Raw genomic sequence first — 110636 nt, 5'->3', positions numbered from 1 at the left:
CACGGAGGTCACCGTGACCTGCACCCGCAGCGTGGAGATCGCGTTCGGCTGGCTCTTCCTGGGCGGCCAGCCGCTCGAGCGCACCGCCGTCGCCAGCGCCCGGGCCCCGACCGTGCCCTGAGGCGGGGACGGCCGACGACCCCGGGGAACGGCGAAGGGCCCTGACCTCTGTCGAGGTCAGGGCCCTTCTCGTACCTGTGGCGGGTGAAGGATTCGAACCTTCGTAGGCTAAGCCGACGGATTTACAGTCCGCTCCCATTGGCCACTCGGGCAACCCGCCGTGGTGGTACGGGGAGAGAGCGTACAAGACGCCGTCACCGGGTCCGTCCGGCCCCCCGAGGGCCGGACGACGCGGTGGCCCACCGAGAGGAGCACCCCAGATGGCCGACTCGTCCTTCGACGTGGTGAGCAAGGTCGACCGCCAGGAGGTCGACAACGCGCTCAACCAGGCCGCCAAGGAGCTCGCCCAGCGGTTCGACTTCCGCGGCACGAACGCCACGATCTCGTGGGCCGGTGAGGAGGGCGTCAGCCTCAGCGCCGACACCGAGGAGCGGGTCGTCGCGGCGCTCGACGTCTTCAAGGAGAAGCTGGTCAAGCGGGGCATCTCGCTGAAGTCCCTCGACGCCGACGAGCCGCAGTCCTCCGGGAAGTCCTACAAGATCTCCGCGCGGATCAAGCAGGGCATCGAGTCCGACAAGGCCAAGCAGATCGCGAAGATCATCCGCGACGAGGGGCCCAAGGGCGTGCAGGCCCAGATCCAGGGCGACCAGCTGCGGGTCAGCGGCAAGAAGCGCGACGACCTGCAGGCGGTCCAGCAGCTCCTGCGCGGCAAGGACCTCGACGTCGCGCTCCAGTTCGACAACTACAGGTGAGCGACGGCCCCGTCGCAGGGGCCCGCCCCGGGATACGCGGGGTGGGGGGCGAGGAGCCCCTCCTCCCGTCCCCCTCCCCGCCCGCGGCGCGCCTCCGGACGGCGCCGGACCTCAGGGCTGGCCGGGCTCGCGCGCCATGGCCTCCAGCCGGGCGATCCGCTGCGCCATCGGCGGGTGGGTGGCGAACAGCGTGGCCAGCCCCTGACCCCGGAAGGGGTTGGCGATCATCAGGTGGCTCTGGGTGACCAGCCGGTCCTCCTGCGGCAGCGGACGGGCGGCCGCCCCGCGCTCGATCCGCCGCAGCGCGTCGGCCAGGGCCAGCGGGTCGTGCGACAGCGCCGCCCCGGAGGCGTCGGCCTGGTACTCGCGGCTGCGGCTGACGGCCATCTGCACGAGACCGGCCGCGACCGGGCCGAGGACGACGAGCAGCAGGCTGCCGAGGGCGTTGCCGCCGCCGCGGTCGTCGGACCGGCCACCGAACAGCGACGCGAACATCGCCATGTGCGCCAGGTAGGTGACCACCGTCGCCATGGCACCGGCGACCGAGCTGATCAGGATGTCGCGGTTGTAGACGTGCGAGAGCTCGTGGGCGAGCACCGCGCGCAACTGCCGGCGGTCGAGCAGCTCGAGGATCCCCTGGGTGACGCAGACGGCGGCGTTGCGCGGGTTGCGCCCCGTGGCGAAGGCGTTGGGCTGGTCGGTCGGGCTGACGTACAGGCGGGGCATCGGCTGGCGGGCCTCGGTGGCCAGCTCCCGGACGATGGCGTACAGCGCGGGGGCCTGGGTCTCGGTCACCGGGAAGGCCCGCATGGCGCGCAGGGCGAGCTTGTCGCTGTTGACGTACGCGTACCCGTTCACCGCGAGGGCGACCAGCAGGGCGATGAACAGGCCGCTGCGGCCGCCGATGAGCGCGCCGGCGGCGAGGATCAGCCCGCCCATGAGGCCGAGGAGCACCGCGGTCTTCAGTCCGTTGCTCCAGCGCTGCACGACCCGACCAACGGCGCACCGCGGGACGTCGTTCCCTGGTGGAGCGCGCGCCCGAGCGGGCAGCGGTCCCCTGCGACCGCGGTCACGGAATGCCCTCGCGCGCGCGGGGGTTGCCAGTCTGGTGCCGGCCGTGGCCGGCAGGTGCGACTGTGGCTCTCGTCACGGGCCCGCGACACGACAGCCACGTAACCTCGGCCGGTGGAGGTAGACCACTGATGACTGCGACCAACCCGCCCCTCACCGCCCCGGCGGGCAGCTCGGCTCCCGGCGGCCTCGTCAAGAGCGTCGTCGAGCTCGACCGGGTCGTCATCCGCCTGGCCGGTGACTCCGGCGACGGCATGCAGCTGACCGGCAACCGCTTCACCAGCGAGACCGCGTCGTTCGGCAACGACCTGTCCACGCTGCCCAACTTCCCCGCCGAGATCCGGGCGCCGACGGGGACCCTGCCGGGGGTCAGCTCCTTCCAGCTGCACTTCGCCGACCACGACATCATGACGCCGGGCGACGCCCCGGACGTGCTGGTCGCCATGAACCCGGCCGCGCTCAAGGCAAACCTCTCCGACCTGCCCGGCGGCGGGCTGCTGATCGTCGACTCCGACGAGTTCACCCCGCGCAACCTGGCCAAGGTCGGCTACGCCAGCAACCCGCTGGAGGACGGCTCGCTCGACGGCTGGCAGCTGGTCAGCGTGCCGCTCACGAGCATGACCCTCGACGCGCTCGCCGACTCCGGCCTCGGCAAGAAGGAGGCCGAGCGGAGCAAGAACATGTTCACCCTCGGCCTGCTGAGCTGGATGTACCACCGGCCCACCGAGGGCACGGTCCGCTTCCTCGAGCGTCAGTTCCGCCGCAAGCCCGAGATCGCCGCGGCCAACATCGCCGCGTTCCGGGCCGGCTACAACTACGGCGAGACCACCGAGGCCTTCGCGGTCTCCTACGAGATCAAGCCGGCCCCGATGGCGCCGGGCCGCTACCGCAACATCTCCGGCAACCAGGCGCTCGCCCTGGGCATCGTGGCCGCCGGCCAGCGGTCGGGGCTGCCGGTCTTCCTCGGCGCCTACCCGATCACCCCGGCGTCGGACATCCTCCACGAGCTGTCCCGGCACAAGGCGTTCGGCGTCCGCACGTTCCAGGCCGAGGACGAGATCGCCGGGGTCGCCTCGGCGATCGGCGCGTCCTTCGGCGGCGCCCTCGGCGTCACCACGACGTCGGGCCCGGGCATCTCGCTGAAGTCCGAGGCCATCGGCCTCGCGGTGATGACCGAACTGCCGCTGCTGGTCATCGACGTGCAGCGCGGCGGCCCGTCCACGGGCCTGCCGACGAAGACCGAGCAGTCCGACCTCCTGCAGGCCATGTTCGGCCGCAACGGCGAGGCCCCCCTGCCGGTCATCGCGCCCCGCTCCCCCGGCGACTGCTTCGACGCGGCCCTGGAGGCGGCGCGGATCGCACTGACCTACCGCACCCCCGTGATGCTGCTGTCCGACGGCTACCTGGCCAACGGCGCCGAGCCGTGGGCCATCCCGGACGTCGAGTCCCTGCCGGACCTGCGGGTGGACTTCGCCACCCAGCCCAACGGCGAGGACGGCGAGTTCCTCCCCTACCTGCGTGACCCCGAGACGCTCGCCCGGCCGTGGGCGATCCCGGGGACGGCGGGGATGCAGCACCGGATCGGCGGGCTGGAGAAGGCCGACAAGACCGGCAACATCTCCTACGACCCGGCCAACCACGACCTGATGACGCGCCTGCGGCAGGCCAAGGTCGACGGCATCGCCGCGTCGCTGCCGCCCACCGAGGTCGACGACCCCGACGGCGACGCCCGCGTGGCCGTCATCGGCTGGGGCTCGACCTACGGCCCGATCGGCGCCGCCTGCCGCCGGATCCGCCGCTCGGGGCGGTCGGTGGCCCAGATCCACCTGCGCCACGTCAACCCGATGCCGGCCGACCTCGGCGACATCCTGCGCCGCTACGACCGTGTCGTCTGCCCGGAGATGAACCTCGGGCAGCTGGCCCTGCTGCTGCGCGCCAAGTACCTCGTCGACGTCCAGAGCCACACGCAGGTGCGCGGGCTGCCCTTCCGGGCCGCCGAGCTCGCCGCGGTGATCCAGGACGTCATCGACTCCACCAGCGGCGCACCGCTCGCCGCCGACCCCACCGGAGGAGCGGAATGACCACCGTCGACCTCGGCATGCCCGCCGCGTCGCCCACCCCACCCGGACCCATCGCCGACGCGATCGCGGCCTCGGTCGCGACGCAGGGCGAGAAGCAGACCGTCCTCAAGGCCAAGGACATGAAGACCGACCAGGAGGTGCGCTGGTGCCCCGGGTGCGGTGACTACGTCATCCTCAACGCGGTCCAGAGCTTCCTGCCCAGCCTCGGCATCGCCCGCGAGGACATGGTCATCGTCTCGGGCATCGGCTGCTCCTCGCGCTTCCCGTACTACATGAACACCTACGGGATGCACTCGATCCACGGCCGCGCGCCGGCGATCGCGACCGGCCTGGCGGCCTCGCGTCCCGACCTGTCGGTCTGGGTCGTCACCGGGGACGGCGACGCGCTGTCCATCGGCGGCAACCACCTGATCCACACGCTGCGCCGCAACGTGAACATGACGATCCTGCTGTTCAACAACCGGATCTACGGGCTGACCAAGGGCCAGTACTCGCCCACCAGCGAGGTCGGCAAGATCACGAAGTCCACCCCGATGGGCTCGCTGGACCACCCGTTCAACCCGGTGTCCCTGGCCATCGGCGCCGACGCCACGTTCGTGGGCCGGGCGATGGACTCCGACCGCAAGGGCCTCACCGAGGTGCTGCGGCAGGCCGCGGAGCACAAGGGCACCTCGCTGGTCGAGATCTACCAGAACTGCAACATCTTCAACGACGGTGCCTTCGACCTGCTCAAGGACCCCACCACCGGCACGCAGTGGTCGATCCCGCTCGAGCACGGCAAGCCGCTGGTGTTCGGTCCGGACGGCGCCTCGTGCGTGGTCCGCGACGACGTCGGCGGGCTGCGCATCGCCGAGACCAACCAGGTCGACGCGGCCGACATCGTGGTCCACGACGTCACCCGCCAGGACCCGTCCTACGCCTTCGCCCTGTCGCGGCTGTCGAGCCAGGACCTCCGGTACACCCCGATGGGCGTGTTCCGGGCGGTGCAGAAGCCGACCTACGACCGGATGATGGCCGATCAGCTCGAGGACGCCTCGGCCCAGAACCAGGCCGACCTCGACGCGATCCTGTCCGGCAGCGACACCTGGACCGTCTCGGCCTGAGGGTCCGCACACGGCGAGGGGCGCCCGAGAACCAGTGGTTCCCGGGCGCCCCTCGTCCGTTCCGGCGGTCAGCGCCGGGTCACACCACGGGGGTCAGTGGTGGCCCTTGCCGTTGTCGTCGTCCTCGACGTCGACGTTGCGGTCGGTCTCGCTGTCGACCTCGTCGTCGTCCTCGTAGAGGGTGACCCGCACCTTGGCGTCCTCGTCGGCGTCGAGCTCGTCACCGTGGTGCCGCTTGACGAGGACCGAGTCCTCCTGCTCCTCGTCCGCTTCGCAGTCCTCCACGTCCTCCTTGTCCTTGGACGCGTACCGTGCGTCGTCCTGGCGGACGTGCGCCTTGGCGGAGAGGTTGTCGGTGTCCTCGTCGCACTCGTAGGTGAAGTAGACCCGTGCCTCATCGTCGTTCTCGATCTCGACCCGCTCGATCTCGACGATACGGACGTCGTTCTTGTCGTGGTGGTCACCGCCGCCGGCGAGGGCCGGCGACAGGCCGGTGAAGACCATCGCGGTGGCGGCGGGTACGACGAGCAGCAGGCGTGAGCGTCGGTGCATGGGAATTCCCTCCACGTCGGCCGCGTCGCTGCGGCCGTCTTCCTGGACGTCGCGACCTTTCCGAGACCGGCAGTTCCGTCACAAGACCGGAACGGAAGAATCGCCCGAGCTCGGGGGCGGGTCAGGCGCGAGGCGTGACCCGCAGTAGGGAGTCGGCGTCGTCACCGTTGTCGGTGGTGACGTACAGCGCGCCGTCCAGGCCCTGCTGGACCGTGCGGATGCGCCCGTACCGGCCCTCCAGCTCCGGGAGCCGGAACTGCTCCAGCAGCGCCCCGTCCTCGGCCACGCGCAACGCCAGCACGCCGCGGTCCTTGAGGACGCCGACCAGCAGCAGGCCCGCGTAGCCCTGCCACTGGTCGCCCTCCAGGAAGGTGATGCCACACGTGGCGATGGTCGGGTCCCCCGACGCCCAGGTGGCCGGCAGGACGTCGGGCAGGGAGGCGTCGGTCATCGGCACGCGCTCGTCGTAGCCGGGCCCCGGCCGGTAGCCGCCGTTGCCGCCGGCGGCCAGGAGCGTCACCTCGTCGTCCCGGGCGGTGCCCTGCTCGGCGGCGTACACCTGGCCCGTGCCGGGGCGCACGGCGAGGCCCTGCACGTTGCGGTGCCCGTAGGTCCACAGGTACGCCGCCGCACCCGGGCGGCCCGCGAACGGGTTGCCGGCGGCCGGCGCCCCGGTGGCCGGGTCGATGCGCAGCACCTTGCCCGCGAGCGTGCCGAGGTCCTGGGCGTTCTCGGAGACGGCGGTGTCCCCGGTGCCGACCAGCATCGCGCCGGTCGGGTCCAGGCGCAGCCGGCACCCCCCGTGCCGGCCCGAGCTCTCGTTCACCGGGATGCCGCCGAGCAGCGGGTCGGCGACGCGGGTGGCGGTGCGCCAGGCCGGGTCGACGGTCCAGGCGACCACGGCGATCGAGCGGCCGTCGCCGTCCTGCCGGCCCTGACAGGTGTAGAACCGCCGGTTCTGCTCGAACGCGGGGTCGAGCAGCAGGCCCATCAGACCGGTCTCCCCCGTCGCGAAGAGGTCGCCGAAGTCGGCTGCGACGTCCTGCACGGTGCCGTCGGGCAGGACGGCGGTGAGGCCGCCGCCGCGCTCGTCGACCAGGAGGGTGCCGTCCGGCGCCTGGGCGACGTCCCAGGGGTGGTCGAGGCCGTCGGCGACCACCGTGACGTCGAGCGCGGGTGCCACGGTCGACGGCGCGGTCGTGGGTGGCGGGGCGGTCGTGCCCGGCGGCGGGGTCCGCGTGGCGGCCGGAGGAGCACCGTCGGCCTCGCTGCTGCAGGCGCCGAGCAGTGCTGCGGCGACGACCAGGCAGGTCAGGCGGGCGCGCACCCGCCCAGCATGCCCCGCCGGTTCAGCTGGTGCGCGTGACGACGTACTCGCACAGCGCCGACAGCGCCTCGCGGACCGGTCCCTCGGGCACCGCCGCGAGCCGGGCGCGGGCGCGGTCGGCGTACTCGCGCAGCACCTCGCTGGCGCGGTCCAGCGACGCAGACGAGCGCAGCAGGGCCAGCGCCTCGGCGTGCTCGGCGTCGTCGGGCAGGGGCCGGGAGACCAGTTCGCGCAGCCGCTGCTCGGCGGGGTCGTCGCCGGCCAGGGCGAACAGCGCCGGCAGCGTGACGATGCCCTCGCGCAGGTCGGTGCCCGGCGACTTCCCGGAGGCGCCGTCCCGGCTGACGATGTCGAGCAGGTCGTCGGAGAGCTGGAAGGCCACCCCGACCTCCTCCGCGAAGGCGGTCAGCGCAGCGACCAGCTCCTCGCCGGCGCCGGCGAAGGAGGCACCGAAGCGGGCCGAGGTCGCCACCAGCGAGCCGGTCTTGTCCGCCAGCACCTGCAGGTGGTGGGCGACCGGGTCGGCGCCCGGCCGCGGGCCGACCGTCTCGAGGATCTGCCCGGTGACCAGCCGCTCGAAGGTGCGGGCCTGGATGCGCACCGCCTCCGGGCCGAGGTCGGCCAGCAGGTCGGAGGCGCGGGCGAAGAGGAAGTCGCCGGTGAGGATGGCGATGCTGTTGTTCCACCGGCTGTTCGCGCTGGGCGCCCCGCGGCGGACGGCGGCCTCGTCCATGACGTCGTCGTGGTACAGCGTGGCCAGGTGGGTGAGCTCGCAGACGACGGCGGCCTCGGTGACCCCGGGGGCCCGGGGGTCGCCGAGCTCGGCGGCCAGCAGCGCCAGCAGCGGCCGGAACCGCTTGCCGCCGGCGGCGACCAGGTGGCCGGCGGTCTGCGAGACGAAGTCGTGGTCGCTGTCCACGGCCTGCAGCAGCGCCGACTCCACCCGCGCCAGACCCTCGGCGAGGCGGACGCCGAGCTCACCCTCGGGCAGCCACGGCCCGATGGTCGAGGCGGGGGGTGAGGTCCGCTGCCAGGTCTCGGCCGGGGTGTCCCGGTGGACGGCGGCGCTGGCTCCGGTCATCAACCGACGAAGATAGCCGCCCGCTCGGCGAGGTCCAGCACCGCCCCGGGGACGACGCCCAGCACGACGGTGGCCGTGACGGTCACCGCGAGCACGATCGTCGTGGGCAGCCCCGGGACACCGACGGTGGGGCCGTCGGCAGCGGGCTCGCTGAAGTACATGAGCACGAGCACCCGCAGGTAGAAGAACGCCGCCACCGCGCTGGCCAGCAGGGCGACGACGACCAGCGGCCACGCGCCGTCGTCGATGGCCGCCCGGAAGACGGCGAACTTGCCGGTGAAGCCGCTGGTGAGCGGGATGCCGGCCAGCGCCAGCAGGAACAGGCCCATGACGGCGGCGGTCAGCGGGGACCGGCGGGCCAGCCCCGCCCACTTCGACAGGTGCGTGGCCTCCCCGTCGCCGTCCCGGACCAGGGTGAGGACCGCGAAGGCGCCGAGCGTGGTCAGCCCGTAGGCGAGCAGGTAGAACATCGTCCCGCCCAGCCCGGTGCCCTGGCCGTCGGCGCCGCCGCCGTAGCCGATGACGCCGGTGAGCAGGAAGCCGGCGTGGGCGATCGAGGAGTAGGCCAGCATCCGCTTGAGGTCGGTCTGGGTGAGGCCGAGGACGGCCCCGACCACCATGGACACGATCGCGATGCCGTAGACCAGCGGCCGCCACGTCCACTCGGCGGTGCCGAAGGCGACGTAGAGCAGCCGGAGGATGGCGCCGAACGCCGCGACCTTGGTGCAGGCGGCCATGAAGGCGGTGACCGGCGTCGGGGCGCCCTGGTAGACGTCCGGCGTCCAGGCGTGGAAGGGCGCCACGCTGGCCTTGAACATGAGTCCCACGACCAGCAGCGCCAGGCCGAGCACCAGCAGCACGTCGGTGCCGGTGGCGGCGGAGGCGGCCCGGATGTCGGCCAGCCGCACGCTGCCGGTGGCGCCGTAGACCAGCGCCAGGCCGTAGAGGAAGAACGCCGAGGCGAAGGAGCCGAGCAGGAAGTACTTGACCGCCGCCTCCTGCGACAGCAGCCGCCGGCGGCGGGCCAGGCCGCTGATCAGGTACAGCGGGAGGCTGAGCACCTCCAGCGCCACGAACATGACGAGCAGGTCGTTGGCCGCGACGAACAGCATCATGCCGCCGATGGCGAAGGTCGCCAGCGGGTAGACCTCGGTCTGCACCCGCGGGGCGGTGAGCAGCTCGCGGTCGCGCGGGCTGCCGGCCGGCACCGCCGCGGCGGCGACGAACGCCGAGCGCGCCGGGTCCAGGGACCGCTCGGCGAACAGCAGGATCGACAGCGCCCCCAGGCCGGCGATCGTGGCCATCAGGAAGACCGCGGCGCCGTCGACGGCGAGCGCCCCGGCGGCGGTGAGCTGCCGCTCGCCGGCCAGCAGCAGGCTGGTGACCAGACCGCCGACCGTGCCGACCAGCGCCACGACCACCTGCACCGGGTGCCGGCTCTCCCGCGGGGCGAACGCCTCGACGAGGACGCCGATGCAGGCGGCGGCGAAGACGAACAGCAGCGGTGCCAGGGCACCCAGGGACAGGCTCGGAGCCGTGATCGCGTCTGCCGCGCTGAGCATCAGTCGGTCCCCTCGACGTCGGCGGCCGGCTGCACGCCGGCGGGGTCGGCACCGACGTCGTCCATCGTGGCGGCGACGGCGGGCTCGATGAGGTCGATCAGCGGCTGCGGGTAGACGCCCAGCGCGATGACCAGCGCGACCATCGGTGCGGCGACGGCCAGCTCACGCCGGGAGAGGTCACGTGCCCGCAGTCGCGGGGTCGCCGGCGCGGTCAGCGTGGCCGTGCCGCCACCGGACTGCGCGGGCGTCGTCGTCCCCTCGTCCGCCTCGAGGAGGACGCCGCGCGGCGGGCCGTGCATCGTCCGCTGGTACATGAGCAGGATGTACAGGGCGGCCAGGATGATGCCGATCGTCGCCAGGACGGTGAACACCGGCCGGGTCGGGAACGAGCCGATCAGCACCAGGAACTCGCTGACGAAGCTGTTGGTGCCGGGTAGGGCCAGCGAGGCCAGGCCCGCCACGAGGAAGACCCCGGCCAGCAGCGGCGCCTTCGACGCCAGGCCGCCGTAGTCGCCGATCTGCCGGGAGCCCCCGCGGGCGATGAGCATGCCGACGACGAGGAACAGCAGCCCGGTCGCGATGCCGTGGTTGACCATGTACAGCACCGCGCCGGTGCCCGCCTCGGTGGTGAAGGCGAAGATGCCCAGCGCGATGAACCCGAAGTGCGCGATCGAGGTGTAGGAGACCAGCCGCTTCATGTCGGTCTGGCCCATCGCCAGCAGCGCGGCGTAGAGGATGCCGACGACGGCGAGCACCAGCACGAACGGCGCGAGGTCGCGGGAGGCGTCGGGGAACAGCGGCAGGCAGTACCGCAGGAAGCCGAAGGTGCCGACCTTGTCCAGGACGCCGACCAGCAGGACCGCCCCGCCGATCGGCGCCTCGGCACCGGAGTCGGGCAGCCAGGTGTGGAACGGCACGAGCGGGGCCTTGATCGCGAAGGCGACGAAGAAGCCGAGGAAGAGCAGCTTCTGCACGCCGGGGTCGATCTCGATCTGCCGCAGTGCGTCGAAGGCGAAGGTGCCCTCCCCCAGCTCGCTGCTGCTCACCACGTACAGCCCGATGACCGCCGCGAGCATGACCAGGCCGCCGACCAGGCTGTAGAGGAAGAACTTGACCGCCGCGTACTGCCGCCGGGCCCCGCCGAAGCTCCCGATGATGAAGTACATCGGGACGAGCATCGCCTCGAAGAACACGTAGAAGAGGAAGACGTCGGTCGCGGCGAAGACGCCCACCATCATCGCCTCGAGCAGCAGCAGCCAGGCGAAGAAGGTGCTCATCGACCGGTTGGTCGTCGAGGTGTCCCGCCAGGAGGCGACGACGACCACCGGCACGAGGACGCCGATGAGCAGCAGCATCACCAGCGCGATCCCGTCGACACCGAGGGCGAAGTCGACGCCGAAGTCGGGGATCCAGGCCACCGAGGTGGTCAGCTGGAACCGGTCGCCGCCGGTGTCGAACGCGATCGTGGCCAGGACGGCGAGCAGCAGCACCAGGGCGCTCACGCCGAGGGCGATCTGCTTGGCCAGGACGTCGCGGCCGCGGGGCAGCGCGGCGACCACCGCGGCGCCCACCGCCGGCACGGCGATCATCGTGAGCAGGAACGGGAAGTCAGTCACGCCGTCGTCGCCTCTCGTTCCGTGGAGGTGCCACTCACCCCGTCGTCACCGCCAGCAGTGCCCCCGCCACGACGACGGCGCCGCCGAGCATCGACAGCGCGTAGGAGCGGACGAAGCCGGTCTGGGTGCGGCCCAGCCGGGACGAGGAGCCGCCCAGCGTCGCCGCCAGCCCGTTGACCGCGCCGTCCACCCCGCGGTTGTCGACGAAGACCAGAGCGCGGGTCAGCCACTGCCCGGGCCGCATGAACAGCGACTCGTTGACGGTGTCGGCGTAGAGGGCGCGGCGGGCGGCGCGGACGGGCAGCGCGACCCGCACCGGCGCGGTCAGCGGCACCTCGCGACGGCCGACGAACAGCCAGGCCGCACCGGCGCCGAGGACCATCACGAGGGTCACCAGCACGCTGACCACCAGGGGGGCCACCACGTGCTCGGCCGCCTCCGGCTCCCCGAACACCGGGGCCAGCCACTCCTCCAGCGGGAAGGCCACGACCAGCAGGAAGCCGGCCAGGACCGAGCCGACGGCGAGCACGACCATCGGCACGGTCATGACCGACGGGGACTCGTGCGGGTGGACGCCCTCCTCCCAGCGGGGCCGGCCGAAGAAGGTCATGAGCATCAGCCGGGTCATGTAGAAGGCGGTGAGCCCGGCGGCGAGGATCGCGACCCCGCCGAGCACGTAGCCCCAGCCGTCGCCGCGGTCGAACGCGGCCTCGATGATCGCGTCCTTGGTGTAGAAGCCGGACAGGAACGGGAAGCCGATCAGCGCCAGGTAGCCCAGCCCGAAGGTCACGAAGGTGACCTTCATCCTCGAGGCCAGGCCGCCGAAGCGGCGCATGTCGACCGAGTCGTCCATGGCGTGCATGACCGAGCCGGCACCGAGGAACAGCCCGGCCTTGAAGAAGCCGTGGGTGAGCAGGTGCGCCAGGCCCGCCACGTAGCCGACCGGGCCCAGGCCCACGGCCAGGAACATGTAGCCGATCTGGCTGACCGTCGAGTAGGCCAGCACCTTCTTGATGTCGTCCTGGGCGCAGCCGGCGATCGCGCCGATCATGAGGGTGATCGCACCGACGGCGAGGACCACGGCGCGGGCGGTCGGCGTCTCGTCGTAGATGGGCGCGCAGCGGGCGATGAGGTAGACCCCGGCGGTGACCATGGTGGCGGCGTGGATGAGCGCGCTGACCGGGGTGGGGCCCTCCATGGCGTCGGGCAGCCACGCCTGCAGCGGGAACTGGCCGGACTTGCCGCAGGCGCCGAGGAGCAGCAGCAGACCCAGGGCGGTGACCGTGCCCCCGGCCAGCGTGCCGACCCCGCCGAAGACGCCCTCGTAGGTGACGGTGCCCAGCTGGGCGAACATCAGGAAGATGGCCAGCGCCAGCCCGACGTCGCCGACCCGGTTCATGATGAACGCCTTCTTCGCGGCGGTGGCCGCCGACGGCCGGGTGTACCAGAAGGCGATGAGCAGGTAGGACGCCAGGCCGACGCCCTCCCAGCCCACGTAGAGCATCACGAAGTTGTTGCCGAGGACCAGCAGCAGCATCGCCGCCACGAACAGGTTGAGGTAGGCGAAGAACCGCCGGCGCCCGGGGTCGTGGGCCATGTAGCCGACGGAGTAGACGTGGATCAGCGCGCCCACGCCGGTGATCAGCAGGACGAACACCGCCGACAGCGGGTCGTAGAGCAGGCCGGCCCGCACGTCCAGCGATCCGGTGGCGGCGAAGGTGAACAGGTCGACGCCCACCGCGCGCCCGTCCAGCTGGAACGTGCACAGCAGGCCGATGACGAAGGCCGCGACCACCGTGGCCACGCCCAGCAGGTGACCCCAGCGGTCGGTGCGCCGGCCGCCCAGCAGCAGCACGGCGGCACCGGCCAGCGGCAGTGCGATCAGCAGCCAGGAGGCGGCGAGCAGCCCGTCGGCGGGCACGGTGTCCATCCCCGGATCCCCGTTCTCAGTACTTGAGCAGGTTGGCGTCGTCGACCGACGCCGACCGGCGGGTCCGGTAGATCGACATGATGATCGCGAGGCCGACGACGACCTCGGCCGCGGCGACGACCATGACGAAGAACGCCATGATCTGGCCGTCGACGGTGCCGCTGGCCCGGGCGAAGGTGACCAGCGTCAGGTTCACCGAGTTGAGCATCAGCTCGATGCACATGAAGACGACGATCGCGTTGCGTCGCACCAGCACACCGACCGCGCCGATGGTGAACAGCATCGCCGCGAGCACCAGGTAGTGCGTGAGGCTCATCGGTCCCGTCCCCCCGGGATGTCGCTGGGCGCGGGGTCGAGGGTGCCCAGCGACGCGTCGGGGGTGCCGAGCTCGGCCCGGCCGGTGGGGCGCGGCATCTGGTCGACCTCCTGGGGCTCGATCCCGGTGGCGAAGCTGTCCTCGGAGACGCTGCCGTCGGGCAGCAGCGCCGGCGCGGCGACCGAGTTGGCCCGGGCGAACACGCCCGGCCCGGGCAGGGTCTGCGGCCGGTCGGTGAGGAACCGGGCGCGGGAGAGCTCCTTCTGGGTGCGCCGCGTGCCGGGCTCGCGCTCGATGTGGGCCAGCACCATGGCACCGACGGCGGCGGTGATGAGCAGGGCGCTGGTCACCTCGAAGGCCAGCAGGTAGCGGGTGAACAGCACCTCGGCGATCGCCTCGATGTTGCTGTTCTCCCCGCCCTGCACCGCGTCCAGGCCGGTGACCGGCAGGTCCTGGGTGGCCCGGGCGATGCCGGCACCGACCAGCCCGGCGAAGCCGATGCCCAGCACGATCGCGGCCACGCGCTGCCCGCGCAGGGTCTCGACCACGGAGTCGGAGGAGTCCCGGCCGACCAGCATGAGCACGAACAGGAAGAGGATCATGATCGCGCCGGTGTAGACGATGATCTGCACCGCGCCGAGGAACGGCGCCTCCTGGACGACGTAGAAGACGCCCAGCGCGAGCATGGTGTTGACCAGCCACAGGGCCGAGTGGACGGCGTTGCGGGAGAGCACCATGCCCAGTGCGCCGGCCAGGGCGATCGGCCCCAGCACCCAGAAGACGACGGCCTCCCCGGTGCCCAGCTGCACGGTCTCGCCGGCCGCCGCGGCCAGCACGCTCATGCCCGGCCCCCGGGGACCGGCTGGTCCACGCGCGCACCGGCGGCGGGGTCGGCCGGCGGGGTCGCGCGGTCCGGCGTCCGCACGTAGTAGTCCTTCTCGTCGTCCCCCAGCCGCATGGGGTGCGGCGGGGCCTCCATGCCGGGCAGCAGCGGGGCCATCAGCTGCTCCTTGGTGTAGATGAGGTCGCGGCGGTTGTCGTCGGCGAGCTCGAAGTCGTTGCTCATGGTCAGCGAGCGGGTCGGGCAGGCCTCGATGCACAGGCCGCAGAAGATGCAGCGCAGGTAGTTGATCTGGTAGACCCGCCCGTACCGCTCGCCGGGCGAGTACCGCTCGTCCTCGGTGTTGTCCCCGCCCTCCACGTAGATGGCGTCGGCGGGGCAGGCCCAGGCGCACAGCTCGCAGCCGACGCACTTCTCCAGCCCGTCCGGGTGCCGGTTGAGTACGTGCCGGCCGTGGTAGCGCGGCTTGGTCACCTTCGGGACCTCGGGGTACTCCTCGGTGGTCACCTTGCGGAAGATCTGCGCGAAGGTGACCCCGAAGCCCTGGCCGGGGCCGGGCAGCCAGCTGGACCGCTTGACCGGGCCGGCGTCGCGGTCGCGGCGGGCGAGCTCGCCGCGGGCGGCCTGCGCCAGCCCCTTCTCGGTGCCCTCGGCGGGCGGGTTCCGGTCAGACATCGTCGTCCTCCTGGCTGGGCGCGGCGCCGCGCCGTCCGGTGCCGACCACACCACCGGCGGGCACGGTCTCCCGGTCGCGCAGCCGCGGTGACGGCGGCACCTTGAGGTCCATGGGCGGGACGGGGAACCCGCCCTCGGCGCGGCTCGGGCCGGTGGGCTGCGCGGGCCGGCGGCGCGGGCCGACCGGGGGCAGCACCTCCGGCTCGGCGTCGGTCGGGTGGATCGAGCCGGCCGCGGCCTTGGTGGCGGCGATCCGGGTGGCCCGGTTGCTGGCCCGGCTGGCCACGAGCAGCACGGCGAGCACCAGCAGGGCCAGCGGGACGCCGACGAACAGCGCGACCTGACCGGTGGAGAGGTCGGCCTCCCGGGCCACGGTGCGCATGGTGGCCACGGCGAGGATCCAGACCAGCGCCGTCGGCACCAGCACCTTCCACCCGAACCTCATGAACTGGTCGTAGCGGAGCCGGGGCAGCGTGCCGCGCAGCCAGATGAAGACGAACAGCGCGACGACGACCTTGAGGAAGAACCACAGCAGCGGCCACCAGCCGGAGTTGGCGCCGTCCCAGATCGACAGCGGCCACGGGGCCCGCCAGCCGCCGAGGAACAGCGTCGCGGCCAGGGCCGAGACGGTGACCATGTTGATGTACTCGGCGAGGAAGAACAGCGCGAACTTCAGCGACGAGTACTCGGTGTGGAAGCCGCCGACCAGCTCGCTCTCGGCCTCGGGCAGGTCGAACGGGGCGCGGTTGGTCTCCCCGACGACGGCGATGACGTAGATGACGAACGACACCGGCAGCAGGACCGCGTACCAGCCGGGACCGGTGAACTCCAGGCCGAAGAAGGAGACCTGGTTGCCGTCGGCCTGCGCGGCGACGATCTCCGAGGTCGACATCGAGCCCGCGTAGAGGAACACCGCGACGATCGACAGCCCCATCGCGATCTCGTAGCTGACCATCTGCGCGGCGCTGCGCAGGCTGCCCAGCAGCGGGTAGGTCGAGCCCGACGCCCACCCGGCCAGCACGATGCCGTAGACGCCCATCGCCGAGCAGGCCAGCACCACGAGGACGCCGATGGGGGCGTCGGTGAGCTGCAGGGGGGTGCGCTGGCCGAAGATGCTCACCGCCGGGCCGAGCGGGATGACCGAGAAGGCCAGGAACGCCGGGATGGTGGCGATCACCGGGGCCAGGAAGTAGACCGGCTTGTCCGCGAGCGCCGGCATGATGTCTTCCTTGAACGCCAGCTTCAGCCCGTCGGCGAGGCTCTGCAGGTACCCGCGCGGGCCGACCCGGTTGGGGCCGATGCGCTGCTGCATGCGCGCGACGACCTTGCGCTCGAAGACGATGGCGAACAGCGTCAGCAGCACGAGGACGACGAAGACGCCAACGATCTTGATGAGGACGATCCACCAGACGTCGGAGCCGAAGTCCTCGAGCGTCGGCTGGTCGGCGGCGGCGAGCAGGTTCACGCGAGGCCTCCGGCCGCGGCGGGGTGGGCGGGAGACGCGGCGACGAGGCGGACGACGCCGCCGGGCGGGGTGCCCAGCTGGCTCCTGACCTCACTGCCGGGCGAGCGCATAGGCAGCCAGACCACCTCGTCGGGCATCTCGGTGACCTGGACCGGCAGGGTGATCTCGCCCATGGCGCCGCACACGGTGACGCGGTCGCCGTCGGCGAGGCCCAGCCGCCGGGCGGCGTCCTTGCCGAGGCGGGCCACCGGCGGACGGGCGGTGCCGGCCAGCTCGGGCTCGTCGCGCTGCAGGGTGCCGACGTCCAGCAGCTGCCGCCAGGAGGCCAGCACCGCCTCGTCCTCGGCCAGCGGCGGGTCGTCCGGCGCGGGGACGTCCAGACCGGTGACGTCGGGCCGCACCGCGACGACCCCGAGCGCGGCGAGCTCGGCGCGGGCGGCCTCGGGGCCGGGCAGCCGCAGGTCGACGTCCAGCTCGTCGGCCAGGCCCTGCAGCACGCGGCCGTCGGGCAGCTGGCCGCTGCCGTGCAGCGTGGCGTCGAACGGCCGCAGCCGGCCCTCCCAGTCCAGGTAGCTCCCCGCCTTCTCCGGCGCCGCGGCCACCGGGAGGACGACGTCCGCGTGCGCGGTGACCGCACTCGGGAACAGCTCGAGGCTGACCACGAAGTCGGCATCGGCCAGCGCCGCCTCGGCCAGCCGTGGGTCGGGCAGGTCGGCCGGGTCGACCCCGCCCACCAGGAGGCCCTTGAGCTGCCCGTGGGTGACCGCGGCGAGGATGCCGGTGGTGTCGCGGCCGGGCGCGGCCGGCAGTTCGGCGACGCCCCAGGCGGCGGCGACCTGCGCGCGGGCCCCGGCGTCGGAGGCCGGGCGGCCACCGGGCAGCAGCGCCGGCAGCGCGCCGGCCTCCACCGCGCCACGCTCCCCGGCCCGGCGGGGCACCCAGGCGACGCGGGCTCCGGTCGCTCGGGCGAGGGCGGCCAGCGCGGAGAACGCGCCGGGCACCTCGGCCAGGCGCTCGCCGGCGAGCACCACCGCGCCCGGCTGCCGCAGCGCCTCGACCGCCGGGCCACCCCACGTGCCCTCGGCCAGCGCGGCCAGCGAGCGAGCCTCGGTGCCCGGCAGCGTGGTCAGCACGGTGGCCTCCAGCTTCTCGGCCGCCCGGGTGACGAAGGGCGCCAGGTCGAACACCGGCAGCCGGCGGGTACGCACGGCCCGCCGCAGCCGCAGGAAGACGATCGGCGACTCCTCCTCCGGCTCGAACCCGGCCAGCAGCACCGCGGAGGCGTCGGTGAGGTCGGCGTAGGTGACCGCACCGTTGAACGGCCCGGTGCCGGCGACGTGTGCGGCGAGGAAGGCCTGCTCCTCGGCCGAGTGGGCGCGGGCGCGGGCGTCGACGTCGTTGGTGCCGAGCGCGACCCGGGCGAACTTGGCGTAGGCGTAGGCGTCCTCGACGGTCAGCCGGCCGCCGGGCAGGACGCCGACGCCACCGGCCGCGCGGGCGGCGCGCAGGCCCTCGGCCGCCGCGGCCCAGGCCTCCGGCCAGGACGCGGGCTGCAGGACGCCGTCCCGCCGGACCAGGGGCGTGGTGAGCCGGTCGTTGGCGGTGGCGTAGCGGAAGGCCCACCGGCCCTTGTCGCAGTTCCACTCCTCGTTGACCGCGGGGTCCTCGCCGGCCAGCCGGCGCAGCACCTTGCCGCGGCGGTAGTCGGTGCGCTGGGCGCAGCCGGACGCGCAGTGCTCGCAGGCGCTGGGCTCGCTGCGCAGGTCGAAGGGGCGGGAGCGGAACCGGTACTGCGCGCTGGTCAGCGCACCGACCGGGCAGATCTGGGTGGTGTTGCCGGAGAAGTAGGAGGAGAACGGCTCGTCCTCGTAGATCGCCACCTGCTCCAGCGCGCCGCGCTCGAACAGCTCGATGAACGGGTCACCGGCGACCTGCTGGGAGAACCGGGTGCAGCGGGCGCAGAGGACGCAGCGCTCGCGGTCCAGCAGGACCTCGCTGCTGATCGGCAGCGGCTTGGGGTAGGTCCGCTTGACGTCGACGAACCGGCTCTCGGTGCGGCCGTTGGTCATCGCCTGGTTCTGCAGCGGGCACTCGCCGCCCTTGTCGCAGACCGGGCAGTCCAGCGGGTGGTTGATCAGCAGCAGCTCCATCGTGCCCTGCTGCGCCTTGTCGGCGACCGGACTGGTGAGCTGGGTCTTGACCACCATCCCGTCGGTGACCGGCATGGTGCAGGAGGCCACCGGCTTGCGCTGGCCCTCCACCTCGACCAGGCACTGCCGGCAGGCACCGACCGGCTCGAGCAGCGGGTGGTCGCAGAACCGCGGGATCTGGACGCCGATCATCTCCGCGGCCCGGATGATCAGCGTCCCCTTGGGCACCGCCACGTCGAAGCCGTCGATGGTGCAGTGGACGGCGTCGGGCGGGGTGTGCGGCCCGGGGACGGCAGGCACCGCCGCGGGCGCGGGCTGGGGCGTTGTCACGAGGCGACCCCCACGGGCTCGAGCCGGAGGCTGCGGCCCAGCCGGGCCTGCTCCTCCGGCGGCAGCAGCGCGACGTAGTCGTCGCGGAAGTACTTCAGCGAGCTGGTGATGCAGCTGGTCGCGCCGTCACCGAGGGCGCAGAACGAGCGGCCCAGGATGTTGTCGCAGGTGTCGGTCAGCAGGTCGAGGTCGGCGGCGGTCCCCCGGCCGTCGACCAGCCGCTGCAGGATCTGCACCAGCCAGTAGGTGCCCTCCCGGCACGGGGTGCACTTGCCGCAGCTCTCGTGCGCGTAGAACTCGGTGAACCGCAGGGTCGCCTCGACGATCGAGTCGGTCTCGTCGAAGACCATCAGCGCGGTGGTGCCGAGCATCGAGCCCGCCGCCGCGACGGAGTCGAAGTCGAGCGGGACGTCGAGGTGCTCGGGGGTGAAGTACGGCGTCGACGAGCCACCCGGCGTCCAGAACTTCAGCTGGTGCCCGGGGCGGATGCCGCCGGCCATCTCCAGCAGCTCGCGCATCGTCGTCCCCATGGGGGCCTCGTACTGGCCGGGGCGGACGACGCGGCCCGACAGCGAGTAGATCTTGGGGCCGGGTGACTTCTCCGGGCCGAACTCCTTGAACCAGTCCGAGCCGCCGCGCACGACGAACGGCACGCTGGCCAGCGTCTCGACGTTGTTGATCACCGTCGGGGCGCCGTAGAGACCGGCGACGGCGGGGAACGGCGGCTTCAGCCGCGGCTGCCCCCGGTAGCCCTCCAGGGAGTCCAGCAGCGCGGTCTCCTCACCGCAGATGTAGGCGCCGGCCCCGGCGTGCACGATCAGCTCGAGGTCGTAGCCCGAGCCGAGGACGTCCGCGCCGAGGTAGCCGGCCGCGTAGGCCTCCTCGACGGCGGCGACCAGCCGCCGGTGGGCGTGCACCGCCTCGCCGCGCACGTAGATGACCGCGAGGTGCGAGCGGATGGCGTAGGCCGCGATGACCACGCCCTCGATGAGCGAGTGCGGGTCGGCCATCATCAGCGGGAGGTCCTTGCAGGTGCCCGGCTCGCCCTCGTCGGCGTTGACCACGAGGTACTTGGGCATCGCGGCCGGGCCGGTCGGCGTCTCCCCCGGCTTGGGCTGCGGGATGAAGCTCCACTTCATGCCGGTCGGGAAGCCGGCGCCGCCGCGGCCGCGCAGACCGGAGTCCTTGACCAGGGCCACCAGCTCGTCGGGGCTCATCCCCAGGGCCGTGCGCAGCGCGGTGTAGCCGTCGAGCCGCTCGTAGGTCGACAGCCGCCAGGACTGCGGCTGCGCCCAGCGGGTGGTCAGCACGGGTGCGAGGGGCATGTCACGCCTTCCCGTTCGTGGGGTTCGTGCCGGTGGCCGGTTCGGCGGCGGGCGGGTTCTCGGTTCCGGCCCGCTGCCGACCCCGCGGCTGCCCGTACTCGGCCCCCTTGTCGGGGTGGGCCTGCGCGGCGCCGGCCCGCTCGGCGGGGGTGTCGGCGGCGGCGACCCGGGCGTCGGCCGCCTCCTCCCCCGGCGTCTCCCCCGTCCGGCCGGAGGGGCGCACGGTCTCGGCCGGCTCGCCGGTGTCGGCCGTCGGCCGCTCCGGAGCGGGCATGGGCGGGGCCGACTCGCCGCGCTCGGCTGCCAGCCGCAGCCCCGCCAGCGTCGGCTCGATCGCACCCTCGGCGTCGACGGCGGCCCGCCGGGCGGCCTCGTCGCCGTACTGGTCGAAGCCGGCCAGCTGGCGGGAGATCCCGCGGAAGTCGGTGAGCGGGGCACCGCGGGTCGGCTGCGGCTTGTCCCCGCGCCGCAGCGCCGCCACCAGGGCGCGGGCGCTCTCGACGTCCTGCTGGTCGTAGAACTCGTAGTCGACGGTGACCACCGGCGCGTAGTCGCAGGCGGCCAGACACTCGGCGTGCTCGAGGGTGATCGAGCCGTCGCGCGCGGTCTCGTCGTGGTGGACGCCGAGGTCGGCCGCGAGCGCGTCGAAGATCCGCTGCCCGCCGAGGACGGCGCACAGGGTGTTGGTGCAGACGCTGACCAGGTGCCGGCCGGTGGGACGGCGCTTGTACATCGTGTAGAAGGTCGCGACCGCGCCGACCTCGGCCTTGGTGAGGCCCAGCTCCTCGGCGCACAGCGCCACGCCCTCGGGTGAGACGTACCCCTGGTAGCTCTGCACCAGGTGCAGCATCGGCAGCAGCGCCGACCGCGGCTGCGGGTAGCGGGCGATGATCTCCCGCGCCTCGAGCCGGGTCTGCTCGGTCAGCGGCGGCAGGTCGGCGGGCGCGGGCTCGACGGCACTGGAGTCCAGCCCCGTGACCGCCGTCCCCTCGGCGCTGCCAGGAAGAGCACTCATCAGCGATCCACTCCGCCCATGACCGGGTCGAGCGAGGCGATCGCGGCGATGACGTCGGCGATCATGCCGCCCTCGCTCATCGCGGCCGTCGCCTGCAGGTTCACGAAACTGGGGTCGCGGACGTGGACCCGCCACGGCCGGGTGCCGCCGTCGCTGACCACGTGGTAGCCCAGCTCGCCGCGCGGGGACTCGATCGGCACGTAGACCTGGCCGGCCGGCACGCGGAAGCCCTCGGTGACCAGCTTGAAGTGGTGGATCAGGGCCTCCATCGACTGGCCCATGATGTGCTGGACGTGCTCCAGGGAGTTCCCCATGCCGTCGGGGCCGAGGGACAGCTGCGCGGGCCAGGCGATCTTCTTGTCCTGCACCATCACCGGCCCCGGCTCCAGCCGGTCGAGCGCCTGCTCGACGATCTTCAGCGACTCGTTCACCTCCGCCATGCGGACCAGGTAGCGGCCCCAGGCGTCGCAGGTGTCGGCGGTCGGGACCTCGAAGTCGTAGGTCTCGTAGCCCAGGTACGGCTCGACCTTCCGCAGGTCCCACGGCAGGCCGGCGGCACGCAGCACCGGGCCGGTGACGCCGAGCGCGACGCAGCCGGTGACGTCGAGGTAGCCGGCGTCCTTGAGCCGCGCCTGCCAGATCGGCTGGCCGGTGAGCAGCTTGTGGAAGTCGGCCACCCGCGCCGGCATGACGTCGAGGAACTCGCGGATGTGCTCGACCACGCCGTCGGGGAGGTCCTGGGCCAGCCCGCCGGGGCGGATGTAGGCGTGGTTCATCCGCAGCCCGGTGATCTCCTCCAGCAGGTCCAGGACCAGCTCCCGCTCGCGGAAGCCGTTGGTCATGCCGGTGAGGGCGCCCATCTCCATGCCGAAGGTGGCCAGCGCGACCAGGTGCGAGGCGATCCGGTTGAGCTCCATCACCAGGACCCGGATGGTCTGCGCCCGCTGCGGCACCTCGATGCCCAGCAGCTTCTCGACGGCCATGCAGTAGCCGGCCTCGTTGAACAGCGGGGACAGGTAGTCCATCCGCGTCACGAACGTCGTGCCCTGCACCCAGTTGCGGTACTCGGTGTTCTTCTCGATGCCGGTGTGCAGGTAGCCGATGACCACCCGCGCCTTGGTCACCGTCTCGCCCTCGAGGTCCAGCACCAGGCGGAGCACGCCGTGGGTGCTCGGGTGCTGCGGGCCCATGTTGACGACGAGCCGTTCCTCGCCGTACGCCTCGGTGCCGAGGGTCTGGTCCCAGTCGCCGCCGGTGACGGTGTAGACGCGGCCCTCGGTGGTCTCCCGGGAGCCGGCGTAGGGGTCACTGGCGTTGTACGTGCTCGTCATCGGTAGCTCCGGCGGGTGTCCGGCGGCGGGATGGTGGCGTCGTGGTACTCGACCGGGACCCCGCCGAGCGGGTAGTCCTTGCGCTGGGGGTGGCCGTCCCAGTCGTCGGGCATGAGGATCCGGGTGAGTGCCGGGTGGCCGTCGAAGACGACGCCGAACATGTCCCACGTCTCGCGCTCGTGCCAGTCCGCCGTCGGGTAGACCCCGGTGACCGACGGGACGTGCGGGTCCTCCGCGGGGACGGCGACCTCCAGCCGGATGCGCCGGCGGTAGGTCATCGACGTCAGGTGCAGGACGACGTGCAGCCGGGGACGACCGGGGGTGACCGCCGGGCCGCCGCTGTCGAGGTAGTCGACCCCCGACACGCTGCTGCACAGCTCGAAGCGCAGCGCCTCGTCGTCGCGCAGGGCCTGCACGAGCGTGAGCAGGTGCTCCCGGGCGACGAAGTAGGTGATCTCGCCGCGGTCGACCAGCACTCGCTGCACCGCCGCGTCGTAGGTCGCCTGCCCGACCGCCTCGATCAGCGCGTCGGTGACCTCGTCGAAGTACCCGCCGTAGGGCCGGTCGGTCGAGTGCAGCGCGACCGCGCCCCCGGGCTCGACCCGGACCAGCCCGCCGAAGCCGGAGGTGTCGCCACTCCCGGAGACCCCGAACGCACCCTTGCGGAAGCCGCCGCTGGGCGCGGTGCTCTCCTCGGGCCCGGCCTCCTGGCGGCCGGGGAGCTCCGGCACCCCGCCGTCGTTGCTCACTGCGCCACTCCCGGCTCGTCCCGCGCCTCGGTCGCCGGCGCTCCCCGCGCTGCGCGCCCGCCGGTCGGGTCCACGGCGCTCACGACCGGCTCCGCACGTACGGCTCGGGCAGCAGGACGGCGTTCCCGCCCCGCTGCTCGATCGCGAACTGGCCGGTGCGCCGCTCGGCGGCGGCGCGCTCGTAGGCCTCCCGCGCCGCCTTGTCCACCCGCACCGTCGACGGCATCTCGACCAGGAGGTCCTCCGCCCGGCCCTCCTGCTGCGCACGCTCCAGCTCGCGCGCCCGCTTCGGGCCGAGCGGCTCGTTCATGATCTTGTAGTGCAGCTTGAGGATGGCGTCGGTGAGCATCTCCGGCCGCGGCGGGCAGCCGGGCAGGTACATGTCCACGGGCACGACGTGGTCGACGCCCTGGACGATCGCGTAGTTGTTGAACATCCCGCCGGAGCTGGCGCACACGCCCATCGCCAGCACCCACCGCGGCTCGGGCATCTGGTCGTAGATCTGACGCAGGACCGGCGCCATCTTCTGGCTCACCCGCCCGGCCACGATCATCAGGTCCGCCTGCCGCGGGGAGGCGCGGAAGACCTCCATGCCGAAGCGGGCCAGGTCGTAGCGGCCGGCGCCGGTGGCCATCATCTCGATCGCGCAGCAGGCCAGCCCGAAGGTCGCCGGCCACAGCGAGGACTTGCGGGTCCAGTTGACCAGCTTCTCGACCGTGGTCAGCAGGACGCCGCTCGGCAGCTTCTCCTCGAGTCCCATGGGTGCGCTCCTGTCAGTCCCAGTCCAGCCCGCCGCGGCGCCAGACGTAGGCGTACGCGATGAAGACGGTGCCGATGAACACGACCATCTCGACCAGCCCGAAGACGCCGAGCGCGTCGTTGGCCACCGCCCAGGGGTAGAGGAAGACGATCTCGATGTCGAAGACGATGAACAACATCGCCACCAGGTAGTACTTGACCGGGAACCGCCCACCGGTGAGCGGCTGGTCGACCGGCTCGATGCCGCACTCGTAGGCGGCGAGCTTGGCCCGGTTGTAGCGGCGGGGCCCGACGAACGGCGCGACCGTGACCGAGAACAGCGCGAACGCCGCGGCCAGCGCGAACAGCCCGACGATCGGGACGTAGGTCGAGAGCATCAGCGGCACCCTACGGTGATGGAGATCACGGTCGTGGCAACGGGTGATCGTGGACACAGCGTGTCGACATGGCGGCGGGGCGTGAGGGGAACCATCGGTCAGACCGCCGGCGCCAGTCGGGTGAGGACGGCGACGACGCGGTCGAAGCGGTCGCCGTCCCGGCCGTCGGAGAGGTTGCCCATCAGCCGCAGCGCCGCGTCGACCATCGCCGGCCGCTTGAGGCCGTGCGCGGTGGCGAAGCGGACGAGCCCCGGCCGGTCGAGCAGTGCGAGGAAGGCCATGCCCAGCCGGTGGTGACGGCCGTACTCCTCGGCCAGCCGGGCCGGGTACCGGCGCAGCGCCTCCTCGCGGGCCGGACCAGGCGCGCGGGCCAGGCCCTCGACCGCCGCCTCCGCGGCCATCGCACCGGTCTCCAGCGCGTAGCTGATGCCCTCGCCGTTGAACGGGTTGACGGTGCCCGCGGCGTCGCCGGCCAGCAGCAGCCCCCGGGTGTAGGCGGGCCGCCGGTGCAGCGCCATGGGCAGGCCGGCGCCGCGCAGCGGGGTGGCCGCGTGCTCCTCGCCGAGCCGCCACTCGGGCGGGAGCGTGGCCAGCCACTCGCGCAGCACCGCCCGCGGCTCGGCACCCGTGCCGCGGCGGCGGTCGAGCAGCCCGAAGCCGACGTTGCTGGTGCCGTCGCCCATCCCGAAGACCCAGCCGTAGCCGGGCATCGAGTCCGGGCTGGGCCCGGAGGGCGAGAGGTCGAAGGAGATGTCGAGGTACTCGTCGGAGGTGCGCGGCGAGCGGACGTACCGGCGGACGGCGACCCCGAGCGGCCGGTCCTCCCGGCGGACGAGGCCGAGGGCCTTGCCGAGCCGCCCGGACAGCCCCTCGGCGGAGACGACCAGCGGCGCCCGCCAGGTCACCGGCTCGCGGTCCGGCCCCTGCTCGGCGTGCACGCCGACGACCCGGCCGGCGTCGTCGAGCAGCGGCGCGGTGACGGTCCCCTCGTGGACGACGCGGGCGCCGGCGTCCGCGGCGTGCGCGGCCAGCTGCGCGTCGAGGTCGCGGCGGTTGCGCACCAGGCTGTGGGAGGGCCAGCGGTCCAGCACCGGCCAGTCGACCTCGACCACCTGCCCGCCGCCGGTGACCCGCAGCCCCCGGTGCCGGACCCACCCGGTGGTGTCCACGCCCATGTCGGTCAGCGCCTTCACCCCGCGCGGGGTGAGCCCGTCACCGCAGACCTTCTCCCGGGGGAAGGGGGACTTCTCGAGCACGACGACGTCCCGCCCGGCGCGGGCGAGGTGCCACGCCGCCGAGGAGCCGGCCGGACCGGCACCGACGACGACCACGTCGGCCCGCCGGTCGTGCTCGTCCACCGTGGCCCCCTCCCCTGGAGCGTGGGAGACTTTGTGAATTGCTTCACAAAGTCCGTCGTCCCCACTCTAGGCCTGGGTGTGACCTTGCTGACAAGTCACCCTTCCGGGAGACGCACGTCACGGTTCCGCATCGGTGCCCGCCACCGCTCGCCGGTCGCGGCGGGCCCCTGCAGCGGGGCCCGAGGGACCCGGGGTGCGGTGTGATGCCTCAGGCGCGGGGCTTGCGGCCGCGGTGCAGCGCGACGACGCCGCCGGTGAGGTCCCGCCAGCCGACGTCGGCCCAGCCCGCCGCCTGCAGCCGCGCGGCCAGCGCGGGCTGGTCGGGCCAGGCCCGGATGGACTCGGCCAGGTAGACGTAGGCGTCGGGGTTGCTGCTCACCGCCCGGGCGATCCGCGGCAGCGCCCGCATCAGGTACTCGGTGTAGACGGTGCGGAACGGCGCCCAGGTGGGGCTGGAGAACTCGCAGACCACCAAGCTGCCGCCGGGCCGGGTCACGCGGGAGAACTCGCGCAGCGCGGCGTCGGGGTCGGCGACGTTGCGCAGGCCGAAGGAGATGACCACGCCGTCGACGCTCTGGTCGGCCAGCGGCAGGGCCATCGCGTCGCCGGCCACCTTGGGCACCGGGCGGCTCGCCCCGGCCCGCAGCATGCCCTGGGAGAAGTCGCAGGCGATCGCGCGGACGCCGCCGGCGGCCAGCTCCACCGTGGACACCGCCGTCCCGGCCGCGACGTCGAGCACCGTCTGCCCCGGGCGCGCACCGAGGGCCTCGCGGGTGGCCCGCCGCCAGGAGGCGTCCAGACCACCGGAGAGCACCGTGTTGGTGAGGTCGTAGCGCCGGGCGACCCGGTCGAACATGGCCGCGACGTCGGCCGGCTGCTTGTCCAGACCGGCCCGCGACCCCGCGGTGTGTGCGCTCTCTCGCCGGTCTCCCACGGCGGCGACGCTACCGGGCTGCCTACGCTGGAGCCGTGACAGCGGCCGCCGTGACCTCCCGGGACGCCGTCACCCCTCTCGTCACCACGACGCCCCTGGCCGACGTCCCGGCCCTGCTGGACCTCCTCCCCGCCACCGGCGCGCTGTCCTGGGTGCGCCGCGGCGAGGGCCTGGTCGGCTGGGGCGAGGCCGCGCGGCTGGAGGTCTCCGGGCCCACCGCGCTCGCCGAGGCGGCCGACTGGTGGGCCGGGTTCAGCGCCGGCCTCGCCGTCGACGACCCGATCGGCGTCCCCGGCTCCGGGCCGGTCCTCTTCGCCGGCATCGCCTTCGACCCGGCCGCCGGGACGTCGGTGTTCGTCGTCCCCGAGGTGGTCGTCGGCCGGCGCGACGGCGTGGCGTGGACGACCACCGTCGGCGACGTCGACCCCGCCGACGTGCTGGCCCCGGCCCCGGCCGCGGTCCCCGCCCCGCTGGGCCGGCTGCGCTACGCCGACGGCGCGCTGGACCCTGCGTCGTGGTGCGCGACGGTCGAGGCGGCCGTCGGGCGCATCGCCGCCGGCGACCTGGAGAAGGTGGTGCTCGCCCGCGACCTGCTGGTCACCGCGGACGCCCCGCTCGACCCGCGGTCGCTGCTGGCCCGGCTGGCGGCCCGGTTCCCCGACTGCTGGACCTTCGCCGTCGACGGGCTGCTCGGGGCGACCCCGGAGCTGCTGCTGCGCCGCACCGGCCGGACGCTCTCCTCCCGCGTGCTGGCCGGCACCGCACCGCGCGGGGCCGGCGCCGACGACGACCGGCTGGCCGCGGCGCTGCTCGGCTCGGCCAAGGACCGCGCCGAGCACGCCCTCGCCGTCGACTCGCTGGTGCGCGCCCTCGAGCCCTACTGCGCCACCCTCACCGCGCCCGCGGAGCCGGAGCTGCTGACGCTGGCCAACGTGCGCCACCTGGCCACCGACGTCACCGGCGTCCAGGCGCGCGGCGGGGCCCGCGGCCGGGCCGGGCTGCTGGAGCTCGTCGGCGCGGTGCACCCCACCGCCGCGGTCTGCGGCACGCCCACCCCCGCCGCCGCGGGGCTGATCGCCGAGCTCGAGGGGATGGACCGCGGCCGCTACGCCGGCCCGGTCGGCTGGCTCGACGCCCGGGGCGACGGCGAGTTCGGCCTCGCGCTGCGCTGCGCCCAGCTGTGCGACGACGACCCGGCCACGGCACGGTTGTTCGCCGGCTGCGGGATCGTCGCGGGCTCCGACCCGGCCGCGGAGCTCGCCGAGACCCAGGCCAAGTTCGCCGCGTTCCAGACGGCGCTGGAGAGCTAGCGCAGCAGCCGCTCCACCGCCGCGGCGCCCAGGCCGACGCGCTCGTAGTGCTCGCGGGCGAGCTCGAGGTAGTCGTAGGCGTCGAACGTGCCGTTGGGCTGGCCGTCCTCGTCGAGCCAGATCAGCGGGCCGGTCACGTTGAAGTGCACCCGCATCGGCTCGTCGGACTCGTGGGCCACCAGCGTGTGCGCCTCACCCGGGGTCTCGTAGACGAAGGTGCCCTTGGTGGCCACCCAGTCGTGCTCGAGGTAGCTCCACCGCCCCGACAGCGTGTACCCGAAGACCTGGTGCGGGTGGTAGTGCCGGTTCACCAGCCCGGCCTCCCGCGCCCAGAGGACGTCGGCCCACCGGTTCTGGGTCAGCGAGATCCACAGCGGCCGTGAGCCGACGGTGTCCGACAGCGGGATGAAGTACCGCTCGTCGTCGTCGAGGGTGTCGGGCAGGAAGATCTCGGGTGCGGCGTCCTTGCGGAAGACGTTCTCGATCGGCTTGATGTCCCGCCAGAACTCGCGGCCGGTCTCGGGCTCGGGACTCACCATCGCAGGCTCCTCCAGCACGGTGGGATGAGGCTCCCAGCGTGCTCCGCCGGCCCACCGGAGGCCACCGTCCAGCGCCCGCCACGACCCGCCAGCACCGCCACGACCCGCACCACGAGGTCCAGGGGCAGCGGGTCGCGGTGCGGGAGGTGCATCGCGTCCTCGGCCCCCGCGGGCAGCCCGGCCGGGTACTCGTCGACGGTGGTGGGCGCGGCCGTCAGAGCCCGGCCAGTGCCTCGGTCGCGGCGGCACGCAACCGCCGGGCGAGGTCGGCCTCCGCCCGTTGCCCGGTGCGGACGACGACCACCCGCGGCCCGCCGGCGGCCACCGCGGCGGCGAGGTCGTCGGGGCGCTCGACCCGGACGGCGGGCCAGCCCAGCGCCGCGGCCACGGCGACGAGGTCCCGCCCGTGCGGGGTGCCGAACACCCGCCGGTAGCCGGCCTCGTACTGCGGCTGCCCCGGCTCCAGCTGGGCGAAGATGCCGCCGCCGTCGTTGTCGGGCACGACCAGGGTGAGGTCCGGCTGTGGCTCCCCCTCCCCGCCCAGCAGCCCCTGCAGGTCGTGCAGGAACGTCAGGTCACCCAGCAGCGCGACGGCGGGGCCGCTGCCGGCCCGCTGGTGCACGAGCGCGGCGCCCACGGCGGTGGACACCGTGCCGTCGATGCCGGCGACGCCGCGGTTGGCCAGCACGGTCACCCCCGCCCGGGGCACGGCGAGCCGGTCGACGTCGCGCACCGGGGTGGAGGAGCCCAGCACCAGCAGCGCGCCGTCGGGCAGGCCGGCGACCAGGTCACGGGCCAGCCGGGCCGCGGTCAACCCCTCGGCGGCGTCCAGCAGCGCGTCGACCGCCGTCCCGACCCGCGCGGCCGCGGCCGCCCACCGCCCCCGCCACGCGGCGTCGCCCGGTGCTCCGCCGGCCGGCAGCGCGCCGACGGCGGCGGTCGACCGCCCGGCGTCGGCCCAGCGCGGAGCGGCGGCGACGGTCTCGACCCGGACGCCGGGATCGGCCAGCAGCGCCGACACCGGCCGCGACAGCGTCGGCCGGCCCACGACCAGCACCCGGTCCGGGCGGTGCGCGGCCAGCCACTCCGGCGCACCCAGCAGCAGCGCACCGCCCCGCACCGACGCCGCCCACGCGCCGCTGGACGGCTCGGCGACCACCGGCCAGTCCTGCGCGGTCGCGAGCGCGGCGGCGGCCCGGCCCAGCGCCGGGGGCGCGTCACCGACGACGACCAGCGTCCGCGCCGGGCCGGCGTCCCCCACCGGGGCGGGGGACGGCGCGGTCGCGGCCGTCCACGGCGCCCCGCCCGGCCGCCCGGCCCACGGGCCGGTCAGCTCGGCGACGGCGCCGTCGGGCAGCAGCGGCTCGCGGAAGGGCAGGTTGAGGTGCACCGGGCCGGGGTCGCCCGACAGTGTGCCGCGGGCCGTCAGCAGGGCCTTGGCCACCAGCGAGCGCCAGTACCGGTTCTGCGCCGCCTCCCGCCCGGTCTCCGGCACGCCGACGTCGACCGCGGCCCGCACCGCCCGGCCGTACAGCCCCGGCTGGGCGATCGTCTGGTTGGCGCCGGTGTCGCGCAGCTCCGGCGGGCGGTCGGCGGTCAGCGCCAGCAGCGGGACCCCGGCGGCGTCGGCCTCGAGGACGGCGGCGTGCAGGTGCGCCGTCGCCGTCCCGGACGTGGTGAGCACCGGCACCGGCCGCCCCGACGCCTTGGCCAGGCCCAGGGCGAGGAAGGACGCCGTCCGCTCGTCGATCCGCACGTGCAGGGTCAGCCGGCCGGAGCGTTCGGCCTCGACCAGTGCCAGCGCGAGCGGCGCCGAGCGGGAACCGGGGGCCAGGACGGCGTCGGTGACCCCACCGCGGACCAGCTCGTCGACGAGCACCCGGGCGCAGGCGGTGGAGGGGTTCACGCGGCCACCACCGCGGCCAGCCGGTCGCGCCAGCGCGCCTCGGTGGCAGGGTCGGCGGGCACGGCGGCCAGCCGGTCGGGCTCGGGTCGCACGACCGGCAGCACGCCGTCCACCGGCAGCAGCGGCGCGCTGGTGACGTCGCCTTCGAACAGGGCGACGGTGGCCAGGCCGCAGGCGAACGGCAGCTCCGGCAGCGCGGCGGCCAGCGCGACGCCGGCGGCGATGCCGACCGAGGACTCCAGCGCCGAGGAGACGACGCAGGGCAGGCCGTGCGTCTCGGCCACCCGCAGCGCGGCCCGCACGCCCCCCAGCGGCTGCACCTTGAGGACGACGACGTCGCACACCTCGCGCAGGTCGACCCGCAGCGGGTCGGCCGAGCGGCGCACCACCTCGTCGGCGGCGACCGGGACGTCGACCCGCCGGCGCAGCGCGGCCAGCTCCTCCCGCGTGGCGCACGGCTGCTCGACGTACTCCAGACCGACGCGGTCCAGGGCGCGGATGCGGGCCACGGCGGTGTCGACGTCCCAGGCCGCGTTGGCGTCGACGCGGATCGCGCCGGCCGGGCCCAGGGCGTCGCGCACCGCCTCGACCCGGGCCTCGTCGTCGGCCGGCGTCTGCCCGGGCTCGGCGACCTTCACCTTCGCGGTGCGGCACCCCGACGCGGTGACGATCGCGTGCGCCCGCTCGGCGTCGACCGCCGGGACGGTCACGTTGACCGGCACGGCGGACCGCACCGGCGGCGGCCAGCCGTCGACCGCGGCCTCCACGGCCGCGGCCCACCAGCGGCGGCTCTCCGCGACGTCGTAGTCCCAGAACGGAGAGAACTCCCCCCACCCGGCCGGGCCGTGCACCAGCACGCCGTCACGGACGTCGATCCCCCGGAAACGGGTGCGCATCGGCACCGACCAGACCCGCACCTCGCCGGGCGGCGGCTGGGGTGCATCGGTCACCGGACCAGCCTAGATCGGGGCCGCAGTAGCCTCAGGACCCGTGGCCCGGCACCTGACCCTCGTGCCCGCGCCCGCCGATCCCCTGGCGCTGGTGCCGCACCTGCGCGCCGCCCTCGACGGCACCGCCCCGCTGGCCGTGCTGCCCGCCGGCCCGCCCGCCGCGGTCCAGGCGGCCCAGCGGGTGCTGCGGCCGCAGGAGCCCCTCGAGCCCGGCGCCGACCTCGTCGTCGTCACCTCCGGCTCCACCGGCGGCGGCCGCGGGGTGCTGCTGTCCGCGGCCGCGGTGCGCGCCTCGGCCCAGGCGACCCTGCGCCGGCTGGGCGGGCCGGGCGCCTGGCTGCTGGCCCTGCCGGTGTCGGCGATCGCCGGGCTGCAGGTGCTCTGCCGGTCGGTGCTCGCCGGCCGGGAGCCGACCGTGCTCGCGCCGGGTGAGCCGCTGGCCGCGGCGGTCGCCCGCATGCCGGACGGGCCGCGCCACACCTCCATGGTGCCCACCCAGCTGCGCCGGTACCTCGCCGCCGAACCGGACGCGCTGCGGGCCTTCGCCGCGGTCCTCGTCGGCGGCGCGGCCACCGACCCGGCGCTGCTCGCCCGTGCCCGCGACGCGGGCGTCGCCGTGGTCACCACCTACGGCATGACCGAGACCGCCGGCGGCTGCGTGTACGACGGGCAGCCGCTGGACGACGTGCGGGTCCGCGTGACCGACGGTGGGATCGAGCTCTCCGGGCCGGTGCTCGCCCTCGGCTACCGGCTGGACCCCGGGGGCACCGCCGCCGCGTTCGCCGACGGCTGGTTCCGCACCCGCGACGCCGGCAGCCTCGACGCCACCGGGCGGCTCACCGTGTCCGGCCGGCTGGACGACGTGGTCGTCACCGGTGGGGTGAACGTCGCCCCGGCCGCGGTGGAGGCGGCGCTGCGCGAGCACCCGTCGGTCGCCGACGCGGTGGTCTTCGGCCGCCCCGACGACGAGTGGGGGCAGCGGGTGGTGGCCGCCGTCGTCCCGGCGCCCGGCGCCGAGCCCGACCTCGCCGTGCTGCGGCCGTGGGTCGCCGACCGGCTCGGCGCCCCGGCGGCCCCCCGGGAGCTGCACCGCGTCACCGCCGTCCCGACCCTGCACACCGGCAAGCCCGACCGCCGCGGTCTGGCCGCCTCGATCGCCTCCGGGAGCGCGCCCTGATGGCCACCCCCACCCAGTGGCTGGCCGGCGCCCGGCCGCGCACGCTGCCCGCCGCCGTCGCGCCGGTGTTCGTGGGCACCGGCGCGGCCGCGGCGCTCGACGGCTTCCGGTTGGTCCCGGCGCTGCTGGCCCTGGTCGTCGCGCTCGCGCTGCAGGTCGCGGTCAACTACGCCAACGACTACTCCGACGGCACCCGCGGCACCGACGCCGTGCGGGTCGGACCCATGCGGCTGGTCGGCTCCGGTGCGGCCACGCCGCGGCAGGTGCTCCTCGCCGCGGTGCTGTCCTTCGCCGTCGCCGGGGTGGCCGGGCTGGCGCTCGCTGCGCTGTCGAGCTGGTGGCTGGTCGCGGTGGGTGCGGTCTGCATCGTCGCGGCCTGGACCTACACCGGGGGCCCGCTCCCCTACGGCTACCGGGCGCTGGGCGAGGTCTTCGTCTTCGTCTTCTTCGGCCTGGTCGCCGTCGTCGGGACGACGTTCGCCCAGACCCGCTCGGTCGACGCGCTGGCCGTCGCCGCGTCGGTGCCCCCGGGCCTGCTGATCGTCGCCCTGCTGGTGGTCAACAACCTGCGCGACATCGAGGGCGACGCCGCGGTCGGCAAGCGCACGCTGGCGGTGCTCATGGGCGAGCGCGGGACCCGCGTGGCGTTCGCGGCGCTGCCGGTCGTCGCCTTCGCCGTCGTGGCGGCCATCGGCGTCGTCCGGCCGTGGGCGCTGCTCGGGTTGCTCGCCGTCCCGCTGGCCGTGCCGCCGGTGCGCACCGTCCTCAGCGGCGGACGGGGGCCGGCGCTGATCGGCGCGCTGGGCGGTACCGGCCGGGTCACGCTGGTCACCGGCGTCCTGCTGGGCGCCGGCCTCGCGCTCAGCGGTTGACCCCCGCTGCGGGGACCCCGCTCAGGCCTCGTCGCCGGCGAGGCGGGCGTCGAGGTCCCGCCTGGCCTGCTGGCGGGCGAGGCTGCGGGCGGCCAGCCCCTCGGTGAGCCGCTCCCGCGACGGGCGCAGCAGCAGGTAGGACACCGGCATCGACAGCAGCAGGCCGAACAGCGCGCCGGACCAGAAGTCCAGGCCCACCCACCACAGCAGCAGCACCAGCGCGGCGGCGATGGCCAGCCGGCCGACGGTGTAGACGACCAGCCAGGGGGCGATCCTCGGCGGCGCCGCCGGCCCGCCCGTCGGCGCCCCCGGCACCGTCGGCTCAGCGTTCTCGGCCATGGCGGCCCTCCCACTTGGTACTCAGGACGACGGTGGTCCGGGTGCGTGCGACGCCCCGGATCCTGTTCAACGCGCTGATGGTGGACTCCAGTGCCGGGATGTCGGTCACGCGGACCTTGAGCACGTAGCCCTCGGCCCCGGCGACCCGCCAGCAGTCCTCGACCTCCGGCATGGCGCGCAGCGCGTCCTCGATGCCGGTGTCGTCGACGGCGTCGCTCTCGATGACGCTGATCAGCGCGGTGACGTCGAGGCCCACGGCCGCCGGGTCGACGACCGCCCGGTAGCCCAGGATGACACCGGCCGACTCCAGCTTGCCGACGCGCTCGTGCACGGCCGGTGCGGAGAGCCCCACCTGGCGGGCGAGCTCGGCGTAGCTGGCCCGCCCGTTGGCGCGGAGCAGGTCGATCAGCTGCCGGTCGACGGCGTCGATGGTGCTCTCCCCTCCCGTGGCGCTCCAGTGCCGCGGTCGAGTATCGCCGCGCACGTACTGTGGAGTGCACTCGGGCTCGACTCGGTGGAGGGGGAGATCGCCATGGCGTTCCTGGTGGTGCTGGTTCTGGTGGTCGCCGTGGTGGTGCTCGTCATGCGCGCGACGGCGGCGGGCGGCCCCGGTGGGAGGGGTGTGCGGCCCGCGGGGCGTCCGCGGCCGACGCGCAGCGGTCCTCCGCTGGCGCCCGACGACGACCCGGAGTTCCTGCGCGAGCTGGAGCGGCGCGCACGGCGGGACGACGGCTCCCCCGCGTGAGCAACGGCCCCGCCCTGAGCCTGCGACGGGCGGGGAGGACGGGGTCCTTCCTCAGGCGGCCCTGAAGAAGCGCCGCCAGCCGCGGGGGCGGGCCGGGCGCGCGGCCTCCTCGACCGCCGCTGCCTGACGGGCCGGGGTCGCCGTCATGCCGCCGGGCCAGCCCAGGCCCTCGTGGGTCGTCGACCCGCCCGGCCAGCCGAGCCCGCTCTCCGTCGCGTCGGCGCGCAGCGCACCGTGCCGCGCGGCCGGCGCCCCCGCCGGTCGCCGGGCCAGCGCCGCGGCGACGACCGGGTGGACCGCGGCGCCGTCGGCGGCCGAGTGCCTACCCACGGCGGACCGCCCAGTTCAGCGTCATGCGCGCATGGAAGCACGCGGCGGTGGCTGCCGTCACGCTGCCGGGCACCGGAACGGTGAACGTGTCCCCCGGTCGGAGGGGCCGCCGGGAGGGTCAGCTGACGCCGGCGTAGCTGTGCAGGCCGGTGGACACCATGTTCACGTAGAGCAGGTTGAAGATCATCACGACCAGGCCCACGACATTGACCCACGCCGCCGGGCGCCCGCGCCAGCCCGCCGTCGTCCGGGCGTGCAGGTAGCCGGCGTAGACGACCCAGGCGATGAAGGCCCAGGTCTCCTTGGGGTCCCAGCCCCAGAAGCGGCCCCACGCGCTCTCGGCCCAGATGGCCCCGGCGATGACGGCGAAGGTCCAGATCGGGAAGCCGAAGACGGCGGTGCGGTGGGCGACCCGGTCCAGCGTCGCCGCACCGGGCAGCCGGGACAGCACCGAGGTGCCGGCGTCGTCCCCGCGCGCGTCGTGCCGGACGCGCAGCAGGTACAGGACGCTGGCGATCCCGCTGACGAAGAAGACCCCGAACCCGATGATCGCGGTGCTGACGTGGACGGCGAGCCAGCTGGACCGCAGCGCGGCGACCAGCGGACCGGCCTCGGCGTACAGGAACAGCCCGATCGCGACGAGGCTGAGCACCACCGGCGCCAGCACGAAGGCACCGATGCCGCGGACGGCGGGCATCCGCACGGCCAGCACGAGGAACGCGACCACGCCCACCAGGACGACGGCGGTGGCGAACTCGTACATGTTGCCCCAGGGCAGCCGGTCGGTGGCCAGCCCGCGGGTGACCAGGACGCCGGCGTGCGCCACGGCGCCGAGCCCGGTGACGCCCAGGCCCACCTGCGCCCAGCGGGAGGCGCGCGGGGCGGCGGCGGGCACCGGCGCGTCGGGGCTCCCCGGAGCGCCGACGCCCGCCCCGACCAGTTCCCGGGCGGCCGGACGGCGGCCGAAGGCCAGCTGCGCGGAGAACGCGACGACGGCGACCGAGTACAGCGCGACGGCGATCGAGAACAGGGTGTCCGACAGGTCGGCCAGCGACTGGTCAACGGTCACTCGGGGGAGCCTCCGGTTCCGGTGCGGCCCCGACGGACGACGGGGCGGGGGGCTGGGGGGACCGCGCGGCCAGCGCCGTCGTCAGCCGGTCGGTCAGCTCGGCGAACCGGGTGGCGCTCTCGCCGCCGCCCCGGGTCAGCGAGCCGACCGTCAGCACGGTACCGCCGCCACCTGGGGCGGGGCCGACGCGGGCGAAGACGCGCTCCCGGCGCAGGAGCAGCAGGGCCAGCAGGCCGAGCAGCAGGCTGATGGCGGCGGCCAGCACCCACACCTGCCCGGGGTCGTGGGAGAACTGGAGCGCGGCGAACTGGGCGTAGCCGTCGAAGGTGACGACCGTGCCGTCCTCGAGGGTCAGGGACTCCCCGACGGCGAGGTTGGCCCGGCCGGCCTCGGTGAGCCGGCCCCGCTCGATCTGGCTCTGGTCCAGGGAGTACACCGACTGCGGCAGCCCGGAGTCCAGGCCCAGGTAGCCGCGGTAGGCGATGACCGCCACCTCGGGGTTCAGCGGCCGCGGGTCGATCGAGGTGAGGATGCCGCCCTGCAGCACCCCGGTGGGGGCGAAGAAGCCCTCGAGGGCCAGCTGGTCGTCGGTGCCGGCGCCGAGGTCGGGCAGCTTGAGCGCGCCCTGGCTGGACATCGTCGCCTGGTCCGCGGGCAGGAACGGTGCCGAGACGCCCTCGAAGACCTGCCCGCCGGGGAGGGTGACGGTGAACCGCGGGCTGTAGCCGTGGCCGGTCACGTAGACCCGGTCGCCGTCGACGCGCAGCGGGTCGTTGACGCCGATCGTGGCCGACCGGCCGTCCTCGCCGGGCGCGCCGTAGGTGATGTCGGCGGTGTACGAGGAGGCGGTGAGGTCCTCCTCGTACTCGGCGCGGAAGTCCTCGAGGTCCACGCACAGCGGGGTGAGGTCCGCGCCCTCCACCAGCGGGCCGGCCGAGTAGGTGTCGTACTGCTGGAAGGAGTTGCAGAACCCCTGGCCCTCGGTGACCAGGATGCTGCCCTCGTACCCCCAGAGCTTGCCGCCGGCCAGACCGAGCAGCAGGGCGACCAGGGAGAGGTGGAACAGGATGTTCCCCGACTCCTTCCAGAAGCCCTTCTCCGCCGACAGCTCGGGCCCGGCCGCGGTCTCCCGTCGGACGACGCGGAACCGGCCGACCCGCAGCTCCTCCTCGACCACGTCGAGGGCGGCCGCCCCGGGCAGCGGGGTGGTCAGCTCGGCGGAGTCGGGCAGCCGCAGCAGCCGGCGCGGCGCGGGTGGCGGGGCCGCGCGCAGCGCCCGGACGTGTTCTGCCAGCCGCGGGACGACGCAGCCGATCAGCGAGATGAACAGCAGCAGGTACACCGCGGCGAACCACGGCGAGCTGAAGACGTCGAACAGGTACAGCCGGTCCAGCCACGGGGCGAGCGTGGGGTGGTCGGCGAAGTACTGGGTGACGTTGTTCTGGCTCAGCGAGCGCTGGGGCAGCAGCGACCCGGGGATCGCGGCCAGCGCCAGCAGGAGCAGCAGGATGATCGCCGTCCGCATGGCCGTGAGCCGGCGCCACCAGCGCAGCCACAGGGCCAGGGCGCGGGAGCCGAGGGAGGGCGCGGGCGGCTGCGGCGCCGCGTCGGGGCGCGGCGGGGCCTGGGTGCTCACAGGGCCGACTCCCCGAAGCCCGTGGTCGCCAGCCAGGAGCGCAGCCAGCCCATCATCTCCGTCCACGCGCCGGTGACCAGCAGGACGCCGACGACGACCAGCAGCGCGCCGCCCACGCGGGTGACGGTGCGGGCGTGCCGGCGCAGGAACGACGTCGCGCCGAGCGCCCAGCGGGCGCCGAGGGCCACCAGGACGAACGGCACCCCGAGGCCGAGGCAGTAGGCGACGCCCAGGAACGCGCCGCGGCCGGCGGTCGCCTCGACGTAGGCGAGGGAGTTGACCGCGGCCAGGGTCGGGCCGAGGCACGGCGTCCAACCGAGGCCGAAGACGATGCCCAACAGCGGTGCCCCGGCCAGCCCGGCGACCGGGCGGGCCGACAGGCGGGCGGTGCGCTGGAGGAACGGCAGCCAGCCGAGGAAGGCCAGCCCCATGACGATGGTGACGACCCCGAAGACCCGGGTGAGCACGTCGGCGTGCTGCAGGAGCAGCCGGCCGAGCCCGCCGAACGCCGCGCCGAACGCGACGAAGACGGCGGTGAAGCCGAGCACGAACAGCAGCGCCCCGAGCACCATGCGGCCGCGGGTGGAGCGGTCGTCGGTGTCGGTGCGGACCGCGGTCGCCGTCCCGCCCGAGCCGGTCCCGGGGGTCGCGGGCGCCGTCGTGCGGGCGCCGGCCCCGGCGAGGCCGGTGACGTAGGACAGGTAGCCGGGCACCAGCGGCAGGACGCACGGCGAGGCGAAGCTGACCAGCCCCACCAGGGCCGCGACGGCGGCGGCGACGAGCAGCGGGCCGTCGGTGACCAGGCCGCTGAAGGTCTCCCCCATCAGCCCTCCTCCGCCAGCAGCAGGTCGAGGACCGCGCGCAGGTCCTCCTGGGCGACCTCACCGGTGTAGACGGCGGCGACCCGGCCGTCGCGGTCGAGCACGATGGTGGACGGGATGGCGTTGGCCGGGTAGTCCCGGAACGCCAGCGCCACCTCGCCGCGCGGGTCGTACAGCGAGGGGAACTCGATGCCCTCGCTGTCGACGAACGCCTGCGCGAACTGCTCGCTGGTCTCCTTGACGTTCAGCCCGAGGAACGTGATGCCCTGGTCGCGGACGTCGGCGTAGACCTCCTGGAACTGTGGCGTCTCCACCCGGCAGGGCGGGCACCACGAGCCCCAGAAGTTGAGGACGGCGATCTCCCCGGCCAGCTCGGCCGAGGTGAAGTCGCCGCCGCCGAGGAGGGTGCCGGAGAAGTCGGGGGCCGCGGCACGCTCGTCCGGGGGGATGACCTCACCGGCCGGGGTGCCGGCGACGAAGCGGAACTGGCCGCCGTTGTTGACGTCGACCGCGGAGGAGCCGGTGGAGCAGCCGGCGAGGAGCAGCGCCCCGGCCAGGACCCCGAGCAGCCGGCCCCTCATGCGCCGGGGACCGCGTCGGGGTCGGTGGCGCCGGCGGGCTCGGCGTAGGACAGCCCCACGAACCGGTCGCCGTCGTAGGTCAGCGAGGTGACGCTGGCCAGGCCGCACTGCCGGCGCCGCGGGTCGTGGGCGTAGCGGCGTCCCTCCAGGTGCAGCCGCAGCGTCCAGATCGGCAGCTGGTGGCTGACGCAGACCGCGGCCGACCCGCGGGCGGCGTCGCGGGCGGCCTCGACCGCGGCGAGCATGCGGGCGGCGATCTCCACGTACGGCTCGCCCCAGGAGGGCCGGAACGGGTTGCGCAGCTTCCACCAGTGCTGCGGCTGGCGCAGCGCGCCGTCCCCGACGCCGACCCGCAGCCCCTCGAAGGCGTTGCCCGCCTCGATCAGCCGCTCGTCGACGGCCACCGGCAGGTCGAGGGCCGCGGCGATCGGCGCGGCGGTCTGCTGGGCGCGCTCCAGCGGGCTGGACACCAGGTGGGTGATCGGCCGGCGCTGGTCGAACCACTCGGCCGCGGCCCGGGCCATGGCCTCGCCGGTCTCCGACAGCCGGTAGCCGGGCAGCCGCCCGTAGAGCACCTTCTCGGGGTTGGACACCTCGCCGTGCCGCAGCACGTGGACGACGGTGGTCTCGGCCATCAGGTGCTCACCCCGGCGGGGTCCTCGGCGGCCGGTGCGGCGGCGAGCTCGACCTCGGCGGCGGCGCGGGCGGCGGCCGGCAGCGCCTCGAGGACCCGCTCGACGGCCTCGTCGTCCAGGGCGGCGTTGACGAACCACGCCTCGAACGCCGACGGCGGCAGGTACACCCCGCGGGCGAGCATGGCGTGGAAGAAGGCGGTGTAGCGGGCGGCGTCCTGCGAGCGGGCGTCGTCGTAGTCGCGGACCTGCCGGCCGTCGGGCACGAAGAAGACCGAGAACATCGAGCCGGCCTGCTGCACCCGGTGCGGGACACCGGCGGAGAACAGGGCGGCGCTGGCCGCCCCGCGCAGGACCCCGGCCACCTCGTCGCAGCGGGCGTAGACCTCGCTCGTGCAGTGGCGCAGCGTCGCCAGGCCCGCGGCGACGGCCACCGGGTTCCCCGACAGCGTGCCCGCCTGGTAGACGGGGCCGGCCGGGGCCAGGTGCTGCATGAGGTCGGCGCGGCCGCCGAACGCGGCGGCGGGCAGCCCGCCGCCCATGACCTTGCCGAAGGTGAACAGGTCGGCGTCGACCGGGTCCAGGCCGTACCAGCCCGACCGGGACACCCGGAAACCGGTCATGACCTCGTCGACGACCAGCAGCGCGCCGTGCGCCGCGGTGATGCGGCGCAGCTCGGCGTTGAACCCGTCCAGCGGCGGGACGACGCCCATGTTGCCGACGGCGGCCTCGGTGATGACCGCGGCGATCCGGTCCCCGCGCTCGGCGAACACCGCCTCGACCGCGGCGACGTCGTTGTAGGGGACGACGACGGTGTCGGCGGCCGCGCCGGTGGTGACGCCCGGGGTGTCCGGCAGGCCGAGGGTGGCCACACCGGAACCGGCCGAGGCCAGCAGCGCGTCGACGTGGCCGTGGTAGCAGCCGGCGAACTTGACCACCAGCGGGCGGCCGGTGACGCCGCGGGCCAGCCGGACCGCCGAGAGCACCGCCTCGGTGCCGGAGTTGACCAGCCGGACCTGCTCGACCGGCGCCACGCGGGCGATGATCTCCTCGGCCAGCTCCAGCTCGCCCTCCGTGGGCGCCCCGAAGGACAGGCCCCGGCGGGCGGCGGCGGTGACCGCCTCCACCACCGCCGGGTGCGCGTGGCCGAGCAGCAGCGGGCCCCAGGAGGCGACCAGGTCGACGTAGCGGCGTCCGTCGGCGTCGGTGAGGTAGGCCCCGGAGCCCTGCGCCATGAACCGCGGCGTGCCGCCGACGGCGCGGAAGGCGCGCACCGGGCTGTTCACCCCGCCGGGGGTGACCCGCTGCCCGCGGGCGAACAGGCCGGCCGACGTGGGGGCCTCGTAGTCGTACGGCGTGGAGTCCAGCGAGGTCACGGCCCCAGTGTCCCCTTCGTTCCTGTGGAGCCGTCCGGGGTGTCCGGGACGGCGGCGAGCAGTGCGGTGGTCAGCGCGGCCGGGTCGCGGGTGGGCACGAGCACGGTGCGCCCGTCGGTGAGCCGCAGCGGCAGCCCGGCCCGCCCGCGCGGGACCGACCAGCCACCGCCGAGCACCGGGGCGCCGGCGTCCACCCCCGCCGTCCCCGCGCCGACCGCGCGCAGGTGGGCGGCGTCGACGTCGGCCAGCGGGACCCGCTCACGGCCGACGGTGAGCGCCTCGTCGTCCACCCGCAGCGTCCAGGCGCGGCGGGCGGAGAGGACCCCGGCGGCCACCACGCCGAGGACGGCGAGCGCCACGAGCACGGCCACCACCGGCGGCACGCCCGGGCCGGGCAGCGCCGGACCCAGGACGGCGAGGAGCCCGAGGACCCCGGCGACCAGCCAGAACGGCCGCCAGGAGCCCCCGGGCTCGACGTGGTTCACCGGAGCCAGCGCGCCGCTTCCACTGCCCAGTAGGTCAGCACGGTGCCGGCACCGGCCCGCCGGATGGCCGTCAGCGTCTCCAGGACGGCCCGCTGCCGGTCGACCCAGCCGTTGGCGGCGGCCGCCTCGACCATCGCGTACTCACCGCTGACCTGGTAGGCGCTGACCGGGACGTCGACGGAGTCGGCGACGCGGGCGACGATGTCCAGGTAGGGCAGCGCGGGCTTGACCATGACCGCGTCGGCGCCCTCGGCGAGGTCCTGCGCGACCTCGCGCAGCGCCTCGTCCACGTTGGGCGGGTCCATCTGGTAGGTCGAGCGGTCACCGAACTGCGGCGCCCCCTCGGCGGCCTCCCGGAAGGGCCCGTAGAAGCCCGAGGCGTACTTCGCGGCGTAGGCCAGGATCGGCACCTCGGTGAACGCGGCGCCGTCCAGGCCGGCGCGGATCGCCGCGACCTGCCCGTCCATCATCCCGCTGGGGGCCACCAGGTGGGCGCCGGCCTGGGCCTGGGCGATCGCCACCGCCGCGTAGCGGTCCAGGGTCGGGTCGTTGTCGACGACGCCGGCCGGTGTCACCACCCCGCAGTGCCCGTGGTCGGTGTACTCGCACAGGCACAGGTCGGCCATGAGCACCAGCTCGTCACCGAGGTCGGCGCGCAGCTGCTGGAGCGCGACGTTGACGATCCCGTCGGCGGCGTCGGCCTGCGAGCCGACGGGGTCCTTCTCCGACGGGATGCCGAAGAGCATCAGCCCCGAGATGCCGGCCTCGGCCGCCTCGTGGGCGGCCTTGCGCAGGGAGTCCAGCGTGTGCTGGACGACGCCCGGCATCGAGCTGATCGGCACCGGCTCGCCGATGTCCTGCTTGACGAACACCGGCAGCACGAAGTCCGCCGGGGCCAGCCGTGTCTGGGCGGTCAGCCGCCGCAGCGCGGGGGTCGACCGCAGCCGGCGCCCGCGGGCGAACCCGGCGGTCACCTGTCGCCCCCGTCGTCGGCCTCGCGGAGGGACTCGGCGTACTCGGCGAGGGCGTCGACCAGCGGCGCGACGGCGGCGGTCTCCGGCTGGACGTCGACCCGCAGGCCGAACTCCTGCGCGGTCGCGGCCGTCTGCGGGCCGATCACCGCGACGACGGTCTTGGCGTGCGGCTTGCCGGCGATGCCGACCAGGTTGCGCACCGTGCTCGACGAGGTGAAGCACACCGCGTCGAAGCCGCCGCCCTTGATCGCCTCGCGCACCGAGGCGGCCGGCGGAGCGGCGCGGACGGTGCGGTAGGCGGTGACGTCGTCGATCTCCCAGCCGCGCTCCTTGAGGCCGGCGGCGAGGGTCTCGGTCGCGATGTCGGCGCGGGGCAGCAGCACCCGGTCGATCGGGTCGAGGACGTCGTCGTACTCGGGGAAGTCGGCCAGCAGGCCCTCGCTGGACTGCGGCCCGGTGGGCAGCAGCTCCGGCACGATGCCGAAGGCGCGGACGGCCTCGGCGGTCTGCTCGCCGACGCAGGCGACCTTGACCCCGGCGAAGGCGCGGGCGTCGAGGCCGAGCTCGGCGAACTTCTCCCGCACCGCCTTGACCGCGTTCACCGAGGTGAACACGATCCAGCCGTAGCGGCCGGTGACCAGGCCCTTGATGGCGCGGTCCATCTGCGCGGGGCTGCGGGGCGGCTCGACGGCGATCGTCGGCACCTCGACCGGGACGGCACCGTAGGCCCGCAGCCGGTCGCTCATCTCGCCGGCCTGGTCCTTGGTGCGCGGCACCAGCACCCGCCAGCCGAACAGCGGCCGGCTCTCCCACCAGGAGAGCTTGGCCCGCTTGTCGACGGCGGAGCCGACGGTGGCCACGACCGGGCCGGTGACGGCGTCCAGCCCCGCGTTCTTCTCGGCGACCGCGGCGAGCTTGGCGACCACGCTCTTCTGCCCGGTGCCCGACCCGCCGGTGGTGACCACGACGGGGGTGGCGCCGGACAGGCCGCCCTCGACCAGTCGCGCGGCGGCGTCGGGGAGCTCCTCGGCGTTGCCGGACAGCACCAGCGGCGCGTCCAGGCTCTTGGCCGCGGCGGCCAGCGCCGCCAGGTCGGCCTCGCCGCCGCGCAGGTCGGCGCTCAGCGCGGTGCCGCCGAGGGCGACACCGGCGAACGCCGGCACGGCGGTGGCCGGGGCGACGCCGGGCACGACGTCGAAGCCGACCGAGGTGCGGCCGACGGCCAGCACCTCCTTGACCACGGCGTCGTCGGTGAAGGGGTCACCGGCGACCAGGCGGACGACCGTGCCGCCGTTCTTGGCCGCGGCCACGGCGGCCTTGGCCACCTCGGCCGGCTCGCCGACCGCGGGGGTCAGCTCCAGCTCGGGGCGCTCCTCGCGGACGGCGTCGTGGATGGCCGCCGGGACGGCGGTGTCGACGAGGACCGTGGTGGCCTCGCGCAGCGCCGCGGTCGCCCGGGCGGTGAGCATCCCGGGGTCGCCCGGGCCGGCGCCGACGAAGACGACCTTGCCGGCCGTCCCGTTCTGCTTGCGGAAGCGCGTCATCGCGTGCTCCTGTTCCTGGCCCGTGAGGGCTGGTGTGCGGGGGTCGGGGAGGCCGGGGCGGGCTGCCCGGCCGGGGTGGAGGTCATCGGGAGGCCGCCATGAGCTCGGCGGCGCCCCGGTCGATCAGGTCGGCGGCGAGCTCGCGCCCGAGCCGCTCGGCCTCGGCCGGCGGGCCGGTGACCGAGCCGCGGACGCCGTCGCTGCCGTCGAGCGCGGTGACCGAGGCGCGGAGGAACAGCTCCGGGCCGTCCTCCCCCTCGGCCAGCTCGGCGTAGGCCGCGACCGGTGCGCTGCAGCCGGCCTCGAGCGCGGCCAGGGTGGTGCGCTCTGCGACGACGCAGGCCCGGGTGGCGGCGTCGTCGAGGGCGCCGAGCAGCTCCCGCGTGCGGACGTCGTCGGCCCGGCACTCCACGGCCAGCGCGCCCTGCGCCGGGGCGGGGAGCACCTGCAGCGGGTCGAGGGTCTCGGTGACCGCGTCCAGCCGGCCCAGGCGGGTGAGCCCCGCGCGGGCCAGCACGACGGCGTCCAGGTCACCGGGCACGACGCGGGCCATCCGGGTGTCGACGTTGCCCCGGATCGGCACGACCTCGAGCCCGAGGCCGAGCGCCCGGAGCTGGGCGACGCGGCGCGGGGCGCCGGTGCCCACCCGGGAGCCGGGCGGCAGCTCGCCGAGCGTGAGCCCGTTGCGCGCGACCAGCGCGTCGCGCGGGTCCTCGCGGGGCGGGACGGCGGCCACGGTCAGCCCCGGGTCGGGCGTCGTGGGGAGGTCCTTGAAGCTGTGGACGGCGACGTCGACGGTGCCCTCCAGCAGCGCCTGGCGGATCGCCGCGACGAACACGCCCGTGCCGCCGAGCTGAGCGATCGCCGCCGAGGAGCGGTCGCCCTCGGTGCTGATGTGCACCAGCTCGACGGGGACGCCGCTGGCCGCGGTGATCGCGTCGGCGACGCGCTGGGACTGGGTGGTGGCCAGCTGGCTGGCGCGCGTGCCCAGCCGCAGGGTGCCGGTGGTGGTCGTCACGAGAGGCCCCCGGACCCGAGCTCCTCGGGGTCGACGGTGACCGCCTCGGCCAGGTTGGTCCGCTCCGGGGCCACCTCGGCGTCGATGCCCAGGCCGAACAGGGCGCGCAGCGCGTCGGCGTAGTCGACCCCGCCCGGGGCGCTGGCCAGCTCCTTGACCCGCACCGTCGGCTCGTGGAGCAGCTTGTCCACGACCCGGTGCACCGTCCGGGCCACCTCGGCGCGGGCACGGGCGTCCAGGTCCGGGAGCCGGGTGGACAGCCGCAGCAGCTCGGCGTCGACGACCTCGGCCGCCTGGCTGCGCAGCGCGGACACCGTGGGTGCCACGGCGGCGGCCTGCCGCTCGGCCCGCAGCAGCGCGGTCTCGGCGTCGATGAGGGCGTGCGCCGCGGCGACGTCGTCGGCGGCGACCGGGCCGGCCGGGTGCTCGCCGGCCGCCGTCCGTTCGCCCTGCAGGAGGGCGAGGTCGACCACGTGCACGCCGGGCAGCGCCGCGACACCGGGGTCGACGTCCCGGGGCAGTGCGAGGTCGATGACGACCAGCGGCCGGTCGGGACGGCCGGCCATCGCGGCGGCCACGACGTCGGTGACGATCACGAGCCCGCGCGCACCCGTGCAGGTGACCAGCACGTCGGCGGCGGCGAGCTCGTCGGGCAGCGCGGACAGCTCGGCGGCGCGGCCCTCGACGGAGGTGGCCAACCGCTGGGCGTGCTCGGGGGTCCGGCTGCTGACCGTGACCGCCGCACCCCGGCGGGCCAGCGTGGTCGCGGCCAGCGCACCCATCGAGCCGGCACCGACGACCAGCACCGAGCGGCCCTCGAGGGAGCCGATGCGGTCCTCGGCGCGGTCGAGGGAGACCGACACCAGCGAGGCCCCGGCCCGGTCGATGCCGGTCTCGGAGTGCACCCGCTTGCCCACCCGCAGCGCGCGCTGGGCCACCGGGTGCAGCGCCCGGCCGACGGTGCCCTGCTCGCGGGCGAGGGCGTAGGCGTTGCGCAGCTGGCCGAGGACCTGGGTCTCGCCGACGACCATCGAGTCCAGCCCGGCGGCCACGGTGAACAGGTGCGTGACGGCCTGGTCCTCGTAGTGCACCGTCACGTACGGCGAGAGCTCCTCGACCGTCGCGCCGGCCTGCCGGGCCAGCACGCGGCTGACCTCGGTGACGCCGCCGTGGAAGCGGTCCACCTCGGCGAAGACCTCCACGCGGTTGCACGTGGCCAGCACGATCGCCTCGCTGACGTGGTCGGTGCCGACCAGCTCGTGCAGCGCCTTGACCGTGTCGTCGGGGCCCATCGCGAACTGCTCGAGCAGCGCGACGGGCGCGTTCTGGTGGCTGACGCCGACCGCCAGCAGGCTCATGCCAGCACCTCCACGGACGTGGCCCCCCGCTGCTGACCGAGGAAGGCGAGGACCTGCAGCTCCACGGACAGGTCGACCTGACGGACGTCGACCCCCGCGGGCGCGGACAGCGCCACCGGTGCGAAGTTCAAGATGCTCCTCACCCCGGCCGCGGTCAGCCGGTCACAGACCGACTGGGCGACCTCGGCCGGTGTCGCGATGACCCCGATGGTGACCGCCGCGCCGGCGACCACCTCGTCGAGTTGCTCCATGGGGCGGACCGGCTGCCCGCCGACCGCCTGGCCCACGCGGGCGGGGTCGGCGTCGAACAGGCCGACGAACCGGAAGCCCCGGCTGCCGAAGCCGGCGTAGTCGGCCAGCGCGGCGCCGAGGTTGCCGATGCCGACCAGCACGCAGGCGCGCGAGCGCTCCACGCCCAGCACCCGGGCGATGCGGTCGCGCAGGGTGGCCACCTCGTAGCCGACGCCACGGACCCCGCAGGGGCCGAGGTGGGAGAGGTCCTTGCGCAGGCCGGCGGGGTTCACGCCGGCCGCGGAGGCCAGCTCACCCGAGGAGACGTTGCTGCGGCCGCCGTCCGCGAGGCCGGTGAGGACCCGCAGGTAGACGGCGAGGCGAGCGACGGTGGCCTCCGGGATCCGGGGCCGCGGGTGGGACACGGGCCTCTCCTCGCTGGCGCTCGTGGACCCCGTGCCCTGGGGAGCTGGGTCGCCGCACGACCTCGCCAGCTCGGTCATGTTCCTGCTCCACAGCAGTCGCGCCCGTACGTCCGGCGGGTACCGGATGCGGTCGATCGACATCGGGGACGCGGGCGGGTTGCCGCCCGGCGACAGCCACGGTAACCGCTTGTGAACGCAGGAACAAAGTCGCCGGGGGCCGTGGACGGCTCGTTCCCAGCGCAGACGGGGCCTGCTGTGGTGGAGACCATACCCTGCGCCTCCCCGATCGACCCGCCCGGGTGACCCCCGGACCGCTCAGCCGAGGCCGAGGTCGCGGCGCAGCCGCGGGACGTCCACGGTGAAGTACGAGTGCTCCCGGCCGTCGAGCAGCACCACCGGCACCCGGTCGCCGTACTCGGCCTGCAGCTCGGGGTCGGCGTCCACGTCGACCGACGTCGTGGCCAGCCCCGCTTCCGCGGCGATCTGCTCGAGGGTGGTCGCGGCGTTCTCGCACAGGTGGCAGCCCTGGCGGGTGATGAGCTGCAGCCGCCCCGGCTCAGTCATCGCCGCCCCCCGCGGCCTGCGGCTCGGTGAGGCCGAGCTCACGCAGCCGCGCCCGGCTCACCTTGCCCGTCAGCGAGTGCGGCAGCGTCGCCAGCACCTGCACCGACGTCGGCACCTTGTAGCGCGCCAGGGACGCCGCGGCGTGGTCGCGCAGCTCCTCGAAGGTCACCTGGGCACCGGGGCGCAGCGCCACCACGGCCCGGACCGCCGCGCCGGTGCGCGGGTCGGGGACCCCGATGACGGCGCTCTCGGCGACCGCCGGATGGGTGTCGAGCACGCGTTCCACCTCCGCGGGGTAGACGTTGAAGCCGCTGACCAGGACCAGGTCGCTGCGCCGGTCGACCAGGTGCAGGTCGCCGTCCTCGTCGGCGTAGGCGAGGTCGCCGGTGGCCAGCCAGCCGGCGGCATCCGGGCCGTCGGCGCCGTCGGGCCAGTACCCGGAGAACAGGTTGGGCCCGCGCACCCAGATCTCGCCGGGGCCGTCCTCGGCGAGGTCGCCGCCGCCGGCGCCCCCGTCCCCGGTCTCGTGGAGGGCGGTGTCGCGCAGCTGCACCTCCACGCCGGGCAGCGGGCCGCCGATGCACGCCGGCTTGGCGCGCCCGGTCGCCAGCGTGCTGGCCACCACGGGGCCGGCCTCGGTCAGCCCGTACCCCTCCCACACCGTCACCGCGGCCCGCTCGCGCATCGCCGTCCAGACCTCGGCGGGCAGCGGCGCGGCACCGCAGGAGGCCATCCGGACGGCGGCGAAGGCGCGGCGCAGGTCGGCGTCGGACCCGGCGGCGTCGGCGACGGCCAGCCACGCCTGGTACATCGGCGGGGCCCCGGGGACGGCGGTGACCTCCTCGCGGGCCATCAGCGCCAGCGCCGCCGCCGGGTCGAAGGTCTCCATCAGCACCGCGCAGGCGCCGGTCGCCGCGACCAGCCCGAAGCCGGCGTTGAGCCCGTAGACGTGGAACAGCGGCAGCACGAGCAGGACCCGGTCCTCGGGCCGCACCGGCGCCGGCTGCACCGCCAGGCACTGCTCCTGGTTGGCGCGCAGGGCGCCCGCCGTCAGCATCGCGCCGCGCGGCCGGCCGGTGGTGCCGCTGGTGTAGGCCAGGAAGGACAGCGTCGCGGGGTCGTCGGCGACGTCCGGGGGCGGGCCGTCCCCGGCCGGCGGGCCACCCACGACGGGGACCCCGGCCACCGGCGCGCGCTGCTGCGTCGCGACCAGCAGCGCCGCCCCGGAGTCGGCGAGCACGTGCTCCAGCTCCGCGTCGGTGTAGGCGGTGTTCACCGGGACGACGGCCAGCCCGGCCCGCAGCGCCCCCAGGGCCGCCCGCAGCCAGTCCAGCCCGTTGGGCAGCTGCACCGCGACCCGCTCGCCCGGCGCGAGGCCCCGGGCGGCGTACCCGGCGGCCGCCCGGTCCACCTGGGCGTCCAGCTCCGCCCAGGTGAGGCGCTCCTCCCCCGCCACCACCGCCGGCGCCCCCGGCCGCTCCCGGGCCGCCGTCCGCACGAGCGAGGACAGCGACGCACCGACGCCGGTCATGCGCATCTCCTCCGGTGGAGCGGTCATGGCCACCCGCGGGAAGGGCCACGACACGGCGCGTGACCGGGGTGGCGTGGACGGGCTGCAGCGATGTTGTCACCATGGGCGCTGCCCCGCAGCACCGCGCGCCCTGCCGGCGCGCCCCAGGAGGACCCGGCGGGCCGACGAGGAGACCGACGCCCGCATGCCCCAGCCGCACCCGGTGGACGAGCGGCCGTCCACCGCCGGACCGCGGCCGCGTCCGACCCCGCACCCCCGGTCCGTCCCGCCTGCCGACGACCTCGGCGAGGTCGTCGCACCGCTCGACGTGTGGGAGCTGGTGCGGCGGGCCCAGCAGGGGGACGCCGAGGCGTTCGGCGGGCTCTACGACCACTACGTGACGATGGTGTACCGGTACCTGTACCACCGCGTGGGCGACCGGGCGCTGGCCGAGGACTTCACCAGCGAGACGTTCGTCCGGGCGCTGCGACGGATCGACTCGCTGTCCTTCCAGGGCCGCGACGTGGGCGCCTGGCTGGTCACCATCGCCCGCAACATCGTGCTCGACCACGTGAAGAGCAGCCGCTTCCGGCTGGAGGTCACCACCGCGGACATGCGCGACGCCGACCGGGCCACCGACGGCCCGGAGGACACCGTGGTCCAGCAGCTGACCAACGAGCAGCTGCTGTCCTGCGTCCGGCAGCTCGGCGGCGAGCAGCAGGAGTGCATCTCGCTGCGGTTCCTGCAGGGCCTGTCGGTCTCGGAGACCGCGGCCGTCATGGGCAAGAAGGACGGCGCCATCAAGGCCCTCCAGCACCGGGCGGTGCGCCGCCTGGCCCGCCTGCTGCCGGAGGGACTGCGATGAACGCCACCCCGGCTCCCCGCCGGTGCCCCGTAACGGCCGGCCCGCCGATGTCGTTGCCGGGGTGGACGCACGACACCCCGTCGTGCACGCGATCCCCCGGAGGTCCCAGGTGAGCACGCACGACGGCGCCGCGCCCGCGGCTCCCCGGCGTGCCGCCGTCCGGGAGGACGCCGTCGTCCACCGCCTGCAGGCACTGGCCGCCGACCTCGACGACGCACCCGACCCGGCGTTCCGCGCGGCGACCCGCGAGCGGCTGGTGGCGATGGCGGCGGTGCGCTCCCCGCAGCCGGCGCCCTCCCGGCTGCGGCGGGCACTGGACGTCCGGGCCCGCGACGGCGTGGCCCGTCCCTGGCGGACCCGGCTGACCGCGGGGCTGGCCGGTGCCGCGCTCACCGTCACGACCCTCGGCGCCCTGGTCGCCCTCGCCACTGACGCCACCCCGGGCGACGTCCTCTACGGCGTCAAGCGCGGTACCGAGCAGAGCCGGCTGGCGCTGGCCGGGGACTCCCGCGGGCTGACCCTCCTGGAGTTCGCCTCCACCCGGCTGGCGGAGCTGGACGCGCTGGAGGGCTCCGGCTCGACCCAGGTCGCCGTCGCGCTGCTGGACACCATGGACGCGCAGACCGCCGAGGGCACCGCCCTGCTCACCGGCGAGGCGGTCGCCGGTGGGGACGCCGCGCCGCTGCAGGAGCTGGGTGACTGGGCCGCGGCGCAGGCCGCCGACCTGACGGCGCTGCGGAGCGAGCTGCCCGCCGGTACCGCCGACGCGGCGCGGGAGTCCGCGGACCTGCTGGCCGGGGTGACCGAGCGCGCCACCGGCCTGGAGACCGCGCTGACCTGCCCGGGTGGGCCGGCGACCACCGGCACCGACGTCCTCGGCCCCGTCCCGGCCCCCTGCCCCGCCGACGAGCCGGGCGCCGCACCGCCGACGGCTCCGGCGCCGCCCAGCCCCGCCCCCGGGAGCACCCGGCCGACCGCCCACCCGCACACCGCGGCGGCCCCTACGACCGCCCCGGCCCCGGTCCCGGGCCCGACGCCCGCACCGGCTCCCGGAGCGGGTGGCACCGGCTCGCCGGCACCCCCGGCGGCGCCCAGTGCCGAGGCGCCACGGCCTCCGGCCCCCACCGCCTCGGCACCCGCGCCCGCACCCGGCGGCGCCGGCGGCGGCACACCGGCCCCACCGACGCCGTCCCTGCCCGCGCCGGTGCCGACGCGGACCCCGCCGCCACCGCTGATCGAGACACCGTTGCCGATCTGCATCCCGTTCCTCGTCTGCTGAACCCGCGACGGCGACCCGCCGCCGGCCCAACTAGGGTTCGGGACGAGGTCCACCACCACCCCGCTGCCCGGCCGCACGCCGGCCGCGCCGGGTCGACAGGGAGGTCGTCGTGCCGGGACTCCCCTTCCGTGGCCGCCGCGCACGGAGGGCGGGCGAGCTGCCCGACGAGGAGACCAGGGCGCACGTCGCCGGTGCCGCGTCGGCCGCGGCCGCGGAGGTCGCGCCGGCGCCGGCCGTCGTCCCCGACCTGACCACGGCGGCGTTCTTCGACGTCGACAACACGATGATGATGGGCGCGTCGCTGTTCTGGTTCGCCCGCGGGCTGGCCGCCCGCAAGTACTTCCGGGCACGCGACCTCGCCCTGTTCGTCTGGCAGCAGGCCAAGTTCCGGGTCGCCGGCAACGAGAGCGCCGACGACATGCACACGATCCGGGAGAACGCGCTGGCGTTCGTCGCGGGCCGCCCGGTCGACGAGATCGTCGCGGTGAGCGAGGAGATCTACGACGAGCTGATGGCCGACCGGATCTGGGCCGGCACCCGCGTCCTCGCCCAGAAGCACCTCGACGCCGGGCAGCGCGTGTGGCTGGTCACCGCCACCCCGGTCGAGCTGGCCCGGATCATCGCCCACCGGCTGGGGCTCACCGGCGCCCTGGGCACCGTCGCCGAGGTGGTCGACGGGAAGTACACCGGCCGGCTGGTCGGCGAGCTGATGCACGGTGAGGCGAAGGCCGAGGCGGTGCGCGCCCTGGCCGAACGCGAGGGCCTGGACCTCTCCCGGTGCACCGCCTACAGCGACAGCTCCAACGACCTGCCGATGCTCACCCTCGTCGGGACGGCGGTCGCGGTGAACCCCGACACCGAGCTGCGCGCCGTCGCCCGCTCCCGCGGCTGGGACGTCCGCGACTTCCGCACCGGGCGCAAGGCCGCGAAGATCGGCGTCCCCACGGTGGCCGCCGCGGCGCTCTCCGGCGGCCTCGTCGGCGGGGCGCTGGCCCTCCGCCGCCGCCAGCGCTGGCCGTTCTGAGTCGTCTGTCACCCTCCGGGCGACACCGCGGCCAGGTGCCGTCCCCACCTGCGTGGAGCCGGTCCTGGCCCTCCTCGAGGAGGCCTCCGGCCCCCACTCGTCAGACCACCTCGCGGGGCGGCCCCGGCTGACACCCGCGACCGGCTGCCGTCCCCCACCTGTGTGCCGCGGTGGCGACCCCGTCCTCGGGGAGCCCTCCGGGCCCCCGCTCGGACGGGGTCAGCCGAAGACGGACCTGCGCTGCAGCAGGAGCTGGTAGATGGACTGCTGGATGGTCTCGCGGACCTGGTCGGTCAGGTTGAACACCAGCATCGGGTCCTCGGCGGCCGCGGGACCGTAGGACGCGGTCTCGATCGGCTCCCCGAAGGCGATCAGCCACTTCGACGGCAGCGGCAGCAACCCCAGCGGGCCCAGCAGCGGGAAGGTGGGCGTGATCGGGAAGTAGGGCAGGCCGAGGAGCCGGGCGACGGTCTTGGCGTTGCCCAGCATCGGGTAGATCTCCTCGGCACCGACGATGGCGCACGGGATGATCGGCGCCCCGGTGCGCAGTGCCGCCGTGACGAAACCACCCCGGCCGAACCGTTGCAGGGTGTACCTCTCGCGGAACGGCTTGCCGATCCCCTTGAAGCCCTCGGGGAAGACGCCGACCAGTTCACCGCCGGTCAGCAGGCGCTCGGCGTCCTCGTTGCAGGCCAGCGTGGTGCCCATCTTGCGGGAGACCGTGCCGACGAAGGGCATCTCGAAGACCAGGTCCGCGCCCAGCAGCCGCAGCCGGCGCTGCGCCGGGTGGTCGTCGTGCAGCGCGACCGTCGTCATCAGCGCGTCGACCGGCAGCGTCCCGGAGTGGTTGGCCACCACCAGCGCACCGCCGGTGTCGGGCACGTTCTCCACCCCGTGGGTCTCCACCCGGAACCAGCGCGAGAACAGCGGGCGCAGCAGCGGCAGCAGCACGTGGTCGGTGAGGTCGGGGTCGAAGCCGAACTCGTCGGTCTCGTAGTCCCCGGTCAGCCGGCGGCGGAGGAACTCCAGACCACCGGCGACCTGCTCCTCCCAGCTGGGGGACGGCGGCCGAGACACGTGCAGGTCGTCGTCCTCCGGCCGCAGCGGGATCACCCGCGCCTCAGGCATCGCGCACCGCCCGCAGGCCCGGGGCCGCCGGCACCGGCCGCAGCCGCTGCCCGACCGCGCCGATCGTGGCGCCCGCCCGCTCCACGACCGCCTGGGCCCGCGAGGTCACCCCGCCGACGAGGTCGGGCGGGACCACCGGGGGCACCGTGCTCGCGTAGTCGGCGAGGGCCTCGGCCGTCGTGAAGCGCGGGGTGTAGCCGAACTCCTCGCGCAGCACCGTCGTGTCGACCACCCGGCCGAAGTTGAGGAAACGCATCTGCTCCGGGGAGTAGTCGACGAAGCCGAACCGCCGGGTGAGGCGGCCCACCGAGGCCAGCGTGGGCGAGGGCAGCGGGACCTGGATGCGGCCCAGCCGGCGGATGACCTGCGACAGCAGCAGCGTGCCCTCCCCGCCCACGTTGACCGTGCCGGAGAAGTCCCCGGTCGTGGCCCGGGTAAGCACCGCCAGCGCGTCGTCCTCGTGCAGCAGCTGCACCCGCGCGTCGTAGCCCAGGGCCGTGGGCACCAGGGGCATGCGCAGGAAGTGCGTGAGCAGGGAGTCGATGCGCGGGCCGATGAAGTTCGTGAAGCGCAACGCGGCCACCGCGACGTCGGGACGGCGGCGGGCGAAGGACCGGACGTAGCCCTCGATGTCGAGGCTGTCCTTGGCGAACCCACCCGAGGGCACCCGCCGGGCCTGCATGGCCTCGGTGAAGACGGCGGGGTCGCGCGAGGAGGCGCCGTAGACGGCGCTGGTCGACTTCAGCACGAACCGCCGCACCGACGGCGCGCGCTGGCAGGCGGCCAGGAGCTGCATCGTGCCGATGACGTTGAGCTCCTTCATCGGCCCCCGCCCGCCGGAGCCGGCCGGCGTGGAGCTGATGTTCATGTGCACGACCGTGTCGACCGAGGCCGTCGCGATGACCTTGCCGATCAGCGGGTTGCGGATGTCGGCCCGGACGAACTCGGTGCGGCCGAGTCGACGGAGCATCTCCGTCGACGGAGGGACGGTGTCGACCCCGATGACGCGCTCGATGGAGCGGTCGCGAGCGAGCTCGGCCGCCAGCGCACCCCCGAGCCACCGGCTCACACCGGTGACCAGGACGATCGCGGGCGGCACGAGCGTCAGCTCACTTCTTGTTGCGTCGCTGGACGCGGGTCTTCTTCAGCAGCTTGCGGTGCTTCTTCTTCGCCATCCGCTTGCGGCGCTTCTTGATGACCGAACCCATGCCCTGTGCTCCTGGTGTCGTCGCCGCGCGACGTCCAGAGGGGACCGGGGTCCCGTCGGCCGCCGCGCGAGGTGATCAGCTCGTGTGCGACGGCCCGGTTCTGCATCGACCCGGCGTCGCTCGGCGCCCGAGCGTACCCGGCGCCCCCGCGGCGACGCTGCCGCGGGAACGGAGCCGGCGCAGAGTCCCCCTCCCGGGGGTGGCCTCCTGCGGTGTCCCGCCGCGAACCTGCGTGGGGCGGGGGCAGGCGGCGGTTCTCAGGCGATGTCGGTGTAGGCGTCGCGCAGGTAGTCCTGCACGGCGCGCTCCGGGACGCGGAACGAGCGGCCGACGCGGACGGCGGAGAGCTCACCGGCGTGCACGAGGCGGTACACGGTCATCTTGGAGACCCGCATCATGCTGGCGACCTCGGCCACGGTCAGGAAGGTGACCGACGCGCGGGGGGCGGGGACGGCCGGACGGCCGACCGGCATGGCGGCCGGGTGCGCCGGGGCGATCGGGCGGGCCATCTGGGCGGCCGCGATCGGGCGGGCCATCTGACGGGGGGCCGGGACGCCGGGACGGGCGTAGGCGGCAGCAGTGGCGGTGCGCTGGGGCATGGTCATGACTTCATCTCCGGACCTAGCACGCGTCGGGCGCCGGCTTCCCCACCGACTACGGGACACGCACGTGCTGATACAGAGCGTAGGGGGACTGGCGTGACAGAAGCGATGGAAGAAACGGACATGCGGACCGGTCCGTCCTGGGCAGAACTACACCTATGTCGGTAGATCGACGTGTGTCTGGGCGCGTCGTCGACGACACGTCCGCATCCAGTCACGCTGTGTCGACAAATCCGCACCCCTGAGCGGTAGGGTCACCGCCCCTCCGGGCGCCGACCCAACTCCACCGACCGGGCGTGCGCCGCCTCGATCGCCGCGATCAGCGCCGCCCGCACACCGTGCCGCTCCAGCTCCCGGATCGCCGCGATCGTCGTCCCGCCGGGGCTGGTGACCGCCTCGCGCAGCTGCACCGGGTGCTCCCCCGAGTCGCGCAGCATCACCGCCGAGCCCAGGGCGGTCTGCACGATGAGGTCCGCGGCCAGCGCCCGCGGCAGGCCGAGCAGGATGCCGGCGTCGATCATCGCCTCGACCAGGTAGAAGAAGTAGGCCGGACCGCTGCCCGACAGCGCCGTCACGGCGTCCTGCTGGCTCTCCGGCACCCGGCGCACCTGCCCGACGGCGGCCAGGAGCGCCTCGGCCTCGTCCAGGTGCGCCTCGTCGGCGTGCGCCCCGGCCGACAGCACGCACATGCCCTCGTCGACCAGCGCCGGGGTGTTGGGCATGACCCGGACGACCGGCACCCCCTCCGGCAGGGCGGCCTCGATCGTCGACGTCGGGACGCCGGCGGCGACCGAGACGACCAGGTGGTCCGCGTCGACCGACCCGCCCAGCAGCCCGAGGAGGGTGCCGATGTCCTGCGGCTTGACCGCCAGCAGCAGCACCCGGGCCCGGGCCGCCGCCTCGGTGAGCCCGAGGACCGGCACGCCGTAGCGCCCGGTCAGTTCCGCCGCCCGCTCGGGGCTGCGCTCGCAGACGACGATGCCGTCCGGCCCGCCCCGCCGGACCAGGCCCGACAGCAGCGCCTCCCCGATCTTGCCGCCGCCGATGATCGCCAGGCCCTGCCGCCCGCCCGCGGTCATCGCAGACCTGCCAGCCGGCGCAGCGGAACGAGCGCGGCCCGCTCCCCCGACGGGACGACGACCCGCACCCCGTACCCGCCGGCGACCAGCCGGCGCTGCTGCTCGGTGCGGACTCTCCACGGCATGACGTACTCCCAGCTGTCCGGTGTTCGCTCGTTCCAGGCGGCCCGCTCGCCGGCGATGGCGACCAGCCGCGGATCGGTGGTGCCGACCGCGGGGCGCCCGGCCCCGGCCATCAGCACGTTGAGGCAGCGCACGAAGGCGAGGTCCGCCGCGGCGCCCCGCCCGGCGGCCAGGCGGACCCGGGCGTCGGCCAGCGCGCGGCAGCGCTGCTCGGCGCCGGGGTGGTCGGCGGGGACCACCACCACCGGCGCCGGCAGGTCCCCGGTGACGGCGTCGACCCCGGGGGGCGCGCCGGTCAGGGCCACGCCGAGTCCGGCCCCGGCGGCGGTGCGGGCCACCGCCACGGCGTCCGCGGCACCGAGCCGGTCCACCGGGACGGTCAGCTCGCACCGGTCGGCGATGCCGGCCGCGGCCACCCGTGCGACCAGCTCCCGCAGCGCGGCGGTCGGGTCACCGGCGTCGGCGGCGGGCCGGTGCTCGAGGGCGACGGCGAAGCCCGCCGCCGCCAGGTCCGCCGCCGTCGTCACCGGGTCGGCGGGCCACCGGCCGGCTCCGGCGGGCGCGCCCAGGCGCCGGCCGAGCAGGCGGCGCACCGGGGAGGGGGTCTGCGAGCGCACGTGCCGAACGTAGTGCGGCCGCGTGTGCCGTCGTCGGGGCCGGGGTAGCGGCGGCCGCATGGCAGGAGAACTGGACGGCATGAAGGTGGCGGTCCTCGCGACCGACGGCGTGGAGCAGGTCGAGCTGGACCGGCCGTGGCAGGCGCTGGAGGAGGCCGGCGCCGAGCCGGAGCTGGTGTCGCTGGAGGCCGGCGAGATCACCGCCTACGACCACATCGACAAGGCCGACACCAAGAAGGTCGACGTCCCCGTGAGCTCCGCCGACCCCGACGAGTACGCGGCCCTGGTGCTGCCCGGCGGGGTGATCAACGGGGACTTCGTGCGTGCGGACGCCGACGCCGTCGCCTTCGTGAAGGCCTTCTTCGAGTCGGGCAAGCCGGTGGCGGCGATCTGCCACGCCCCGTGGGTGCTGGCCGAGGCCGACGTCGTCCGCGGCCGCCGGATGACCTCGTGGCCCTCCCTGCAGACCGACCTGCGCAACGCCGGTGCCAAGTGGGTCGACGAGGAGGTGGTCGTCGACGGCAACCTGGTGACCAGCCGCAAGCCCGACGACCTCGACGCGTTCACCGCCGCGATGGTCGAGCAGTTCGCCGCCGGCCCGGAGGAGGACGACGAGGAGGAGTGAGGCCCCTCCTGCAGGGGCCCGCCGCGAGCCCGCGAGCGGCAGGGGCAGCGGGGCCCTCCGTCACGTCCCGGAGAGGAGACCGGCGGCCGGGGCGATGGTCAGCACCGTCCCGGCGAAGACCAGGACGCCGACCAGCCGGAAGCCGGCCGGCTCCTTGTCCTGCCGCTGCCGCCACGCCCCGACGCCGGCCACGAGCGCGGCGACGGCCAGCGGTGCCAGCACCACGGCGAGGTAGGGCAGCAGCTCCCACAGCACGGTGAACAGGAAGTAGATGCCGACGCCGGCGGCGAGGGCGACGACCAGCTCGCCGGCGAAGCGCAGCCAGGCCAGGACCCCCTCCCGCGGGCCGAGGGCCTCCTCGTCGAGCAGCGGGGCGTCGTCGTCGGGGCGGACGACGGGGATCGGCCCGGTGGAGGGCCCGGCGTCGGCCGGCTGCTGCGCCCGGAGCGAGCCGGTGGCCGACGTCGCCGCGCCGGGGACGCCGGGCTTCTTGGACGGGCGGAGGCCCGGGATGGCCGCGGTGGAGGGCTCGGGCCGGGCCCGTCGCCGCTCGGGCAGCGGCGTCGGCCGGGCCAGGTCACCGGTCCGGTCGACGGCGCGGCGGCCGAAGGGGGCGCGCTCGCCCACCCGGCCGGTGTCCGCAGGGCGCTCACCACCGCTCCCCCGCTGTCGGATGCCGGTGTCGGTGTCGTCCTCCCGGCGCCGGCGTCCCCGCGCCGGGGACTCGACCCCGGCCTCCCGGAGGATGTCGGCCAGGGGCCGGCCACCGGTCTCCGGGTCCCGGCGGGAGGTGGTCACAGCTGCTCCTCCAGAGAGTCCAGGCGCCGCAGGATGACGCCCTCCCGCAGCGCCCACGGGCAGATCCGGACGGACGGTACGTCGAGCGCGCGCATCGCCGCGCGCGCCACGACGGCGCCGGCGGGGACCTGGTGCGCGCGGTCGGGTGACACGCCCTGCAGCTCGGCCAGCGCCGCGGACTCGATGCGGGAGACGAACCCGATCAGCTGCTCCAGGCCGTCGAGGGTGAGCTGCCGCGGCGCGCGCAGCCCGGCGGAGTAGGGCGCCGCACCGGTCAGCCGGGCCAGCGTGCGGAAGGTCTTGCTCGTCGCGGCCACGAGGTCCGGCGGGCCGCCGGCCAGCAGCTTCGACGTCGCGGGCCGCAGCAGGTCGGCGGCGTACCCGTCGAGCTCCTCGAGGGCGCGCAGGTCGGGGCGGCCGCCGGTACGGGCCTCGGGCAGGTGGCGGCGGGTCATGCGCCCGGCGCCCAGCGGCAGGGACAGCGCGACGTCGGGGTCCTCGTCCAGCCCGCTGGCCAGCTCCAGCGACCCGCCGCCGATGTCGAGCACGAGCAGCCGGCCGGCGCTCCACCCGAACCACCGGCGGACGGCGAGGAAGGTCAGCCGGGCCTCCTCCTCACCGCTGGTCACCTGCAGGTCCACGCCGGTCCGCTCCCGGACCCGCGCCAGCACCTCCAGGCCGTTGTCCGCCTCGCGGATCGCCGAGGTCACCAGCGCCAGCAGCTCCTCGCAGCCCTGCCGCTCGGCCTGGTCGCAGGCCTTGCGCACCGCCTTGACCAGCGCCTTCTCACCCTCCTTCGACAGGAGGTTGTCGGGGCCGACGTGCTCGGCCAGGCGCAGGACCTCGCGGTCGTCGTGCATCGGGGTGGGGTGGGCGCCCCTGTGCGCGTCGACCACCAGGAGGTGCACCGTGTTCGATCCGACGTCCAGCACCCCGAGCCGCATGCGGTCAGTCTGCCGGTCGCCACCCGGACGGGCTGATCCGGTCAGCAGCCGGGGCCCCCGTGGCCGCGGTCGTGGTGCGGATCCCACCCCCGGCCGACGGTTCCCGGCGCCCGCGCAGTGGCTCCTACGCTGACCGGGTGCAGGACGTCCCTCCCGAGGTGCCGTTGGACTTCGCCCGCGAGTGGGTCGAGTTCCCCGATCCCGCCGACCCCGGCCACGTGGTCCGCGCCGACCTGACCTGGCTGGCGTCGGCCTGGACGTGCGTGTTCGGCCGCGGCTGCGCCGGGGTGGTCGAGGGCCGGCCGGACGACGGCTGCTGCAGCCACGGCGCGTTCTTCACCGACGAGGACGACCTGGCCCGGGTGACCGCCGCCGTCGCCGACCTCGCCGACGAGGACTGGCAGCTCGCCCCGGTGGGCCGTGGCGCCTGGACCGAGGAGGACGCCGCCGACGACGAGGACGGCGTCCGTTCGCTGCGCACCCGGCGCGTCGACGGCGCCTGCGTGTTCCTCAACCGGCCGGGGTTCCCCGGGGGCACCGGCTGCGCGCTGCACCGCATGGCGCTGCGGGAGGACCTGCACCCGATGCTCACCAAGCCCGACGTCTGCTGGCAGCTGCCGGTGCGGCGGGAGCAGGAGGAGGTGGAGCGGCCCGACGGCACGAGGGTCCTGGTCTCCAGCATCGGTGAGTTCGACCGGCGCGGGTGGGGCCCCGGCGGGCACGACCTGCACTGGTGGTGCACCGGCTCGCCCGCCGCGCACGTCTCCCCCGAACCGCTGGTGCTCACCTACGCCGCGGAGCTGACCGCGCTCCTCGGGGGCCCCGCGTACGAGGAGCTGCGCCGGCTCACCGAGACCCGGCTGGACCAGGGCCTGGTCGCCCCGCACCCGGCGAGCCCGGCGCCGGTCCCCGTCGTCCTCCACCGCCGCCGGCCCGGGGCGGACCACCCGTCGGGGGTGCGGCAGGACTGACCTGCCGCCCCCCGCCACTACCCTCGTCCGGTACGGATCGACGAGCGGACGGCGGGGACTGTGATCGAGGAGCACGCGGCCGCGGGCGCTCCGGCCGCCGGGGAGCGGCTCCGCGGCCGGGACGCGGAGCCGGACCCCGCCCGCCCCGACAACGCCTTCCTCGCCCTCGTCCGCATCCCCGTGTTCCGCCGCCTGTGGGCGGCGATCACCCTCTCCAGCCTCGGGGACTGGCTGGGCCTGCTGGCGACCACGGCGATGGCCCAGCAGCTCACCCGGGAGGAGTCGCTGGCCGTGCAGGGGGCGGCGATCTCCGGTGTGATCCTCACCCGCCTGCTCCCCGACCTGCTGCTCGGCCCGCTGGCCGGGGCGCTGGCCGACCGGCTGGACCGTCGGACCACCGTCGTCGTCGGTGAGCTGCTGGCCCTGGGGCTGTACCTGTCCATCGCCGTCACCTACGAGCTGACCTGGCTCTACGTCGCCCAGTTCCTCGTCGAGGCGGTCGGGTTGTTCACCAACCCGGCCAAGCAGGCGATGTGGATGGCGATCGTGCCCCGCGAGCGGCTGGCCGTGGCCAACCAGGTCTCGCTGTTCTCCGTCTACGGCGCCGTCCCGGTGGCCGCGCTGGTCTTCGCGCTGCTGTCGACCGCCAGCCGGCTGCTCGGCGAGAGCGACGGCACCCAGTCCCGCACCGCGATCGTGGTCGCACTGCTGTTCAACGCCGCCACGTTCGGTGTCAGCTCGCTGACCGTGCTGCTCTCCCGCCGGCTGATCCCCGGGACGCCGGTGGACCGGGACGGCGGGCAGCGCAACGTCTTCTCCCTGGTGGTGGAGGGCGTGTCCTTCCTGCGCGGGCAACCGGTCATGCGGGCGCTCTACGTCGGCGTCATCGGCGCCTTCGGGGCCGGCGGGCTGATCATCGGCGTCGCCCAGCTCTACGTCGCCACCCTGGACGCCGGGACGGCCGGGTACTCGGTGGTGTTCGGCGTGGTGTTCACCGGGCTGGCCATCGGCATGCTGGCCGGGCCGCGGGTGCTGCCCACGGTGCCGCGCCGTGTCCTGTTCGCCCGGGCGATCGGCCTGGCCGGCCTGGCGCTGCTGGCGATGTCGGTGCTGCGGGAGTTCGTGCTGGCCACCGCCGTGGCCTTCCTCGTCGGCCTGTTCGCCGGGGTCAGCTGGATCATCGGCTACACGCTGATCGGCTTCGAGGTGGAGGACCGGCTGCGCGGCCGCGTCTACGCCTTCCTCGTCTCCTCGGTGCGGATCGTCCTGCTGCTCGCCGTGGCGGTCGGCCCGGGGCTGGCCGGGCTGCTGGGCAGCCACGACGTCCGCGTCGGCGGCCTGGTGTTCAGCCCCACCGGCCCCGGGCTCACGCTGATGGTCGGCGGCCTGATCGCGCTCCTGGTCAGCGCCTACGCCACCCGGCAGGTCTCGCCGGGCCGGTCGCGCACGCGGTTCCGCGACGTGCTGCGGCTGCTGTGGGGCCGGTCGGACCTGCTCTCGGCCTCGGCCAGCAGCGTCGGGCTGTTCGTGGTGGTCGAGGGCGCGGACCGCGAGCTCACCCACCGGTACGCCGAGGACCTCGCCGCGGTGCTGCGCGACTGCGGCTGCCCGGTGCTGGTCACCTCCGAGCCCAGCGACACCCAGCTCGGCCGGAAGGTGCGCGGCGTGCTGTTCCCGCCGGCCCCCGGCACCGGCACCGGGTTCCCGCCCGCCGAGCCGGTCCCGGACGACGACGACCGCGCGGTCGGGGCGCACACCGCGGCGCTGCTGGCGGCGGCGGACCGCGCCCAGCACGTCGCGACGGTGATCCGGCCGGCCCTGGAGCGCAACCAGGTGGTGGTGAACACCCACTACGTCGACACCTCCGTCGCCTTCCACGGCGCCGGGCAGGGCCTCGACGGCGACCGGATCTTCCGCACCTCGCTGTGGGCCACCCGCGGCCTGCTGCCGGACCTCACGGTGGTCGTGGACGCCCCGGTCACCTCGGCCCCCGAGGGCGCGGACCCGGACGCGGTGCGCCGCGCGTTCCTGGCGCTGGCCGACGCCGCGCCCGACCGCTACGTCGTCGTCCCCGGCGAGCTGCTCGAGCCCGGCGAGGACGGCAGCCTGGTCTCCGCGGCGGTCCGGCGGCGGGTCGCCTCGCTGCTCGCGCTGCGCTACCCGGCCGCCTCCGAAGGCGGCTCGGGTGCGGCCGACCCGCCGGTCGGCGCGGCGGCTCCCGCCTCCCCGGGCCCCGCGGAGGGCTCCGTAGGCTGACCCGGTGGGCGAGCTGGCGACGTGGACGGCGCAGGACACCGAGGACGTCGTCTGCTGCCTGTGCCGCGTCCCCGGCACGCTGGTCCACGACGTCGCCCCGTTCGGCGTGGTGCGCTGCCCGCAGTGCGCGCTGGTGTTCATCAGCCCGCGACTGCGCCCCGAGGCCCTGCAGCGGCTCTACGACGACGTCGGCTACTTCGAGGGCGGGGTCTACGGCAACGCCCTGGCCGGGGACGACGGCGCGACGGCCGGCGGTGCGCGCCTCTCCCCCGCCATGCTGCTGCAGCGCACCTGGACCGCCGGCCGGCTGCGGCTCATCGAACGGGAGCACGGCGGCGCCCCGGCCGGCGGTCGCCTGCTGGAGGTCGGCGCCGGCTACGGCCTCTTCCTGGCCGCGGCGCGCGACGCCGGCTGGACGACGGCGGGCGTGGAGCTCTCCCGCACCGGCGCCGCGCACGCCCGCGACCGCCTGGGCCTCGACGTGTTCTGCGGTCAGGTCGAGGACGCCCCGCTGACCCCCGGCTTCGACGTCGTCTGCGCCTGGGACACCGTCGAGCACGTGCCCGACCCGCTGGCGTTCTGGCGGACGGTGCGCTCGCTGGTGGCCGACGACGGCGTCGTCCTGTTCTCCACGCCGTACTACTCGTCGCTGCCCGCCCGGCTGCTGGGCACCCGCTGGTGGACGCTCAAGCCGACCGAGCACATCTGGCACTTCACGCCGCGCACGCACGCGCTGCTGCTGGCCCGGGCGGGGTTCGCGCTGACCGAGGTGGTCCGCAGCCCGCTGGCCCCGGCCAACGCCGCCCGCCTGGACTCGCTGGTCGGCGTCGCGCGGCCCATCCCCGGGGCCTGAGGGGATCGCCCGGGACGGTGCCGCTCAGGCGGCGCGGTCGTCGTCCCCCACGAGGGCCGCGGCCCGGAAGGTCTGCCGGTAGGCCCGCGGCGAGACACCCCGGCGGCGGGTGAACTGCTCGCGCAGCCCGGCCGCGGTGCCGAAGCCGACCAGCCGGGCGATCTCCTCGACCGGGGCGTCGCTGTTCTCCAGCAGCTCCTCCGCCGCGGCCAGCCGCTGGCCGAGCAGCCAGGCGTGCGGGGTGGTCCCGGTGGTGGCCTTGAAGCGGCGGGCGAAGCTGCGTGGGCTCATCAGCGCCCGCCGGGCGAGGGTGTCGACGCTGATGTCGTCGGCCAGGTGCGCCGAGGCCCACTCCAGCACGGCGCCGAGCAGGTCGTCCTCGCAGGCGGGGACGGGGGCGTCGATGAACTGCGCCTGCCCGCCGTCGCGGTGCGGCGGGACGACCATCTCCCGCGCCAGCGCGTTGGCCGCGGCCGCGCCCCACTCGCGGCGGACCACGTGCAGCAGGGTGTCCACCCCGGCGGCGGTGCCCGCCCCGGTGATGATCTGGCCGTTGTCGACGTAGAGGACCATCGGGTCGACCTGCACGGCCGGGTACCGCGCGGCGAGCTCGCCGGCGTACTTCCAGTGCGTGGTGGCCCGCTGCCCGTCCAGCAGGCCGGCCGCGGCGACGACGAACGCCCCGGTGCACTGGCTGACGATGAGTGCCCCGTTGGCGTGCGCGGCGCGGAACGCGTCGAGCAGCTGCGGGGTGGGGACGCGGCTGAACAGCTCCCACGCCGTGATCGTCACGATGTCGGAGGCGGCCAGCCGGTCGAGACCGTGCTCCACGGTGATCGGGATGCCGGTGTCGGTGCGGACGACGCCCGGGTGCTCGGTGACCAGGCCGAAGTCGAACAGCGGCAGCCCCATCTCGCGGCGGTCGTAGCCGAACACCTCCGCCGCGACGCCCAGGCCGAAGCTGCCCACGAGACCGTCGGCGACGACGGTGCTCACGACGAGGGGACGGTCGCTCCCGGTCATGCCGACATGATGGCAGAGAACTTGCGTTTGCGGTCAGTCCTGCCACTCGTGCCCGGGTGTGGCCCGGAGCACGCTCTCCCCATGTTGCTGATCACCTGCCCCGTCACCTCCACCGACGAACTGGTCGCGGACCGGCGCATCCGCTCGGTGACCAACCACGCGACCCACATCGCCATGCACGTCGAGTGCCCGGCCTGCGGGGCGGTGCACGTCTACCGCACCGGACGCCGGTGGGACGCCGTCCGTGAGCAGCGGACCGCCGCGCAGCCCACCCGGGAACTGACCCGCGCCTGAACGCGGGGTCGCCCGACCTGCGGACCGGCGCCGATGGCCCTACGCTCGAACACATGAGCGAATCGAACGCGAACCCCGACCGCAGCACGGAGAAGGACCCGTCGGACTGGGTGACCGGCGACGAGCCGGCCACCGGGGCGCAGAAGAGCTACCTCGGCACGCTCGCCCGCGAGGCCGGCGAGGAGGTCCCCGAGGACATCACCAAGGCCGACGCCTCGCGCAAGATCGACGAGCTGCAGGAGGAGACCGGCCGGGGCCAGTAGCCCCGACCGGCCTCCTAGGCCTCGAACTTGTACCCGAGGCCCCGCACGGTCACCAGGTACTTGGGGTTGGCGGGGTCGGGCTCGATCTTGGCCCGCAGTCGCTTCACGTGGACGTCGAGGGTCTTGGTGTCGCCCACGTAGTCCGAGCCCCACACCCGGTCGATGAGCTGCACCCGGGTGAGCACCCGCCCGGCGTTGCGCAGCAGCAGCTCCAGCAGGTCGAACTCCTTGAGCGGCAGCGCCACCGGCTCGCCGTCCACGGAGACCACGTGCCGTTCGACGTCCATGCGGACCGGTCCGGCCTCCAGCGCGCCGTCGGCGGGGGCCTCGGCCTCGCCGTGGCGGCGCAGCACGGCCCGGATCCGGGCGACCAGCTCGCGGGCCGAGTACGGCTTGGTGACGTAGTCGTCCGCGCCGAGCTCCAGGCCCACGACCTTGTCGACCTCGGAGTCCTTGGCGGTGAGCATGATGATCGGCACGCTGCTGCGGGCCCGCAGCGAGCGGCACACCTCGGTGCCCGACAGGCCGGGGAGCATGAGGTCGAGCAACACGATGTCCGCGCCGCCGCGGTCGAACTCCGCCAGCGCCTCCGGCCCGGTGGGGGCGACGACGGCGTCGTACCCCTCCCGCCGCAGCATGTAGGACAGCGCGTCGGAGAAGGACTCCTCGTCCTCCACCACGAGCACTCGCGTCATGACCGTCCCTTCGGGGCGTCGCCGGCGACCACGTCGCCGCCGGCATCGGGACCGGCGACCGGATCGCCGGTGGGTGCGGGGCCGGCGACCGCGCCGCCGGCGGGGGGAGGTGCGGGGAGCCCGCCGGCCGCGGGTGACTCCGGGACGGCGGAGCGCGCGAGCGGGATCCGCAGCGTGAACGTCGACCCCAGCCCCTCCTCGCTCCACACGCTCACCGAGCCGCCGTGGTTGCTGGCCACGTGCTTGACGATGGCCAGCCCGAGGCCGGTGCCACCGGTGGCCGAGGCCCGCGACTGGTCGACGCGGTAGAAGCGCTCGAACACGCGGGAGCGGTCCTCCCGGGGGATGCCGATGCCGCTGTCGGTCACGGTGATCTCCGCGAAGCCGGACCGGGCGCGGGCACCGACCGCGATGCGGGTGCCCTCCGGGCTGTAGGCGACGGCGTTGGCCAGCAGGTTGGTCACCGCGGTCGCGAGCTGGGACTCGACCCCGCGGACCACCAGGCCGTGCTGCCCGCCGGAGGCGATGGTGATCTGCTTGGCCGACGCGGCCAGGCCGGTGCGGTCCACGGCCTCGGCGACGACCCGGTCGACCTCCACCGGCTGCAGCTCCGGCAGCGGCTCGCCGCCCTGCAGCCGGGACAGGTCGATGAGCTCCCGGACCAGCCGGGACAACCGCTCGGCCTCGTGGGTCATGCGCGCGGCGAACCGGCGCACCGTGTCCGGGTCGTCCGCGGCGTCCTCCACCGCCTCGGCCAGCAGGCGCAGCGCACCGACGGGCGTCTTCAGCTCGTGACCGACGTTGGCGACGAAGTCCCGCCGGACCGCCTCCACCCGCCGCGCCTCGGTGACGTCCATCAGCACGAGGGCCACCGGCCCCGGCAGGGGGCCGGTCTCCAGGCGGATGCCGTGCACCCCGACCTGCCTGGGCCCGCCGCCGACCAGCTCGCCGGGCAGGTCCACCTCGACCCGGCGGCGGCTGCCGGTCCGGACGTCGTTGGCCAGCACCAGCAGCTCGGGCACCAGCAGCCGGGTGTCGCGGACGATGCCCAGGGCCCGGGCCGGCGGGTTGGCCAGCAGCACGACGTCGTCGGCGTCGAGGAAGACGACCGCGGGGTCCATGAGGTCGACCAGCCGGCGGGCCAGGATCGTCTCCCCCAGCGGGGGCGACGGCGGCGGTGGCGAGCGGTCGAGGTCGGGGCGGTTGTACCGCAGCAGGACGGTGGCGACCAGGGCGCCACCGATCACGAGGCCGACCACGAGGGCGACCGTGGGACTCACGTCTCCTCCTCGCCGCCGCGTGCGGCCGCACCGCTCGCGAGTCCGCTCCTCCCGCCGATGCTAGGCCGCCCCGACCCACCGTCATCCCCCGTCGGGGTGGCGCCACCGGGCCGTACCGGCACTGTTCACGTTCCCGTGCCCACCCGTTCACCGCGCTGGGCCGGATGGCGCGCCGATCCCGACCTAGTCTCGGACGTGGACGCGCCGGGATCGCGAACAGACGCCGACCCGACGCTGCGGACACGGCCCCAGCGGCCGACGAGGAGGACGAGGTGCGCGACAACTACCGCGAGGAGCTCGACGACATCCGCGGCTGCCTGGTGGACATGGCCAACTCGGTGGGGTCACAACTGGCCAAGGCGACCACCGCCCTGCTCGACGCCGACGTGACCCTCGCCGACCTGGTGATCGCCGCCGACGACGCGCTGGACAACACCCGGGAGAGCATCGAGCAGCGCTGCTTCACGCTGCTGGCCCGCCAGGCCCCGGTGGCCACGGAGCTGCGCACCGTGATCACCGCGATGCGCATCGCCAGCGACCTCGAGCGCATGGGGGACCTCGCCGAGCACATCGCCAAGGTCGCCCGGATGCGCTTCCCCGAGTCGGCGGTCCCCCAGGAGGTGCGACCGGTCTTCCTCGAGGCCGGCCACGTCGCCGAGACCCTGGTCACCAAGGCCGGCACGGTCATCGCCAAGCAGGACGTCGAGGCCGCGCTCGAGCTCGAGGACGACGACGACGCGATGGACCGGCTGCACCGCCAGCTGTTCCGCGAGGTCCTCTCCGACGACTGGCCGCACGGCGTCGAGACCGCCATCGACATCACCCTGCTGGGCCGCTACTACGAGCGCTTCGCCGACCACGCGGTGAGCGTCGCCCGGCGGGTGGTCTACCTCGTCACCGGCGAACGGCGGATCAGCGCCGCAGGCTAGGCCCGCACCACGACGACGGCCCCCTCTCGCGTCGGGAGAGGGGGCCGTCGTCGTGGTGCCGGGCTACTTCTTGCCCTGGTTCTTGACCGCCTCGATGGCCGCGGCCGCCGCCTCGGGGTCGAGGTACTCACCACCGGGCTTGACCGGGCGCAGCTCGTCGTCCAGGTCGTAGCGCAGCGGGACCCCGGTGGGGATGTTGAGGCCCACGACCTCGTCCTCCCCCATGCCGTCCAGGTGCTTCACCAGCGCCCGCAGGCTGTTGCCGTGCGCCGCGACGAGCACGGTGAGCCCGGCGCGCAGGTCCGGGACGATGGCGTCGTACCAGTAGGGCAGCATCCGGACGACGACGTCGGCGAGGCACTCGGTGGCCGGGCGCACCTCCGGCGGCAGCATCGCGTAGCGCGGGTCGCCGTCCTGGGCGTACTCGCTGCCGGCCTCGATGGGCGGCGGCGGGGTGCTGTACGAGCGGCGCCACACGGTGAACTGCTCCTCGCCGTACTCGGCGAGGGTGGCGGCCTTGTCCTTGCCCTGCAGGGCGCCGTAGTGCCGCTCGTTGAGCCGCCAGGAGCGCTTGACCGGGATCCACTGCCGGTCGGCCGCGGCCAGCGCCAGCTCGGCGGTGGTGATGGCCCGCTTGAGCACGGAGGTGTGCGCGACCTCCGGCAGGAGACCGTGCTCGGCCAGCAGCTCCCCGCCGCGGGCGGCCTCGACGCGGCCCTTCTCCGACAGCGGCACGTCCACCCAGCCGGTGAACAGGTTGGCCTTGTTCCACTCGCTCTCGCCGTGGCGGAGCAGCACCAGCGTCCCGGGGGGTGTCCTCGTCACGCGGCCATCCTGCCCGACGTCCGGAGGCGTGGCTCAGCGGGTGAGCAGCGGCCACACCACCCACAGCTCGAAGAGCGCCGGTGGCAGCAGGCCGGCGAGCAACCAGGGGCTGCGCACGGGGCGGGCCGCGCCCCAGCGCAGCGCGGCGACGACGGCGACGCTGCAGGCCACCGCGACGGCCAGCCACAGCACCACCGCGGGGACGTCGACGACGACCAGCTGCGCCAGGGCCAGCTGCACCGCGCACAGCAGCACCGGGTAGGCCAGGGCGGAGGCGGCCACGACGCCCACGAGGGCCCGCACGAAGCGCTGCTGCGCGGGCTCCTCCTGCACCCGCGCCACGGTAGGAGGACCCCCCTGCCCCCACCAGAGGAGGAGCCCCTCCCCCCAGCAGGGCGGGGTCCTGCAGGGGGGCCGGAGCGGCAGGGCACCATCGCCTGGTGACCGCACTGGAGCGTTGGCGCGAGGAGCTGGCCGCGTGGGCCATAGACCCGGCGATCCTCGCCGCCGCACCCGAGTCGCCCTACGGCTTCCCGCCCGGCCTGTTCGGCAGCGGGGGCCGTCCCGGGCGCACCGTCGACGCCGTGCGGGAGGCCGCGCCGGCCAGCGTGCTCGACGTCGGCTGCGGCGGTGGCCGGGCCAGCATCCCCGTGGGTGCCGCGGAACTGCTCGCCGTGGACTCCTCCCCCGAGATGCTCGACCGCTACCGGGCCGCGGCCGCCCCCACCCCGGTGCGGACCTGGTGCGGCACGTGGCCCGACGTGGCCGCGGAGGTGCCGGTGGCCGACGTCGTCGTCGCCGCGGACGTCGTCTACAACGTGCCCGGCATCGAGCAGTTCGTCGCCGCCCTGACCGACCACGCCCGGCGGCGGGTGGTGGTGGAGCTCGGCGACGTGCACCCCTGGACGTCCATGGGGCCGCTGTGGCGGCACTTCCACGGCCAGGTCCGTCCCACCGGCCCGAGCGCGCAGCTGTTCGGCGAGGTGCTGGCCGAGCTGGGCATCGCGGCCGAGTCGGCCACGGAGTCCCGGCCGGACCCCTGGCAGGACGCCCCGGCCGACGTGGTCCTGGCCTTCACCCGCCGCCGGCTGTGCCTGCCGGTGGAGCGGGAACCGGAGGTCGCCGAGGCGATGCGGCGCCTCCGGGACGACCGGCCGCGCAGCTCGACGACCTACTGGTGGGCCGGCGCCGCGTCCTGACCGGCCGGCCGCCGGCGCCCGGGCAGCCAGGCGAGGACGACGACGGCGGCGACCAGCGTGGCCGCGGCCGTGCCGACCGCGGTGAGGTGCATGGCCGAGACGAAGGCGTCCTGGGCGGGGCCGACGATGCCGGCCGCGGCCGCCGCGACCTCGGCGTCCCCGGTCGCGCGGGCGCCCTCGACCGCCTCCAGGGTCGCCACCAGCGAGGTGCTGGCCTCCGCCCGGGCGCCGGCGGGCAGCGCGTCGACGGCGTCCCCCAGGTGCGCGGCGTAGGACGCCGCCAGCAGGGATCCCAGCATGGCCACGCCCAGCGCGCCGCCCACCTGCCGCACCGAGTTGTTCACCGCCGCACCGGCCCCCGCCTTGTGCCGGGGGACGACGGACATGATCGACTCCGTCGTCGGCGCCATCACCGCCCCCATGCCCAGGCCCTGCACCGACAGCACGACCAGCAGCAGCCACAGCGGCGAGCCGCCGTCGAGCAGCTGGAACCCCAGGACGGCGGTGGTGATGAACGCGAAGCCGGTGGCCACGACGAGCTTGGCACCGAGCCACTCGGCGATCCGCGAGGTCACCGGCGCCATGACGGCCATGCCCAGCGCCATGGGGATCAGCGCGGCACCGCTGGCCAACGGCCCGTAGCCGCGCACGCCCTGCAGGTAGTAGACGAGGTAGAAGGTCGCGCCCATGAGGGCGAAGAAGTTCAGCCCGAGGGCCGCCGCGGCGGCGGAGAAGGCCGGGTTGCGGAACAGCGACACGTCCAGCGCCGGGTGGCTGGACCGGCGCTGCAGCAGCACGAACACGACGAGCAGCGCCAGGCCGCCGAGCAGCGGCACGAGCACGCCCGGCGAGGTCCAGCCGGCCCCCGAGCCGCCGTGGATGATCCCGTAGACCAGCCCGACGAGCGCCGCGATCGACAGCAGGACGCCGGGGACGTCCAGCCGGCCCGGCGAGGGGTCCCGCGACTCGGGGACGACGAGCAGCGTGGCGAGGATCCCGAGGACGGCGACCGGGACGGCGATGAGGAAGATCGCACCCCACCAGAAGTGCTCCAGCACCGCACCACTGGCCAGCGGGCCGCCGGCCACCGCCAGACCCGCCGCGCCGGCCCAGATGCCGATGGCCCGGCCGCGCTCCCCGGGCGGGAAGACGTTGGTGATGACCGCGAGGGTGGCCGGCTGCACCGCCGCTCCCCCGATGCCCATGACCGCCCGCCAGACGATCAGCTCGACCGGGCTGCTGCTGAAGGCGCCCAGCACCGAGCCGAGGGTGTAGATCGACAGCCCCAGCAGCAGCACCCGCCGCCGCCCGATCCGGTCGCCGAGCACGCCCCAGGAGAACAGCAGGCCGGCGAAGACCAGGATGTAGGCGTCGATCGCCCACTGCAGCTGCCCCTGGGAGGCGCCGAGCTCGCGCTGCAGGGTCGGGATCGCGACGTTGAGCGTCGTGTTCCCCATGATCACCACGAGCAGGCAGACCGTCATGGTCGCCAGCACCCACCAGCGGCGGCCGTAGCCGGGGCGGTCGTCGACGGCGGAGGCCGCCGTGCGGTCGGTCGCCGTCACGCCCCGGAGTCCGCGTCGGCCGCGGGGCGGGACCGCCGATCGGGGTCGGCGAAGTCGGCGAACGCCGCCAGGTTGCGCAGGCTCTCCCCGCGCTTGACCCGCCACTCCCACTCCCGGCGGATCGAGGTGCCGAACCCGATCTCCAGCATCGTGTTGAAGTGGTCGTCGGCGTAGCTGAGCACCGCGCCGAGCACGCGGTCGAGCTCGTCGGGGGTGACCGCCGCGTGCGGCAGCCGGCCGGTGAGGTAGACGTCGCCGACGCTGTCGATCGAGTAGGCGACGCCGTACATGCGGGCGTTGTGCTGCAGCAGGTAGGTCCACAGCTGCTCGCGGTTCTCGTCGGGCTGCCGGCAGACGAAGGCCTCCACCCGTAGGGCGTGCCGGCCGACGATCAGCCCGCAGACCGTCCTGAGTTTCTGGGTGCCGGGCAGGTCCACCAGCCAGCGGCCCGGCGCGGGGTGCTCGTGCTCCAGCTCCGCGTCGCGCAGGGTCTGCTCGATCACCGCGTCGAGCGCGGCGACGTCCCCCGCACCGCTCACCGGGCCACCTGGGCGCCCAGCGCCCGCACCGTCCCGAGGCCGCGGGCCGCGCGCAGCACGGGGGTGGCCACCGCCTGCCGGGCGGCGAGGGTCATCTCCTCGGCCGCGGCGGTGTAGGCCGCCACCAGGGAGTCCACCGTGCGCTCCCAGGAGAAGGCGCCGGCGTGCCGGCGGGCACCGGCCGACAGCAGCTCCCGGCGGGCGAGGACGGCGCGGATGGCGGCGGCGTAGTCGGCCGGGTCGCGGCCCTCGACGAGCACGCCGGACACCCCGTCGCGGACCGCCGTCCGCAGGCCGCCGACCGCGGCGGCGACGACCGGGGTGCCGCACGCCTGCGCCTCCAGCGCCACCAGCCCGAAGGACTCGTTGTGGCTCGGGACGACGGCGACGTCCGCGGCCCGGTAGTGCTGCGCGAGCCGCTCGGCGTGCTGGGGCGGGAGGAACCGGACGAGGTCGGCGATGCCGAGCTGCGCGGCCAGCTGCTCGAGCTGGCGGGGCGCCTCCAGGCCGGAGCCGCTGGGGGCACCGATGACGTGCACCTGCAGCCGGCTGCGCAGTGCGGGGTCGTCGGCGAGCATCCGGGCGGCGGCCTCGAGCAGCAGGTCGGGGGCCTTGAGCGGCTGGATGCGGCCCACGAACAGCAGCACCACGGCGTCCTCGGCGATGCCCAGGTCGCGGCGGGCCGCCGTCCGGTCGCCGGGGGTGAACCGGTCGAGGTCGACGCCGGGCGGGACGACGAGGGTGCGGCGCGGGTCGGCGGCGTAGTGGTCGACCAGCTGGCGGGCCTCGTCGTCGGTGTTCGCGATGAGCCGGTCGGCCTCGGCGACCACCTGCTCCTCGCCGATCACCCGGCCCTGCGGCTCGGGCCGGTCACCGGCGGCGAGCGCGGCGTTCTTCACCTTGGCGAGGGTGTGCGCGGTGTGGATGAGCGGGACGCTCCACCGGTCGCGGGCCAGCCAGCCCACCTGGCCGGACAGCCAGTAGTGCGAGTGGACGACGTCGTAGTGGCCGGGCTCGTGCTGCGCCTCCTCGCGCAGGACGGCGGCGGTGAAGGCGCACAGCTGCCCGGGCAGGTCCTCCTTGCCCAGGCCCTCGAACGGGCCGGCGCTGACGTGCCGCACGGTGACGCCCGGGCTCATCTCGACCACCGGCGGCAGGTCGCTGGAGGTGGCGCGGGTGAAGACGTCGACGGCGATGCCGCGGGCGGCCAGCCGGCGGGACACCTCGACGACGTAGACGTTCATGCCGCCGGCGTCACCGGCGCCGGGCTGGTCGAGGGGGCTGGTGTGCACCGAGAGCGTCGCCACCCGCCGGGGCACGGCCGACCGGGGACGGCGGCGAGCGGCCACGTCCGACCTCCCGCCTCGGCTGTGGGCACCGGACGGCACCCGCTCGACTCTCCATCCTGCAACAGCGCCAGGATGGGGTTCATGCCCGGCCCCTCAGCCCAGTCTGCCTCCGGTCCCGCCGTCCTGCCCGGTCACGGGCGCACCGCCGTCGTCACCGGCGCCTCCAGCGGCATCGGGGCGGCCACCGCGCGCCGCCTCGCCGCCGAGGGGTTCGACCTCGTCCTCGGTGCCCGGCGCATGGACCGGCTGACCGCGCTGGCCGAGGAGATCGGCGCGCGGGCGCTGCCCCTGGACCTCACCGACCCCGCCTCGGTCGAGGAGTTCACCGGCGCCCTGGACCGGGTCGACGTGCTGGTCAACAACGCCGGCGGGGCCTTCGACGCCGCCCCGGTGGCCGAGGCGGACCTGGGCTCCTGGGCCCGCACCTACGAGGTGAACGTGCTGGGCACCGTCCGGCTGACCAAGGCGCTGCTGCCCGCGCTCATCGCCTCCGGCGCCGGTGACCTGCTGTTCGTGGGCTCCACCGCCGGGTTGATCAGCTACGAGGGCGGCGCGTCGTACACGGCGGCCAAGCACGCGGTGCACACGCTGGCCGAGACGCTGCGCCTGGAGCTGTTCGACCAGCCGGTGCGGGTCGTGGAGATCGCGCCCGGCATGGTGAAGACCGAGGAGTTCAGCCTCAACCGGGTCGGCGACCGCGAGAAGGCCGAGGCGGTCTACCGCGGGGTGCGCCGGCCGCTGGTCGCCGAGGACGTCGCCGACTGCATCGCCTGGACCCTCACCCGGCCGCACCACGTCAACGTCGACCTGCTCGTCGTCCGCCCCCGCGCCCAAGCCGCCCAGCACAAGGTCTTCCGGGAGGACTGAGCCGCGGCCGCTCGATCGGTGCGAGATCACGGGATCTCGCACCGTTCCCGCGACCGATCCGTGCGAGATCACGGGATCTCGCACCGTTCCCGCGGCCGATCCGTGCGAGATCACCGGATCTCGCACCGTTCCCGCGGCCGATCCGTGCGAGATCACCGCATCTCGCCCGCAGGCGGTCGGCGGCCAGGCGGTCAGGCGCTCAGGGCCGGACGGCGGTGGGCTCCCGTTCGAGGGTCACGCCGAACCGCTCCCGCACCGTGGCCACGACCTTGTCGGCGAAGGCGAGCAGCTCGGCCGCGGTGGCGCCGTCCGCCGTCGTCAGGGCCAGGCTGTGGCGCGACGACGTCCCGACCCGGCCCTCGCGGGTGCCGCGGCCGAAGCCGGCGTGCTGCACCAGCCAGGCGGCGCTGAGCTTGACCCGCCCGTCGCCGGCCGGCCAGCTCGGGCAGCCCTCGACCGCCTGCGCGGCGGGCACGATCGGGTTGGTGAAGAACGAGCCGGCGCTGCGGCTGTCGGGGTCGGTGGGGTCCCAGACCATGCCCTTGCCGCGGCGCAGCTCCAGCACCGCCGCACGGACGTCGGCCAGCGGCGCCCGCTCCCCGAGGTCCACGCCCAGCCTCCGGGCCAGCTCCGCGTAGCCGACCGGCCGGGACAGCTCCCCGGGCTCCAGCACGAAGGTGACCTCGAGGACGACGAACCGACCGGGCTCGCGCTTGAGCCGGCTGTCGCGGTAGGCGAACCCGCAGTCGGCCGGGGTGAACACCCGGTCGGTCTTCTCGGCCCGGTCGTACACCCGCACCGCGGTGAGGACCTGCGCGACCTCCTGGCCGTAGGCGCCGACGTTCTGCACGGGGGTGGCGCCGGTCGAGCCGGGGATGCCCGACATCGCCTCCATGCCGGCCAGGCCCTCGGCCACGGTGTACGCGACCAGGTCGTCCCACGGCTCCCCGGCCTGGACCACCAGCTCCCCGCCGCGACGCCGCACCCCACGGCTGCGGACCGCGACGACGTCCCCGGGCCAGCCCTCGTCGGGGGCGATGAGGTTGGAGCCGCCACCGAGCACCAGCAGGGGCCGGCCGGCCTCGTCGGCGTCGCGGACGGCGGCGACCAGCTCGTCGGCGTCGGTGACCTCGAGGAGCCGCTCGGCGGGACCACCCACCGCCAGCGTCGTCAGCTCCGCGAGGGGGGCGTTCGGTCGGACCTGCACGGCTCCACGCTAACCGGGTCTACGCTCTGGACCGGTGAGCGAGGCGGGAGGCGGGGACCACAAGCGCCGGGCCGTCCTCACCCCGAAGAAGGCCAACCCCCGGCTGGCCGCGGGGCGCGCGCGGGCGCTGGGCCTGCCGACGCGGGGCACCACGAACGCCAACCGGCTGCGCCGCATCGACCGCTGGCTGCTGGCCACCCAGGTCCCCCGGCTGCGCGACGCCGCCCGGCCGCTCGTCGTCGACCTGGGCTACGGCTCGTCGGCGGTGACCACGCTGGAGATGGCCGACCGGCTGGGTCCGGAGGTGCACGGCCTGGAGGTCGTCGGCCTGGAGATCGACCCGGCGCGGGTGGCCGCCGTCGCCGAGGACCGCGACCCGCCGCGGGTGGACTTCCGCGTGGGCGGCTTCGAGCTGGCGGGGCTGCACCCGGTGCTGGTGCGGGCGTTCAACGTGCTGCGCCAGTACGACGAGGAGTCCGCGGCGCGCGCCTGGGAGACCATGTGCGCCGCCCTGGGGCCCGGCGGGCTGCTGGTGGAGGGCACCTGCGACGAGTGGGGACGACGCGCAGCGTGGGTGGCCCTGGACGCCGACGGGCCCCTCACCCTCACCCTGTCGGCGCGGGTGGCGGACCTCGACAGGCCCTCCGACCTCGCCGAGCGGCTGCCCAAGGCGCTGATCCACCACAACGTCCCGGGTCAGCCGGTGCACGAGTTCCTCCGCGCGTTCGACGCCGCCTGGGCCACCGCCGCCGGGCTGTCCACCTTCGGCCCGCGCCAGCGCTGGACGGCCGCCGTCCAGACCCTCGCCGACCAGGGCTGGCCGTTCGTCGGCTCCTCGCGGCGGTGGCGGCACGGCGAGGTCACCGTCCGCTGGTCGGCCGTCGCCCCGACCTGAGCCCGGCCGGCCCGCCCGTCGCCCCCGTCTGACGCCTCGCCCGCTCGTCGAGATCCCGTGATCTCGCACGTCACGGACGCCCTGCCGGTGCGAGAGCACGGGATCTCGACGCCGTCGGGCACGATGGGGGCGTGACGTCCCTGGTCGACGAGGCGCTGCGGCAGCGCTGCATCGAGGCCGTCGTCGAGGAGGGCGAGCGGTTCGGCGTCCTGGTGCAGGAGGTGGACGCCGGGTTCACGACGGCGCGCTGGAGCACCCCGGTGCCGTGGGTGCCCGCCTGGACCGTCCGCGACCTCGTCGGCCACCTCGGCGCCGTGCACCGGTGGGCCACCGCCATCGTGCGCGCCGGCACCGCCGACCGGCCCGCTCCACCGCCCGCACCGCCCGAGGACGGGCTGGTCGACTGGTACGCCGCCGGCCTGACCGACCTGCTGCACGCCCTGCGCGACACGCCCCCGGACTCCCCGTGCTGGCACATGAGCCCGGCCGCGGAGAGAACCGCCGCGTCCTGGGCCCGCCGGCAGGCGCACGAGCTCGTCGTCCACCGGATGGACCTCGAGGGCGCGGCCGGCGTCCCGCTCACCGCGGTCGACCCCGACCTGGCCGAGGACGGCGTCGACGAGCTGCTGCGGGTCGTCGTCCCCCGCTGGGCGCACACCGAGCCGCTGCGCACCGCCACGGCGAGCGTGGCCGTGCGGAGCACGGACACCGGCCGCACCTGGCTGGTCCGCGTGACCGACGGCGTCGTCGAGGTGCGCGACGACGCCGCCCCCGCAGACGCCCGGCTCGAGGCGCCCGCCGAGCAGCTGCTCCGCCGGCTGTGGGGCCGCCCGGCCGAGGTCACCGTCGGTGGGGACACCGCGGCCGAGGCCCTCCTGCGCGGCCGATGAGCCGGCGTCCCGCCCCGGAGGTGGTCCCGCCGGGCCCCACGCCCGTCGGCGGCGGCACCGCGGAGCTCCTCGGCGACGCCGACCGCGACGGTTCCTGGGTGCTCATGGTCGACGGGACGCCGCAGTCCCACGTCGACCTCGAGGACCCGTCGCACCTGGAGTTCGAGTACGTCCGCCGCATGGGTCACGTGCTCGACCTCGCCGGCGAGGAGGGCGCGCCGATCGACGTCGTGCACCTCGGCGGTGGGGCGCTCACGCTGCCCCGTTACGTCGCGGTCACCCGCCCCGGCTCGCGGCAGCGGGTGGTGGAGATCGACCAGCAGCTCACCGACCTGGTGCGCGCCCACCTGCCGCTCCCCCGCGGCGCGCGCGTCCGGGTCCGCGCCGCGGACGCCCGCGCCGGGCTGGCGGCGCTGCCCGCCGGGAGCGCCGACGTGGTCGTCAGTGACGTCTTCGCCGGGGCCCGCACCCCTGCGCACCTGACCAGCGTGGAGTACGCCGAGCAGGCGCGGCGGGTGCTGCGCCCCGGCGGGGTGTACGCGGCCAACGTCGCCGACGGGCCGCCGCTGCGCTTCGCCCGCGCCCAGACCGCCACGCTGCGCGCGGTGTTCGCGCACGTGTGCCTGCTGGCCGAGCCGGGCACGCTGCGCGGCCGCCGCTTCGGCAACCTCGTGGCGGTCGCCTCGGACTCCGAGCTGCCGATCGCGGCCCTGGTGCGCCGGTGCGCCGCGGACCCCATGCCCAGCCGGGTCGTGGAGGGCGCCGACCTCGACCGGTTCGCCGGGAGGGCCCAGCCGGTCCACGACGAGGACGCCGTCGCCTCCCCCGAGCCCCCGGAGGGCGTCTTCAGCCGCTGAGCGCGCCCTCGAACGCGACCAGCGCCGCGTCGCCGGACAGGACGAACCGGACCTCCTGCACGTGCTCCACCTCGGCGGCACGGACCCCGGCGACGGCCTGGACGGCGGCGTCCTCCAGCGGCCAGCCGTAGACGCCGGCCGAGATCGCGGGGAACGCCACCGAGCGCGCCCCCAGACCGTCGGCGACCCGCAGGCTCTCGGTGTAGCAGGAGCGCAGGACGGCCGACCGGTCCCGGGTGGCCGACCAGATCGGCCCGGCGGTGTGCACCACCCAGCGGGCGGGGAGCCGGCCGGCCGTCGTCGCCACGGCGGCGCCGCGGGGCAGCCGGCCCCCGGGCAGGCGGGCCTTCAACGCCCGGCACTCCGCGAGGACCTCCGGCCCGCCGGCCGCGTGGATCGCGCCGTCGACCCCACCGCCGCCGAGCAGGCCGGGGTTGGCCGCGTTGACCACGACGTCGACGTCGGCCCGGGTGATGTCGCCGAGAACCGCCCGCAGGAGCACGCCCGAACCGTAGGGTCGGGGGCATGACCTCGCCCGTCCGCCCGCCCCTCCGCCGGGACACCCGGCACAAGGTGATCGCCGGTGTCTGCTCGGGGATCGCCCGGCGCTACGGCCTGTCGACCAATGGCCTGCGCCTGGCGTTCGTGCTCTCGTGCATCCTGCCCGGGCCGCAGTTCATCGCCTACCTGGTGCTGTGGATCGTCATGCCCGCGGACCGGGGCTGACCGTCACCAGCTGCTGCCACCCCGGCGCAGCCCCCGCACCGCGGGCCGGACGTCGACCAGGTAGACGATCGCCGCGATGATCGCCGGCAGCCCGAGGAAGCTCATCGGCCCCTGCCAGAACACGACGAGGACGGCCAGGGCGGTGATCGCCGCCCAGGCGGGCTTCGTCAGCTTGCCCGCGGCGACGTAGCCGGCGGCCGGCCGGATCAGCGCGTCGACGAGCGCGTACGCGGTCAGCGCCAGGGCTCCGTAGTACAGCCCCAGGTAGATGACCCCGTCGAAGGACAGCATGTCCGGAGGGTACCCGCCGCGGGGCCGCCGTCCGGGGCGCGCGCGAGATGCCCGGGCACGCCGCCACCCCATCAGGGGAGCCGGCGACCACCGGTCACCGGCTCGCGACGGCACAGGGCCCCGGAGCGCGGTGCGCTCCGGGGCCCTGTGCGGTGGTCGGCCCCTCGGGAGGGGCCGCTCTCAGCTGTCGCTCTTGGCCGGGACGGCGGTCGCGTCGGCCCGCTTGGCGGTGCGGGCGCGGGAGACGCGGGCGGAGGTCTTGGCCGGGGTGCTCTTGCGGGCGGCCGAGCTCTTCTTGGCCGGCTTCGCGGCGTCGGCCTCGGCGATGGTGGCCTTGGCGGTGTCGGCGGCCTGCGCCGTCTTCTCCTCGGCGGCGTCGACGACCTTGGCGGTCTTCGCCGCGGCCTTCTGCGCCACGGAGGTGACCTCGTTCGAGGCCTCGGCGACGGTCTCGGCGGTCTCCTCGAGGACGTCCTCGAGACGGTCCTCGACGGCGTCCACGGCGCGCTCGGCGCGGAAGACGACCTTGCGGAAGGCCGGCTGGCGACGCAGCTCCTCGACGACCTCGCCGCCGCGGACCGCGAGGGTCTCGAGGGTGGCGACGGTCTGGGTGCGGGCGGTGCTGACCAGGCCGGTCACCGTGCTCTTGACCGACTCGGGGCGCACGGCGGCGGCCACGTGCTGGGCCGACGTGCGAGCGGACTGCGCGGCGGTGCGGGCGCGGCCGGCGGCCTCCTCGACGCGGGCGCGGGCCTCCTTGGCCGCCAGGTCGGCCTGGACCTGGGCCTCACCGGGCAGGGCCTCGGCGCGCGAGCGCAGCGTCCCGACGACGGCGCGGGCGCGCTCGACGGCGAGGTCACCGGCGCCGACGGCGGCCAGCAGGACGGTCTTGTTCTGGACGGCGACGGTCTCGCCGACCTTCTTGAGGGTCTCGGCGGTGCTCATGCGGACTCCTTGGAGGAACTCGGGACGGGGGTGGTGCTCGGAGCTGTGACGGGGGCAGCGGGTGCGGTCGCGGCGTGCTCGCGGACGTAGGTCTCGTAGAGCTCGAGCAGGACCGCCTTGTGCCGCTCGGAGAGCGACTCGTCGTTGCGGATCGCCGCCACGGTGTCGGGGTTGCCGGCCCGGCGGTCGAGGATCCCGGCCTGCTCGTAGAGCGTCTCGGCCGAGATCTGCAGGCCCTTGGCGATGGCCGCGAGGATCTCGGCCGACGGCTTGCGCAGACCCCGCTCCACCTGGGACAGGTACGGGTTGCTCACCCCGGCGCTGCGGGCGAGCTCTCGCAGGGACACCCGCGCGGCGTTGCGCTGCTCCCGGATGAAGTCGCCCACCTGCGAGCTGGTCGCGGTGACCTTGGACCGCTCGGCGGCCACCGTCTCCGCGACGCTGCCCGCGAGCTGGTCCACCTTCTCGCGGACGGTGGTCACCTGCTCGCGGACGAACTCGCCGGGCTTCTGCACGCCTCCGACGCTAACCAGGAGTGCTAGCTCTTGCAAGCGGTGGAGCTAGCACCCTGGCGTGAGACGGCTCACACCGGCGCGGTCCGGCTCAACCCCTGATGGTCGCTGCCGAGCGCACCTCACCGACCACGTCGTCCCCACCGGACACCGGCACGAGCGCCCACGGCGCGAGCTGCTCGGCCGGGACGCCCAGCCGCCGCAGGCCCGCGCACAGGGCCGGTGTGCGGCCGCGCTCGCCACCGTCGTCCAGCTTGAGCGCCACCGCACCGCGGCCGGGCAGGGCGGCCACGTGCACGCCGTCCGCCCCGCCCTTGACCAGCAGGCCGTCGACGGCGCGCATGAGGTCGGTGTCCTCGCGGCCGGTGCCGGCGACGAACCACGGGTGCGCCCGCATCGCGTCGGCGACCGCGCGCTCGCGGCTGCCCGCCGGCGCCTCGACCAGCGACGCCACCGCCCGCGCCAGCCCGGTCAGCGGCAGCGCGTGCTGGGGCGCGCCGCACCCGTCGACGACGACCGCGGTCACCGGCGTCCCGGCGGCCTCGCCCAGCCGAGCCTCGATCGCCTGCTGCAGCGGGTGCCCGCGGTCGAGGTAGCCCTCGGTCGGCCAGCCGGCCGCCACGCAGGCCGCCAGCATCGCCGCGTGCTTGCCGGAGCAGTTCATCGCCAGGCGTTCCGGCGCCCGCCCGCTCGCCAGCCACCCGGCGCGGGTCGGCTCGTGCTGCGGCAGGGCCGGCGGGCAGCCGAGGTCCTCGGGGCCCAGCCCCGCGGCGGCCAGCACCGCCGCGGCGAGCTCGCGGTGGGCGTCCTCCCCGGAGTGCGAGCCGGCGCCGATGGCCAGCTCCTCCCCGGAGCGCGGCGCCCAGCCCGCGGCCAGCACCGCGGTGGCCTGCACCGGCTTGTTCGCCGACCGCGGCAGGATCGGCCGGTCGACGTCCCCGGCCGCCTCCAGCACGTCACCGTCGGCGCCCACGACGACCAGCGCCCCGCGGTGCACCGACTCCAGGAACCCCGAGCGCCACACCTCGACCAGCACCGGGTTCTCCGGCCAGACGGCCGGCGTCACCGGGGCCGAGCCTGGCTGGGTCACGACCGGAGCGGCCCCCTCCCCGGTCCCGCCTCGAGCCGGTGACGCGCTGGGACCGTCGCCCTGCCGGGTCCCGCCGCGGGCCTGCGAGCGGTGGGGGGCAGGGTGGTCCTTGCTCAGTGTCGGCCCTCGTCGGCCAGCAGCGCGGCGACGTCGGCCTCGCCGTTCTGGTACCGCCGGCCCAGCTCCGCGGCCAGCCCGTCCATGACCTTCTGCACGCCACGGCGGCGCTCGGACAGCGAGCTCTCCGCGGCGGCCAGCGCGCGGGCGGCCTGCTCCAGGTCGGCGTCGCTGAGCTGGGGCACCGACGACAGGTCGATGCCGCGGGTCAGGCCGTTGACCCAGGACTCGTACTCCTCCGGCGCGGCCGGCTGCACGGTCTGGTGCCGGCCCAGGCCGTGCGCGGGGCCGCGGCCCTTCTCGGCGAGGATCTCCGGCAGCAGGTCGACCAGCGACCGCCCGTCGTCCTCGGCGCGGCGCTGCAGCTCGCGGCGCACGATGTCCAGCCGGCCCTGCAGCAGCCGGCGGGTGTAGGAGAGGTTGACCTCCTCCTGCTCGGCCTGCCGGCGCAGCCTCCGGACGTCGGCCATCGGGCGCTGCACCGCGGCCTCGAGGAAGCCCGGGTCGAGCAGGGCGTCGACGGCGGCGCCACCGGCGGGCGTGGGTTCGGGGGTCACGGGACGGCCTCCACGGTCGTGCGCGAGAGGGGCGGGTGGTAGATGCCGAGCAGAGCGCGGGCGTCGGTGGTGGTCATCGGCGGGCGCTGGGCGATCCGGGCGAGACCGGCCGCGCGCGCCACCAGCTGGGCGTTGTCGCGCACCGGCTCACCGGGCGCGTAGGTCAGGGTGTCCTCCATGCCGACCCGCAGGTGACCCCCGGCCGACAGCGCGGCGAGCATCACCGGCAGCGAGGTCCGCCCCACGCCGGTGGCGGCGAAGGTCGCACCCGGCGGCAGGTGCGGCAGGCAGGCGGCCAGCGCCTGCGTCGTCCCGGGCATCCCGCCGGGCACGCCCATGACGAGGTCGACGTGCACGTGCCCGCCGTGCGGGGGGCCGTACCGGTCCAGCAGCCGCGCCAGGGTGGCCAGGTGGCCGAGGTCGAAGACCTCGTACTCGGGCACGATGCCCCGTTGCTGCATCTGCGTGTGCAGCTCGACGATGAGGTCCCAGGGGTTGCTGAAGACGTCGCGGCCGAAGTTGACCGTGCCCAGCGAGAGCGAGGCGGCGTCGGGCGCGGCGTCGAGGACGGCGAGGCGGGCGTCGAACGGGTCGGTCACCGCGCCGCCGGTCGACAGCTGGACGACCAGGTCGGTGGCCGCCCGGACGGCGGCGACCACCTCGCGCACCCGCCCGAGGTCCAGGGTCGGGCGCGTGTCGGCGTCCCGGACGTGCAGGTGGACGACGGCGGCGCCCAGCGCCTGGCAGTCCCGCGCGGTGGCCACGACCTCCTCGACGGTCACCGGCAGCGCCGGGACGTCGGCCTTGGCCGACTCCGCCCCCGTGGGGGCGACCGTGATGAGCGTGCTCGGACTCACCGACCGATCGTCGCAGACCGCACGGCCTTCACCCGGTCGCGGGCCGCGGCGCGAGTGTCGTCCAGCTCCGCAGGCGTGTCGTCGGGGTCGATCGCCGCCCGCGCGCCGCCCACGGTCAGCTCGGCGTCCGGCTTCACCGACTGCTTGACCAGCGCCAGCGCGACGACCCCGAGCTCGTGGTGGCGGACGACGGTGCCGGCCCGGCCCACCTCGCGGGTGCCGCTCAGGACCGGCGTGCCCGGGGCGGGCAGCTCCTCGCTGAGCCCGTCGAGGTGCAGCAGCACCAGCCGCCGCGGCGGGCGGCCGAGGTTGTGCACCCGGGCCACGGTCTCCTGTCCGCGGTAGCAGCCCTTGTCCAGGTGGACGGCGCCGGTCAGCCAGCCGGTCTCGTTCGGGATCGTGCGGTGGTCGGTGTCGACGCCGGCCCGGGGACGGCGGGCCTCGACCCGCAGCGCCTCGTAGGCGTCGAGCCCGGCGGGCGTGGCCCCGGCCGCGAGCAGCGCGTCGGCCCGGGCGGCCACCTCCGACCGGGGCACCAGCAGGTCGACGACGTCGGCAGCGTCCCCGACCGGGGGCATGCGCCGCACCCACCCGCCGCCGTCCAGGGCGCGCACCTCGTACGGGGCGGCCGGCACCGGCAGGCCGGCGGCGGCCAGCACGTCGGCGCCGCGGGGGCCGACCAGCGACAGCAGCGCCCACCCGTCGGTGACCAGTGCGGGTTCCACGCGGAGCATGAACCGCATCCGGTCGAGGAAGGTGTGCAGTGCCGCACCGGAGCCCGGCTCGACGTCGACCCACGTGGTGCCGGCGAGGTCGGCGAGGACGAGGTGGTGCTCGACGTGCCCGTTGGGCGAGAGCAGCAGGGCCTCGGCGCCGGTGCCGTCGGCCAGCCGGTCCAGGTGCTGGGTGGTGAGGCTGTGCAGCCAGGAGAGCCGGTCGGCGCCGGGCACGGCGAGCACGTCGCGGTCGCTGCGGTCGACCAGGCCCGCGCCCTCGGCCAGCGCCCGCTGCTCCCGCAGGGGGTCGCCGTAGTGCGCGGGGACCGACCCGTCCTCCACGGCGACGGCGCCGGGGCGTGAGAGGAGGGCTGAGGTGTTCATGAGGTCTCCGTTCCAGCGCGTCCACGACAGGCGCGGCACGTCCCCGACAGCGCGACGTGCCCCACGTCCAGCTGGAAACCCAGGTCGGCGGCCAGACGTTCCGCGGCGCTGTCGAGCAGCGCCGGGTCGGCCGAGGAGATCTCGCCGCAGCCCTGGCAGACGACGTGCAGGTGCGGGTGCTCGGCGGCGTGGTAGACCGGCGCGCCCTTGCCCAGGTGGGTGTGCCAGACCAGGCCGAGCCGCTCGAGCAGTTCGAGGGCGCGGTACACCGTCGAGGTGTCGGGCGCGGCGCCGTCCGGGCCGGCCTCCTCGCGCAGCCGCGCGCTGATCGCCTCGGGGGTGGCGTGCTCGAGGGACGCGACCGCGGCCAGCACCCGCTGGCGCTGGGTGGTCAGCCGGAGACCCCGCGCCCGCAGGCGTTCGGCGAGCGGGGCGGCGAGCTCCGTGCGGTGCGAGTCGGCCACGCCTGCGAGCCTAAGCCCGGGTGAGGTCGCGCAGTTCGGCCAGCAGGTCGGCGTAGGCGGGCACCGGGATGCCGTCCACCGTCGCCCCCGCGGCGCCCGTCACGCCGTCGACCGCGCCGGCTGCGGTGGCGGCGTCCAGCACGGCCGCGTCGACGGCGGGGTCCAGCAGCGCGCGCAGCGCCGGGCCGTGCGCGGGCACCAGGACGGCGAGCGCGGCCACCAGCGCCGAGCACCCCCAGTTCGACGTCCCGGCGGTCACCAGCGCGTCCACCGGCACCCGGCACGCGATCCGCTCCCCCTGCGCGATCTCGGCGGCGACCACCGCGGCCGGCACGTTGCCCATGCCGATCTCGTTGCCGCCGTCGCCGACCGCGCCGGTGACCAGTCCCGGCAGGGCGAAGGCGGCGTGCAGCGGCGCGGTGGACGGCGTGATGTCCACCGCCCGCATCGTCATGACCCGCCCCTGGGCGTTGGGTCCCAGCCGCTCCACGGCGACCAGGTGCGAGGGGCCCAGCGCCTGGACACGGGCGGCGACCGCGGCCTCGTCGTCCCCCAGCGGGACGACGGCCGGCCGGCCGGCGCCGAGGACGTCCAGGCAGGCGGCGGTGACCTCCGCGCAGGGCTCGTCGGTGACGACCACGGGGTCGGCGCCGATCCGGGCCAGCGCCGCGGCCAGCACGGCGGTGCCGACCGGTCCGTCGGTCTCCGCCGCCGGTGCCGGCGCCCAGGCGATGTGCACGCCGGTGACCAGGCCGACCCGGCTCCCGGCGGCCCCGGCCGCGGCCAGGCCCCCGGCCAGCCGCGCGAGCTGCCCGCGGACGGCGGCGCCCAGGCCGGCCACCTCACGGGCGCCGGGTCGCAGCACCGCCCGCTCGATGGCGGCGAGACGCTCCCTCACCCGACCGGCGGGCGGGCCTCCGCCAGCACCCGCCGGAGCGGGTCCAGGTACGCCGCCGGGACGGCGTGCGGCCCGTGCGGCTCCAGGAAGCCGGCGACCGTGGCGCCGGTGACCGCGGCGGCGGACACCGCCTCCTCCCCCAGCTCCCGCACCACCGGGAACCCGCCCCACGCCGTGCTCCGCGCGAGGTGGGCCATGGCCGCGGCGCTCTCGGCCCGCTCCCCCACGCAGTCGAACGGCTTCTCGGCGGCCCACAGGACGCGGAACCCGTCGACGAGGGCGGGGTCGGCCAGCGGGTTGCCGCCGAACATGGCGACCGCCTCGTCGGGGGTGAGGAAGACCGCGAAGCACAGGAAGGTGAACAGGCACTTGTCGCAGTGCAGACACCACCGCTGGGTGGCCTCCCCGCCCAGGTGCCGCTGCGTGTAGGAGCGGTTGCAGCTGAGGATCTCGTCACGCAGCCCGGGCAGCGCGGCGACCGCCGCGACCGTGGCCAGCTCCGACAGCTGCCGGGTGAGGCTGAAGTAGCCGACGCCCAGCTCGGCGGCGGCCGCGGCGAACAGCCGCTCGAACTCGTAGGACTTCGAGTACTGGTGGTTCACCCGGGCGCCGTCGATCTCGAGGGTCTCCTCGTCGGCGGAGCGCTCGTTCGCGAACACGACCGGCCCGTGGTCGCCGAGCACGGCCACCAGGGTGGAGATCGCCGAGTTGATCGCGGTCACCGGCACGTGGCCGTTGAGCCCGCCGGCCGCCGTCCGCTCGGCCAGCAGCGGGTCCAGCCGCCGGCGGACGCCGATCAGCGGCACCCCCGCGGCGGCGGTGACGTCGCGCTGCGCGCCGGTCGGGTTGATCGCCAGCGCGGTCGCCGGGGAGACCACCACGAGCGCCAGCGCGGAGTCCTTGCCCCCGCCGACCGGCAGCAGCGCCCCGGCCCCGGCGGGGTCGGCCGGCGGCGGATCGGCCGGCCGCAGCCGGACGTCGAACTCGACCGCGTGCGGCACCGGCAGCCGGTTCACCGCGGCGAACTCGCCGAGGCCGTGCGTGTAGGCGGCCTCGGCGACGGCGAGTTGCGCGGCGGTCAGCGGCCGGGTCACCGTCACCCGGCCGGGCGCGCGCAGCTTGTAGTAGCTGGTGCCCATGACCACGTGGACCAGGTCCAGCGCGGCGTCCAGCCGGGCGGGGTCGACGTCGGCGACCCGCTCGGTGTCCAGGACCAGCCGCTCGGTGAACTCGTCCCCGCCCAGCCGGTAGGTGAACGCGGCCTCCCCGGTGGTGAGGTCCAGCGAGCGCTCCGCGACGACGAAGGCCCCGTCCGGTGCCGGCGACCGGCCCGGCTCCACGTCCGCGACCTCAGACACGCTGCGCACCGGCGTCCCGGAGGATCTGCTCATAGGTCCGCGCCAACTCCTCGTAGTTCCGGTAGCGGTTGTAGCTGGGGGCGCCCGGCGACAGCAGCACCACGCCACCGGCCGGCGTCGTCCGCACCGCCTCGGCGACGGCCTCCGCGAGCCCCTCCGTCTCGGTCACCGGGGGCTCGACCCCGCGGTCGGCGGCCGCGGCCCGGACGTCGGCGGCCAGCCGGGCGCCGGTGTCGGGCACGGTCACCACCCGCACCCCACCCGCCCGGGCCACGACGGCGCGGGCCAGACCGGTGTAGTCCAGCCCGCGGTCCTGCCCGCCGGCGACCAGGGTGACCGGCCGGTCGGCGAAGGCGTCCAGCGCGGCGAGCACCGACACGGGCGTGGTGCTCAGCGTGTCGTCGACGAACGTGACCCCGTCGCGCGTGGCGACCGGGGAGAGCCGGTGCGGCAGCGCCCGGAAGCCGGCGACCGCGGCGCGGACCGCGGCGCCGCTGGCGTCGAGGTCCACCCCCATCCGGACGCAGGCGGCGAGCGCGACGTGCACGTTGGCGACGTTGTGCACCCCCGGCAGGTGCTCGGGCCGGAAGCCCTCCAGCACCGCCGCGGGGACGACGTCGCCCGGGTCGACCAGCAGCGCCGGGTCGAGGTACCGCTCGGCGATCCCGCGGGGCTGGGCGCCGGCGACGACCGTCCCGGGGGCGCACCCGGCGAAGACGTGCAGCTTGTCGCGGTAGTAGGCCTCGACCCCGCCGTGCCAGTCGAGGTGCTCGGGGGCCAGGGAGGTGATCGCACCCCACCCGGTGAAGTCGTCGACGGCCGCGGCCTGGTAGCTGGAGACCTCGACGACCAGCGACGTCCCCTCCTGCACGGCTCCGTCCAGGAGGACGTCGAGCAGCGGCGTGCCGATGTTGCCCGCGTGCACCGCGGGCCGGCCGGCGGCGTCCAGCACCGTCGCGGCGAGGGCGCTGGTGGTGCTCTTGCCCTTGGTCCCGGTGACGCAGAGGGTCGGCACCGCCCGGGCGCCGAACTCGGCCAGCGCCAGGCCGGTGCCCGAGGTGAGGGTGGTGCGCGCGGCCAGCGCCTGCGCGTCCTCGCGGTAGGGGCTGATGCCCGGTGAGCGGACGACGACGTCGCAGCGGGCCAGCGCGGGGACGTCCGTGCCCGCCTCGGCGCCCGGCGGCAGCTGCGCGGGGTCCGGCGGGACGGCGTCGACGACGACGACCCCCGCCGCGCCGGCGGCCACCGCGGCCCGGACCGCGGCGCGCCCCTCACGCCCGTGACCCCAGACGCCGACCCGCCGTCCGGCCAGTTCGGCGAGCCTCACCGGCGCCTGCGGGCGGGCACGGCGGAGCGGGGGGTCACGCGCTCCACTGTACGGAGGACGGCGACCACCGACGGCGCGCGCCGGAGGTCGCCGGTAGGGTCGGCACCGGTGCGCCGGGAAGTCTGGTCGGCAACGTCCGACCCGACCCCGCACCCAGGAGCCGCCCCGTGACCACACCCGCCCGTCTCCTCGGCCGAGGGTCCTGGACCGAGGCCAGCCGGATCGCGCACGTGCTGCGCCGGGAGACCGTCGGCGGTGCCCTGCTGCTCGCGGCCGCCGCCGTGGCCCTCGTGTGGGCCAACTCCCCGTGGGCGGCGGCCTACGAGACCCTGCGTGACACCCGCGTCGGCCCGGCCTCGTGGCACCTCGACCTCACCCTCGGCACCTGGGCGGCCGACGGCCTGCTCGCCGTCTTCTTCTTCGTCGCCGGGCTGGAGCTCAAGCGGGAGTTCGTCGCCGGCGACCTGCGCGACCCCCGCCGGGCCGCGCTGCCGGTGGCCGCGGCGGTGGGCGGCATGGCGGTGCCGGCGCTGTTCTTCGTCCTGTTCAACCTCGGCCGGGACGACGGCGCGCTGCGCGGCTGGGCCATCCCGTCGGCGACCGACATCGCGTTCGCCCTCGCCGTCCTGGCGGTGATCAGCACCCACCTCCCGAGCGCCCTGCGCACGTTCCTGCTCACCCTCGCCGTGGTCGACGACCTGCTGGCGATCGTGGTGATCGCGATCTTCTACACCGACGACTTCTCCCTGGTGCCGCTGGCGCTCGCGCTGGTCCCGCTGGCGCTGTTCGGCCTGCTGGTGCAGAAGCGGATCCGCTCCTGGTGGCTGCTGCTGCCGCTGGCCGCCGCCACCTGGGTGCTGGTGCACGAGTCCGGCGTGCACGCCACCGTGGCCGGGGTGCTGCTGGCGTTCACCGTGCCGGTCGTGCGCAGCGCGGCCGCCGGCGGCCCGGACGCCGGGCCGGGCCTGGCCGAGCACCTCGAGCACCGCATCCGGCCGCTGTCGGCCGGGATCGCCGTGCCCGTGTTCGCCTTCTTCTCGGCGGGCGTCGCGGTCGGCGGGCTCTCCGGGCTGGGCGCCTCGGTGACCGACAGCGTGGCCGTGGGCATCGCCGTCGGTCTCGTCGCCGGCAAGGCCATCGGCATCACCGCGGCCACCTGGCTGGTCGCCCACTTCACCCGCGCCCAGCTGGACGAGGACCTGGGCTGGCCCGACGTCGTGGGGCTCGCGCTGCTCGGCGGCATCGGCTTCACCGTCTCGCTGCTCATCACCGAGCTGGCCTACGGCCTGGGCTCGCCGACCTACGACCACGCCAAGGTGGGCATCCTGACCGGCACGCTGGCCGCGGCGCTGCTGGCCACCGTCGTGCTGCGGCTGCGCAACCGCCGCTACCGGCGCATGTTCGAGGAGGAGCGGGTCGACCGGGACTCCGACGGCATCCCGGACGTGTACCAGGTCACGACGGTCGACCAGGCCGCCGAGCGGCGTGCCGCGGGCCCGGGCGGCACGCCACCGGGCCGCACGGCCGGCGGTTCAGCTGAGAGCTGAGAAACCTCGTTGCCGACCCCTCCGTCGCGACGTACCGTCGAGGTACACGAGAGAGGAGGTGGTCCGTAACTTGCATGCTTATCGGACTCGTGAGGTGGCTGTCCGCTAGCCGCCGTCCAGATGGGCCGCCCGTTCAGACGACAGTCTGAGCGACGGCAGATCGCCCGTCCGTCGTACGGCGGCGAGCGAGAACCGGACAGTCACCCGACCCCCGGGCCGCCGACCATTGTCCAGTCGGCCCGCGTGCAGCTCCCCTGCCCAGCAGGGGCCGCGCCGCGGAGCAGCCCGGGGGTTGTCCGTTCTCCGGGGGGAGTCAGGTGCAGTTCGCCGGCCGCCCCGTGCAGCGGGACGTCTCCGCCGGCGCCTGGGTCGCCGAGGCGGTCCGCCCGTTCTCCGAGCACGTCGTGGGCGGCCTGGTGCCGCCCGTGTTCGCCGCCTACGCCCGCGTCTTCCACCCCGCGGCGCGCTACCTCGGCCTGCACGACGTGGACGTGTCCTGGACCGAGGTCGCCGCGGCCAACCGCACCGTCGCCCACCCCGCGATGGAGTGGGGCTCGATCACCGGCGCACTGGAGTTCCTCACCGAGGCAGACCAGTCCCCGCTGTGGGACGGCGCACCCGCGATGGGGCACCTGCCGGTGGCCGTGGCCGGCCGGCTGGCCGACGTCCTCGCCCGGCACACCACGACGCCGGAGGACTGCTGGTTCGGCGTCTGGTCCGGATTCGGCTCGATCGTGGCCGACCGGCCGACGCTGGCCCTTCCGGGGCGCGAGCACTGGCTGCTGCGGGGGCCGGTCGGGCTGGCCGCGGCCAACCTGGCGCCGGAGCCCGCGGAGCAGAGCGCCAACCTGTGGTGGCCGGCCGACCGCGCGTGGTTCGTCGCCACCGACATCGACCTGGTGACCACCCACGTCGGGGGCAGCCGGGCGTGCATCGACGACCTCCTGGGCGCCGAGGGCATCGAGGTGGCCGAGGTGGCCCCCACGCAACGCGTCACCTGGGACGCCGACACGGTGAACCCGCCGCCCTACGACGCGCCCTGAAGCGGGGGGCGCCTCCCTGTCCTCCTCAGAGGACGGCGAGCTCCGCGGCGAGGTCGTCGAGGCCGAGCGAGCCCTGCGACAGCGCGGCCATGTGCCAGGCCCTGCGGTCGAAACGGTCCCCGGCCGCGCGCTGGGCGGCCGCCCGCCCCTCCAGCCAGGCGCGCTCACCGAGCTTGTAGCTGATCGCCTGACCGGGCAGCCCCAGGTAGCGGACCAGCTCGCTGTCGAGGAACGCGGGCTCGGCGCCGCTGTGCTCGCCGAAGAAGGCACGGCCGAGCTCCGGCGTCCACGGCCGCCCGCGGTGCTCGGCCAGCACGCCCGCGGCGTCGTCGGGGACGGGGAGCCGCAGGTGCATGCCGATGTCGACGACGACCCGCATGGCGCGCAGCTGCTGGGCGTCCAGGTAGCCGAGCCGGGTGCCGGGGTCGGGGAAGTAGCCGAGCTCGTCCATCAGCCGCTCGGCGTACAGCGCCCAGCCCTCGACGTTGGCGCCCACCGAGCCGAGCGAGGTCTGGTAGGTCGACAGCTGCCCCGACACGTACGCCCACTGGGCCAGCTGCAGGTGGTGACCGGGGACGCCCTCGTGGTACCAGATCGAGGTGAGGTCCCACAGCGGGAAGCGCTCCCGGCCGAGCGTCGGCAGCCAGGTGCGGCCGGGGCGGGAGAAGTCCTGCGCGGGGCGGGTGTAGTACGGGGCGGCGGCGCTGCCCGGCGGCGCGATCATGGCCTCGACCCGGCGCACCGGCTCGGCGAGGTCGAAGTGGACGCCGTCGAGGGCCTCGATCGCCTCGTCCATCATCGCCTGCAGCCGCTCCCGGATGGCGTCGACGCCGTCCACGGCCGGGCCGTTGAGCGTCAGCCAGCGCATGGCCTCCGTCGGCGTACCGCCCGGGACGACCTCCTGGGCCGCGGCGCGCTGCTCGGCGAGGATCCGCCGGTGCTCTGCCCAGCCCCAGGCGTATGCCTCGTCCAGGTCGAGGTCCGAGCCGGTCCAGCGGCGGGCGTGCAGGGCGTAGCGGTCGCGGCCGACGGCGTCCGGCGTCCCCTCGGCCTGCGCGGCGTAGGTGTCGCGCAGGAAGTCGCGGATCTCGGCGACCGCCTCGTCGGCGGCCCGCGCCGCCGTCTCCAGCTCCGTGCGCAGCGCGTCCGGCCCCGCGGCGGCGAAGCGTGCGTAGAAGGGTCCGGCCAGCCACTCGCCGAGCTGCCCGATGACGGTGGACACCTGCCGCGGGGCGACGAACAGGCCGCGGCGGGCGCCCTCCTCCAGCGACGCGCGGAAGCCGCGGTGCGCCTCGGGCACCCGCGCCATCCGGCGGGCGATGACCGCCCAGTCCTCCTCGGTGGACGACGGCATCAGCAGGAAGACCTGCCGGATCGAGTGCACGGGGCTGAAGAGGTTGGAGAGTGCGCGCAGCCCCTCACCGGCCTCGGCGACGGCGAGCTCGGCGCCGAGCCGCTCGCGCAGCAGCCGGGCGCAGCGCCGCTCCACCGGGTCGTCGGCCAGCGCGGGGTCCTCGGCCAGCACGCGATCGAGCTCGGCGAGGGTGTCGCGGGCCAGCTGCGCCTCGGCCTCCAGCCCCGCGGGGCTGGGGTCGGGCAGCCGGTCGTCCCCGGGGCGGGTGCCCAGCGAGGTGGCGACGATGGGGTCCAGGTCGCAGACGGCGTCGACGTACCGGTCGGCGACCTGGCGCGGGGTGGCGGGGCGGGCGGGCGGGCGGGGAGCAGCGTCGCTCATCGGATCCGTTCCAGGCGGGCGGACATGGTCGGGCGCAGCGGGGAGTCGGTGCCGGCGCGGTCGACGGCGTACATGAGCGCGCCCTCGACGATGCCGTAGAGGCGGACGGCGCGGGCGACGTCGGGTGCGTCCGGCGTGCGGGCCACGACGTCGCTGGCGAGCTCCCAGCTGGTCGTCGTCCGGGCCCGCCCGACGTAGATCTCGACCAGGCCGTCGGGGCTGGCCACGAGCAGCTCGACGTCGTCCCCGCCGCGCGGGCGCCAGAAGCCGGACTCCCGGACGTCGGGGCCGACGATCTCCCCGTCGTCGGTCAGCCGCCACGTGCGGGACTCGTAGGCGAGGAAGCCGCGGCCGTCGTGGCTGAAGCGGATCCACTGGCCGAACCGGTGGTCACCGCCGGCTCCGGCGGCCTGCCCCTCGCCGTGCCACTCGCCGAGCAGCGGCAGGACGGCCAGCAGCTCCTCGGAGACCTCCGGCCCGCTGCGGACGTCGGCGGTGTCGGGGACCGGCAGCTCCGTGGCGTCGCTCACCGGCGCGCCCCCCTCGGACGGCGGGCGAGCCGGGCGGCGCCGTACCCGCAGCTCAGCGCGGCGAGGGACGTCAGTGCGACGAGGACCCAGGCAGAGACCATGGACCCCACCGTAGGGCCGCCCGGTGCCGGGCTGGAACGACCCCGTCCGGGCGGCCCGTCCCGGTGCTCGCCGCGAGCCTGCGGGTGGTGCGGAGGACGGGGTCCTCCTCCGGAGGGCGGGGTCTTCCTCCGGAGGGCGGGGCCTCCGCTCACGCGCGAGCCGGCGCCGCCGCGGCGGTCGCGGCCACGACCTCCGGCCACGGCGTCGCCGTCAGGCCGAGGGTGGCGGTGGTCGCGGTGGCGTCGATGACGAACTCCTGGTCGAACTGGTGCCGGATGTCGACCACCTCGCGCATCAGCGGCGAGGCCAGCCCGATGGCCCGCAGCACCGGCCAGGGGATGCCGCTGACCGGCACCGGGGGCACGCCCATCGCGGCGGCCAGGTCGCCGATGGCTTGCCGCTGCGAGCGGGGCGGCGCGCTGGGCACGTGCCAGGCCCGTCCGAGCGCGCGCTCGTCGGTGCCGAGGGTGGCCAGCGTGGCCGCGACGTCGGGCAGGTACGCCCAGCTGCGGAGCGCGTCGGGGTCGCCGACCACCCAGGCCCGGCGGCCCCGGCGGATGGTGGGCAGCTGGCGCACCAGGTGGGAGTGCGCAGCCGGCACCTGGGGCCCGATGAAGTCCGCGGCCCGCGCCTCGGTCATCCGGATCCGGCCCGCCTCGTGCGCGGCGAGCGCATCCCGCCACATGGCGATCCGCACCCGGCCCTTGAGGTCGGTGGCGGCCAGCGGGGTGTCCGGGCCCATGGGGCCGTCCGGGCGGCCGTAGACGTAGAGGTTGGACATCGTCACCAGCACCGCGCCGGTGCGCTCGGCCGCGTCCAGCAGCGCCGTCGCGACCGGCGGCCAGTCGGTCGCCCAGCGGGAGTAGGCCGGGTTGACCGCGTTGTAGAGGGCCTGCGCGCCCCGCGCCGCCTCGGCGACCGCCCCGGCGTCGGCGGCATCGACCGCCCGGTGCTCCACCGCACCGGTGGAGGCACCCCCGCTGCGCGAGAGCACGCGCACCTGGTGACCCCGCGCGGCCAGCAGCTCCGCCGTCGTCGTCCCGACCGCACCCTTGCCCACGATCACGTGCAGCGCCATCGCCGTCCTCCTCGTCGTCCGAGAGCAGTGCTCTCGCGTGCCGACGACGCTGGCACAGCCGCCTGGAGACGTCAAGAGCGGTGCTCTCGATTGCGTGCATCGTTCACGCCAGGCAGGATGGCGTCCGTGCCACCCACCGCCCGCGAGCGCGTCCGCGCCGAGCTGACCGCCGAGATCACCGCCGCCGCGCGCCGGCAGCTGGCCGAGGTGGGCGCGGCGGCGCTGTCCCTGCGGGCGGTCGCCCGCGAGCTCGGCATGGCCTCCTCGGCGCTGTACCGCTACTTCCCCAGCCGCGACGACCTCCTCACCCGGCTGATCATCGACGGCTACGACGCGCTCGGCGCCGCCGCCGAGGCCGCCGACGACCCCGGGGCCCCACCCCGCGAGCGGTGGGTGGCGGTCTGCCGTGCGGTGCGGGCCTGGGCCCGCGCCCACCCGCACGAGTACGCGCTGCTCTACGGCTCCCCGGTGCCCGGCTACGCGGCGCCTCGCGACACGGTGCCGGCCGCCGCCCGGGTCGGCGTCGTCCTCGGCCGGATCCTGGGCGACGCCGCCCGCAGCGGGCTGCTCCCCCGGGCGGCCGGGCTCCCGCGGGACCGGTCGCTGCTGAGCGACGGCATCGTCGGGATCCTCGGCGGGGAGCACCCCGCCCTCGACGACGCCGTCCGGCTGCGCGCGCTGCTGGCCTGGAGCGGGGTCTACGGCACGATCAGCTTCGAGCTGTTCGGCCACCTCGTCGGCTCGGTGGAGGACGCCGACCGCTACTTCGACGCGGCGATGGGCGAGCTCGCCGGCCTGGTCGGCCTCTGACGTGCCGTTCACCCCCAGCCACGCGGCGGCGGTGCTGCCGTTCCTGCGGACGCCCCTGCCGGCCTCGGCGCTGGTCATCGGCAGCATGGCCCCCGACCTGCCCTTCTACCTGCCGTTCCCGGTGCCGTGGCCGACCCACACCGTGCTCGCGGTGGTCACCGTCGACGTGCTCCTGGGCGGGCTGGCGTGGGTGGTGTGGCACGGGCTGCTCGCCTTTCCCGCCCTCGCCGTCGCCCCTGCCGCCGTGCGGGCCCGGCTCACCCGGCTCCGGCCGGGCCTGCGCGCCCGGGTCGCGACCGCAGCCGCCGTGGCGTGGACCCTGCTGGCGCTGGTCGTCGGCGGCGCGACGCACCTGCTCTGGGACGAGTTCACCCACGCGCGCCGATGGGGCCCCACCCACCTGCCCGTGCTGGCCGAGCAGTGGGGGCTGCTGCCGGGCTACCGCTGGCTGCAGTACCTGAGCGGGCTGGCCGGCGGGCTGGTGCTGCTGGTGTGGCTGGCCCGGTGGTGGCACCGGACGCCCGCCGTCCGGGGAGCCGACCCGCCGGCGGCCCGGTGGGTCTGGCCGCTGCTGGCCGCGGCCGGCGTCGTCCCCGGCGGCGTCGCGGCGCTGACCGCGTCGAGCATCGGGGAGGCGATCTACGCGGGCGCCACGGTGGGCGGCGGCACCGCGCTGGCCCTCGCCGTCGTCCTGGCCCTGGCCTGGCACGCCCGTCACCGCCCGGCCGGTGCGCGACCGACCACCTGAGTCGCCCCCGCCGGGGGCACGGGTCCCCGACGGGTCCGTGCGTGGGGATGGGGCAGGCTGGGCAGTCGGGTGGGGACCACGGACGAGGGAGGGCAGCGTCATCGAGGGACACCGGGTCGACCCCGACACCGGGCGGGTGCGCTCGCTGCGGGCGATGGAGAGCGCCCTCTCGCGCACGGTGGCCCGCTACGAGCGGGTCCTGGCCAACGTGGCCGACGGGATCTACGGCCTCGACGCCGCGGGCCGGGTGGAGTTCGTCAACCCCGCCGCCGTCCGCATGACCGGTCACCCCGCCGAGGAACAGCTCGGCCTCGACCAGCACCAGCTGCTGCACGGCCGACGGGCCGACGGGTCGCCGTACCCGCGGGAGGAGTGCCCCGTGTGGCAGGCGCTCCGCAGCGGGCGGACCGTCGCCGCCGACGACGAGGTGTTCTGGCGGGCCGACGGCACCGCCGTCCCCGTGGAGCTCATCGCCGTCCCCGCGGTGGAGGACGGCATCGTGACCGGCGTCGTGGTCTCCTTCCGCGACCTCACCGACCGGCGGGCCGCGCAACGGCAGGCGGCCGAGCTGCAGCGCCTGGCCGCGGCGGCCGCCGCCCAGCGGGCGCTGTCCGACCGGCTGCAGCAGGCCCTGCTGACCCCGCCGCCGGAGCCCGACCACCTGCACATCGCCGTGCGCTACCGGCCGGCCGCGCACGAGGCGCAGGTCGGCGGCGACTGGTACGACGCCTTCCTCCAGCCCGACGGCGCCACGATGCTGGTCATCGGCGACGTGGTCGGCCACGACAGCACCGCCGCCGCCGCGATGGGACAGCTGCGCGGCCTGCTGCGGGCGCTGGCGTTCGACAACGACGAGCCGCCCTCGGCCACCCTCACCCGCGCCGAGCACGCCGCGCTCGGGCTGGCGGTCAACAACCTGGCCACCGTGGTGCTCGCCCGCATCGAGCGCCGCCCCGACGTCCCCGTCAGCGGCACCCGCGTCCTGCGCTGGAGCAACGCCGGGCACCTCCCGCCGGTGCTGCTCGCCCCCGACGGCAGCACCACGCTGCTGGAGACCCGGCCGGACCTCATGCTCGGCGTCGACCCCGCCGCGCCCCGCACCGACCACACCGCCGAGCTGGACGACGGGATGACCCTGCTGCTGGTCACCGACGGGCTCGTGGAGCGCCGGGACGCCGACCTCGACCAGGGGCTGGCGAACCTGCGGGAGGCGCTGCGGGACCTCGGCGGGGTACCGCTCGAGGAGCTGTGCGACACGCTCCTGGCCCGCATGCTCCCCGTCCCCGGCGCGGACGACGTCGCGCTGGTCGCCGTCCGGGCCTATCCCGAGGACCGGCCGCGACCACCGGAGGCCGGCCCCAACCGCCTGCCGCCCGCGATGTCCTAGGGACACGACAGCGCCCGCCCCGGCGGCTGCCGGGACGGGCGCTGTGCTGACGCTCCGTCAGCGGCCCCCCTGCGGGCCCCGCCGCGACCTGTTCGAGGTGGGGGCAGGAGGGTCCCCCCTCAGTCGATCGCGACGGTGGTCTCGTTCAGGCCGACCTCGGCGGTGACCACGCGCTCGCCCTTGCCGACCGAGGCGAGGGAGCGCAGCTTCCACTGGCCCGGCGCGGCGAAGAACCGGAACTCACCCTCGGGGCTGGTGACGACCTCGGCGGTGAACTCGTCGGTCGCGTCGAGCAGCCGCACGTAGGCGCCGGCCACGGGCGCGCCGTCGTGCCAGACCGAGCCCTGGATGACCGTCTGGGTGCTCAGGTCGATGCCGGCCAGGCCACCGCCCTGCTTCGGGGCTCCGCACATGTCAGCTCACTTCTCGATCGGGACGCCGACCAGCGAGCCGTACTCGACCCAGCTGCCGTCGTAGTTCTTGACGTCGGACTTGCCGAGCAGCTCGCGCAGCACGAACCAGGTGTGGCTGGAGCGCTCGCCGATGCGGCAGTAGGCGATGGTCGCCTTGCTGTCGTCGAAGCCCTGCTCCTCGTAGAGCTTGGCCAGCTCGGCGTCGGACTTGAAGGTGCCGTCCTCGTTGGCCGCCTTGCTCCACGGGATGTTCTTCGCCGTGGGCACGTGGCCGGCCTTCTGCGCCTGCTCCTGCGGGAGGTGGGCCGGGGCGAGGATCTTGCCGGAGAACTCGTCGGGCGAGCGCACGTCGATGATGTTCTTCGAGCCGATCGAGGCGACGACCTCGTCGCGGAAGGCACGGATCGACAGGTCGGGCTCGCTGGCCACGTACTGGGTGGCGGGGCGCTCGACCGGGTCCTTCGACAGCGGGCGACCGTCGAGCTCCCACTTCTTGCGGCCGCCGTCGATCAGCTTGACGTCGCGGTGGCCGTAGAGCTTGAAGTACCAGTACGCGTAGGCGGCGAACCAGTTGTTGTTGCCGCCGTAGAGCAGCACGGTGTCGTCGTTGCTGATGCCGCGCGAGGACAGCAGCGCCTCGAACGCGGTCTTGTCGACGAAGTCGCGGCGCAGCGGGTCCTGGAGGTCCTGCTTCCAGTCCAGCTTGACCGCGCCCTCGATGTGGCCGCCGTCGTAGGCGGTGGTGTCCTCGTCGACCTCGACGAAGACGATGCCGGGAGCGCCGATGTGCTCCTGGGCCCAGTCGACGGAGACGAGCACGTCGTTGCGGCTCATGGGGGGTGTTCCTCCCTGTGGTCGGTGCGGGGTTCGGTCAGGCGGTTCGCGCGGGGCGGGCCCGCGGTGTGGTCTGGTGCGGGGTGCTCCCGGGGCCTTGACGGGCCTGCCGGCGTCGGTCCGGGGACCGGGTGCGGGCTCGCGCGGCGGGCCGGCCGGACGGCGTCCGGGGCGCGTCCGGGCGAGGCGGGCTCGCCCTCAGGCGCCCGGACACAGGCAGCTGCCGACGCGGCACAGGTCGACTGTGCGGCGCGAGGTCAGCAGGATGCCCACGGCGCGAGGGTAACGGATCACACGTCCCACCCGTCCCGCGCACCGGTGGCGCCACCCACATGGGCGTCGACCAGCGCGGTCAGCTCCGCGGCCCGCGGAGCCCCGCTGCTGCGCCCGACGAGGGCACCGGAGCGGTCGAGGTAGAGCAGCGTCGGGGTGCGGCGGACGTCGAGCTGCCGCACGGCGTCCAGGTGGCTCTCCGCGTCCACCTCGACGTGGGCCAGGCCCGGCCGGGTCGCGCCCAGCTGCCGCAGCCGCGCCCGCGTGGCGCGGCACGGCCCGCAGAACGCCGTCGAGAACTGGACGACGGTCAGGTCGACGTCCTGGGGGCGCACGCCCAGGCCCGCCAGGACGGCGGCGGTCTCGGTCATCCCCCGCCCCAACCCGGCCCGTCGGCCGGGGATTCCCGCGGGTTCAACCGCGCAGCACGGTGTCGGTCGCCTCGACGGCGACGTCCACGCCCTCCTCGCCGGGGGTCACACCGGTGACGTGCAGCCCGAAGGGCAGCGGGGGGATCGGGTAGCGCAGGTCCAGCAGGTCCGCGGCCCGGTCGACGACGAAGCCGGGCACGTCCACCCCGGCGCCGGAGGCCTCGGACACCTCGACGACCACGGCGTCGCCGTCGAGGGCGACGGTGCCGACCGCGGTCAGCGGCACGGTGAAGCCGGCCAGCTGCACGGTGCTCTCGATGCGCAGCCCGTCGCCCTCGCGGGTCAGGGTGGTGCCCGGCCCCAGCTGGCCGGACAGCAGCGCGTAGGAGAGCGTCGCCGTCCCGTCGACGCGCTCCACCGGCACCTGCTCCACCGAGCCGGACAGGACGTCGGACAGCGGCACCTCCACACCGTGCAGCCGGACGTCGGCCCGGGTGCCCTCCGGCTGGCCCAGCTCGGCCGCGGTGAGGGTGATCCGCACGTCGTCGTACCGCCCGGCCACCGCCTGGGTGAGGAACGGGAAGCCCTCGATGTCGACCTCGGGCCGGCCGGCCAGCTGCCCGCGCTCGGCGATCGCCTGCCCCACGCGGTCCTCGGCGATGCCGACCCCGACCCGGTCGGCGAGGACGGCCAGCCCGCCCAGGAGGAGCAGGACCACCAGCAGCGCCCGCACGGCCGACCTCCTACAGCGCGTTCTGCAGGACGAGGGAGAAGGCCACCGGGGCGCACGCGGCGAACGGCAGGACCGTCTGCACCAGCGGCACCGCCCACGCCGTCCGCGGCCCCTCGGCCACCACGTAACCGGCCGCCAGGCCGACCAGCGCGGCCACCCCCGCCAGCGCCAGCCCGAACAGCAGCACGGTGACGACGTCGGCCAGCTGCCCGCTGCCGTGCCGGGCCAGCGCGACGGCGGTGCCGGCGAGCACCGCGACGACCAGCCCGACGACGCCACTGGGCACCCCGTCGGCGACCGCCGGCCGGGGCAGCACCAGGTCGACCAGGTGGCCCGCGACCACCGCTCCCCCGACCACCAGCAGCGCCGTCGTCGCCGCGGCGGAGTCCGGACCGTCGGGGTCCAGCAGCACCCAGACCGCCAGCGCGGTCACCGCGCACTGCAGGAGGACCACGCCGGCCAGCGAGCCGACGACGTCCCGGCGGGGCGCCCGGCGCAGCATCTGGTGCAGCACCGCCGCGAGGAAGCCCAGGCCCGGCACGGCCAGCAGCGAGCCGAGCTCGGGACGCTCGGGCAGCACCACCAGCAGGTCGGCGCCGACGGCCGCGGCCAGGCCGAGCGCGGGGGCGCCGGCCCGGGCCGGGATGCCGGTGGCGGGCACCCACGCCGCCACCAGCGCGACCTGCAGGACGGCGACGGCGGCCAGCCGGCCGGGGCTGCCGGCGAGCTCGCCGAGCAGCACCAGCAGCGCGGCGCCGGCGGCGGCCGCCGCGACCGCGGGCAGGTGGTACCCGCGGGCCGGGGTGCCGGTGCGCAGGGTGGCCGCTGTCACCCGGTGATCGTCGCAGACGGCCGGCTCCCGATCCGCTCGACGAGCGGGCCGGTCGGGCCGCTCCCGGCGTGTCCGGGACCGGGCACGACCCGCGCGGTGTCCGCCGGTCCGGCCGCCCGCCGGAGCGGGACGCCGTCCCCGGTGCGCACCGTCACTCGTTGCAGTCCGGACACGACGGACCGGATCGGCAACCCGTCGGTTATCCTGCTGTCTCTCTCTCGACAGCGCCGTCGTGGGCCCCCGGACGACATCTGCGTCCCCGGCTCCCCTGAGGAGACGACATGCGACTCGTGCTCATGACCGCGGCGCGCCAGGCCACGACCGAGGTGCTGCCTGCCCTCGGGCTGCTGGGCCACCAGGTCCGCGTGGTCGCGCCCGAGCTGTCCAGCCTGCTCGACGGCGACTCCGGCGACGTCGTGCTGGTCGACGCCCGCCACGACCTGATCCAGGCCCGCACGCTCTGCGGGCTGCTGTCCTCCACGGGCGTGGCCTCCGCGCTGGTCGCGGTGCTGGCCGAGGGCGGCCTGGTCGCCCTGTCGGCCGACTGGGGCGTCGACGACGTCCTGCTCGACACCGCCGGCCCGGCCGAGGTCGACGCCCGCCTGAAGTGGGCCACCGCCCGCCGGCTGGCGGCCACCACCCCCGCCGACGGCGCGGACGGCGGCGTCACCCAGGCCGGCGAGCTGGTCATCGACGAGCACAGCTACTCGGCCAAGCTGCGCGGCCGGCCGCTCGACCTCACCTACAAGGAGTTCGAGCTCCTCAAGTACCTGGCCCAGCACCCGGGCCGGGTCTTCTCCCGCGCCCAGCTGCTGCAGGAGATCTGGGGCTACGACTACTTCGGCGGCACCCGCACCGTCGACGTCCACGTGCGCCGGTTGCGGGCCAAGCTCGGCACCGAGCACGAGGCGCTGATCGGCACCGTCCGCAACGTGGGCTACAAGCTCGACCAGCAGGTCGCCGACGCGACCGCGGCCGCGGCCCGCGCCGACGCCGACACCGAGCTGGTCTGAGGCCGCCCTGTCCGCTCCCCTCCCGGTCCGGGACGTCGCCCGCCTCGACGCGGCCGACGTCCCCGCGGTGCTCGCGCTGCTGCGCGCCGCGACGGCGGCCGACGGCGTCCGCCCGCTGTCGGAGGAGGCCGAGCTGCGACTGCAGCACGGCGGCCCCGCCGGCGGCCGCGACGTGCTGGTCCGCACGGCGGACGGCGAGCTGGCCGGCTACGCCCGCTTCGAGGGCGGGGACGGCACCGGGGACGCCGAGGCGGAGCTCGTCGTCGCGCCCGGCGCCCGCCGCCGGGGTGTCGGCCGGCACCTGCTGACCCGGCTGGAGGAGCTCGCCGGCCGGCGCCCGCTGCGGGTGTGGGCGCACGGCGACCTCCCCGGCTCCGCGGAGCTGGCCGCCGCCCGGGGCTACACCCGCGCCCGGGTGCTGCTGAAGATGCGCCGGGCCCTCGCCGGCGTCGACCCCGACCCGCGGCCGGCCCTGCCCGGCGACGTCCGGGTGCAGCCCTTCCGGCCCGGCCGGGACGAGGACGCGTGGCTGCGGGTCAACGCGCGGGCCTTCGCCAGCCACCCGGAGCAGGGCAGCTGGACCCCCGAGGACCTGCGGCTGCGCGAGGCCGAGCCGTGGTTCGACCCGGCCGGCTTCTTCCTGGCCTGGCGCGGTGACCCGGACGACGGCGGCACGCTGCTCGGCTCGCACTGGACCAAGGTGCACCCGCCCGGCGACGAGGGCCCCGAGGCGGTCGGCGAGGTCTACGTCCTCGGCATCGACCCCGACGCCCAGGGCCTCGGCCTGGGCCGGGCGCTCACCGACCTCGGCCTGGCCCACCTGCGCGGCCGCGGGCTCGCCGAGGTCCTCCTCTACGTCGAGGAGGACAACACCGCCGCGGTGACGCTCTACGAGCGCAGCGGCTTCACCCGGCACGCCGTCGACGTCTCCTGGCGGCGCGCGCTCTGACCCCGCGCGGGCCCGCCGACCGGCGTCCCGCCCGGCCGCTCCGCAGGGCTCCGGCCCCGTCCCGGCAGCGCGACGCGCGCGGGTTCACCGACTGGACGTGAGCTGGTCCACACCCGGTCGGCGAAGGCTCGACCGGCGTTCACCTCGCGTTCACCAGGGCACCGGGAGGCGTCCACCTGAGCTCCTTAACTTCGGCGGCGTTGGTCCTCCCCTGCCCGGCATCGAGGTCCGGGCACCACTCGAAAGGCACCGTGTTGAAGCTCAGCACCAGGTCGCGCGCCGTCGTCCTGTCGACGGCGCTGGCCGGCACCCTCGCGCTCGCCGCGTGTGGCGCCTCCAACGAGGAGAACGCCGCCGCCAGCGGTGAGACCGGCAGCTCCACCGAGCTGAGCGGCACCCTCGTGGGCGCAGGCGCGAGCAGCCAGCAGGCGGCGATGCAGGGCTGGACCGCGGGCTACTCCGGCGTGCAGCCGGGCGTGACCGTGAACTACGACCCGGTCGGCTCCGGCGGCGGCCGCGAGCAGTTCCTCGAGGGCGGCACCGACTTCGCCGGCTCCGACGCCGCGCTCGACGAGGAGGAGCTCGCCCAGGCCGAGGAGCGCTGCGGCGCCTCGGGCGTGTTCGAGCTGCCCAACTACATCGCCCCCATCGCGGTGGTCTACAACCTCGAGGGCGTCGACGAGCTCAACCTCTCGCCCGCCACCCTGGCCGGCATCTTCAACCAGCAGATCACCACCTGGAACGACCCGGCGATCGCCGCCGACAACCCCGGCGCGACCCTGCCCGACCAGGCGATCACCCCGGTCAACCGGTCCGACGAGTCCGGCACGACCGAGAACTTCACGGAGTACCTGTCCGCGGCGGCCGCCGGGGCGTGGCCGCACGAGGCCGACGGTGTGTGGCCGGTGGCCGGCGGCGAGGCCGCCCAGGGCACCTCCGGCGTGATCAGCGCCGTCGGGGCCGGCAACGGCACCATCGGCTACGCCGACCTCTCGCAGGCCGGCGACCTCGGCGTGGCCAGCATCGGCGTGGGCTCGGAGTTCGTCGCCCCGTCGGCCGAGGCCGCCGCGGCCGTCGTCGAGAACTCCGAGCCGGTCTCCGGCCGGGGCGAGTACGACTTCGCCATCGAGCTCAACCGCGACACCACGGGGTCCGGCGAGTACCCGATCGTGCTGGTCAGCTACCACATCGGCTGCATCGAGTACGACGACCAGGAGAAGGCGGACCTGGTCAAGGACTTCATGACCTACGTGATCAGCGAGGAGGGCCAGCAGGCCGCGGCCGAGGCCGCGGGCTCGGCCCCGATCTCCGACGGCCTGCGCCAGCAGGCCCAGGGCGCGGTCGACGCCATCACGGCGGGCTGACCCGAGTTCCCGCGGGTGACGGCCCGGGACGCCGCGAGGCGCCCGGGCCGTCGTCCGGCCCGGCGAGGGGGCACCCGTCGCCACGACCCATCCGGCCCACACCCCACGGAGCAACGGTGAGCGCCACCAGGACCCCGACCGAGCCCGGCACCCCCACGCCGGTCCGCCGGCCGGGCGACCGCATCTTCGCCGGCAGCGCCAAGGCCGCCGGCATCCTGATCCTCGTCATCCTCGCCGGGGTCGCCGCCTTCCTCGTGGTCGAGGCGCTCCCGGCGATGACCGCTCCCAGCGACGAGATCCCCGGCGGCGAGGGCCTGCTCGGCTACATCGCCCCGCTCGTCTTCGGCACGCTCCTCGCCGCCGTGATCGCGCTGCTCGTCGCGACGCCGCTGGCCGTGGCGATCGCGCTGTTCATCGCCTACTACGCGCCGCGGCGCCTGGCGCAGGGGCTGGGCTACGTCGTCGACCTGCTGGCCGCGATCCCGAGCATCGTCTACGGCTTCTGGGGCATCGCCTGGCTGGCGCCGCGCCTGGTGCCCTTCTACGAGTGGCTCGAGCGCAACCTCGGCTTCATCCCGCTGTTCGCCGGCCCGACCTCGGCCACCGGCCGCACGATGCTCACCGCGGGCCTGGTCCTCGCGATCATGATCCTGCCGATCATCAGCGCGATCGCCCGCGAGGTGTTCCTGCAGGTCCCCAGCCTGCACCGGGAGGCGGCCCTCGCCCTCGGGGCCACCCGCTGGGAGATGATCAGGATGGCGGTGCTGCCCTACGGCAAGTCCGGCGTGATCGGCGGCGCGATGCTGGGTCTCGGCCGCGCGCTGGGCGAGACGCTGGCCGTGGCGCTGGTGCTGTCGGTCTCCGGTGGCATCACCGTCAACCTGATCAGCAGCGGCAACCCGTCGACCATCGCGGCGAACATCGCGCTGCAGTTCCCCGAGTCCAGCGGCATCGACGTCAACACCCTGATCGCCAGCGGGCTCGCGCTGTTCGTCATCACCCTGGCCGTGAACATGCTGGCGCGCGCCATCGTCAACCGCCGGGCCGACTTCTCCGGAGCCAACTGATGAGCCAGACGACGACGGCACCGGTGGCCCCCGGCGGCACCGGTACCCGGCCGAGCGGCCGTGGCCGCGGCAGCCGGCTGCCCCGCTGGGCGCCCGGGGCCGCCTTCGCGGGTGCGCTGGTCGTCGTGGCCGCGCTGGACCTCGTGCTGGGCCTCAACATCGCGCTGTACGTCCTGTACACCGCCGTCCTCGGGACCGTGGCGCTGTACACGCTCTCCCGGGTCCTCGAGGGTCCCCGGCGGGCCACCGACCGGCTGGTCACCTGCCTGGTCGTCGGCGCCTTCGGCCTGGCCATGGTGCCGCTGGTCTCGCTGGTGTGGGAGGTCGTCCGGCGGGGCGTCGAGCGTCTGGACGGCGAGTTCTTCGGCGCGTCGCTGGTCGGCATCGTCGGCGAGGGCGGCGGCGCCTACCACGCCATCCTCGGCACGCTGATCATCACCGCCCTCACCACGCTGATCTCGGTGCCGATCGGGCTGCTGACCGCCATCTACCTGGTGGAGTACGGCAGCGGCCGGCTCAAGCGGTGGATCACCTTCCTGGTCGACGTCATGACCGGCATCCCGTCGATCGTCGCCGGCCTGTTCGCCTACGCCCTGTTCGCGATCTTCTTCGGCCCCGGCGTCCGGCTGGGCATCGCCGGTGCGGTCGCGCTCTCGGTGCTGATGATCCCGGTCGTCGTCCGGTCCGCCGAGGAGGTGCTCAAGCTCGTCCCGAACGAGCTGCGGGAGGCGGCCTACGCCCTGGGCGTCCCCAAGTGGCGGACGGTCGTCAAGGTCGTCATCCCCACCGCGATCGCCGGGCTGGGCACCGGCGTCACCCTCGCCATCGCCCGCGTGATCGGGGAGACCGCACCCCTGCTGGTCACCCTCGGCATCACCAACGGCACCAACCTCGACCCGTTCGACGGCCGCATGGCCACGCTGCCGGTGTACGCGTACTACCAGCTCACCCAGCCCGGGGTGCCGCCGGAGTTCGCCATCGACCGCGCCTGGACGGCGGCACTCGTCCTCATCATCCTGGTCATGGGGCTCAACGTCGTCGCCCGCTTGATCAGCCGCTTCTTCGCGCCCAAGACCGGTCGCTGACCGGAACCCCTGGAGGACCCCGTGGCCAAGCGCATCGACGTCTCCGACCTCAACATCTTCTACGGCAACTTCCGGGCCGTGGAGGACGTCACCGTCTCCATCGAGCCGCGCAGCATCACCGCGCTGATCGGCCCGTCCGGCTGCGGGAAGTCCACCTTCCTGCGCTCCCTCAACCGCATGCACGAGGTCATCCCCGGTGCACGGGTCGAGGGCAAGGTCGTCATGGACGGCGTCGACCTCTACGGCGCCGACGCCGACCCGGTCGACGTCCGCCGGCAGATCGGGATGGTCTTCCAGCGGCCCAACCCGTTCCCGACCATGTCGATCTACGACAACGTCGCCGCGGGCATGCGGCTGAACAACAAGAGGATGAAGAAGGCCGACCTCGACGACCTCGTGGAGCGGTCGCTGCGCGGGGCCAACCTGTGGAACGAGGTCAAGGACCGCCTGGACCGCCCCGGCGCCGGCCTGTCGGGTGGTCAGCAGCAGCGGCTGTGCATCGCCCGCGCGATCGCCGTGGAGCCCGACGTCCTGCTGATGGACGAGCCCTGCTCGGCCCTGGACCCGATCTCCACCCTGGCGATCGAGGACCTCATGACCGAGCTCAAGGAGCGGTTCACCATCGTCATCGTCACCCACAACATGCAGCAGGCGGCGCGGGTGAGCGAGCAGACCGGCTTCTTCAACCTCAACGGCGTCGGCCAGCCGGGGCGGCTGATCGAGTTCAACCCGACCGAGAAGATCTTCAGCAACCCCGACCAGAAGGCCACCGAGGACTACATCTCCGGCCGCTTCGGCTGAGCCGGACCGCACTCCTCGACCGGGGGGCCGCCGCGCACGTCGCGGCGGTCCCCTCCCACGTCCGGGCCGGACCACCGCAGAACGGGTCGACGGCGCTGCCGCGGGACCGGCACCATCGGGCCCGTGACCAGGAGGCCCACCGAGGCGGAGCACCTGCGCGACCTCGCGCTGCTGCGCCGGGTCCGCGACCGGATCGACCGGGAGTACGCGCAGCCGCTGGACGTCGCGGCGCTCGCCCGCGGTGTGCACATGTCGGCCGGCCACCTCAGCCGCCAGTTCCGGCTGGCCTACGGGGAGTCGCCCTACGGCCATCTGATGACGCGGCGCATCGAGCGGGCGATGGCGCTGCTGCGGCGGGGCGACCTGAGCGTCACCGAGGTGTGCTTCACGGTCGGCTGCTCGTCGCTGGGCACCTTCAGCACCCGCTTCAGCGAGCTGGTCGGGATGCCGCCGAGCACCTACCGGCGGCTGGCGGCGGAGGCCACGGCCGGGATCCCGTCGTGCGTGGCCAAGCAGGTGACCAGACCGGTCAGGAATCGAGAAGCGCCGGTCAGCGCGCCGTCCCTAGCGTGATCGCCATGGACATCACCATCCACCACACCTTCCTCCCGCACGACGACCCGGACGCCTCCCTGGCGTTCTACCGCGACGCCCTCGGCTTCGAGCTGCGCATGGACGTCGGCTACGGCGGGATGCGCTGGCTGACGATCGGGCCGGCCGACCAGCCCGACACCTCCGTCGTCCTGCACCCGCCGGCCGCCGACCCCGGCATCACCGACGACGAGCGCCGGACCATCGCCGAGATGATGGCCAAGGGCACCTACGCCTCCATCGTGCTGGCCACCAAGGACCTCGACGGCGTCTTCGAGCGGGTCCAGGCCAGCGGCGCGGAGGTCATGCAGGAGCCGACCGAGCAGCCCTACGGCGTCCGGGACTGCGCCTTCCGAGACCCGGCGGGCAACACCGTCCGCATCCAGGAACTGGCCTGAGGCGTCCGGCTCAGCCGCAGCTGACCGGTGCCGTGCTCGACGCGGGCTCGGTCGGGGGCGCGGGCGCGACCTCGGGGGCCGGCTCCGGGGCCGCGGCCCCCGGCGGGGGCACCGTCACCGGGACGACGGCCGAGTACCCCGGGCCGATGACCAGCTGGACGGCGTCGCCGATGGTGTCGCTGGCCTGCAGCACCGAGCCGGGGACGGCGGCGGCGACCGTGCGCGCCCGCTCCTCGGCGCCCGGGCCGTACCGGACGACGGTCTGGTTCACCGTCCCGGGCTCGTTGCCCACCGTGCCCACCCCGAACCCCTGCCCCCGCAGCAGGTCGGCGACGGTCGCGGCCAGGCCGCTGGTGGCGGTGCCGTTGAGGACGTCGACGGTGATCCCACCGGGGACGACGGTCAGCGGCTGCTCGGCCGGCGCGGGGGCGGGCTGCTCGGCCTGGGCCTCGGCCGTGGGCGGGGCCGCGGGGGCGTCGTCCGCGGCCGTCTCGGCGGTCAGCTCCGGTGGCAGCCCGCCCTCGTCGATGACCGCGTCGAACAGCGAGCGGGTCGCGCCCGCGTCGAGCAGCACGTAGGCCTGCTCGGTGCCCGCCGGCACGTACCCGACCTGTGACACCGGAAGCCCCGTCCGCTGGACGGCGTCCCCGGTGAGGTCGCCCAGCGTGCCGGCCAACGTGCGCAGGTCGCCGAGGTTGGAGTCCTCGTCGACGGTGAGCGCGCCGGAGGACCGCACCAGGAACTGGGTGAGGGTCACCGGGTTGCCGAGGGTGCCCCACGACATCGCCGTCCGCAGGGTCGCGGTGAGCAGCAGCTGGGCGCGCTCGGCCACCGCCGCGCCGGTCACGTCGGAACCGGCGTCACCGGGCGTGAGGAACGCCGACGCCTGCTCGCCGGTCACCTGGCTGCCGCCGGCCGGGAGCGGCTGTGCCGAGGCGGCCACCGCGGCGGTGGGCTGGGGCAGGCACATGGCGATGCCGCCCAGGGCGTCGACCATGCCGGGCAGGCGGGTGAGGTCGACGCCCAGGTAGTGGTCGACCCGCAGCCCGGAGACCTGCTGCACCGCCCGCACCATGCAGGCCGGCCCGCCGTCGAGCAGCGAGGCGGCGAAGGCCTCGGTCGCGGGCTCGCGCAGTTCGCCGTCGGCCCCCACGCAGGCGGGGGTGTCGACCAGGGCGGTCGGCGGGATGCTCACCAGGACCGCGCGCTCCTCGTCGGGCGAGACGTGGGCGAGCAGCGTGGCGACCGCCGCCGGGCCCTCCGCGCCGGGCAGCCCGGTGCCGACCACGAGGTAGGTGGCCGCGCCCTCCTGCAGGCGCGGGGCCAGGACCTCCGGACCCTCGGGGGTCAGCGCCTGGACCCGCTGGATGCTCTGGTCCACGTAGAAGTACAGCCCGAGGTGGTAGGCGACGACGACGCCGACCACGACCAGCAGGCCGAGGGCGGCGCGGACCAGCCGCCGGCGGCCGGGGCTGCGGGCCGCCCGCCGGGCCGCGCGCCGGGCACGGGGGCCGGGCGGGGCGAGCCGGGTGGCGCCGGAGAGCGGGACGTCGCGACCGGGGATCGGGGGCAGCGGCGCGATCGGCCGCGACGGGCGGTGGCCGGGCTGGTCGGCCAGCGGCGGGAACAGCGGGGTGGAGGGACGCCCCGGCAGCGGCGGCACCGGTGGCAGCCCGCTGCGGGCGGAGGGGGCTGCGGGGGGCGGTTCCGACGGGGGCTGCGCGAGGGCCGGCCGGAGGGCGGGTCGCGGCTCGGGCGACGAGGGTCGCGGCTCGGGCGGGGCGGTCGCCCCGGCGGAGGCGGCGGGCACGGGCGGGAAGCCGCGGCGGGGCCCGGGGGTCTCGTCGGCGGCGCGCTCGGCGGGCTGCACCCGGGCGTCGTCGGCCGGACGCTCCCGCGGTTCGGCACCGTCGCCGTCGGCGGGGACCGGCGGCTTCCCCCGCCGGTGGGCGGGCGCCTGCTCCCCGAGGGGCAGGGGGATCTCGCCGGTGCGGGCGGCCCGGCGGCGGCCGACCTCACCGCCCTGACGGGCGATCAGCTGCTCGACGGTGATGGGTTCGCGGACGGGCGCCCCCGGCTCCGGGGACGACGGCTTGCGGCGGCCCAGGAACCGGCCGGGCGCGCGGCCGTCTCCCGCGTCGTCGCGCGTCCGCTTGTCCCCCACCGGCGTCGACTTCCCATCGTCGTACCCATGGCGCCGTGACCCGCGCCGCCTGCTCCGCGCGGGCGCGGGTGACTGCGCACCGCGCGGTCGCGACCGGAGTCCACGATACGGCCGCGACGGCCCGCACCCTGCCGGACGCGGGGGGGGGGGGGGGGGGGGGGGGGGCGGGGGGGGGGGGGGGGGGGGGGGGGGGGTGGGGGGGGGGGGGGGGGGGGGGGGGGGGGGGGGGGGGGGGGGGGGGGGGGGGGGGGGGGGGGGGGGGGGG

The 110636-nt window shown here is 75.3% G+C and carries 115 protein-coding genes and 1 tRNA gene (1 of these 116 running past the window's edge); 37 read left to right on the top strand and 79 right to left on the bottom strand.

Going from position 1 to position 110636, the window contains the following annotated elements; translation table 11 throughout:
* Positions 1-121 carry the 3' end of a pilus assembly protein TadG-related protein gene (locus ACI79E_RS05565; RefSeq protein WP_456931551.1) on the top strand. 311 nt of this gene lie to the left of the window's left edge, so only the last 121 of its 432 coding nucleotides appear in the window; the start codon falls outside the window, past its left edge; its stop codon occupies positions 119-121.
* Positions 122-198: 77 nt separating this feature from the next.
* Here the strand turns inward: ACI79E_RS05565 and ACI79E_RS05560 are convergent.
* Positions 199-280 (bottom strand) — tRNA-Tyr (locus ACI79E_RS05560).
* Between the two features lie 100 nt (positions 281-380).
* Here ACI79E_RS05560 and ACI79E_RS05555 point away from each other — a divergent pair.
* Entirely contained in the window at positions 381-872 is a 492-nt protein-coding gene (locus ACI79E_RS05555) for a YajQ family cyclic di-GMP-binding protein (protein ID WP_456931550.1), read from the top strand.
* A 111-nt stretch (positions 873-983) separates the two neighbouring features.
* Here ACI79E_RS05555 and htpX read toward each other — a convergent pair whose 3' ends face one another.
* Positions 984-1859, bottom strand: coding sequence for a zinc metalloprotease HtpX (gene htpX, locus ACI79E_RS05550; protein ID WP_456931549.1), 876 nt, complete (start codon positions 1857-1859; stop codon positions 984-986).
* A gap of 215 nt (positions 1860-2074) precedes the next feature.
* Here htpX and ACI79E_RS05545 point away from each other — a divergent pair, with 215 nt between their 5' ends.
* On the top strand, positions 2075-4024 hold the full coding sequence (locus ACI79E_RS05545; protein ID WP_456931548.1) for a 2-oxoacid:acceptor oxidoreductase subunit alpha: 1950 nt from the start codon (positions 2075-2077) through the stop codon (positions 4022-4024).
* Complete coding sequence (locus ACI79E_RS05540) at positions 4021-5127, top strand: 2-oxoacid:ferredoxin oxidoreductase subunit beta (RefSeq protein WP_456931547.1); 1107 nt, start codon at positions 4021-4023, stop codon at positions 5125-5127. The genes ACI79E_RS05545 and ACI79E_RS05540 overlap by 4 nt, the downstream gene beginning before the upstream one ends.
* Before the next feature lie 93 nt (positions 5128-5220).
* Here the strand turns inward: ACI79E_RS05540 and ACI79E_RS05535 are convergent, their stop codons facing one another.
* The 19 genes from ACI79E_RS05535 to ACI79E_RS05445 form a co-directional block, all read right to left on the bottom strand.
* Positions 5221-5679 carry a hypothetical protein gene (locus ACI79E_RS05535; protein ID WP_456931546.1) on the bottom strand — a complete coding sequence of 153 codons (459 nt, stop codon included), beginning with the start codon at positions 5677-5679 and terminating at the stop codon, positions 5221-5223.
* 121 nt (positions 5680-5800) lie between these two features.
* Positions 5801-7006: a PQQ-dependent sugar dehydrogenase gene (locus ACI79E_RS05530; RefSeq protein ID WP_456931545.1), complete on the bottom strand. Its 1206-nt coding sequence runs from the start codon at positions 7004-7006 to the stop codon at positions 5801-5803.
* A 22-nt stretch (positions 7007-7028) separates the two neighbouring features.
* Positions 7029-8087 (bottom strand): polyprenyl synthetase family protein, encoded by a 1059-nt coding sequence (locus ACI79E_RS05525; RefSeq protein WP_456931544.1) that lies wholly within the window; start codon positions 8085-8087, stop codon positions 7029-7031.
* Positions 8087-9649, bottom strand: a complete 1563-nt coding sequence (gene nuoN / locus ACI79E_RS05520; protein ID WP_456931543.1) for an NADH-quinone oxidoreductase subunit NuoN — start codon at positions 9647-9649, stop codon at positions 8087-8089. Before nuoN ends, ACI79E_RS05525 begins: the two co-directional genes overlap by 1 nt.
* Positions 9649-11265, bottom strand: a complete 1617-nt coding sequence (locus ACI79E_RS05515) for an NADH-quinone oxidoreductase subunit M (RefSeq protein WP_456931542.1) — start codon at positions 11263-11265, stop codon at positions 9649-9651. The genes nuoN and ACI79E_RS05515 overlap by 1 nt, the downstream gene beginning before the upstream one ends.
* A 34-nt stretch (positions 11266-11299) precedes the next feature.
* Positions 11300-13195 carry an NADH-quinone oxidoreductase subunit L gene (gene nuoL / locus ACI79E_RS05510; RefSeq protein ID WP_456931541.1) on the bottom strand — a complete coding sequence of 632 codons (1896 nt, stop codon included), beginning with the start codon at positions 13193-13195 and terminating at the stop codon, positions 11300-11302.
* A 16-nt stretch (positions 13196-13211) separates the two neighbouring features.
* The gene (gene nuoK, locus ACI79E_RS05505) at positions 13212-13511 is read right to left on the bottom strand and encodes an NADH-quinone oxidoreductase subunit NuoK (protein ID WP_456931540.1); all 300 of its coding nucleotides are present in this window, start codon (positions 13509-13511) and stop codon (positions 13212-13214) included.
* Entirely contained in the window at positions 13508-14353 is an 846-nt protein-coding gene (locus ACI79E_RS05500) for an NADH-quinone oxidoreductase subunit J (RefSeq protein WP_456931539.1), read from the bottom strand. The genes nuoK and ACI79E_RS05500 overlap by 4 nt, the downstream gene beginning before the upstream one ends.
* Positions 14350-15027: an NADH-quinone oxidoreductase subunit NuoI gene (gene nuoI / locus ACI79E_RS05495; RefSeq protein ID WP_456931538.1), complete on the bottom strand. Its 678-nt coding sequence runs from the start codon at positions 15025-15027 to the stop codon at positions 14350-14352. Before nuoI ends, ACI79E_RS05500 begins: the two co-directional genes overlap by 4 nt.
* Positions 15020-16492 carry an NADH-quinone oxidoreductase subunit NuoH gene (nuoH, locus tag ACI79E_RS05490; RefSeq protein ID WP_456931537.1) on the bottom strand — a complete coding sequence of 491 codons (1473 nt, stop codon included), beginning with the start codon at positions 16490-16492 and terminating at the stop codon, positions 15020-15022. Before nuoH ends, nuoI begins: the two co-directional genes overlap by 8 nt.
* The gene (locus ACI79E_RS05485) at positions 16489-18972 is read right to left on the bottom strand and encodes an NADH-quinone oxidoreductase subunit G (protein ID WP_456931536.1); all 2484 of its coding nucleotides are present in this window, start codon (positions 18970-18972) and stop codon (positions 16489-16491) included. The genes nuoH and ACI79E_RS05485 overlap by 4 nt, the downstream gene beginning before the upstream one ends.
* Positions 18969-20297, bottom strand: a complete 1329-nt coding sequence (gene nuoF, locus ACI79E_RS05480) for an NADH-quinone oxidoreductase subunit NuoF (RefSeq protein ID WP_456931535.1) — start codon at positions 20295-20297, stop codon at positions 18969-18971. Before nuoF ends, ACI79E_RS05485 begins: the two co-directional genes overlap by 4 nt.
* Before the next feature lies 1 nt (position 20298).
* On the bottom strand, positions 20299-21312 hold the full coding sequence (gene nuoE, locus ACI79E_RS05475; RefSeq protein WP_456931534.1) for an NADH-quinone oxidoreductase subunit NuoE: 1014 nt from the start codon (positions 21310-21312) through the stop codon (positions 20299-20301).
* Positions 21312-22643: an NADH-quinone oxidoreductase subunit D gene (locus ACI79E_RS05470; protein ID WP_456931533.1), complete on the bottom strand. Its 1332-nt coding sequence runs from the start codon at positions 22641-22643 to the stop codon at positions 21312-21314. Before ACI79E_RS05470 ends, nuoE begins: the two co-directional genes overlap by 1 nt.
* Entirely contained in the window at positions 22640-23392 is a 753-nt protein-coding gene (locus ACI79E_RS05465) for an NADH-quinone oxidoreductase subunit C (RefSeq protein ID WP_456931532.1), read from the bottom strand. The genes ACI79E_RS05470 and ACI79E_RS05465 overlap by 4 nt, the downstream gene beginning before the upstream one ends.
* Positions 23393-23471: 79 nt before the next feature.
* Positions 23472-24152 (bottom strand): NuoB/complex I 20 kDa subunit family protein, encoded by a 681-nt coding sequence (locus ACI79E_RS05460; RefSeq protein WP_456931531.1) that lies wholly within the window; start codon positions 24150-24152, stop codon positions 23472-23474.
* 13 nt (positions 24153-24165) lie between these two features.
* Entirely contained in the window at positions 24166-24528 is a 363-nt protein-coding gene (locus ACI79E_RS05455) for an NADH-quinone oxidoreductase subunit A (protein ID WP_456922892.1), read from the bottom strand.
* Positions 24529-24626: 98 nt separating this feature from the next.
* Positions 24627-25886, bottom strand: a complete 1260-nt coding sequence (locus ACI79E_RS05450; RefSeq protein WP_456931530.1) for a geranylgeranyl reductase family protein — start codon at positions 25884-25886, stop codon at positions 24627-24629.
* Between the two features lie 208 nt (positions 25887-26094).
* Entirely contained in the window at positions 26095-26820 is a 726-nt protein-coding gene (locus ACI79E_RS05445) for a demethylmenaquinone methyltransferase (RefSeq protein ID WP_456931529.1), read from the bottom strand.
* A gap of 35 nt (positions 26821-26855) precedes the next feature.
* Here ACI79E_RS05445 and ACI79E_RS05440 point away from each other — a divergent pair, with 35 nt between their 5' ends.
* Complete coding sequence (locus ACI79E_RS05440) at positions 26856-28130, top strand: isochorismate synthase (RefSeq protein ID WP_456931528.1); 1275 nt, start codon at positions 26856-26858, stop codon at positions 28128-28130.
* Here the strand turns inward: ACI79E_RS05440 and ACI79E_RS05435 are convergent.
* From ACI79E_RS05435 to ACI79E_RS05425, 3 genes are all read right to left on the bottom strand, one after another.
* Positions 28127-28669: a 2,4'-dihydroxyacetophenone dioxygenase family protein gene (locus ACI79E_RS05435; protein WP_456931527.1), complete on the bottom strand. Its 543-nt coding sequence runs from the start codon at positions 28667-28669 to the stop codon at positions 28127-28129. The genes ACI79E_RS05440 and ACI79E_RS05435 overlap by 4 nt on opposite strands.
* Positions 28670-28883: 214 nt before the next feature.
* Positions 28884-30575 carry a 2-succinyl-5-enolpyruvyl-6-hydroxy-3-cyclohexene-1-carboxylic-acid synthase gene (gene menD / locus ACI79E_RS05430; RefSeq protein ID WP_456931526.1) on the bottom strand — a complete coding sequence of 564 codons (1692 nt, stop codon included), beginning with the start codon at positions 30573-30575 and terminating at the stop codon, positions 28884-28886.
* The gene (locus ACI79E_RS05425) at positions 30572-31525 is read right to left on the bottom strand and encodes an o-succinylbenzoate synthase (RefSeq protein WP_456931525.1); all 954 of its coding nucleotides are present in this window, start codon (positions 31523-31525) and stop codon (positions 30572-30574) included. Before ACI79E_RS05425 ends, menD begins: the two co-directional genes overlap by 4 nt.
* Before the next feature lie 40 nt (positions 31526-31565).
* Between ACI79E_RS05425 and menE the strand changes: the two genes are divergently transcribed.
* Complete coding sequence (gene menE / locus ACI79E_RS05420) at positions 31566-32702, top strand: o-succinylbenzoate--CoA ligase (protein WP_456931524.1); 1137 nt, start codon at positions 31566-31568, stop codon at positions 32700-32702.
* Positions 32702-33574 (top strand): 1,4-dihydroxy-2-naphthoate polyprenyltransferase, encoded by an 873-nt coding sequence (locus tag ACI79E_RS05415; protein ID WP_456931523.1) that lies wholly within the window; start codon positions 32702-32704, stop codon positions 33572-33574. Before menE ends, ACI79E_RS05415 begins: the two co-directional genes overlap by 1 nt.
* Positions 33575-33595: 21 nt before the next feature.
* On the opposite strand, the gene ACI79E_RS05410 is transcribed toward ACI79E_RS05415, so the two are convergent.
* Positions 33596-33913: a DUF4229 domain-containing protein gene (locus tag ACI79E_RS05410; RefSeq protein ID WP_456931522.1), complete on the bottom strand. Its 318-nt coding sequence runs from the start codon at positions 33911-33913 to the stop codon at positions 33596-33598.
* Positions 33897-34397: an Lrp/AsnC family transcriptional regulator gene (locus tag ACI79E_RS05405; protein ID WP_456931521.1), complete on the bottom strand. Its 501-nt coding sequence runs from the start codon at positions 34395-34397 to the stop codon at positions 33897-33899. The genes ACI79E_RS05410 and ACI79E_RS05405 overlap by 17 nt, the downstream gene beginning before the upstream one ends.
* A gap of 48 nt (positions 34398-34445) precedes the next feature.
* On the opposite strand from ACI79E_RS05405, the gene ACI79E_RS05400 reads away from it, so the two are divergent.
* On the top strand, positions 34446-34658 hold the full coding sequence (locus ACI79E_RS05400; protein ID WP_456931520.1) for a hypothetical protein: 213 nt from the start codon (positions 34446-34448) through the stop codon (positions 34656-34658).
* 51 nt (positions 34659-34709) lie between these two features.
* Here the strand turns inward: ACI79E_RS05400 and ACI79E_RS05395 are convergent, their stop codons facing one another.
* The 15 genes from ACI79E_RS05395 to ACI79E_RS05325 all read right to left on the bottom strand — a co-directional run bounded on the left by ACI79E_RS05395 (position 34710) and on the right by ACI79E_RS05325 (position 49233).
* Positions 34710-34988 carry a hypothetical protein gene (locus ACI79E_RS05395; protein WP_456931519.1) on the bottom strand — a complete coding sequence of 93 codons (279 nt, stop codon included), beginning with the start codon at positions 34986-34988 and terminating at the stop codon, positions 34710-34712.
* 118 nt (positions 34989-35106) lie between these two features.
* A complete protein-coding gene (gene ccsB, locus ACI79E_RS05390; RefSeq protein ID WP_456931518.1) occupies positions 35107-36057 on the bottom strand; it encodes a c-type cytochrome biogenesis protein CcsB in 951 nt (316 codons plus the stop codon).
* The gene (resB, locus tag ACI79E_RS05385) at positions 36047-37693 is read right to left on the bottom strand and encodes a cytochrome c biogenesis protein ResB (protein WP_456931517.1); all 1647 of its coding nucleotides are present in this window, start codon (positions 37691-37693) and stop codon (positions 36047-36049) included. The genes ccsB and resB overlap by 11 nt, the downstream gene beginning before the upstream one ends.
* On the bottom strand, positions 37690-38517 hold the full coding sequence (locus ACI79E_RS05380) for a cytochrome c biogenesis CcdA family protein (protein WP_456931516.1): 828 nt from the start codon (positions 38515-38517) through the stop codon (positions 37690-37692). Before ACI79E_RS05380 ends, resB begins: the two co-directional genes overlap by 4 nt.
* Positions 38517-39095: a TlpA family protein disulfide reductase gene (locus tag ACI79E_RS05375; protein WP_456931515.1), complete on the bottom strand. Its 579-nt coding sequence runs from the start codon at positions 39093-39095 to the stop codon at positions 38517-38519. Before ACI79E_RS05375 ends, ACI79E_RS05380 begins: the two co-directional genes overlap by 1 nt.
* Entirely contained in the window at positions 39092-39730 is a 639-nt protein-coding gene (locus ACI79E_RS05370) for a histidine phosphatase family protein (protein WP_456931514.1), read from the bottom strand. Before ACI79E_RS05370 ends, ACI79E_RS05375 begins: the two co-directional genes overlap by 4 nt.
* A complete protein-coding gene (gene hemL, locus ACI79E_RS05365) occupies positions 39730-41103 on the bottom strand; it encodes a glutamate-1-semialdehyde 2,1-aminomutase (protein WP_456931513.1) in 1374 nt (457 codons plus the stop codon). The genes ACI79E_RS05370 and hemL overlap by 1 nt, the downstream gene beginning before the upstream one ends.
* The gene (locus tag ACI79E_RS05360; protein WP_456931512.1) at positions 41100-41588 is read right to left on the bottom strand and encodes a hypothetical protein; all 489 of its coding nucleotides are present in this window, start codon (positions 41586-41588) and stop codon (positions 41100-41102) included. The genes hemL and ACI79E_RS05360 overlap by 4 nt, the downstream gene beginning before the upstream one ends.
* The gene (gene hemB, locus ACI79E_RS05355) at positions 41585-42562 is read right to left on the bottom strand and encodes a porphobilinogen synthase (RefSeq protein WP_456931511.1); all 978 of its coding nucleotides are present in this window, start codon (positions 42560-42562) and stop codon (positions 41585-41587) included. Before hemB ends, ACI79E_RS05360 begins: the two co-directional genes overlap by 4 nt.
* Positions 42559-44106: a uroporphyrinogen-III synthase gene (locus tag ACI79E_RS05350; protein WP_456931510.1), complete on the bottom strand. Its 1548-nt coding sequence runs from the start codon at positions 44104-44106 to the stop codon at positions 42559-42561. The genes hemB and ACI79E_RS05350 overlap by 4 nt, the downstream gene beginning before the upstream one ends.
* Before the next feature lie 82 nt (positions 44107-44188).
* A complete protein-coding gene (gene hemC, locus ACI79E_RS05345; RefSeq protein WP_456931509.1) occupies positions 44189-45124 on the bottom strand; it encodes a hydroxymethylbilane synthase in 936 nt (311 codons plus the stop codon).
* Entirely contained in the window at positions 45121-46482 is a 1362-nt protein-coding gene (locus tag ACI79E_RS05340) for a glutamyl-tRNA reductase (protein ID WP_456931508.1), read from the bottom strand. Before ACI79E_RS05340 ends, hemC begins: the two co-directional genes overlap by 4 nt.
* Positions 46479-47138 (bottom strand): redox-sensing transcriptional repressor Rex, encoded by a 660-nt coding sequence (locus ACI79E_RS05335; RefSeq protein WP_456931507.1) that lies wholly within the window; start codon positions 47136-47138, stop codon positions 46479-46481. Before ACI79E_RS05335 ends, ACI79E_RS05340 begins: the two co-directional genes overlap by 4 nt.
* 315 nt (positions 47139-47453) lie before the next feature.
* Positions 47454-47702, bottom strand: coding sequence for a glutaredoxin family protein (locus ACI79E_RS05330; RefSeq protein ID WP_456931506.1), 249 nt, complete (start codon positions 47700-47702; stop codon positions 47454-47456).
* A complete protein-coding gene (locus tag ACI79E_RS05325) occupies positions 47695-49233 on the bottom strand; it encodes an AMP-binding protein (protein ID WP_456931505.1) in 1539 nt (512 codons plus the stop codon). Before ACI79E_RS05325 ends, ACI79E_RS05330 begins: the two co-directional genes overlap by 8 nt.
* 184 nt (positions 49234-49417) lie before the next feature.
* Between ACI79E_RS05325 and ACI79E_RS05320 the strand changes: the two genes are divergently transcribed.
* The 3 genes from ACI79E_RS05320 to ACI79E_RS05310 all read left to right on the top strand — a co-directional run bounded on the left by ACI79E_RS05320 (position 49418) and on the right by ACI79E_RS05310 (position 52380).
* Positions 49418-50077, top strand: coding sequence for an ECF subfamily RNA polymerase sigma factor, BldN family (locus tag ACI79E_RS05320; protein ID WP_456931504.1), 660 nt, complete (start codon positions 49418-49420; stop codon positions 50075-50077).
* 109 nt (positions 50078-50186) lie between these two features.
* Complete coding sequence (locus tag ACI79E_RS05315) at positions 50187-51356, top strand: DUF5667 domain-containing protein (protein ID WP_456931503.1); 1170 nt, start codon at positions 50187-50189, stop codon at positions 51354-51356.
* A gap of 109 nt (positions 51357-51465) precedes the next feature.
* On the top strand, positions 51466-52380 hold the full coding sequence (locus ACI79E_RS05310) for an HAD family hydrolase (RefSeq protein ID WP_456931502.1): 915 nt from the start codon (positions 51466-51468) through the stop codon (positions 52378-52380).
* A 219-nt stretch (positions 52381-52599) separates the two neighbouring features.
* On the opposite strand, the gene ACI79E_RS05305 is transcribed toward ACI79E_RS05310, so the two are convergent.
* The 6 genes from ACI79E_RS05305 to ACI79E_RS05280 all read right to left on the bottom strand — a co-directional run bounded on the left by ACI79E_RS05305 (position 52600) and on the right by ACI79E_RS05280 (position 57137).
* The gene (locus ACI79E_RS05305) at positions 52600-53508 is read right to left on the bottom strand and encodes a lysophospholipid acyltransferase family protein (protein WP_456931501.1); all 909 of its coding nucleotides are present in this window, start codon (positions 53506-53508) and stop codon (positions 52600-52602) included.
* A complete protein-coding gene (locus tag ACI79E_RS05300) occupies positions 53501-54607 on the bottom strand; it encodes an NAD-dependent epimerase/dehydratase family protein (protein WP_456931500.1) in 1107 nt (368 codons plus the stop codon). Before ACI79E_RS05300 ends, ACI79E_RS05305 begins: the two co-directional genes overlap by 8 nt.
* Before the next feature lie 10 nt (positions 54608-54617).
* A complete protein-coding gene (locus ACI79E_RS05295) occupies positions 54618-54716 on the bottom strand; it encodes a 30S ribosomal protein bS22 (RefSeq protein ID WP_012854759.1) in 99 nt (32 codons plus the stop codon).
* Positions 54717-54973: 257 nt separating this feature from the next.
* Complete coding sequence (locus ACI79E_RS05290) at positions 54974-55321, bottom strand: helix-turn-helix domain-containing protein (protein ID WP_456931499.1); 348 nt, start codon at positions 55319-55321, stop codon at positions 54974-54976.
* A gap of 251 nt (positions 55322-55572) precedes the next feature.
* Positions 55573-56397 carry a pyrroline-5-carboxylate reductase gene (gene proC / locus ACI79E_RS05285; protein WP_456931498.1) on the bottom strand — a complete coding sequence of 275 codons (825 nt, stop codon included), beginning with the start codon at positions 56395-56397 and terminating at the stop codon, positions 55573-55575.
* On the bottom strand, positions 56394-57137 hold the full coding sequence (locus ACI79E_RS05280; protein ID WP_456931497.1) for a hypothetical protein: 744 nt from the start codon (positions 57135-57137) through the stop codon (positions 56394-56396). The genes proC and ACI79E_RS05280 overlap by 4 nt, the downstream gene beginning before the upstream one ends.
* A gap of 58 nt (positions 57138-57195) precedes the next feature.
* On the opposite strand from ACI79E_RS05280, the gene ACI79E_RS05275 reads away from it, so the two are divergent.
* Positions 57196-57762 carry a type 1 glutamine amidotransferase domain-containing protein gene (locus ACI79E_RS05275; protein WP_456931496.1) on the top strand — a complete coding sequence of 189 codons (567 nt, stop codon included), beginning with the start codon at positions 57196-57198 and terminating at the stop codon, positions 57760-57762.
* A gap of 60 nt (positions 57763-57822) precedes the next feature.
* Here the strand turns inward: ACI79E_RS05275 and ACI79E_RS05270 are convergent, their stop codons facing one another.
* Both ACI79E_RS05270 and ACI79E_RS05265 read right to left on the bottom strand, forming a co-directional pair.
* Positions 57823-58560: a hypothetical protein gene (locus ACI79E_RS05270; RefSeq protein WP_456931495.1), complete on the bottom strand. Its 738-nt coding sequence runs from the start codon at positions 58558-58560 to the stop codon at positions 57823-57825.
* On the bottom strand, positions 58557-59504 hold the full coding sequence (locus ACI79E_RS05265) for a Ppx/GppA phosphatase family protein (RefSeq protein ID WP_456931494.1): 948 nt from the start codon (positions 59502-59504) through the stop codon (positions 58557-58559). Before ACI79E_RS05265 ends, ACI79E_RS05270 begins: the two co-directional genes overlap by 4 nt.
* 137 nt (positions 59505-59641) lie before the next feature.
* On the opposite strand from ACI79E_RS05265, the gene ACI79E_RS05260 reads away from it, so the two are divergent.
* The 3 genes from ACI79E_RS05260 to ACI79E_RS05250 are packed head-to-tail and all read left to right on the top strand — an operon-like array spanning position 59642 to position 63584.
* Positions 59642-60475, top strand: coding sequence for a hypothetical protein (locus ACI79E_RS05260; protein ID WP_456931493.1), 834 nt, complete (start codon positions 59642-59644; stop codon positions 60473-60475).
* A gap of 60 nt (positions 60476-60535) precedes the next feature.
* Positions 60536-62731 carry a bifunctional MFS transporter/dTMP kinase gene (locus ACI79E_RS05255; protein WP_456931492.1) on the top strand — a complete coding sequence of 732 codons (2196 nt, stop codon included), beginning with the start codon at positions 60536-60538 and terminating at the stop codon, positions 62729-62731.
* 4 nt (positions 62732-62735) lie between these two features.
* The gene (locus ACI79E_RS05250) at positions 62736-63584 is read left to right on the top strand and encodes a class I SAM-dependent methyltransferase (protein WP_456931491.1); all 849 of its coding nucleotides are present in this window, start codon (positions 62736-62738) and stop codon (positions 63582-63584) included.
* A 24-nt stretch (positions 63585-63608) separates the two neighbouring features.
* Here ACI79E_RS05250 and ACI79E_RS05245 read toward each other — a convergent pair whose 3' ends face one another.
* A complete protein-coding gene (locus ACI79E_RS05245) occupies positions 63609-64607 on the bottom strand; it encodes a helix-turn-helix domain-containing protein (protein ID WP_456931490.1) in 999 nt (332 codons plus the stop codon).
* Between the two features lie 81 nt (positions 64608-64688).
* Between ACI79E_RS05245 and ACI79E_RS05240 the strand changes: the two genes are divergently transcribed.
* A complete protein-coding gene (locus ACI79E_RS05240) occupies positions 64689-64901 on the top strand; it encodes a hypothetical protein (protein ID WP_456931489.1) in 213 nt (70 codons plus the stop codon).
* Between the two features lie 53 nt (positions 64902-64954).
* Complete coding sequence (locus tag ACI79E_RS05235) at positions 64955-65164, top strand: DUF3072 domain-containing protein (protein WP_456931488.1); 210 nt, start codon at positions 64955-64957, stop codon at positions 65162-65164.
* Between the two features lie 14 nt (positions 65165-65178).
* Here the strand turns inward: ACI79E_RS05235 and ACI79E_RS05230 are convergent, their stop codons facing one another.
* On the bottom strand, positions 65179-65859 hold the full coding sequence (locus tag ACI79E_RS05230) for a winged helix-turn-helix domain-containing protein (RefSeq protein ID WP_456931487.1): 681 nt from the start codon (positions 65857-65859) through the stop codon (positions 65179-65181).
* The gene (locus ACI79E_RS05225) at positions 65856-67139 is read right to left on the bottom strand and encodes a sensor histidine kinase (protein ID WP_456931486.1); all 1284 of its coding nucleotides are present in this window, start codon (positions 67137-67139) and stop codon (positions 65856-65858) included. The genes ACI79E_RS05230 and ACI79E_RS05225 overlap by 4 nt, the downstream gene beginning before the upstream one ends.
* A gap of 272 nt (positions 67140-67411) precedes the next feature.
* Between ACI79E_RS05225 and phoU the strand changes: the two genes are divergently transcribed.
* A complete protein-coding gene (gene phoU / locus ACI79E_RS05220) occupies positions 67412-68068 on the top strand; it encodes a phosphate signaling complex protein PhoU (protein ID WP_456931485.1) in 657 nt (218 codons plus the stop codon).
* Positions 68069-68131: 63 nt separating this feature from the next.
* Here the strand turns inward: phoU and ACI79E_RS05215 are convergent, their stop codons facing one another.
* Together ACI79E_RS05215 and ACI79E_RS05210 are read right to left on the bottom strand one after the other, a co-directional pair.
* On the bottom strand, positions 68132-68893 hold the full coding sequence (locus ACI79E_RS05215; RefSeq protein ID WP_456848104.1) for a phosphoglyceromutase: 762 nt from the start codon (positions 68891-68893) through the stop codon (positions 68132-68134).
* Positions 68894-68926: 33 nt separating this feature from the next.
* Positions 68927-69226 carry a hypothetical protein gene (locus ACI79E_RS05210; protein ID WP_456931484.1) on the bottom strand — a complete coding sequence of 100 codons (300 nt, stop codon included), beginning with the start codon at positions 69224-69226 and terminating at the stop codon, positions 68927-68929.
* Positions 69227-69333: 107 nt separating this feature from the next.
* On the opposite strand from ACI79E_RS05210, the gene ACI79E_RS05205 reads away from it, so the two are divergent.
* Positions 69334-70092 carry a class I SAM-dependent methyltransferase gene (locus ACI79E_RS05205; protein WP_456931483.1) on the top strand — a complete coding sequence of 253 codons (759 nt, stop codon included), beginning with the start codon at positions 69334-69336 and terminating at the stop codon, positions 70090-70092.
* Here ACI79E_RS05205 and ACI79E_RS05200 read toward each other — a convergent pair.
* The 3 genes from ACI79E_RS05200 to mshA are packed head-to-tail and all read right to left on the bottom strand — an operon-like array spanning position 70065 to position 73545.
* Positions 70065-71657: an MFS transporter gene (locus ACI79E_RS05200; RefSeq protein WP_456931482.1), complete on the bottom strand. Its 1593-nt coding sequence runs from the start codon at positions 71655-71657 to the stop codon at positions 70065-70067. The genes ACI79E_RS05205 and ACI79E_RS05200 overlap by 28 nt on opposite strands.
* Entirely contained in the window at positions 71654-72196 is a 543-nt protein-coding gene (locus ACI79E_RS05195) for a YbjN domain-containing protein (RefSeq protein WP_456931481.1), read from the bottom strand. Before ACI79E_RS05195 ends, ACI79E_RS05200 begins: the two co-directional genes overlap by 4 nt.
* Complete coding sequence (gene mshA / locus ACI79E_RS05190; protein WP_456931480.1) at positions 72193-73545, bottom strand: D-inositol-3-phosphate glycosyltransferase; 1353 nt, start codon at positions 73543-73545, stop codon at positions 72193-72195. Before mshA ends, ACI79E_RS05195 begins: the two co-directional genes overlap by 4 nt.
* Positions 73546-73626: 81 nt before the next feature.
* On the opposite strand from mshA, the gene ACI79E_RS05185 reads away from it, so the two are divergent.
* On the top strand, positions 73627-74412 hold the full coding sequence (locus ACI79E_RS05185; protein ID WP_456931479.1) for an SDR family oxidoreductase: 786 nt from the start codon (positions 73627-73629) through the stop codon (positions 74410-74412).
* A 199-nt stretch (positions 74413-74611) separates the two neighbouring features.
* Here the strand turns inward: ACI79E_RS05185 and ACI79E_RS05180 are convergent, their stop codons facing one another.
* On the bottom strand, positions 74612-75619 hold the full coding sequence (locus ACI79E_RS05180; protein WP_456931478.1) for a UDP-N-acetylmuramate dehydrogenase: 1008 nt from the start codon (positions 75617-75619) through the stop codon (positions 74612-74614).
* 34 nt (positions 75620-75653) lie between these two features.
* On the opposite strand from ACI79E_RS05180, the gene ACI79E_RS05175 reads away from it, so the two are divergent.
* The 3 genes from ACI79E_RS05175 to ACI79E_RS05165 all read left to right on the top strand — a co-directional run bounded on the left by ACI79E_RS05175 (position 75654) and on the right by ACI79E_RS05165 (position 78261).
* Positions 75654-76514, top strand: a complete 861-nt coding sequence (locus ACI79E_RS05175; protein ID WP_456931477.1) for a class I SAM-dependent methyltransferase — start codon at positions 75654-75656, stop codon at positions 76512-76514.
* A 131-nt stretch (positions 76515-76645) separates the two neighbouring features.
* Positions 76646-77404, top strand: a complete 759-nt coding sequence (locus tag ACI79E_RS05170) for a maleylpyruvate isomerase family mycothiol-dependent enzyme (RefSeq protein WP_456931476.1) — start codon at positions 76646-76648, stop codon at positions 77402-77404.
* On the top strand, positions 77401-78261 hold the full coding sequence (locus ACI79E_RS05165; RefSeq protein WP_456931475.1) for a spermidine synthase: 861 nt from the start codon (positions 77401-77403) through the stop codon (positions 78259-78261). Before ACI79E_RS05170 ends, ACI79E_RS05165 begins: the two co-directional genes overlap by 4 nt.
* Here the strand turns inward: ACI79E_RS05165 and ACI79E_RS05160 are convergent.
* Positions 78251-78763, bottom strand: coding sequence for an O-acetyl-ADP-ribose deacetylase (locus tag ACI79E_RS05160; RefSeq protein WP_456931474.1), 513 nt, complete (start codon positions 78761-78763; stop codon positions 78251-78253). The two genes, ACI79E_RS05165 and ACI79E_RS05160, sit on opposite strands and share 11 nt — an antisense overlap.
* Before the next feature lie 23 nt (positions 78764-78786).
* Here ACI79E_RS05160 and ACI79E_RS05155 point away from each other — a divergent pair, with 23 nt between their 5' ends.
* Entirely contained in the window at positions 78787-78987 is a 201-nt protein-coding gene (locus tag ACI79E_RS05155) for a PspC domain-containing protein (protein WP_456931473.1), read from the top strand.
* Between the two features lie 3 nt (positions 78988-78990).
* Here ACI79E_RS05155 and ACI79E_RS05150 read toward each other — a convergent pair whose 3' ends face one another.
* From ACI79E_RS05150 to murD, 11 genes are all read right to left on the bottom strand, one after another.
* Positions 78991-79278, bottom strand: coding sequence for a DUF2516 family protein (locus tag ACI79E_RS05150; protein WP_456931472.1), 288 nt, complete (start codon positions 79276-79278; stop codon positions 78991-78993).
* A gap of 180 nt (positions 79279-79458) precedes the next feature.
* Entirely contained in the window at positions 79459-80223 is a 765-nt protein-coding gene (locus tag ACI79E_RS05145) for a hypothetical protein (protein WP_456931471.1), read from the bottom strand.
* Positions 80220-80738, bottom strand: a complete 519-nt coding sequence (locus ACI79E_RS05140; protein ID WP_456931470.1) for a helix-turn-helix domain-containing protein — start codon at positions 80736-80738, stop codon at positions 80220-80222. The genes ACI79E_RS05145 and ACI79E_RS05140 overlap by 4 nt, the downstream gene beginning before the upstream one ends.
* Positions 80739-80826: 88 nt before the next feature.
* On the bottom strand, positions 80827-81801 hold the full coding sequence (locus ACI79E_RS05135; RefSeq protein WP_456931469.1) for an asparaginase: 975 nt from the start codon (positions 81799-81801) through the stop codon (positions 80827-80829).
* A gap of 137 nt (positions 81802-81938) precedes the next feature.
* A complete protein-coding gene (locus ACI79E_RS05130; protein ID WP_456931468.1) occupies positions 81939-82499 on the bottom strand; it encodes an RsiG family protein in 561 nt (186 codons plus the stop codon).
* The gene (locus tag ACI79E_RS05125; RefSeq protein ID WP_456931467.1) at positions 82496-83356 is read right to left on the bottom strand and encodes a 3-keto-5-aminohexanoate cleavage protein; all 861 of its coding nucleotides are present in this window, start codon (positions 83354-83356) and stop codon (positions 82496-82498) included. The genes ACI79E_RS05130 and ACI79E_RS05125 overlap by 4 nt, the downstream gene beginning before the upstream one ends.
* Complete coding sequence (ygfZ, locus tag ACI79E_RS05120) at positions 83353-84456, bottom strand: CAF17-like 4Fe-4S cluster assembly/insertion protein YgfZ (protein WP_456931466.1); 1104 nt, start codon at positions 84454-84456, stop codon at positions 83353-83355. The genes ACI79E_RS05125 and ygfZ overlap by 4 nt, the downstream gene beginning before the upstream one ends.
* On the bottom strand, positions 84453-84920 hold the full coding sequence (locus ACI79E_RS05115) for a Fur family transcriptional regulator (protein ID WP_456931465.1): 468 nt from the start codon (positions 84918-84920) through the stop codon (positions 84453-84455). The genes ygfZ and ACI79E_RS05115 overlap by 4 nt, the downstream gene beginning before the upstream one ends.
* Positions 84921-84930: 10 nt before the next feature.
* A complete protein-coding gene (locus tag ACI79E_RS05110) occupies positions 84931-85818 on the bottom strand; it encodes a glutamate cyclase domain-containing protein (protein WP_456931464.1) in 888 nt (295 codons plus the stop codon).
* Positions 85815-87176 carry a hypothetical protein gene (locus tag ACI79E_RS05105; protein WP_456931463.1) on the bottom strand — a complete coding sequence of 454 codons (1362 nt, stop codon included), beginning with the start codon at positions 87174-87176 and terminating at the stop codon, positions 85815-85817. The genes ACI79E_RS05110 and ACI79E_RS05105 overlap by 4 nt, the downstream gene beginning before the upstream one ends.
* Positions 87169-88503 carry a UDP-N-acetylmuramoyl-L-alanine--D-glutamate ligase gene (murD, locus tag ACI79E_RS05100; protein ID WP_456931462.1) on the bottom strand — a complete coding sequence of 445 codons (1335 nt, stop codon included), beginning with the start codon at positions 88501-88503 and terminating at the stop codon, positions 87169-87171. The genes ACI79E_RS05105 and murD overlap by 8 nt, the downstream gene beginning before the upstream one ends.
* Before the next feature lie 167 nt (positions 88504-88670).
* Here murD and nhaA point away from each other — a divergent pair, with 167 nt between their 5' ends.
* Both nhaA and ACI79E_RS05090 read left to right on the top strand, forming a co-directional pair.
* A complete protein-coding gene (gene nhaA, locus ACI79E_RS05095; protein ID WP_456931461.1) occupies positions 88671-90050 on the top strand; it encodes a Na+/H+ antiporter NhaA in 1380 nt (459 codons plus the stop codon).
* Positions 90051-90367: 317 nt separating this feature from the next.
* The gene (locus ACI79E_RS05090) at positions 90368-91093 is read left to right on the top strand and encodes a hypothetical protein (RefSeq protein ID WP_456931460.1); all 726 of its coding nucleotides are present in this window, start codon (positions 90368-90370) and stop codon (positions 91091-91093) included.
* A 25-nt stretch (positions 91094-91118) separates the two neighbouring features.
* Here ACI79E_RS05090 and ACI79E_RS05085 read toward each other — a convergent pair whose 3' ends face one another.
* The 3 genes from ACI79E_RS05085 to ACI79E_RS05075 form a co-directional block, all read right to left on the bottom strand.
* Positions 91119-92828 (bottom strand): DUF885 domain-containing protein, encoded by a 1710-nt coding sequence (locus tag ACI79E_RS05085; protein ID WP_456931459.1) that lies wholly within the window; start codon positions 92826-92828, stop codon positions 91119-91121.
* Entirely contained in the window at positions 92825-93358 is a 534-nt protein-coding gene (locus ACI79E_RS05080) for an FABP family protein (protein ID WP_456931458.1), read from the bottom strand. The genes ACI79E_RS05085 and ACI79E_RS05080 overlap by 4 nt, the downstream gene beginning before the upstream one ends.
* Positions 93359-93608: 250 nt before the next feature.
* Entirely contained in the window at positions 93609-94538 is a 930-nt protein-coding gene (locus ACI79E_RS05075) for an NAD-dependent epimerase/dehydratase family protein (protein ID WP_456931457.1), read from the bottom strand.
* A 126-nt stretch (positions 94539-94664) separates the two neighbouring features.
* Between ACI79E_RS05075 and ACI79E_RS05070 the strand changes: the two genes are divergently transcribed.
* From ACI79E_RS05070 to ACI79E_RS05060, 3 genes are all read left to right on the top strand, one after another.
* Complete coding sequence (locus ACI79E_RS05070; RefSeq protein ID WP_456931456.1) at positions 94665-95348, top strand: TetR/AcrR family transcriptional regulator; 684 nt, start codon at positions 94665-94667, stop codon at positions 95346-95348.
* 1 nt (position 95349) lies between these two features.
* Positions 95350-96096 (top strand): DUF4184 family protein, encoded by a 747-nt coding sequence (locus ACI79E_RS05065; RefSeq protein WP_456931455.1) that lies wholly within the window; start codon positions 95350-95352, stop codon positions 96094-96096.
* Between the two features lie 136 nt (positions 96097-96232).
* Positions 96233-97483 (top strand): PP2C family protein-serine/threonine phosphatase, encoded by a 1251-nt coding sequence (locus ACI79E_RS05060; RefSeq protein ID WP_456931454.1) that lies wholly within the window; start codon positions 96233-96235, stop codon positions 97481-97483.
* A 119-nt stretch (positions 97484-97602) separates the two neighbouring features.
* Here ACI79E_RS05060 and ACI79E_RS05055 read toward each other — a convergent pair whose 3' ends face one another.
* The 5 genes from ACI79E_RS05055 to ACI79E_RS05035 form a co-directional block, all read right to left on the bottom strand.
* Complete coding sequence (locus ACI79E_RS05055; RefSeq protein WP_456931453.1) at positions 97603-97896, bottom strand: DUF1416 domain-containing protein; 294 nt, start codon at positions 97894-97896, stop codon at positions 97603-97605.
* Positions 97897-97902: 6 nt separating this feature from the next.
* Positions 97903-98730, bottom strand: a complete 828-nt coding sequence (locus ACI79E_RS05050; RefSeq protein WP_456931452.1) for a sulfurtransferase — start codon at positions 98728-98730, stop codon at positions 97903-97905.
* 290 nt (positions 98731-99020) lie between these two features.
* Positions 99021-99374 (bottom strand): thioredoxin family protein, encoded by a 354-nt coding sequence (locus ACI79E_RS05045; RefSeq protein ID WP_456931451.1) that lies wholly within the window; start codon positions 99372-99374, stop codon positions 99021-99023.
* A gap of 43 nt (positions 99375-99417) precedes the next feature.
* On the bottom strand, positions 99418-100107 hold the full coding sequence (locus tag ACI79E_RS05040; RefSeq protein ID WP_456931450.1) for an LmeA family phospholipid-binding protein: 690 nt from the start codon (positions 100105-100107) through the stop codon (positions 99418-99420).
* Between the two features lie 10 nt (positions 100108-100117).
* Positions 100118-100939 (bottom strand): hypothetical protein, encoded by an 822-nt coding sequence (locus ACI79E_RS05035; RefSeq protein ID WP_456931449.1) that lies wholly within the window; start codon positions 100937-100939, stop codon positions 100118-100120.
* 281 nt (positions 100940-101220) lie between these two features.
* Here ACI79E_RS05035 and ACI79E_RS05030 point away from each other — a divergent pair, with 281 nt between their 5' ends.
* The 8 genes from ACI79E_RS05030 (at position 101221) to ACI79E_RS04995 (ending at position 108207) form a co-directional block, all read left to right on the top strand.
* Complete coding sequence (locus ACI79E_RS05030) at positions 101221-101952, top strand: winged helix-turn-helix transcriptional regulator (RefSeq protein WP_456931448.1); 732 nt, start codon at positions 101221-101223, stop codon at positions 101950-101952.
* A 7-nt stretch (positions 101953-101959) separates the two neighbouring features.
* Positions 101960-102901, top strand: a complete 942-nt coding sequence (gene mshD / locus ACI79E_RS05025; protein ID WP_456931672.1) for a mycothiol synthase — start codon at positions 101960-101962, stop codon at positions 102899-102901.
* A 251-nt stretch (positions 102902-103152) separates the two neighbouring features.
* Entirely contained in the window at positions 103153-104265 is a 1113-nt protein-coding gene (pstS, locus tag ACI79E_RS05020) for a phosphate ABC transporter substrate-binding protein PstS (protein ID WP_456931447.1), read from the top strand.
* Positions 104266-104381: 116 nt separating this feature from the next.
* On the top strand, positions 104382-105332 hold the full coding sequence (gene pstC, locus ACI79E_RS05015; RefSeq protein ID WP_456931446.1) for a phosphate ABC transporter permease subunit PstC: 951 nt from the start codon (positions 104382-104384) through the stop codon (positions 105330-105332).
* Entirely contained in the window at positions 105332-106417 is a 1086-nt protein-coding gene (pstA, locus tag ACI79E_RS05010; RefSeq protein WP_456931445.1) for a phosphate ABC transporter permease PstA, read from the top strand. The genes pstC and pstA overlap by 1 nt, the downstream gene beginning before the upstream one ends.
* A 21-nt stretch (positions 106418-106438) precedes the next feature.
* Positions 106439-107218 carry a phosphate ABC transporter ATP-binding protein PstB gene (gene pstB, locus ACI79E_RS05005; protein ID WP_456931444.1) on the top strand — a complete coding sequence of 260 codons (780 nt, stop codon included), beginning with the start codon at positions 106439-106441 and terminating at the stop codon, positions 107216-107218.
* A gap of 123 nt (positions 107219-107341) precedes the next feature.
* A complete protein-coding gene (locus ACI79E_RS05000; protein ID WP_456931443.1) occupies positions 107342-107791 on the top strand; it encodes a helix-turn-helix transcriptional regulator in 450 nt (149 codons plus the stop codon).
* Positions 107792-107796: 5 nt separating this feature from the next.
* Positions 107797-108207, top strand: coding sequence for a VOC family protein (locus ACI79E_RS04995; protein WP_456931442.1), 411 nt, complete (start codon positions 107797-107799; stop codon positions 108205-108207).
* A 10-nt stretch (positions 108208-108217) separates the two neighbouring features.
* Here ACI79E_RS04995 and ACI79E_RS04990 read toward each other — a convergent pair whose 3' ends face one another.
* Entirely contained in the window at positions 108218-110371 is a 2154-nt protein-coding gene (locus ACI79E_RS04990; protein WP_456931441.1) for an LCP family protein, read from the bottom strand.
* Positions 110372-110636 lie beyond the last annotated feature (265 nt).

This window comes from Geodermatophilus sp. SYSU D00079 (assembly GCF_054050635.1).
This window is presented reverse-complemented; position numbering and strand designations above follow the sequence as displayed.

Excerpts from the sequence above, each read along its gene's own strand:
- ACI79E_RS05470 (WP_456931533.1), bottom strand. The coding sequence starts at position 22,643 with ATGACGAGCACGTACAACGCCAGTGACCCCTACGCCGGCTCCCGGGAG.
- ACI79E_RS05235 (WP_456931488.1), top strand. The coding sequence starts at position 64,955 with ATGAGCGAATCGAACGCGAACCCCGACCGCAGCACGGAGAAGGACCCG.
- nuoI (WP_456931538.1), bottom strand. The coding sequence starts at position 15,027 with ATGTCTGACCGGAACCCGCCCGCCGAGGGCACCGAGAAGGGGCTGGCG.
- ACI79E_RS05325 (WP_456931505.1), bottom strand. The coding sequence starts at position 49,233 with ATGACCGGCGTCGGTGCGTCGCTGTCCTCGCTCGTGCGGACGGCGGCC.
- ACI79E_RS05455 (WP_456922892.1), bottom strand. The coding sequence starts at position 24,528 with ATGCTCTCGACCTACGTCCCGATCGTCGGGCTGTTCGCGCTGGCCGCG.
- ACI79E_RS05410 (WP_456931522.1), bottom strand. The coding sequence starts at position 33,913 with ATGGCCGAGAACGCTGAGCCGACGGTGCCGGGGGCGCCGACGGGCGGG.
- ACI79E_RS05350 (WP_456931510.1), bottom strand. The coding sequence starts at position 44,106 with ATGACGCGCTTCCGCAAGCAGAACGGGACGGCCGGCAAGGTCGTCTTC.
- nuoN (WP_456931543.1), bottom strand. The coding sequence starts at position 9,649 with ATGCTCAGCGCGGCAGACGCGATCACGGCTCCGAGCCTGTCCCTGGGT.
- ACI79E_RS05185 (WP_456931479.1), top strand. The coding sequence starts at position 73,627 with ATGCCCGGCCCCTCAGCCCAGTCTGCCTCCGGTCCCGCCGTCCTGCCC.
- ACI79E_RS05265 (WP_456931494.1), bottom strand. The coding sequence starts at position 59,504 with ATGCGGCTCGGGGTGCTGGACGTCGGATCGAACACGGTGCACCTCCTG.
- ACI79E_RS05240 (WP_456931489.1), top strand. The coding sequence starts at position 64,689 with ATGTTGCTGATCACCTGCCCCGTCACCTCCACCGACGAACTGGTCGCG.
- ACI79E_RS05075 (WP_456931457.1), bottom strand. The coding sequence starts at position 94,538 with ATGGCGCTGCACGTGATCGTGGGCAAGGGTGCGGTCGGGACGACGACG.
- nuoL (WP_456931541.1), bottom strand. The coding sequence starts at position 13,195 with ATGGACACCGTGCCCGCCGACGGGCTGCTCGCCGCCTCCTGGCTGCTG.
- ACI79E_RS05295 (WP_012854759.1), bottom strand. The coding sequence starts at position 54,716 with ATGGGTTCGGTCATCAAGAAGCGCCGCAAGCGGATGGCGAAGAAGAAG.
- ACI79E_RS05230 (WP_456931487.1), bottom strand. The coding sequence starts at position 65,859 with ATGACGCGAGTGCTCGTGGTGGAGGACGAGGAGTCCTTCTCCGACGCG.
- ACI79E_RS05380 (WP_456931516.1), bottom strand. The coding sequence starts at position 38,517 with ATGGGGGAGACCTTCAGCGGCCTGGTCACCGACGGCCCGCTGCTCGTC.
- ACI79E_RS05460 (WP_456931531.1), bottom strand. The coding sequence starts at position 24,152 with ATGGGACTCGAGGAGAAGCTGCCGAGCGGCGTCCTGCTGACCACGGTC.
- ACI79E_RS05305 (WP_456931501.1), bottom strand. The coding sequence starts at position 53,508 with ATGCCTGAGGCGCGGGTGATCCCGCTGCGGCCGGAGGACGACGACCTG.
- ACI79E_RS05400 (WP_456931520.1), top strand. The coding sequence starts at position 34,446 with ATGGCGTTCCTGGTGGTGCTGGTTCTGGTGGTCGCCGTGGTGGTGCTC.
- nuoF (WP_456931535.1), bottom strand. The coding sequence starts at position 20,297 with ATGCCCCTCGCACCCGTGCTGACCACCCGCTGGGCGCAGCCGCAGTCC.
- ACI79E_RS05540 (WP_456931547.1), top strand. The coding sequence starts at position 4,021 with ATGACCACCGTCGACCTCGGCATGCCCGCCGCGTCGCCCACCCCACCC.
- ACI79E_RS05435 (WP_456931527.1), bottom strand. The coding sequence starts at position 28,669 with ATGGTGAGTCCCGAGCCCGAGACCGGCCGCGAGTTCTGGCGGGACATC.
- ACI79E_RS05030 (WP_456931448.1), top strand. The coding sequence starts at position 101,221 with ATGCGACTCGTGCTCATGACCGCGGCGCGCCAGGCCACGACCGAGGTG.
- ACI79E_RS05555 (WP_456931550.1), top strand. The coding sequence starts at position 381 with ATGGCCGACTCGTCCTTCGACGTGGTGAGCAAGGTCGACCGCCAGGAG.
- ACI79E_RS05330 (WP_456931506.1), bottom strand. The coding sequence starts at position 47,702 with ATGACTGAGCCGGGGCGGCTGCAGCTCATCACCCGCCAGGGCTGCCAC.
- proC (WP_456931498.1), bottom strand. The coding sequence starts at position 56,397 with ATGACCGCGGGCGGGCGGCAGGGCCTGGCGATCATCGGCGGCGGCAAG.
- ACI79E_RS05320 (WP_456931504.1), top strand. The coding sequence starts at position 49,418 with ATGCCCCAGCCGCACCCGGTGGACGAGCGGCCGTCCACCGCCGGACCG.
- ACI79E_RS05375 (WP_456931515.1), bottom strand. The coding sequence starts at position 39,095 with ATGAGGGGCCGGCTGCTCGGGGTCCTGGCCGGGGCGCTGCTCCTCGCC.
- ACI79E_RS05150 (WP_456931472.1), bottom strand. The coding sequence starts at position 79,278 with ATGCTGTCCTTCGACGGGGTCATCTACCTGGGGCTGTACTACGGAGCC.
- ACI79E_RS05055 (WP_456931453.1), bottom strand. The coding sequence starts at position 97,896 with ATGTGCGGAGCCCCGAAGCAGGGCGGTGGCCTGGCCGGCATCGACCTG.
- ACI79E_RS05535 (WP_456931546.1), bottom strand. The coding sequence starts at position 5,679 with ATGCACCGACGCTCACGCCTGCTGCTCGTCGTACCCGCCGCCACCGCG.
- ACI79E_RS05050 (WP_456931452.1), bottom strand. The coding sequence starts at position 98,730 with ATGAGCCGCAACGACGTGCTCGTCTCCGTCGACTGGGCCCAGGAGCAC.
- ACI79E_RS05155 (WP_456931473.1), top strand. The coding sequence starts at position 78,787 with ATGACCTCGCCCGTCCGCCCGCCCCTCCGCCGGGACACCCGGCACAAG.
- ACI79E_RS05370 (WP_456931514.1), bottom strand. The coding sequence starts at position 39,730 with ATGGCCGAGACCACCGTCGTCCACGTGCTGCGGCACGGCGAGGTGTCC.
- pstA (WP_456931445.1), top strand. The coding sequence starts at position 105,332 with ATGAGCCAGACGACGACGGCACCGGTGGCCCCCGGCGGCACCGGTACC.
- ACI79E_RS05245 (WP_456931490.1), bottom strand. The coding sequence starts at position 64,607 with ATGACCGGGAGCGACCGTCCCCTCGTCGTGAGCACCGTCGTCGCCGAC.
- ACI79E_RS05085 (WP_456931459.1), bottom strand. The coding sequence starts at position 92,828 with ATGAGCGACGCTGCTCCCCGCCCGCCCGCCCGCCCCGCCACCCCGCGC.
- ACI79E_RS05500 (WP_456931539.1), bottom strand. The coding sequence starts at position 14,353 with ATGAGCGTGCTGGCCGCGGCGGCCGGCGAGACCGTGCAGCTGGGCACC.
- ACI79E_RS05340 (WP_456931508.1), bottom strand. The coding sequence starts at position 46,482 with ATGAGCCTGCTGGCGGTCGGCGTCAGCCACCAGAACGCGCCCGTCGCG.
- ACI79E_RS05165 (WP_456931475.1), top strand. The coding sequence starts at position 77,401 with ATGAGCCGGCGTCCCGCCCCGGAGGTGGTCCCGCCGGGCCCCACGCCC.
- nuoK (WP_456931540.1), bottom strand. The coding sequence starts at position 13,511 with ATGAGCCTCACGCACTACCTGGTGCTCGCGGCGATGCTGTTCACCATC.
- ygfZ (WP_456931466.1), bottom strand. The coding sequence starts at position 84,456 with ATGAACACCTCAGCCCTCCTCTCACGCCCCGGCGCCGTCGCCGTGGAG.
- ACI79E_RS05275 (WP_456931496.1), top strand. The coding sequence starts at position 57,196 with ATGGCAGGAGAACTGGACGGCATGAAGGTGGCGGTCCTCGCGACCGAC.
- ACI79E_RS05045 (WP_456931451.1), bottom strand. The coding sequence starts at position 99,374 with ATGACCGAGACCGCCGCCGTCCTGGCGGGCCTGGGCGTGCGCCCCCAG.
- nuoE (WP_456931534.1), bottom strand. The coding sequence starts at position 21,312 with ATGAGTGCTCTTCCTGGCAGCGCCGAGGGGACGGCGGTCACGGGGCTG.
- ACI79E_RS05545 (WP_456931548.1), top strand. The coding sequence starts at position 2,075 with ATGACTGCGACCAACCCGCCCCTCACCGCCCCGGCGGGCAGCTCGGCT.
- ACI79E_RS05525 (WP_456931544.1), bottom strand. The coding sequence starts at position 8,087 with ATGACCGGAGCCAGCGCCGCCGTCCACCGGGACACCCCGGCCGAGACC.
- ACI79E_RS05290 (WP_456931499.1), bottom strand. The coding sequence starts at position 55,321 with ATGACCATGCCCCAGCGCACCGCCACTGCTGCCGCCTACGCCCGTCCC.
- ACI79E_RS05415 (WP_456931523.1), top strand. The coding sequence starts at position 32,702 with ATGGCCACCCCCACCCAGTGGCTGGCCGGCGCCCGGCCGCGCACGCTG.
- ACI79E_RS05145 (WP_456931471.1), bottom strand. The coding sequence starts at position 80,223 with ATGAGCACCGCCGAGACCCTCAAGAAGGTCGGCGAGACCGTCGCCGTC.
- ACI79E_RS04995 (WP_456931442.1), top strand. The coding sequence starts at position 107,797 with ATGGACATCACCATCCACCACACCTTCCTCCCGCACGACGACCCGGAC.